102 protein-coding genes, 1 tRNA gene, 1 other RNA gene and 4 pseudogenes (1 of these 108 only partly in view) are annotated in these 114,598 nt (G+C 62.1%); 42 read left to right on the forward strand and 66 right to left on the reverse strand.

The features are described 5' to 3' along the window. From BUA38_RS15725 to BUA38_RS15735, 4 genes are all read right to left on the reverse strand, one after another. Positions 1-616, reverse strand: the 5' portion of a protein-coding gene (locus BUA38_RS15725) for a hypothetical protein (protein ID WP_072819030.1). It extends 62 nt beyond the left edge of the window; only the first 616 of its 678 coding nucleotides appear in the window; the start codon lies at positions 614-616; the stop codon falls past the left edge of the window. 116 nt (positions 617-732) lie between these two features. Beyond that, the gene (locus BUA38_RS36710) at positions 733-903 is read right to left on the reverse strand and encodes a hypothetical protein (protein ID WP_156898536.1); all 171 of its coding nucleotides are present in this window, start codon (positions 901-903) and stop codon (positions 733-735) included. A 187-nt stretch (positions 904-1,090) separates the two neighbouring features. Further along, positions 1,091-1,549, reverse strand: coding sequence for a nuclear transport factor 2 family protein (locus BUA38_RS15730; RefSeq protein ID WP_072819032.1), 459 nt, complete (start codon positions 1,547-1,549; stop codon positions 1,091-1,093). A gap of 39 nt (positions 1,550-1,588) precedes the next feature. Beyond that, the gene (locus BUA38_RS15735; protein ID WP_072819033.1) at positions 1,589-2,458 is read right to left on the reverse strand and encodes an SDR family NAD(P)-dependent oxidoreductase; all 870 of its coding nucleotides are present in this window, start codon (positions 2,456-2,458) and stop codon (positions 1,589-1,591) included. Positions 2,459-2,563: 105 nt separating this feature from the next. Between BUA38_RS15735 and BUA38_RS15740 the strand changes: the two genes are divergently transcribed. Beyond that, positions 2,564-3,427, forward strand: coding sequence for a LysR family transcriptional regulator (locus BUA38_RS15740; RefSeq protein ID WP_072819035.1), 864 nt, complete (start codon positions 2,564-2,566; stop codon positions 3,425-3,427). 46 nt (positions 3,428-3,473) lie between these two features. Here BUA38_RS15740 and radC read toward each other — a convergent pair. Continuing rightward, positions 3,474-4,189 (reverse strand): annotated as a pseudogene (radC, locus tag BUA38_RS15745) (RadC family protein). 238 nt (positions 4,190-4,427) lie between these two features. Here radC and BUA38_RS15750 point away from each other — a divergent pair. Both BUA38_RS15750 and BUA38_RS15755 read left to right on the forward strand, forming a co-directional pair. Beyond that, the gene (locus BUA38_RS15750) at positions 4,428-4,985 is read left to right on the forward strand and encodes a TetR/AcrR family transcriptional regulator (protein WP_172806030.1); all 558 of its coding nucleotides are present in this window, start codon (positions 4,428-4,430) and stop codon (positions 4,983-4,985) included. 76 nt (positions 4,986-5,061) lie between these two features. Further along, the gene (locus BUA38_RS15755; RefSeq protein WP_072819037.1) at positions 5,062-6,255 is read left to right on the forward strand and encodes an MFS transporter; all 1,194 of its coding nucleotides are present in this window, start codon (positions 5,062-5,064) and stop codon (positions 6,253-6,255) included. Positions 6,256-6,279: 24 nt separating this feature from the next. On the opposite strand, the gene map is transcribed toward BUA38_RS15755, so the two are convergent. Further along, entirely contained in the window at positions 6,280-7,104 is an 825-nt protein-coding gene (gene map / locus BUA38_RS15760; RefSeq protein WP_072819038.1) for a type I methionyl aminopeptidase, read from the reverse strand. Positions 7,105-7,277: 173 nt separating this feature from the next. After that, positions 7,278-8,594: a mechanosensitive ion channel family protein gene (locus BUA38_RS15765; protein ID WP_156898537.1), complete on the reverse strand. Its 1,317-nt coding sequence runs from the start codon at positions 8,592-8,594 to the stop codon at positions 7,278-7,280. Positions 8,595-8,799: 205 nt separating this feature from the next. Between BUA38_RS15765 and BUA38_RS15770 the strand changes: the two genes are divergently transcribed. After that, entirely contained in the window at positions 8,800-10,596 is a 1,797-nt protein-coding gene (locus tag BUA38_RS15770; protein WP_072819041.1) for a potassium/proton antiporter, read from the forward strand. A gap of 60 nt (positions 10,597-10,656) precedes the next feature. Here the strand turns inward: BUA38_RS15770 and BUA38_RS15775 are convergent, their stop codons facing one another. From BUA38_RS15775 to lepA, 11 genes are all read right to left on the reverse strand, one after another. Next, entirely contained in the window at positions 10,657-11,034 is a 378-nt protein-coding gene (locus BUA38_RS15775; protein ID WP_072819043.1) for a hypothetical protein, read from the reverse strand. A 144-nt stretch (positions 11,035-11,178) separates the two neighbouring features. Next, positions 11,179-11,859, reverse strand: coding sequence for a molybdenum ABC transporter ATP-binding protein (modC, locus tag BUA38_RS15780; RefSeq protein ID WP_072819044.1), 681 nt, complete (start codon positions 11,857-11,859; stop codon positions 11,179-11,181). Positions 11,860-11,861: 2 nt separating this feature from the next. Next, positions 11,862-12,557 (reverse strand): molybdate ABC transporter permease subunit, encoded by a 696-nt coding sequence (modB, locus tag BUA38_RS15785; RefSeq protein WP_072819046.1) that lies wholly within the window; start codon positions 12,555-12,557, stop codon positions 11,862-11,864. A gap of 181 nt (positions 12,558-12,738) precedes the next feature. Further along, a complete protein-coding gene (gene modA, locus BUA38_RS15790; protein WP_072819047.1) occupies positions 12,739-13,524 on the reverse strand; it encodes a molybdate ABC transporter substrate-binding protein in 786 nt (261 codons plus the stop codon). A gap of 204 nt (positions 13,525-13,728) precedes the next feature. Continuing rightward, entirely contained in the window at positions 13,729-14,235 is a 507-nt protein-coding gene (locus BUA38_RS15795; RefSeq protein WP_072819049.1) for a hypothetical protein, read from the reverse strand. Then, entirely contained in the window at positions 14,235-14,444 is a 210-nt protein-coding gene (locus BUA38_RS15800; protein WP_072826155.1) for a TOBE domain-containing protein, read from the reverse strand. The genes BUA38_RS15795 and BUA38_RS15800 overlap by 1 nt, the downstream gene beginning before the upstream one ends. Before the next feature lie 158 nt (positions 14,445-14,602). Next, on the reverse strand, positions 14,603-15,553 hold the full coding sequence (gene mepA / locus BUA38_RS15805) for a penicillin-insensitive murein endopeptidase (RefSeq protein WP_072819051.1): 951 nt from the start codon (positions 15,551-15,553) through the stop codon (positions 14,603-14,605). Positions 15,554-15,606: 53 nt separating this feature from the next. Continuing rightward, positions 15,607-16,014, reverse strand: coding sequence for a DUF1801 domain-containing protein (locus BUA38_RS15810; RefSeq protein WP_244553261.1), 408 nt, complete (start codon positions 16,012-16,014; stop codon positions 15,607-15,609). 157 nt (positions 16,015-16,171) lie between these two features. Beyond that, entirely contained in the window at positions 16,172-18,139 is a 1,968-nt protein-coding gene (locus BUA38_RS15815) for a methyl-accepting chemotaxis protein (RefSeq protein WP_072819052.1), read from the reverse strand. A 102-nt stretch (positions 18,140-18,241) separates the two neighbouring features. Then, positions 18,242-19,420 carry an acyl-CoA dehydrogenase family protein gene (locus tag BUA38_RS15820; protein ID WP_072819054.1) on the reverse strand — a complete coding sequence of 393 codons (1,179 nt, stop codon included), beginning with the start codon at positions 19,418-19,420 and terminating at the stop codon, positions 18,242-18,244. A gap of 125 nt (positions 19,421-19,545) precedes the next feature. Further along, positions 19,546-21,357 (reverse strand): translation elongation factor 4, encoded by a 1,812-nt coding sequence (lepA, locus tag BUA38_RS15825; protein WP_072819055.1) that lies wholly within the window; start codon positions 21,355-21,357, stop codon positions 19,546-19,548. A 143-nt stretch (positions 21,358-21,500) separates the two neighbouring features. Here lepA and BUA38_RS15830 point away from each other — a divergent pair, with 143 nt between their 5' ends. Continuing rightward, positions 21,501-23,120 (forward strand): glycosyltransferase family 39 protein, encoded by a 1,620-nt coding sequence (locus tag BUA38_RS15830; RefSeq protein WP_072819057.1) that lies wholly within the window; start codon positions 21,501-21,503, stop codon positions 23,118-23,120. Between the two features lie 22 nt (positions 23,121-23,142). Here BUA38_RS15830 and BUA38_RS15835 read toward each other — a convergent pair whose 3' ends face one another. The 5 genes from BUA38_RS15835 to BUA38_RS15855 form a co-directional block, all read right to left on the reverse strand. Continuing rightward, a complete protein-coding gene (locus BUA38_RS15835; protein WP_072819058.1) occupies positions 23,143-23,472 on the reverse strand; it encodes an HPr family phosphocarrier protein in 330 nt (109 codons plus the stop codon). After that, positions 23,469-23,870: a PTS sugar transporter subunit IIA gene (locus BUA38_RS15840; RefSeq protein ID WP_068733893.1), complete on the reverse strand. Its 402-nt coding sequence runs from the start codon at positions 23,868-23,870 to the stop codon at positions 23,469-23,471. The genes BUA38_RS15835 and BUA38_RS15840 overlap by 4 nt, the downstream gene beginning before the upstream one ends. 131 nt (positions 23,871-24,001) lie before the next feature. Further along, positions 24,002-24,532: an HPr kinase/phosphorylase gene (locus BUA38_RS15845; RefSeq protein WP_072819060.1), complete on the reverse strand. Its 531-nt coding sequence runs from the start codon at positions 24,530-24,532 to the stop codon at positions 24,002-24,004. After that, complete coding sequence (locus tag BUA38_RS15850; protein WP_425304978.1) at positions 24,532-26,280, reverse strand: stimulus-sensing domain-containing protein; 1,749 nt, start codon at positions 26,278-26,280, stop codon at positions 24,532-24,534. Before BUA38_RS15850 ends, BUA38_RS15845 begins: the two co-directional genes overlap by 1 nt. Positions 26,281-26,440: 160 nt before the next feature. Then, positions 26,441-27,142: a response regulator transcription factor gene (locus tag BUA38_RS15855; RefSeq protein ID WP_072819064.1), complete on the reverse strand. Its 702-nt coding sequence runs from the start codon at positions 27,140-27,142 to the stop codon at positions 26,441-26,443. Positions 27,143-27,366: 224 nt separating this feature from the next. On the opposite strand from BUA38_RS15855, the gene BUA38_RS15860 reads away from it, so the two are divergent. Together BUA38_RS15860 and BUA38_RS15865 are read left to right on the forward strand one after the other, a co-directional pair. Next, positions 27,367-28,098 carry a HugZ family protein gene (locus BUA38_RS15860; RefSeq protein ID WP_072819066.1) on the forward strand — a complete coding sequence of 244 codons (732 nt, stop codon included), beginning with the start codon at positions 27,367-27,369 and terminating at the stop codon, positions 28,096-28,098. A gap of 238 nt (positions 28,099-28,336) precedes the next feature. Then, positions 28,337-29,953 (forward strand): phosphoenolpyruvate carboxykinase, encoded by a 1,617-nt coding sequence (locus BUA38_RS15865; RefSeq protein WP_072826157.1) that lies wholly within the window; start codon positions 28,337-28,339, stop codon positions 29,951-29,953. 69 nt (positions 29,954-30,022) lie between these two features. Here BUA38_RS15865 and polA read toward each other — a convergent pair whose 3' ends face one another. Then, a complete protein-coding gene (gene polA, locus BUA38_RS15870) occupies positions 30,023-33,073 on the reverse strand; it encodes a DNA polymerase I (RefSeq protein WP_072826158.1) in 3,051 nt (1,016 codons plus the stop codon). A gap of 246 nt (positions 33,074-33,319) precedes the next feature. Next, on the reverse strand, positions 33,320-34,171 hold the full coding sequence (locus BUA38_RS15875) for a LysR family transcriptional regulator (RefSeq protein ID WP_072819067.1): 852 nt from the start codon (positions 34,169-34,171) through the stop codon (positions 33,320-33,322). 98 nt (positions 34,172-34,269) lie between these two features. On the opposite strand from BUA38_RS15875, the gene BUA38_RS15880 reads away from it, so the two are divergent. After that, a complete protein-coding gene (locus BUA38_RS15880; RefSeq protein ID WP_072826159.1) occupies positions 34,270-35,241 on the forward strand; it encodes a quinone oxidoreductase family protein in 972 nt (323 codons plus the stop codon). 9 nt (positions 35,242-35,250) lie between these two features. On the opposite strand, the gene BUA38_RS15885 is transcribed toward BUA38_RS15880, so the two are convergent. Then, on the reverse strand, positions 35,251-36,315 hold the full coding sequence (locus tag BUA38_RS15885) for an acyltransferase family protein (protein ID WP_072819069.1): 1,065 nt from the start codon (positions 36,313-36,315) through the stop codon (positions 35,251-35,253). 177 nt (positions 36,316-36,492) lie between these two features. On the opposite strand from BUA38_RS15885, the gene BUA38_RS15890 reads away from it, so the two are divergent. The 4 genes from BUA38_RS15890 to BUA38_RS15905 all read left to right on the forward strand — a co-directional run bounded on the left by BUA38_RS15890 (position 36,493) and on the right by BUA38_RS15905 (position 42,960). Beyond that, positions 36,493-37,812 carry a UDP-glucose dehydrogenase family protein gene (locus tag BUA38_RS15890; protein WP_072819071.1) on the forward strand — a complete coding sequence of 440 codons (1,320 nt, stop codon included), beginning with the start codon at positions 36,493-36,495 and terminating at the stop codon, positions 37,810-37,812. A gap of 74 nt (positions 37,813-37,886) precedes the next feature. Continuing rightward, on the forward strand, positions 37,887-40,472 hold the full coding sequence (gene hrpB / locus BUA38_RS15895) for an ATP-dependent helicase HrpB (protein WP_072819072.1): 2,586 nt from the start codon (positions 37,887-37,889) through the stop codon (positions 40,470-40,472). Positions 40,473-40,803: 331 nt separating this feature from the next. Beyond that, positions 40,804-41,322, forward strand: coding sequence for a TIGR02281 family clan AA aspartic protease (locus tag BUA38_RS15900; RefSeq protein WP_072826160.1), 519 nt, complete (start codon positions 40,804-40,806; stop codon positions 41,320-41,322). 138 nt (positions 41,323-41,460) lie between these two features. Then, positions 41,461-42,960 (forward strand): phosphomannomutase/phosphoglucomutase, encoded by a 1,500-nt coding sequence (locus tag BUA38_RS15905; protein WP_072819074.1) that lies wholly within the window; start codon positions 41,461-41,463, stop codon positions 42,958-42,960. Between the two features lie 157 nt (positions 42,961-43,117). Here BUA38_RS15905 and BUA38_RS15910 read toward each other — a convergent pair whose 3' ends face one another. The 4 genes from BUA38_RS15910 to BUA38_RS15925 form a co-directional block, all read right to left on the reverse strand. Then, positions 43,118-43,624, reverse strand: a complete 507-nt coding sequence (locus BUA38_RS15910; RefSeq protein WP_072819076.1) for an Lrp/AsnC family transcriptional regulator — start codon at positions 43,622-43,624, stop codon at positions 43,118-43,120. A gap of 86 nt (positions 43,625-43,710) precedes the next feature. After that, positions 43,711-44,670 (reverse strand): sugar kinase, encoded by a 960-nt coding sequence (locus BUA38_RS15915; RefSeq protein ID WP_072819078.1) that lies wholly within the window; start codon positions 44,668-44,670, stop codon positions 43,711-43,713. Between the two features lie 73 nt (positions 44,671-44,743). Beyond that, positions 44,744-45,694, reverse strand: coding sequence for an NAD(+) diphosphatase (nudC, locus tag BUA38_RS15920; RefSeq protein WP_072819079.1), 951 nt, complete (start codon positions 45,692-45,694; stop codon positions 44,744-44,746). A 13-nt stretch (positions 45,695-45,707) separates the two neighbouring features. Further along, positions 45,708-46,133 (reverse strand): HIT domain-containing protein, encoded by a 426-nt coding sequence (locus tag BUA38_RS15925; protein ID WP_072819081.1) that lies wholly within the window; start codon positions 46,131-46,133, stop codon positions 45,708-45,710. A 118-nt stretch (positions 46,134-46,251) separates the two neighbouring features. Between BUA38_RS15925 and ffs the strand changes: the two genes are divergently transcribed. From ffs to BUA38_RS15950, 5 genes are all read left to right on the forward strand, one after another. Beyond that, positions 46,252-46,348: signal recognition particle sRNA small type (ffs, locus tag BUA38_RS15930), an RNA gene on the forward strand. A 57-nt stretch (positions 46,349-46,405) separates the two neighbouring features. After that, positions 46,406-48,247, forward strand: a complete 1,842-nt coding sequence (locus BUA38_RS15935) for a DNA polymerase III subunit gamma/tau (protein WP_072819083.1) — start codon at positions 46,406-46,408, stop codon at positions 48,245-48,247. Between the two features lie 20 nt (positions 48,248-48,267). Then, a complete protein-coding gene (locus BUA38_RS15940; protein ID WP_072819085.1) occupies positions 48,268-48,588 on the forward strand; it encodes a YbaB/EbfC family nucleoid-associated protein in 321 nt (106 codons plus the stop codon). Positions 48,589-48,771: 183 nt separating this feature from the next. After that, complete coding sequence (gene recR / locus BUA38_RS15945) at positions 48,772-49,377, forward strand: recombination mediator RecR (RefSeq protein WP_072819086.1); 606 nt, start codon at positions 48,772-48,774, stop codon at positions 49,375-49,377. Between the two features lie 23 nt (positions 49,378-49,400). After that, the gene (locus BUA38_RS15950) at positions 49,401-49,847 is read left to right on the forward strand and encodes a hypothetical protein (protein WP_072819088.1); all 447 of its coding nucleotides are present in this window, start codon (positions 49,401-49,403) and stop codon (positions 49,845-49,847) included. On the opposite strand, the gene BUA38_RS15955 is transcribed toward BUA38_RS15950, so the two are convergent. Both BUA38_RS15955 and BUA38_RS15960 read right to left on the reverse strand, forming a co-directional pair. Beyond that, positions 49,844-51,214 (reverse strand): AmpG family muropeptide MFS transporter, encoded by a 1,371-nt coding sequence (locus BUA38_RS15955; RefSeq protein ID WP_072819090.1) that lies wholly within the window; start codon positions 51,212-51,214, stop codon positions 49,844-49,846. The two genes, BUA38_RS15950 and BUA38_RS15955, sit on opposite strands and share 4 nt — an antisense overlap. Before the next feature lie 48 nt (positions 51,215-51,262). Continuing rightward, entirely contained in the window at positions 51,263-52,468 is a 1,206-nt protein-coding gene (locus BUA38_RS15960) for a DNA recombination protein RmuC (protein ID WP_072826161.1), read from the reverse strand. A 171-nt stretch (positions 52,469-52,639) separates the two neighbouring features. Here BUA38_RS15960 and def point away from each other — a divergent pair, with 171 nt between their 5' ends. From def to BUA38_RS15980, 4 genes are all read left to right on the forward strand, one after another. Beyond that, positions 52,640-53,167, forward strand: coding sequence for a peptide deformylase (def, locus tag BUA38_RS15965; RefSeq protein ID WP_072819091.1), 528 nt, complete (start codon positions 52,640-52,642; stop codon positions 53,165-53,167). Positions 53,168-53,172: 5 nt separating this feature from the next. Beyond that, positions 53,173-54,105, forward strand: coding sequence for a methionyl-tRNA formyltransferase (fmt, locus tag BUA38_RS15970; RefSeq protein WP_072819093.1), 933 nt, complete (start codon positions 53,173-53,175; stop codon positions 54,103-54,105). Beyond that, positions 54,105-54,842 carry a tRNA pseudouridine(38-40) synthase TruA gene (truA, locus tag BUA38_RS15975; RefSeq protein WP_072826162.1) on the forward strand — a complete coding sequence of 246 codons (738 nt, stop codon included), beginning with the start codon at positions 54,105-54,107 and terminating at the stop codon, positions 54,840-54,842. Before fmt ends, truA begins: the two co-directional genes overlap by 1 nt. Positions 54,843-54,920: 78 nt before the next feature. Beyond that, positions 54,921-55,223: a GIY-YIG nuclease family protein gene (locus BUA38_RS15980; RefSeq protein ID WP_072819094.1), complete on the forward strand. Its 303-nt coding sequence runs from the start codon at positions 54,921-54,923 to the stop codon at positions 55,221-55,223. 56 nt (positions 55,224-55,279) lie between these two features. Here the strand turns inward: BUA38_RS15980 and dapE are convergent, their stop codons facing one another. From dapE to rpmH, 12 genes are all read right to left on the reverse strand, one after another. Then, positions 55,280-56,446: a succinyl-diaminopimelate desuccinylase gene (gene dapE / locus BUA38_RS15985; protein WP_072819096.1), complete on the reverse strand. Its 1,167-nt coding sequence runs from the start codon at positions 56,444-56,446 to the stop codon at positions 55,280-55,282. Further along, positions 56,443-57,102, reverse strand: coding sequence for a DUF805 domain-containing protein (locus tag BUA38_RS15990; protein ID WP_072819097.1), 660 nt, complete (start codon positions 57,100-57,102; stop codon positions 56,443-56,445). The genes dapE and BUA38_RS15990 overlap by 4 nt, the downstream gene beginning before the upstream one ends. A gap of 224 nt (positions 57,103-57,326) precedes the next feature. Next, positions 57,327-57,860, reverse strand: a complete 534-nt coding sequence (locus BUA38_RS15995; RefSeq protein WP_156898539.1) for a DUF805 domain-containing protein — start codon at positions 57,858-57,860, stop codon at positions 57,327-57,329. Positions 57,861-57,936: 76 nt separating this feature from the next. Beyond that, a complete protein-coding gene (dapD, locus tag BUA38_RS16000) occupies positions 57,937-58,782 on the reverse strand; it encodes a 2,3,4,5-tetrahydropyridine-2,6-dicarboxylate N-succinyltransferase (RefSeq protein WP_072819100.1) in 846 nt (281 codons plus the stop codon). 236 nt (positions 58,783-59,018) lie between these two features. Further along, positions 59,019-59,714 carry a pyrimidine 5'-nucleotidase gene (locus BUA38_RS16005; protein ID WP_072819102.1) on the reverse strand — a complete coding sequence of 232 codons (696 nt, stop codon included), beginning with the start codon at positions 59,712-59,714 and terminating at the stop codon, positions 59,019-59,021. Then, positions 59,714-60,739 carry a DUF1036 domain-containing protein gene (locus BUA38_RS16010; RefSeq protein WP_072819103.1) on the reverse strand — a complete coding sequence of 342 codons (1,026 nt, stop codon included), beginning with the start codon at positions 60,737-60,739 and terminating at the stop codon, positions 59,714-59,716. The genes BUA38_RS16005 and BUA38_RS16010 overlap by 1 nt, the downstream gene beginning before the upstream one ends. After that, the gene (argB, locus tag BUA38_RS16015; RefSeq protein ID WP_072819105.1) at positions 60,739-61,635 is read right to left on the reverse strand and encodes an acetylglutamate kinase; all 897 of its coding nucleotides are present in this window, start codon (positions 61,633-61,635) and stop codon (positions 60,739-60,741) included. The genes BUA38_RS16010 and argB overlap by 1 nt, the downstream gene beginning before the upstream one ends. Positions 61,636-61,838: 203 nt before the next feature. Further along, positions 61,839-62,216, reverse strand: a complete 378-nt coding sequence (locus BUA38_RS16020) for a DUF423 domain-containing protein (protein ID WP_072819106.1) — start codon at positions 62,214-62,216, stop codon at positions 61,839-61,841. Then, on the reverse strand, positions 62,213-62,863 hold the full coding sequence (gene yihA, locus BUA38_RS16025) for a ribosome biogenesis GTP-binding protein YihA/YsxC (protein ID WP_072819108.1): 651 nt from the start codon (positions 62,861-62,863) through the stop codon (positions 62,213-62,215). Before yihA ends, BUA38_RS16020 begins: the two co-directional genes overlap by 4 nt. 125 nt (positions 62,864-62,988) lie before the next feature. Next, positions 62,989-64,848: a membrane protein insertase YidC gene (yidC, locus tag BUA38_RS16030; protein ID WP_072819109.1), complete on the reverse strand. Its 1,860-nt coding sequence runs from the start codon at positions 64,846-64,848 to the stop codon at positions 62,989-62,991. Positions 64,849-64,851: 3 nt separating this feature from the next. Beyond that, a complete protein-coding gene (gene rnpA, locus BUA38_RS16035) occupies positions 64,852-65,220 on the reverse strand; it encodes a ribonuclease P protein component (protein ID WP_072819111.1) in 369 nt (122 codons plus the stop codon). A 31-nt stretch (positions 65,221-65,251) separates the two neighbouring features. Next, a complete protein-coding gene (rpmH, locus tag BUA38_RS16040; protein WP_006609582.1) occupies positions 65,252-65,386 on the reverse strand; it encodes a 50S ribosomal protein L34 in 135 nt (44 codons plus the stop codon). 449 nt (positions 65,387-65,835) lie between these two features. Here rpmH and BUA38_RS16045 point away from each other — a divergent pair, with 449 nt between their 5' ends. Both BUA38_RS16045 and BUA38_RS16050 read left to right on the forward strand, forming a co-directional pair. Next, complete coding sequence (locus tag BUA38_RS16045) at positions 65,836-67,302, forward strand: sensor histidine kinase (protein WP_072819113.1); 1,467 nt, start codon at positions 65,836-65,838, stop codon at positions 67,300-67,302. A 147-nt stretch (positions 67,303-67,449) separates the two neighbouring features. Continuing rightward, positions 67,450-67,526, forward strand: a tRNA-Arg gene (locus BUA38_RS16050). Positions 67,527-67,855: 329 nt separating this feature from the next. On the opposite strand, the gene BUA38_RS16055 is transcribed toward BUA38_RS16050, so the two are convergent. Together BUA38_RS16055 and BUA38_RS38455 are read right to left on the reverse strand one after the other, a co-directional pair. Then, positions 67,856-68,401 (reverse strand): ArdC family protein, encoded by a 546-nt coding sequence (locus tag BUA38_RS16055; protein WP_338076362.1) that lies wholly within the window; start codon positions 68,399-68,401, stop codon positions 67,856-67,858. Continuing rightward, positions 68,390-68,626, reverse strand: a pseudogene (locus tag BUA38_RS38455) (ArdC-like ssDNA-binding domain-containing protein); the annotation flags it as partial. The gene BUA38_RS16055 and the pseudogene BUA38_RS38455, both read right to left, overlap by 12 nt. A 374-nt stretch (positions 68,627-69,000) precedes the next feature. On the opposite strand from BUA38_RS38455, the gene BUA38_RS16060 reads away from it, so the two are divergent. Continuing rightward, a complete protein-coding gene (locus BUA38_RS16060) occupies positions 69,001-69,405 on the forward strand; it encodes a hypothetical protein (RefSeq protein WP_072819115.1) in 405 nt (134 codons plus the stop codon). Between the two features lie 175 nt (positions 69,406-69,580). Here the strand turns inward: BUA38_RS16060 and BUA38_RS16065 are convergent, their stop codons facing one another. Then, positions 69,581-70,084, reverse strand: a complete 504-nt coding sequence (locus tag BUA38_RS16065) for a YncE family protein (RefSeq protein ID WP_072819116.1) — start codon at positions 70,082-70,084, stop codon at positions 69,581-69,583. 214 nt (positions 70,085-70,298) lie between these two features. Here BUA38_RS16065 and BUA38_RS16070 point away from each other — a divergent pair, with 214 nt between their 5' ends. Then, entirely contained in the window at positions 70,299-70,949 is a 651-nt protein-coding gene (locus BUA38_RS16070) for a transposase (RefSeq protein WP_276328171.1), read from the forward strand. Between the two features lie 334 nt (positions 70,950-71,283). Further along, on the forward strand, positions 71,284-73,428 hold the full coding sequence (locus BUA38_RS16075) for a carboxypeptidase-like regulatory domain-containing protein (protein ID WP_072819118.1): 2,145 nt from the start codon (positions 71,284-71,286) through the stop codon (positions 73,426-73,428). Positions 73,429-73,705: 277 nt separating this feature from the next. Here BUA38_RS16075 and BUA38_RS16080 read toward each other — a convergent pair. Further along, positions 73,706-73,963 (reverse strand): annotated as a pseudogene (locus BUA38_RS16080) (tyrosine-type recombinase/integrase); the annotation flags it as partial. Positions 73,964-74,198: 235 nt separating this feature from the next. Here BUA38_RS16080 and BUA38_RS16085 point away from each other — a divergent pair. Next, complete coding sequence (locus tag BUA38_RS16085; protein WP_197685936.1) at positions 74,199-74,669, forward strand: hypothetical protein; 471 nt, start codon at positions 74,199-74,201, stop codon at positions 74,667-74,669. 48 nt (positions 74,670-74,717) lie between these two features. Here BUA38_RS16085 and BUA38_RS38040 read toward each other — a convergent pair whose 3' ends face one another. From BUA38_RS38040 to BUA38_RS16110, 5 genes and pseudogenes are all read right to left on the reverse strand, one after another. Next, positions 74,718-74,954: a DUF6429 family protein gene (locus BUA38_RS38040; protein ID WP_072819122.1), complete on the reverse strand. Its 237-nt coding sequence runs from the start codon at positions 74,952-74,954 to the stop codon at positions 74,718-74,720. Between the two features lie 294 nt (positions 74,955-75,248). Beyond that, a complete protein-coding gene (locus tag BUA38_RS16095) occupies positions 75,249-75,824 on the reverse strand; it encodes a tetratricopeptide repeat protein (RefSeq protein WP_072819123.1) in 576 nt (191 codons plus the stop codon). Between the two features lie 53 nt (positions 75,825-75,877). Continuing rightward, on the reverse strand, positions 75,878-77,476 hold the full coding sequence (locus tag BUA38_RS16100; protein WP_072819125.1) for a hypothetical protein: 1,599 nt from the start codon (positions 77,474-77,476) through the stop codon (positions 75,878-75,880). Positions 77,477-78,293: 817 nt separating this feature from the next. After that, positions 78,294-78,521, reverse strand: a pseudogene (locus tag BUA38_RS16105) (cysteine synthase A); the annotation flags it as partial. Positions 78,522-79,271: 750 nt separating this feature from the next. Continuing rightward, positions 79,272-82,370: an autotransporter outer membrane beta-barrel domain-containing protein gene (locus BUA38_RS16110; RefSeq protein ID WP_072819127.1), complete on the reverse strand. Its 3,099-nt coding sequence runs from the start codon at positions 82,368-82,370 to the stop codon at positions 79,272-79,274. Between the two features lie 353 nt (positions 82,371-82,723). Between BUA38_RS16110 and BUA38_RS16115 the strand changes: the two genes are divergently transcribed. Continuing rightward, complete coding sequence (locus BUA38_RS16115; protein ID WP_072819129.1) at positions 82,724-83,614, forward strand: hypothetical protein; 891 nt, start codon at positions 82,724-82,726, stop codon at positions 83,612-83,614. A 188-nt stretch (positions 83,615-83,802) separates the two neighbouring features. Here BUA38_RS16115 and BUA38_RS16120 read toward each other — a convergent pair whose 3' ends face one another. From BUA38_RS16120 to BUA38_RS16135, 4 genes are all read right to left on the reverse strand, one after another. Continuing rightward, positions 83,803-84,621, reverse strand: a complete 819-nt coding sequence (locus BUA38_RS16120; protein ID WP_072819130.1) for a TIGR04222 domain-containing membrane protein — start codon at positions 84,619-84,621, stop codon at positions 83,803-83,805. 3 nt (positions 84,622-84,624) lie between these two features. Beyond that, positions 84,625-85,203, reverse strand: coding sequence for a glycine-rich domain-containing protein (locus BUA38_RS16125; RefSeq protein WP_072819141.1), 579 nt, complete (start codon positions 85,201-85,203; stop codon positions 84,625-84,627). Between the two features lie 218 nt (positions 85,204-85,421). Continuing rightward, on the reverse strand, positions 85,422-87,062 hold the full coding sequence (locus BUA38_RS16130; protein WP_072819142.1) for a tetratricopeptide repeat protein: 1,641 nt from the start codon (positions 87,060-87,062) through the stop codon (positions 85,422-85,424). A gap of 527 nt (positions 87,063-87,589) precedes the next feature. After that, positions 87,590-88,288, reverse strand: a complete 699-nt coding sequence (locus BUA38_RS16135) for a TetR/AcrR family transcriptional regulator (RefSeq protein WP_072819144.1) — start codon at positions 88,286-88,288, stop codon at positions 87,590-87,592. A 172-nt stretch (positions 88,289-88,460) separates the two neighbouring features. Between BUA38_RS16135 and BUA38_RS16140 the strand changes: the two genes are divergently transcribed. The 3 genes from BUA38_RS16140 to BUA38_RS16150 all read left to right on the forward strand — a co-directional run bounded on the left by BUA38_RS16140 (position 88,461) and on the right by BUA38_RS16150 (position 91,937). Then, on the forward strand, positions 88,461-89,717 hold the full coding sequence (locus tag BUA38_RS16140; protein ID WP_072819146.1) for an HlyD family secretion protein: 1,257 nt from the start codon (positions 88,461-88,463) through the stop codon (positions 89,715-89,717). Continuing rightward, complete coding sequence (locus BUA38_RS16145; protein WP_083587595.1) at positions 89,714-91,315, forward strand: DHA2 family efflux MFS transporter permease subunit; 1,602 nt, start codon at positions 89,714-89,716, stop codon at positions 91,313-91,315. The genes BUA38_RS16140 and BUA38_RS16145 overlap by 4 nt, the downstream gene beginning before the upstream one ends. A gap of 88 nt (positions 91,316-91,403) precedes the next feature. Continuing rightward, entirely contained in the window at positions 91,404-91,937 is a 534-nt protein-coding gene (locus BUA38_RS16150; RefSeq protein ID WP_072819147.1) for an antibiotic biosynthesis monooxygenase family protein, read from the forward strand. Positions 91,938-91,994: 57 nt separating this feature from the next. Here BUA38_RS16150 and BUA38_RS16155 read toward each other — a convergent pair whose 3' ends face one another. After that, the gene (locus BUA38_RS16155) at positions 91,995-93,686 is read right to left on the reverse strand and encodes a methyl-accepting chemotaxis protein (protein ID WP_072819149.1); all 1,692 of its coding nucleotides are present in this window, start codon (positions 93,684-93,686) and stop codon (positions 91,995-91,997) included. A gap of 229 nt (positions 93,687-93,915) precedes the next feature. Between BUA38_RS16155 and serA the strand changes: the two genes are divergently transcribed. After that, positions 93,916-95,151 (forward strand): phosphoglycerate dehydrogenase, encoded by a 1,236-nt coding sequence (gene serA / locus BUA38_RS16160; protein WP_072819151.1) that lies wholly within the window; start codon positions 93,916-93,918, stop codon positions 95,149-95,151. Between the two features lie 25 nt (positions 95,152-95,176). Here serA and BUA38_RS16165 read toward each other — a convergent pair whose 3' ends face one another. From BUA38_RS16165 to BUA38_RS16185, 5 genes are all read right to left on the reverse strand, one after another. Beyond that, a complete protein-coding gene (locus BUA38_RS16165; RefSeq protein WP_072819153.1) occupies positions 95,177-96,247 on the reverse strand; it encodes an OmpA family protein in 1,071 nt (356 codons plus the stop codon). A gap of 4 nt (positions 96,248-96,251) precedes the next feature. Continuing rightward, a complete protein-coding gene (locus BUA38_RS16170) occupies positions 96,252-97,286 on the reverse strand; it encodes a hypothetical protein (RefSeq protein ID WP_072819154.1) in 1,035 nt (344 codons plus the stop codon). A gap of 6 nt (positions 97,287-97,292) precedes the next feature. Beyond that, positions 97,293-98,132, reverse strand: a complete 840-nt coding sequence (locus BUA38_RS16175) for a hypothetical protein (RefSeq protein WP_072819157.1) — start codon at positions 98,130-98,132, stop codon at positions 97,293-97,295. Then, positions 98,125-99,579 (reverse strand): hypothetical protein, encoded by a 1,455-nt coding sequence (locus BUA38_RS16180; RefSeq protein ID WP_072819159.1) that lies wholly within the window; start codon positions 99,577-99,579, stop codon positions 98,125-98,127. Before BUA38_RS16180 ends, BUA38_RS16175 begins: the two co-directional genes overlap by 8 nt. A 226-nt stretch (positions 99,580-99,805) precedes the next feature. After that, positions 99,806-100,585: a 2-keto-4-pentenoate hydratase gene (locus BUA38_RS16185; protein WP_072819160.1), complete on the reverse strand. Its 780-nt coding sequence runs from the start codon at positions 100,583-100,585 to the stop codon at positions 99,806-99,808. Between the two features lie 246 nt (positions 100,586-100,831). On the opposite strand from BUA38_RS16185, the gene phnA reads away from it, so the two are divergent. Further along, positions 100,832-102,064, forward strand: coding sequence for a phosphonoacetate hydrolase (phnA, locus tag BUA38_RS16190; protein ID WP_072819161.1), 1,233 nt, complete (start codon positions 100,832-100,834; stop codon positions 102,062-102,064). Between the two features lie 29 nt (positions 102,065-102,093). Continuing rightward, positions 102,094-103,395 carry an MFS transporter gene (locus tag BUA38_RS16195; RefSeq protein WP_083587597.1) on the forward strand — a complete coding sequence of 434 codons (1,302 nt, stop codon included), beginning with the start codon at positions 102,094-102,096 and terminating at the stop codon, positions 103,393-103,395. A 26-nt stretch (positions 103,396-103,421) separates the two neighbouring features. Here BUA38_RS16195 and BUA38_RS16200 read toward each other — a convergent pair whose 3' ends face one another. Beyond that, positions 103,422-105,344: a hybrid sensor histidine kinase/response regulator gene (locus BUA38_RS16200; RefSeq protein ID WP_072819163.1), complete on the reverse strand. Its 1,923-nt coding sequence runs from the start codon at positions 105,342-105,344 to the stop codon at positions 103,422-103,424. Positions 105,345-105,519: 175 nt separating this feature from the next. Between BUA38_RS16200 and BUA38_RS16205 the strand changes: the two genes are divergently transcribed. Continuing rightward, a complete protein-coding gene (locus tag BUA38_RS16205; RefSeq protein ID WP_072819165.1) occupies positions 105,520-106,752 on the forward strand; it encodes a rhodanese-like domain-containing protein in 1,233 nt (410 codons plus the stop codon). A 15-nt stretch (positions 106,753-106,767) separates the two neighbouring features. Here the strand turns inward: BUA38_RS16205 and BUA38_RS16210 are convergent, their stop codons facing one another. After that, positions 106,768-107,466: a FadR/GntR family transcriptional regulator gene (locus BUA38_RS16210; protein WP_072819167.1), complete on the reverse strand. Its 699-nt coding sequence runs from the start codon at positions 107,464-107,466 to the stop codon at positions 106,768-106,770. 206 nt (positions 107,467-107,672) lie between these two features. Between BUA38_RS16210 and BUA38_RS16215 the strand changes: the two genes are divergently transcribed. The 7 genes from BUA38_RS16215 to BUA38_RS16245 all read left to right on the forward strand — a co-directional run bounded on the left by BUA38_RS16215 (position 107,673) and on the right by BUA38_RS16245 (position 114,162). Continuing rightward, positions 107,673-108,137 carry a cupin domain-containing protein gene (locus BUA38_RS16215; protein ID WP_072819169.1) on the forward strand — a complete coding sequence of 155 codons (465 nt, stop codon included), beginning with the start codon at positions 107,673-107,675 and terminating at the stop codon, positions 108,135-108,137. Between the two features lie 119 nt (positions 108,138-108,256). Then, positions 108,257-109,540, forward strand: coding sequence for an MFS transporter (locus BUA38_RS16220; RefSeq protein ID WP_072819171.1), 1,284 nt, complete (start codon positions 108,257-108,259; stop codon positions 109,538-109,540). 224 nt (positions 109,541-109,764) lie between these two features. Continuing rightward, positions 109,765-110,622: a fumarylacetoacetate hydrolase family protein gene (locus tag BUA38_RS16225; protein WP_072819173.1), complete on the forward strand. Its 858-nt coding sequence runs from the start codon at positions 109,765-109,767 to the stop codon at positions 110,620-110,622. 31 nt (positions 110,623-110,653) lie between these two features. After that, positions 110,654-111,403, forward strand: coding sequence for a dienelactone hydrolase family protein (locus tag BUA38_RS16230; RefSeq protein ID WP_083587598.1), 750 nt, complete (start codon positions 110,654-110,656; stop codon positions 111,401-111,403). Positions 111,404-111,414: 11 nt separating this feature from the next. After that, on the forward strand, positions 111,415-111,732 hold the full coding sequence (locus BUA38_RS16235; RefSeq protein ID WP_156898540.1) for a DUF6295 family protein: 318 nt from the start codon (positions 111,415-111,417) through the stop codon (positions 111,730-111,732). A gap of 32 nt (positions 111,733-111,764) precedes the next feature. Continuing rightward, positions 111,765-112,751: a Bug family tripartite tricarboxylate transporter substrate binding protein gene (locus tag BUA38_RS16240; protein ID WP_072819176.1), complete on the forward strand. Its 987-nt coding sequence runs from the start codon at positions 111,765-111,767 to the stop codon at positions 112,749-112,751. Positions 112,752-112,953: 202 nt separating this feature from the next. Next, complete coding sequence (locus tag BUA38_RS16245; RefSeq protein WP_072819178.1) at positions 112,954-114,162, forward strand: FAD-dependent oxidoreductase; 1,209 nt, start codon at positions 112,954-112,956, stop codon at positions 114,160-114,162. Between the two features lie 54 nt (positions 114,163-114,216). On the opposite strand, the gene BUA38_RS37535 is transcribed toward BUA38_RS16245, so the two are convergent. Next, entirely contained in the window at positions 114,217-114,372 is a 156-nt protein-coding gene (locus tag BUA38_RS37535; RefSeq protein ID WP_172806031.1) for a hypothetical protein, read from the reverse strand. Positions 114,373-114,598 lie beyond the last annotated feature (226 nt).

Consider the following 114,598-nt stretch of genomic DNA (forward strand, 5'->3'; position numbering starts at 1 on the left):
GGAGCCAGGCTTCCTGCGTAATCGTGATCAGCGAAGGCTGATCGACGATGCCGATGGAATCCCATGTGAACATCGCGTAGCCCGGCTTGGTGCCGTCGACGCCAGACGGGAGGGAGACCTTGAGCTGTCCCGCGAGCCAGGCAAGCGAGCCATATCCGCAGAGGCTGACGCAGTGATCCTCCGCGTCATCTTTCTTGAAGCCGAGACCGAACCATCCGGTCTGACCGTTGGTGGTCCGCCATGCGGTTTCGAGCTGGGTTGCGGCGACGCCGATCTTGACCGGGCCTTTCGAAATCGCGCTCTGGAGTGTGGACGGATTGGTCCAGTCGACGGAGAAGATCTGGCCGTCATCGAACGTTTTTCCGTTCTCCTGAAAGCCGCCTTTCTGCATCCACTGCAAGACCTGGTGGAGGTTGGCGCCCTCGAGCACGCCGTGATTCTTGGCCCAGGCCATCGCGATCTGGTCGGTGATGAAGATTTCCGGCTGATGACAGGCTTTCGCGAAGGCCTCTTCGGCCGTGACGCAATCGCCGTGATCGAAATTGCCCCAGGAAGAAATCTGGTGGGGCAGGGTCAGGAAATTGGGCGGCGCTCCTGCAACAGGCGTATGCGGCATGGCAGCCGCGAGCTCGCTCCTCAGCGAAGGGGCGGCTCCGCGCTTGGGGGTTTTGTTTCGTCCACTTCCTCCTAGTTCAATAGCCATGGTTTTGCTCCTAGCTTGAATGAACTCAATTATTTCTGTTCGGTATCGTTATTCCCGGCGTCACGTTGATCGCCGTCAAGTTGAGTACGTTCCGGCTGGCGATTTTTCGCATCGTCCGGCACGTACCGCGGTGCCTTCTCGCGCACGTCTTTCGGCGTCGGAATCGCACCTCGTTTCGGAGCAGGAGGTTTGTCGCTCATCCCTATCGCTCCTCCTCCGCTTGGAAAAATATTCTAGCAATGGTTGAGCGAAGCCAGCTAAGCACGGCAAAAAATCGCGCCGTGTGAGCTCGTTCACATCGGCGCGTTTTTTTCTCAGGCGGATTGAAGCGGGTGGCCTTGGATCTCGACGGTCACGAGCGCCTCGCTCATCGCGAGATTCGATCGTTCAGAACATTCCGTTGGGGTTGGCGCGCGGAATATTCGGCGCGATCAATGGTGCCGAGTTTTGCGGGTCGCCGACGACCTGCAATGTGTCCCAATGTTCGATTGCCTTGCCGTCGACGTCCATCCTGTAGATATCGACGCCGGCGATTCCCGTGTCGTTCGGATCATCATTGAAAAGATTCAAAAAGTTCACGTGCGCCCATACATAGTCGCCGGCGGCGATGATGCGGTGGACGACGACGCGAGCCCGGGCGCGTTCCCGTGTGACCTGGGCGAAGAACTTTCCCAGCGCGACCGAACCGTCCGCGATCAACGGGTTGTGCTGGATGTAGGCGGGGCTCACGTATTTGGCCGTGCCCTCTTCCGATATCTTCGTGTTGATCATCAGCTCGTAGAGGGCAAGAACGTTGTTCTTGTTGCGAACGGCGCGGCTATCGTTGGTGTCAATGATTTCGATCATGGCTGGCTCCTTTTGCAAGACGGGTGATTGTCAGGTGGATCAACTCAGGCCGACGAGCTGAAGGCGCAACGCATCCTGCTCGACGTCCGATTTCTCGCGAGCGAGCTGGAGCATCTCTGCGGCGTCTGCTCCCACTGGCGCTCGGCTCGGTGCGGGGACTTGCTCGGCCAGCTCGATCACCCTTCGGGCGGCGGCGGCCGAGTCGAGCCCGCTGTTCTGCATGCCGTTAAGAGCGGCTGCGAACGATCCGAAGGTTTTTCCGTATAACTCGCGTTGTTCTGGCGTCATTCCGTCGGCCACCCGCTTCAGCGCCGCAGCCGTTTTCGCGGGGCCGCCGGTCTTCATGTTGCCTGCCGCTGCCACCACGACGTCGATTCCGAACCGCTTCAGCTCGGCGCGGTAGACTGTCGCGAATACCTCCATCGCGGCCTTCGATGCGCCCGACGGTCCATTGAACGGGAGTGGCACGCTGGCGGTCCAGGTGCTGACCTGAACGATGCGCCCGCGCGCCTTCCTCAGCGCCGGCAGGAACGCGTTGATGACGGACAGAGCTCCGAACACATTGACGTCGAATTCGCGCCGGATGGCGTCGAGCGGAAGAACCTCGATCGGCCCCGGAGTCAGAATGCCGGCATTGTTGATCAGGATATCGAGGCCGGAATCGCCGAGGGCGTCGGACACGCCAGCCGCCCAGGCTCTCACGGACTCTTCTTTGGTCATGTCACAGACCGTCAGGCTGACACGTCCTCCAGACGCGTCTTTCAGGTCCCGCACCTCTGCGGCGGACATGGCCGTTCCGAAAACGACGTAGCCTTTGGCTGCGAGCCCGAGCGCGATATCGCGGCCAAGCCCGCCGCCGGCGCCAGTGACGGCCGCTGAGCGGCCGGAATCTCGGATAGTCGGTGACATATGAATCTCCATTGGCTTCAACTGCTGGCCAAGGTATCGTCGCTAAAACCGACACAGTAGCCCCGTAGTCCGGCCATCTGTGTCGCTATAAGTGGAACGCTGGAGATGGATCTCGACGACCTTCGGACGTTTGTCGAAGTGGCCGATGCGGGCGGGGTGTCGTCGGCTGCCCGGCGCCTTGGCGTTTCGAAGTCGATCGTCAGTCGACGGTTGTTCCGGCTGGAAGCCGAGCTCGGCGTTCAGCTTCTCGCTCGGACAACACGCGGCGCCGCGCTGACGGAGGCCGGCGTTACATTTCGCGAGCACGCCGCCCGCGTCTGCGCCGAAATCGACGTCGCACTTGAAACGATCTTGCCTGCTGGCGAACTGCGCGGTCGTTTGCGTATCGCAGCGCCGCTATCCTTGGGGCCGACGCATTTGGCACCAGTGTTTGCAGAGATGGCGCGGCGCCACCCGCTGCTCCACCTACAGGCGAGCTACAGCGATCGTTTCGTGGACATTGTTGGGGAAGGCTTCGATTGTGCGATACGCGTCGGCTATCTCAACGACTCGAACTTGATCGCACGTCGTGTCGGACCGGTCACTGGAAAGCTCGTCGCAAGCCCGGACTATATCAGGGAGCATGGGGCTCCCGCGACGCCGGACGAACTCCTTGCCCATCAGGCGCTGATGCAGGGAACGGAAACCTGGCAGTTTATGGATGGCGACAAGACAATTTCCATTCATCCGCAGGGTCGGTTCAAAGCGGACAATGGCACCGCTCTCGCCGCTGCTGCGGTGGCGGGACTCGGCATCGCCTGGCTTCCGGACCATCTCATCAGGGATTATCTGGAATCCGGCGCCCTTGTCGCGGTGATGACGAGCTATCTTGTCCCGACGGCCGGCATGTTCGTCGTCCGACCTCCTGGTCAGCACTCCACAAGGAAAGTCCGACTTCTCACCGAACTGCTGATTGAACATTTCGGATAATTGGCGCCCACCCGAACGCCGGACGGCGCCGCGTCAGTGTCGCTGACTAGATCAGCCGCATGCCCTTCAGGCTCGAATGTCCGTTCTTGCCGACGATGATGTGGTCGTGCACCGATATTCCAAGTGGATTGGCGATGCCGATGATCGCCTTCGTCATCTGGATGTCGGCCTGCGAGGGCGACGGATCGCCGCTGGGATGGTTGTGCACGAGGATCACGGCGGTTGCGGACAATTCCAGCGCCCGCTTGATGACCTCGCGCGGTTAAACCGGGGTGTGATCGACCGTGCCGGTTTGCTGTATCTCGTCGGCGATCAACTGGTTGCGCTTGTCGAGAAAGAGAATGCGAAACTGTTCTTTCTCGGCGAAAGCCATGCCGGTGCGACAGTAGCTGATGACGTCGTCCCACGACGACAGCGCGACACTCCGCTTGATCTCGCCCTTGGCGATGCGGCCGGCAGCGGCAGCCAGCAGCCTGAGCTGGGTGATCGAGGCATCGCCAACGCCGTCGATTTCGCGAAGCAGATGTTCCGGTGCGTGAACCACCTCGGCAAATGAGCCGAACTTTTTTTTAGCAGCGTTTTAGCCAGCGGCTTGGTGTCGCGCCGCGGCAGCGCCGCAAACAGCGTCAACTCCAGCAGCTCATAGTCGCTGAGTGCGTCCGGCCCGGCGTTACGGAAACGTTCGCGCAGGCGTTCGCGGTGGCCGTGATAATGCGGCTTGTCGTCGGGCTTTTCGCCGGATGGGCCGTTCCTGGAAGGCATCGGCTCCAATGTGCCGTGGCGGGAGCGTTTTGCAACCGGCAAGTGCGGCCCCGCCCAGAAGCATGATCCGGAAAAGTGTGTAGCGGTTTTCCGAAAAGATCATGCTCGATCAAAGTTTCGCCCACGCGTCTGTGACTTGATTTAGGGAGTAAATGATCCCTATATGCTCGCCATGAACAAGCCAGCCAGATCGCTTGAGGAAGTAGCGCGCCCGCGTGGTCGGCCCCGCGAATTCGACATGGACGAAGCGCTTGACCGGGCGATCCGGGTGTTTTGCGAACAGGGTTACAACGCCACCTCGATCGGCGACCTGATCGACGCCATGGGTTTGGCCTCAGGCAGCATCTACAAGGCGTTCCGCGACAAACGCGCGGTGTTTCTGGCGGCGCTGGACCGACATATCGTTTTGCGCAAGGAACAGATTGCCGCTGCTGCCCGCACCTCCAAACCGGCGCGCGAGCGGATGCGCGACGTCCTGGCCCATTTTGTCGAGGTATCAAAGGGCATTGAGGGCCGACGCGGCTGCCTGGTGGTCGGAAGCGCCGTCGAGCTCGCCATTCTGGACCGCGAGGTCGCAGCGCGTGTCACTGCGAGCCTCAGCAAGAATGAGGCTTTCCTCGCCGACCTGATCCGCGAAGGGCAGGCGGACGGGTCGATCCCGGCAGGGATCGATCCGGAGCAGACCGCGCGCGTCATGGTCTGTCTCACCCAGGGCCTGCGTGTCGTCGGCAAATCCGGCCGGGCGCCGCAGGACACGGCCGCCGCCGTCGACATCGCCATGAAACTTCTTCAGTAAGAGAGCCCGCCTGCAATCACTCGCCGCAACTCTTTGGCAAATTAGAGAACAAGCGTTCCCAAATAAGGAAAAAGACGTGACAACGATCGCCTCCGACGTCCCCGACCACTCTGCCTCGATCTCCGGCTGGATCACGTTCCTGCTCGCGCTGTCCTGTGGCCTGATCGTCGCCAACGTCTACTATGCCCAGCCCCTGGTCGGTCCGATCGCGGCCGAGCTTGGCCTGTCGCCCAAAGCCGCCGGCCTCGTCGTGACCACGACCCAGATCGGATATGCGGTAGGGCTGTTTTTTATCGTCCCTCTCGGCGATCTCATTGAGAACCGCAAGCTGGTGTTGTCGGTGATGGGGCTCGGCGCGTTGGCGCTTGCGACCGCCGCCTATGCGACGCACGCCCTGCCGTTTTTTCTCGCCGCGCTCTGTCTCGGTCTCGGATCCGTCACTGTGCAGGTCCTCATCCCCTATGCCGGTCACCTCGCGCCGGAGCATATCCGTGGGCGCGTGATCGGCAACGTCATGACGGGCCTGATGATCGGCATTCTGCTGGCGCGCCCTGCCGCCAGCTTCATTGCTTCGATGTCCTCCTGGCATGTGGTTTACGCGCTTTCGGCTGGCATCATGGTCCTGCTGGCGCTGGTGCTCCGCTACGCGCTACCGGTTCGGAGACCGAAGGCACGGCTCGGCTATGGCGCGTTGCTGGCATCGATGGCGCATCTGGCGCTGACCACGCCGGTGCTTCGGCGGCGCGCGCTCTACCAGGCCAGCCTGTTTGGCGTGTTCAACCTGTTCTGGACCACCGTGCCGCTGCTGCTGGCCGGCCCCGATTTCCGGATGTCGCAGACCGGCATTGCCCTGTTTGCGCTTGCCGGCGTGGGTGGCGCGGCCATATCCCCGGTGGCTGGCCGCATTGCCGATCGCGGCTGGACCAGGCCTGCGACGGCCGCCGGCATGTTGCTGACGACCGCAGGCTTCGCCTTGACCCTACTGACGGCGCCCGGCTCAACGCTCTCTTTAGCTCTTTTCGTGATCGCAGCCATCGCGATCGACGCCGGTGTACAGGGCAACGTCACCCTGGGCTATCGGGTGCTATTTGCGCTTGGCGCTGAACATCGCAGCCGGCTCAATGGCGTCTTTATGACGACGCTCTTTCTCGGTGGCGCGATGGGTTCGGCCATCGGCGCCTGGGCCTATGTGCATGGCGGCTGGGCGCTGGCGGCGTCGATCGGCGGCGTGATGCCGCTACTGACGCTGATCTATCTGGCAACGGAGTGAGGGCCTGCGGCGTCAGCGCGAGAATTAGGCCACCACCGGCGGCTTTTCCTGATGGCGCTCTGACAGCGTGAAGATTTCGAAGCCGGTCGACGTGACGCCGACCGAATGCTCGAACTGCGCCGAAAGCGAGCGGTCCCGCGTTACCGCGGTCCAGCCGTCGGACAGGATCTTCACGTGCGGCTTGCCGAGATTGATCATCGGCTCGATGGTGAAGAACATTCCGGGCTTGAGCGGCACGCCTTCACCGGGGCGGCCGATATGAATGATGTTGGGTTCGTCGTGGAACAGCCTGCCAAGTCCGTGACCGCAGAAATCCCGCACCACGCTCATGCCCTGAGGTTCGACGAAGCTCTGGATCGCATGACCGATATCGCCCGTGGTGGCGCCCGGTTTCACGGCCGCGATACCACGCATCATGGCTTCATACGTCACCTCGATCAGCCGTTCGGCCTTCCGCGCGATCGGCTGGATCGCATACATCCGGCTGGAATCGCCATACCAGCCATCGACGATGAAGGTGACGTCGATATTGACGATGTCGCCTTCCTTCAGCGCGCGATCTCCGGGCATGCCATGGCAGACCACATGGTTGAGCGAGGTGCACGTCGAATAGCGGTAGCCGCGATACATCAGCGTCGCGGGAAACGCGCCATGGCTGAAGGCGAAATCGCGCACGAAATCGTCGATGTCGGAGGTCGGCATGCCGGCCTTGACGATGTCGGTCAGCTCGTCAAGGCACTCTGCGACCAGCGCCCCCGCCTTTCGCATGCCGGCAAAGCCGCTGGCGCCATGCAGCTTGATTTGCCCGGTTTTGCGCAGGGACGTATCTGAAGCCTCAACGTAACTCATGGATGAATCGGGTCTCGGTGGGGAGGCTGGTTGAACCCACTAATTTAGTGATTGGCGCTCGCAGTGCAAGCGAGTCCTGGTGTCCCGATTCCGAAGTTCGTATCATTTCGGGATCCACGTTTCGGCATAATCCATGCGGACTTCGGAACCGCCACGCTGCGGTGGAACCGCCGTCAATTCGAGACTTCCACGGTGGTATCGACCGGCAGCGCGCCGCCGCGGATGCGCAGTTCGCGCACCTGGTAGGGCACCTTGATGCCCTCGCGCTTGAATGCCTCCCACAAAGACAGCATGACCTCGCTCTTGACGTTGTCCATGCCGTCGGGGTCGGCGATCCAGAAGTTCAGCGAGAACTTCATGCCGGTCTCGCCGAATTCGGTCAGGATGCAGTTCGGCGGCTTCGACTTGATCGCGCGCGGCGCACTGCCCCCGATTTCGATCGCTAGCTGGCAGACCCGCCTCGGATCCGACTCGTAGTTGGTGGCGAAGATCACCTTCACCAGCGTATTCTTGTCGGTGTAGGTCCAGTTGGTGACCTTCTGCGTCACCAGGTCCTCGTTGGGGATCAGGAACTCGCGGCCGTCGCCGGCGGCCACCGAAATGTAGCGGGTCTTCATCGCGCTGATGCGCCCTGAACTGTCGCCGATGGTGACGAGATCGCCGGGTTTGACCGACTTGTCCGCCAAAAGGATGATGCCGCTGATGAAATTGGCGACGATCTTCTGCAGGCCGATGCCGATGCCGACGCCGACCGCGCCCGAAAATACCGCCAGCGCCGACAGGTTGATGCCGACCGCGCTAAGCGCAACCGCGATCGCGATGATCATCAACCCCATCCGGATCATCTTCACCAGCAGCACCTGGATCGATGGCGTCAGGTCGGTGGACTGGTTAATCCGGCTTTCGGCAAAATTGCTGGCGACGTTGGTGAACCAGAGTGCCGCGATCAGGATCAGACCGAGCTTGATCACGAGCAGCGGCGTCAGCGTCAGGCCGCCCAGCACGATCGAAACCGAATCGAGCGCATCGGCCGCCGGCTCGAGCTGGTTGATGACGCTCAACGCCGCCATCACCCATGCCGTCAGTGAGACCACTTTCACCAGGGTTGCGTTGCGGATGACCGAAGTCATCAGGCGGATGATCAGCCAGGCCACCGCCAGCTTGGCCGCGACCACGAGCATGTAGCTGCGGCTCGGCCAGGTCGAATGGTACATCGCGATGCGCGCGGCAATCACCAGGATGGCAAACACCACGGTCGAGAAACTTTCGAACAGCACGGCGGCCAGATGTTGCAGTGGCAGCGGCCAGCGGCTGGCGAGCGTTCCCTTGTCGATGCGCCCCTGAAGCGCGGCGTTGGCGGCAAACGCAATTCCTGCCGCGATCAGGATGATGCCGAATTGCAGATAGAAGAAGGGCGAGGAGATTTCGGCGCCGACGGAGCGCGCCACCGTTCGCAGGTGGTCGATGATATCGTTCAAATCCATCGTCAAAATCTCATTTCGCGGGGCGCGAGTGGCTATCGGCGCGCTTGATTCGATTGCGCACCAGGATTTTCCCACATCGGCGCTTTTAGCGCTATCTCAGCGCGTGCCGGATCGCCCGATCGGACCTGAAAGCCGCACCTCGGCAGAAATGGGTTGGCGTCAAAGTATGGCGACGATAAGGATGGTGTCGCAAGGAGTTATCTAAACCCCCATGGCCTCTCTGGACTCGGTCAGCATAGCCATTTTTCTGGGCGCAGTGCTTGTCATGGCGGGCATCCTGTCGAGCCTGCTCGCGCTGCGCTTCGGTGCGCCGCTGCTGCTGGTGTTCCTGCTGATCGGCATCATGGCCGGGGAATCCGGTCCCGGAAGGATCGAGTTTGATGATCTGCGCACCACCTATCTCGTGGGTTCGGTGGCGCTGGCGCTGATCCTGTTCGACGGCGGCTTGCGCACCCGCTTCCAGAACATCAGCGCGGTGCTGGCACCCTCGATGGTGCTTGCCACCATCGGCGTGCTCCTGACCGCGCTGATCACAGCACCCGTTGCCAAATACGTCCTTGATCTCAACTGGACCGAAGCGCTGTTGGTTGGCGCGGTGGTGGCCTCGACCGACGCGGCCGCCGTGTTTCTGCTCGTGCATGCGCAAGGGCTGCGGCTGCGTCCGCGCGTCGGTGCGACGCTGGAAGCGGAGTCCGGCACCAACGATCCGTTCGCGGTGTTTCTCACCCTGATGCTGGTCGAGCTGATTTCGGTCGGCGGGAGTTCGTTCGCCCATGTGGCCATGGAACTCGGCCGCGAGGCCGTGCTGGGCGCGGTCTTCGGCATCGTCGGGGGCAGGCTCGTGGTGTTGGGGCTCAACCGCGTCGCCCTGCCGCAGGGCCTGCACGCGCCGTTCGTGCTGACGGCGGCGCTCGTGATCTTTGCCGCGACGCAGATCGTGCATGCCTCGGGCTTTCTCGCCGTCTATCTCGCCGGCATCATCATCGGCAACCGGCCGACCCGTGCGCACAACGCGCTGGTGACGTTTCTCGATGCCGCGACCTGGCTTGCGCAGATCGTGATGTTCGTGCTGCTCGGGTTACTTGCTTCGCCTCAGCGGCTGGTGGTGAGCATCGGACCTGCTGTCGTCATTGCGCTGGTCCTGATGCTGGTGGCGCGGCCGCTTGCGGTATTCCTCTGTCTGCTGCCATTTCGCTTCAACTGGCGGGAGAAGATCTTCATCGCCTGGACCGGCCTGCGCGGCGCGGTCGCGATCTTTCTGGCTTCGATCCCGATGCTGGTCGGGCTCACAAAGGCCTATCTGTATTTCGACGTCGCCTTCGTCATCGTCGTCATTTCGCTGCTCCTGCAAGGGTGGACGCTGGCGGCGGCGGCGCGACGGCTGCACGTGGCGCTGCCGCGTGCCGAGCGCGGCCCGCGGCGCGTCGAGCTCGACCTCCCTGGCCAGCTCGAGCAGCAACTGGTCGGTTATCCCGTGCGGCCGAAAAGCCTGTTCTTCCGCCGTGGGCTCACGCCCTCATGGTCAAAGCCGACGCTCGTGATCCGTGACCAGCATATTCTCTCGCCGGCGGAGGCCGATCCCGTGCGGCCCGGCGACTATGTCTACCTGCTCGCACCGCCGGAGAAGGCCGAGTCGCTCGATCGTTTCTTCGTCGACATGCCGCCAAGCTCGGCGCCCGATCCGCATCTGCTCGGCGATTTCACGGTGTCGGGCGAGCATACGCTCGGCGAACTGGCGGAGGTCTATGGCGTCAAGGTCAACCCCGATCAGACGGCACTGACGCTCGCTGACTATTTCGACATCCACCTCGATCACGCGCCAAAGGAAGGCGCAACGCTCGATCTCGACCCGATTATTCTGGTGGCGCGCAGCATCAGCGGGGGAAGGGTGAACGTGATCGGCCTTCGCCTGCCCGAAGATCCGGAAGAGGTACCGTCGGCACCGCCGCCGCTTGAATTGTTCAAACAGAAATTGGCGAGCTTCTGGTCGTCGGTCGCTGGAATCTGAAAACGAAAATGGCGCGGGCTGAAACAGCTCACGCCATCGAATCACTTATTGCTATCGGTATCAGTAGCCGCAGGAACCGCAGCGCGGCGCGACCGGCGCGTAATAGGTGCGCGCCGGTGCGACCATCTCGACGCGTTCACGAACGGCGTATTGCGGCGCGAGGCGCTCATACGCAACGCCTTCGGGCGCGACCATCACGGTCTGCGGCACCATCACGGTGCGATACTGCGCGGGCGTGCGATGGGCAATGACCCGGCCGGGCTCGACCATCACCGTCTCCTGAACGGTGCGGTACTGCGGCGGAATAACCTGCGGCTGGTAGCAGGTGACGCAGGGCTGCGGCGGGGCGTAGCAGCCATAGCAGCCGGCTGAAGCGGCGGTCGGAAGGGCCATAATCGAAAGAGCTGAAGCAATGAGTGCGGCATAAGCGCGGGACATTTTGATCTGTGCCTTTGGGTTGCGATGTCCGCACTCAATAGTGTTGCGGTGAAGGCCGTCAACGACAACAGCGCATTTACCTTTATGGAGATCATTAACGCAGAATGCGTTGTATGCGGAGAAATGTAGGCTTTCTAGCCCACGTCAAACCGGCGCATGCGCTGCCGGCAATACCTCGCCACCGCCGAATGCCGTGACGCGCCCGTGCTGGATCATCGCGATCTGCGTCGCCAGTTTCCGCATCTCCGACGGGTCGTGGCTGACATAGACCATCGGGATGCCGGCCTCGTCACGCAGGCGAACGAGATAGGGCAGGATCTCTTCCTTGCGTTCCTCGTCGAGCGATCCCAGCGGCTCGTCGAGCAGCAGCAGTCTTGGCTGCGACAACAGCGCCCGGCCGAGCGCCACGCGCTGGCGCTCGCCGCCGGATAGTTTTCCGGGGCGGCGATCCAGCAAGTGGCTGATGTCGAGCAGGTCTGTGACGCGACGCCAAAGCGCCGCATCCTCGGCGAGGCGGTTCATGCGCCGCCCATAGTCGAGATTGCGGCGTACGTCGAGATGCGGGAACAGCCGCGCGTCCTGGAAAACGTAGCCGATGCGGCGGCGATGCACGGCGACGTGCGTGCCGGCGGCGGCATCGTCCAGTATCTCGCCGTCGATCGAGATCGTTCCAACGTCCGGTCGCAGCAGGCCCGCGATCATGTTGATCAGGGACGTCTTGCCAGCGCCGGATGCGCCGAACAGGCCGGTGACGCGGCCGTCGCTCGTGAAGGCCGCTTCGACGGTGAGCTCACCGAGCCGTTTGGAGACATCGACCTGCAACATGATCAATTCCCGTGCAGGCGCAGCGTGGCGCGCCGGGCAAACCATTCGGAGGCAATGAGCGCTGCCATCGCGAGCAGAACGGATATCACGACGAGCCGCATCGCGGCTGCGTCACCATCCGGGGTCTGGATCAGCGCATAGATCGCCGACGAAATGGTTTGTGTTTCGCCGGGAATGTTGGACACGAACGTAATGGTCGCGCCGAATTCGCCGAGCGCTTTGGCAAATCCAAGCACCATTCCGGCAAGCACGCCCGATAGTGCCAGCGGTAACGTCACGGTCAGAAACACCTGCCAGGGCGCCGCGCCCAGCGTCGCAGCGGCCTGTTCCAGCCGGCGGTCGACGGCTTCGATCGAAAGCCGGATTGGCCGCACCAGCAACGGGAACGACATGATTCCGCAGGCGAGCGCCGCACCGGTCCAGCGGAACGCGAACACGAGACCGAGATGTTCGGCCAGCCACGCGCCGACGGCGCCGCGACGTCCGAAAGTGAGCAGCAGGAGGTAGCCGGTGACGACGGGCGGCAGCACCAGCGGCAAATGGATGGCGGCATCGAGCAGCGCCTTGCCCCAGAACTCCCGGCGCGCCAACAGCCAGGCGACCGCGACGGCAATTGGGGTTGCCACCAGCGTCGCAACGGTCGCTACCCGCAGCGAAAGCAGGATCGCCGTCCATTCCGTGGGTGAAATATCGAACACGCTAGTGTCCCGGTTCTGACATTCGTATCATATCGCGGCAGGCACCTTTACGAATGTCAGAACCAAAGGGACACTAGAAAATATGGGTTTCTAGTGTGGTTTTGACTCTGACGTTCCTTTGAAGAACTCGCGGCGCCACTGAAAGGAACGTCAGTGTCGCCACGCTAGCGAGGATAGCCGGTCAGGTTGAGGGACGTACGAGGAAAGTGAATCCGTATTTTTCAAAAACGGCCTTTGCCGCTGGTGTGCGTAGGAAATCAAGATAGCCGGCGGCGCCTGCTCCGGCCGACGTCGTCGCCGCAACCGGATAGATGATCGGCGGATGGGAATCGGCCGGGAAGGTGCCGACGATCTTTACCCCCGGCTCGACCTTGGCGTCGGTGGCATAGACGATGCCAAGCACGGCCTCGCCGCGGGCTACCAACGTCAACGCCGCGCGCACGCTTTCGGCCATCGCAAATTTCGGTGCGACGGCCTCCCACGCGCCGAGTTTTTCCAGTGCGGCCTTGGCGTATTTGCCGACCGGAACCGAGGCGACGTCGCCGGTAGCGATCCGGCCCATGCCGGCGAGCTTGGCGAGATCGAAGCCCGGTGCGATCGAAACCTTGTCGATGGATGAGTCCTTTGGCGCGATCAGAACGATACTGTTGCCGAGCAGGTTGGTCCGTGTTTCCGGCTTGATGGTTTTCTGCTTGGTCGCATAGTCCATCCAGTCGGTGTCGGCGGACACAAAAATGTCGGCGGGCGCACCCTGGTCGATCTGCCTGGCGAGCACGGAGCTTGCGGCATAACTCGCGGTGACCTTGACGCCGGACTTGGCCGTGTAGGCGGCGTCGATGTCGTCGAGCGCGTTCTTCATCGAGGCCGCTGCGAATACCGTCAGGCCCTTCTCCTGGGCGAATGCAGGCGGTGAAGTAAGGCCGCTCACGAGCATGAGAGCGAAAGCAATTTTGACAAGCCGGGACATGCGTGCGCTCCGCGCCTGAACGCCGCGCGGCAGAAGCGCGCGAAATCAGGCCTTGGTCTATCGTGCTATGCGACTAGCGAAAGCGCCGTTCCGCCGTTCCCGCTGGCTTACGGCCGGCGGGAACTTCGCGTGAGGAAAACCATAACAGGCTGATGGTTCAGGTCAAAGTGGCCAAAGGCCGCCCCGCTTTCGCGGGCTGGGCCTTCATTCCGTCGGCTGGATCACGACCGAGAGCGAATTCTCCCGGACGCCGCTGATCTGAAGCACGAAAGGCGCCGCCGTGAGCTCGAACTTCACGGTCTTGCGGATACCCTCGCAGTCGGTGGCGCCGCTGAACGCCGTGGGTTTGAGAAAATGCCCGTCCTGAACGAGGTCGATCCACGCGCCATTGGAAAGGCTAACCGTGTAGCTGCCGGCCTTCGGTACCGCGGGAAACTTCGCAAAGCCGGCGAAGGTGCCATCCTTCGGGGCGCGTTCCGGCGGCGTCGGCAACTTCGCATCGGCCGGTGCGACGAGGGCAATCGTCACGGCGGTTGCCGGCAAGGCGGTGAGTTCGCTGCCCGAGTTGAGTTTCGCACGATCGGCCGCGGTCAGCGCGGCGCGCGCATGGTCGATATTCCATTTGAACTTGTCGCAGCCGCTCGGTTCTTCCGCGGCAAACGCCGGCGCGGCTGCAAGCAAGGTCAAGGCAACGAAGAGGGGCTTTCGCATTAATCCACCGCGATCATGACGTCAGAAGCCTTGATCACTACGGTCACATGACCCTTGGCCTTGATGCCGAGTTCGTCGACCGCCTCGTTGGTGATCGATGAAGTGATGATATGCCCGTTGCCGATGTCGACCCGAACGTGGGAGGTCGTCGCACCTTTCTTGACTTCGAGAACGGTGCCCTTGATCTGGTTGCGTGCACTGAGGCGCATGATGGTCTCCACATAGTCGGGCCGCGCTCTATCCGCCGCGGGCATGGCGGTCTTCTGACTGATAAGAAGATGGGATCATCGTCCCGGTTCGGCCGCCGTGCTTACGGCAGCGGCGACGGCGGTTTTTAGCGCATTCAGGCCGGGCGCGCACCGAAATGTTACTGCTTGGCGTCGGGGGCAGCCAGAACCCCACGGCATTCCGCCGGCAGTTGCGCCAGCGTCATCGGCGGCTTCGGCTTTTCCGGCTCGACCGGCGGCTTGGGATGGAGCACCTCGTCCTTGAACCAGTAGGCGAGGTCGGCCGCGCTGCAGGCCTCGCCCTCGGTAGGTTCGGGCTGGCTCTCGCAGGCGGTAGCCCCGGCGGGGCATTTGATCCGGATGTGAAAGTGATAATCGTGCCCGTACATCGGCCGGATCTTGGCAAGCCAGCTGCGGTCACCCTTGGTCTCACGGCACAGCGCCTTCTTGATCGCCGCATTGACGAAGATGCGCTGAACGCCCGGCTCCTGCGCGGCGTCGCGAATGACGGTCAGATGCTGCGGCGTCCAGCTATTCGGATCGATGTCGAGCCGGTCGGACCGTACCATCATCACGGCCGACATTTCCTCGCGCTCGTTGCGGGACAAAGTGTGGTTGGGCATCGGCGTCAGCCATACATCCGCATCAAGTCCGATCTGGTGGCTGGCGTGACCGGTAAACATCGGTCCTCCGCGCGGCTGCGACATGTCACCGACCAGGATGCCGGGCCAGCCGGCGTCTTTGTGTGCTTTCGCCGACAACCGTTCCAATAGCGCGATCATCTCGGGATGCGCCCAGTTGCGATTACGTGACAGCCGCATCACCTGCCAGGTCGGACCGTTGATCGGCAAAGGCTGCGCGCCGGCGATGCAGCCGTGCGAATAAAAACCGATCACCTTCGTCGGCATCGACGCCGGCAGCACCTTGCGCCCGAACAATTCTTTCGCGCCGAGTTTCGGGTCGTTCGGATTTGCAAGCGGCGGCAGCGGCTTCGGATTGACGCTGCCTTTGTCCTGAGCCGATGCTGTGGAGCTCGCGGCGGCGATCGCAAACAACAGAAATGTCGGGATAAGAAGCGGGCGCCAGTTCATATGCGCATCCTAGCCGACGCGTTCGCGACAGGGAATTCACCAATCGGAGAAAATCACCGCGAAGATCGCGATGTCGTCTTGCGCCTGTTGAGATGATAGGTCAGCGCCAGCCCCACACAGTGACGGAGCTCATCTTTCGGGAGTTCGTCCGCGGCATCCAGGAGGATGCAGCGATTGCCGACATAAGTGAGTTCCGGATAGAGCTCGCGAAATGTATCGACCAGGTTTGTCTGGCAATGGAAGTAGATCGCATATCGGTCGGGTTCGGCTTTCACCTGATCGATCCTGATCGTGCTTCCACTTTTGCTTTCGCTGGTGAGATAGCTCACCTGTCCCCATTTCAGGGTCTCCTCTAACTCGCCGACGCCGGCCGTTCGTTTTGCGGTATCGAGGATCAATCGGCGAAGGACGAGAAGTTTTTCGCGCAGCCGTTTCGGATAGCTGCTGAAGGCTGCTGCCACTTTGGGGTCGGAGGGGGCTGCGTTGTCGTTCGGTCGGGTTCTTGTCGCGCTCTTTCTCGAAAGGCCCGGCATCGTCATCCACGCTATCGCAGCTCGAATGGAATCTAGCGCGAATGACGCGCCAGCGACAACGACTTTCTGTTGAGTAGCGATTTTGCTAGGCGGCGTCGCGCAGGCCAGCGAGGAATGTATCGACGCTCTTGAACAGTGCGGAAGCATGCTGGCTGAGTTCGCCGGAAGCGGAGAGGACGCTATCGGCGAGCGCGCGCGACTGCTCGGCTGCATGGCTCGCGCCGGCGACGTTGACCGCGACCTCGCTGGTGCCAGCGGCAACCTGCTGGACGCTGTGGGCGATCTCGCGCGTCGCCGCTCCTTGCTCTTCGACGGCGGAGGCGATCGTGTTGGCGATACCGCTGATCTCGCGGATGGTGGTACTGATCCCGCCGATCGCGCCTACGCACTCTTCGGTGGAAGCCTGGATCGCGGCGACCTGGCCGGCGATCTCATCGGTGGCTTTCGCGGTCTGGCTTGCAAGCTCCTTGACCTCGGCGGCAACAACCGCAAAGCCCCTGCCGGCTTCGCCGGCGCGCGCCGCCTCAATGGTGGCGTTCAGCGCCAGCAGATTGGTCTGGCCCGCGATCGCGCTAATGAGACGGAGCACGTCGCCGATCTTCTCGCCGGCAGCGGCGAGCCCGCCGACCATTTCGTTGGTCTTCGCAGCCTTGCCGACGGCGGCATCGGCAACGTCGCTGGAATGGGTGACCTGGCGGCCGATCTCCGCGACGGAAGAGGCGAGTTCTTCGGTGGCTGCCGCGACCGTATTGATGCTGGAAGAGGCTTCCTCGGACGCCGCGGCGGCTGCGGCGGCCTGTGCCGAGGTGCCGTTGACGCTTGCCGTGATTTCCGCGGCGACGCGCTGCATGTCTTCCGTGGCGCGCGCGACTGCGGTCACGAGGCTCTTGACGTCAGCCTCGAAGCGGTCGGCCATGCGCCGTTGCAGCGCGCTCTTTTCTTCTTCGCTCTGCTTCTTCGCCGCTTCCTGCGCCTCGCGAAGCTGGTGCGACTCGATCATGTTGCGGCGGAACACGTCGACGGCGCCGGCCATGGTGCCGAGTTCGTCCTGGCGGTCGCCGCCGGGGATGACGACATCGGTATCGCCACTGGAAAGACGGTTCATGACCGCAGTGATCGCTGTGAGCGGGCGCGACATGCCGCGGCCGAGCAGGAAGGCTAGCAAGGCGGCGGCGGCCAGAATCGCGATAGTGCCGAAAATCATCGTGCGCTGGGAACTGGCGGACGCGGCCTCATAGGCGGTGACATCCTTGATCAGCTCCAGCACGGCGACCGGCTGTCCGGCATAGTTCCTGATCTGCCCGAGATAGAGCACGACGGGGTGACCGTCGAGCGTGGTGTCGCGCCGCACCGTGGCGCCGTCGAACACGCTCTTCAACTCGCCTTCGCTCGCCAGCGACTTTTCCGCGAAGGTCGATCCGATATTGGCAAACGCCTTGCCGTCGAAACGATGCACGGCGAGGTCGACGTTGAAACGCTGCTTGACGCTGTCGACGAACTGCTTGTTGAAGGAGACGCCGATGTCGGCGACGGCGACGCTCTTGCCGTCGCGCATGATCGGGGTCATGGCGAAAATGCTAAGGGAGTCCCGGCCGGCTTCGACGCCGACGATGGGTTTTCCGGTCCGGTTCGATTCCACCACGGTGGCGCGGCGGGCCGAGATATCTTCGCCGAAATGCTTGGGATCATGGGCCCGGTAAACATTGATCGCAGGCGGGGCGTGGAAGCTGATCAGCGGGATGCCCTGTGCCTTGAGCGCTTCCAGCGGCGCCTTCAACAGCGGCTCCAGCGCCTCACGGTCGCTTTTGGCGATGGCATCGGCCACCGGCGGCAGGTTGGCGATGACGGCGCTGACGGCGAGCCCCGCGCGCCCTTCGTAGTCGAGGGTGGCGATCACGCTGTCATATTGCAGCTTGAGTTGCTGATCGAGCGCCAGCCGCATCAGCGAGCGCTCCTGCATCAGCGAAAATGTTCCGAGGATTGCGCAGGCCGCCGCAACGGTCAGTGAAATCGCGAGGATGAGGCGGATCGCGATCGATCGGATCTGAAACATGGGATTTCGGGAGCCCCGCAAAGGTTAAGCGGAAGTTCCCAGAAACTGCTTAATATCTGATTGCTTTTGGCTCCCGGCGCGCGGCCGGGAGGTCTGCTCAAATCACATGGTGGGCCCGCGCGGGATCACGCTGTTGGTCAGTATCATCTTGCCGACGTCCTCAAAATGATTGTCGCGGGCCTGGATCTGCTGGGCGATGGTGTGCATGTCGCGGAAGCGGCGCTCGAACGGGTTCGATTTGAAAACCGCGGTGGCGCCCGCCATGTGATAGGCGGTCTCGACCACCTCCGCCGATTGGTGGATGGTATAGGTCGCAGACAGCCGGATCGCGGCGCGTCCCTGCTCGGAGAGTTTTCCAGTGTTCAGTATTTCCTGCCACGCGTTCGCAGCGGTGGAGAAATGGTACGCGCGCGCCGCGCGTAGCTTGGCCTCGGTGCGGCCGATCAGGCCTTGAACCGCGCTGTTGTCTTTCATGGCGGCGATGCCGACCGAATGCTTCTTGCGGGCGAGATCGATCGCCGCGTCCAGCGTCGCCCGCGCCACGCCGAGCGAGACGGCGCCAAAGCCCAGGCCGAACATCGAATAGGTCGTGATCCCGTAAAGGGGGCCTTTCTCGCGCAGCGCGGAGAAATCGTCGCGGAGTGCGGCATGGCTGTCAGGGATGAACAGGTTCTCGACTGAATAGGAATCGGTGCCGGTGCCGCAGAGCCCGATCACATTCCACATGTCGTGTGTCGTGGCGCTCGATGCCGGAAACAGGATGGTCCGGATTTCCGGCGTGCCGTTGGGCCTCATCCGCGTCGTGCCGTCGGCCTCCAGCACTTGAACATGGGCCCCCAGCCAGTTCGCCTGACGCATACCGCTGGCGAAATCCCAGCGCGCCGTGATGGTGTAGCCGCCGGGAACCGCCTGCACGGCGTGCGCGATCGCGCCCCAGGCAGCGATATCGTCCGGCTTGCCGAATACCTGATGCGCCACGTCCGCATCGAGATAGGCCGCCGTCATGCCCACCACCGAACATTGCCCCACGCACCACGCGGTGGAGGCGTCGGCCTTGGCGATTTCCTCCAGCATTTCCATGAAAACCATCGGCGGAGACTCGAAGCCGCCGATGTTTTTGGGCAGGAGTGACTTGTAGAGCCCGTTCTTGATCAGCGCCGAAACCACTTTGGGAGTCAGGCGCCGCGTCCGCTCGATCTCGTCGGCCTCTTCCGCAAGCAATGGCGCCAGCGCCCTGGCGCGCTTGACCAGGCCGATGCTCGCGGCTTCGGGCTTGTTCATGGCGTTTCCTTTTTTATCGACCGATCAATTAGCTCCATGTTGATCCAACTCGCGCCTGGGATCAAGGTGGTTGCGAGCAGGATCAATGCAGAATTGTCGGGTGGGAGTAGCGCCGGAAACGGAGCTCAGCTATCGACCTTGAGTGCGGCGATGAAGGCTTCCTGCGGAATGTCGACCTTGCCGAACTGCCGCATCTTCTTCTTGCCTTCCTTCTGCTTCTCCAGAAGTTTCCGTTTGCGCGTGATGTCGCCGCCGTAACATTTCGCGGTGACGTCCTTGCGCAGCGCGCGCACGGTCTCGCGCGCGATCACCTTGCCGCCGATCGCCGCCTGAATCGGAATCTGGAACATGTGCGGCGGGATCAGCTCCTTCATCTTTTCGACCATGGCGCGGCCGCGGCCTTCGGCGCGGGTGCGGTGCACCAGCATCGACAGCGCGTCCACCGGCTCGTTGTTGACCAGGATCTGCATCTTGACGAGGTCGGCGGGCTTGTAGTCCGTCAGGTGATAGTCGAACGAGGCGTAACCCTTGGAGACCGACTTCAGGCGGTCGTAAAAGTCGAACACCACCTCGTTGAGGGGCAAGTCGTATTTCACCATCGCGCGCGAGCCGACATAGGTCAGCTCCTTCTGGGCGCCGCGGCGGTCCTGGCAGAGCTTGAGCACGCTGCCGAGATACTCATCGGGCGTCAGGATCGTGGCCTCGATCCAGGGTTCGTCGATCTGGGCGATCTTCACCACGTCGGGCATGTCGACGGGATTGTGAATCTCGATCTCGCTGCCGTCGGTCAGCTTCATCTTGTAGATCACGCTCGGCGCAGTCGCGATCAGGTTGAGGTCGAACTCGCGCGACAGCCGCTCCTGGATGATCTCCAGATGCAACAGCCCAAGGAAGCCGCAGCGGAAGCCGAAGCCGAGCGCGGCGGAAGTTTCCATTTCGTAGGAGAAGCTCGCATCGTTCAGGCGCAGCTTGCCCATCGCCGCCCGCAGCGTTTCGAAATCGTTGGCGTCGACCGGGAACAGGCCGCAGAACACCACCGGAATAGCAGGCTTGAAGCCCGGCAGCATTTCCGTGACCGGCTTCCTGTCATCGGTGATGGTGTCGCCGACGCGTGTATCGGCGACTTCCTTGATCGCGGCCGTGATGAAGCCGATCTCGCCGGGACCAAGCTCGTCGACCTGCTCCATCTTGGGCGTGAAGAAACCGACGCGCTCGACGTCGTAGGCCGCGCCCGTGCCCATCATGCGGATGCGCTGGCCCTTTCTCATCGTGCCATCGACAACGCGGATCAGCACGACGACGCCGAGATAGACGTCATACCAGCTGTCGACCAGGAGCGCCTTCAAGGCGGCGTCGCGGTCGCCCTTGGGCGGCGGCAGGCGCGTGACAATCGCTTCCAGCACGTCGGGCACGCCGAGGCCAGTCTTGGCCGAGATCATCACGGCGTCGGAAGCATCGATGCCGATAACGTCCTCGATCTGCTGCTTCACCTTTTCAGGCTCGGCCGCGGGCAGATCGACCTTGTTCAGGACCGGGACGATCTCGTGATTGTTGTCGAGCGCCTGGTAGACGTTGGCGAGTGTCTGCGCCTCGACGCCCTGGCTTGCGTCCACCACCAGCAGCGACCCTTCGCAGGCCGCGAGCGAACGCGAGACCTCGTAGGCGAAGTCGACATGGCCTGGCGTATCCATCAGGTTGAAGATGTAGCTCTTGCCGTCTTTCGCCCGATAATTCAGCCGGACGGTCTGCGCCTTGATGGTGATGCCGCGTTCTCGCTCGATATCCATGGAATCGAGCACTTGTTCCTTGCCCGCCATTTCGCGGTCCGTCAGACCGCCCGTGATCTGGATCAGCCGATCGGCCAGCGTCGATTTGCCATGGTCGATATGCGCGACAATGGAGAAATTGCGGATGTTGGGAATGGGGGTGGTCGTCATGGGCGCGGGATAGCACCCGTGCTTTTGGGCGGCAACCATATTGCGGTATTTTAACGAGTCTTCTTCACGTCAAGCTGATTTCACGGCGGCGGAAAACGCGCTACCCACACGGAATTGCTGAGAACCAAAAGGTCGCAAAACACATGCCGCCGACGCTGACTTCATCCGCAAGCTTGCCACGCCGCCGCCGGTCGACCCGGCGGCCGCGCCTCCGGCGGCTCGCGGCCTGGGTGCTGGCGTCGGCCAAGGACCGTTACGGCGCCTCAGCGTTCGTCTTCACCTTCGCGGTGATCCACGCCCTGCTGTGGACCGTCATCCTGATCAATCTGAAGGCAGCGCAGGACATCCATATGGATGTCGCGGAAACCTTCGCCTGGGGCCAGAAATTCCAGTTCGGTTACGGCAAGCACCCGCCGCTGGTGGGCTGGGTCGCCGGCCTCTGGTTCAGAATGTTCCCAGTCACCGACTGGGCCACCTATTTGCTGGCGATGACGACGGTGAGCTGCGGGCTCGTGATCTGCTGGATGATCGCGACGCGGGTGGTCGATTATCGCCGCGCCTTCTTCGTCGTGGTGATGCTTGCGATCTATCCGATCTTCAATTTCAAGGGCTTCAAATTCAATCCGGACCTCTTGCAACTCGTCACGCTGCCGCTTCTGGTGCTGGCCTATCTCGACGCGTTTTCAAAGCGCAGCGCCGCCTCCGGCGTCTGGCTCGGAATTGCCGCAGCGCTGGCGCTGATGACGAAATACTGGGTGCTGGCGATGATCGGTGCGGTCGGGCTTGCCGCGCTCATTCATCCCGAACGGCGCGAATTCCTGCGTTCGCCGGCGCCCTGGGTGGCGATGGTCACAGCGATCCTCGCGATGACCCCGCATCTGTTGTGGCTGAAGGACGTGGACTTTGTGCCGCTCACCTACGCCGGCGACGTCTATGGGCATTTCACCCGTGCGCAGACCGCGATGCTGGTGCTCGGCTACATCGAGCACAATCTGGGGCTGCTGGTGTTGCCGGTCGTGATGGCCGTGCTTGCCCTGACCGGAATAAGCCTGCGACCGCCACGGGCCGCATTGGCGCGCATCTGGTCAGCGGGCGCCAATACCGGCGTAAAGGCGATGCAGGCGCTCAACATCTGGTTCATCCAGATCATCGTCGCGGTCGGGCCGCCGCTCGGCGGACTGATCTTCTCGGTCTACATGAAGACCGATTGGGGCATCTCGCTGTTCTTCCTGACACCGCTCGCGCTGGTGGCGATTCAGCGCCTGCGTCTGCCCGGCATTGCCTTGTTCCGGATTACCGCGATCTGGCTGGTGCTCACATTGGCGACGCTCGCCGCTTCGCCGTATATCGCCCTGCACGAGTTCTCGGACGATCCCAAGGTTGCCTTCAGCTACGGTGCGCGGTCGCAATTGGCGCGTGAACTGACGGGGCTGTGGCACAATCGCTTCTTCACGCGCTGGTCAGTGGTCGCGGGCACGACCGAGGTCGGCGAACCCATGACGTTCTATAGTCCCGATCATCCGGCGCCGTTGACGCCGGGCGAAGTCTGGTCGTCGGGCCTGACCTCGCTGGACGAAGCCAAACGCCTCGGCTTCATCGGCGTCTGCGACACCACGGATAACCGCTTGCCTGAATGTGAGGCCTGGATGGCCGCCAACGGCAAGGATGCCGAGCAGGTCGCGGTGACCACGCAACGTTTCTTCAAGGGGCATGCGGGCCCCGCCATCACCTGGAAGATCTACATCGTGCCGCCGGCGAAGTAGCCCGTCGGCGCGCGTCGCGGCTTTACGGATTCTCTTCGTTGAACTTGGCGCCAACGAGTTCGGTGATGGCGTCGAGCGCAGCCTGAGCCTCGCGCCCGGCCGCGGAAACCACAATCGACGTTCCCGGGCCTGCCGACAGCATCATCAGGCCCATGATCGATGTGCCGCCGACAGTTTCGCTGCCCTTGGTCACCCACACTTCGGCGTCGAAGCGCTCGACCATCTGCACGAATTTGGCTGATGCGCGCGCGTGCAGGCCGCGTTTGTTGATGATGGGAAGTTCGCGGGAAACGGCGCCTTCCGGGATGCCCGGTCCGGAAGAGGTGTCAGGCGACGCGCCGTCGTCGGTCATTTTCCGGCAAGCACCCGGCTGGCGATGGTCACGTATTTGCGGCCGGCTTCCTGGGCCATGGCAATGGCGTCGGGTAGCGTTCGCTCTTCGCGGACCTTGGCAAGCTTGACCAGCATCGGAAGGTTGATGCCTGCGAGCACTTCCACCTTCGGGCGGCTCATGCAGGAAATGGCGAGATTAGAGGGCGTGCCGCCGAACATGTCGGTGAGGATCGCAACCCCATCGCCGCTGTCGACGCGATTCACCGCTTCGATAATGTCGCTGCGACACAGATCGGAATCGTCTTCAGCGCCGATCGTGACGGCTTCGATTTGTTTTTGCGGACCCATGACGTGTTCCAGCGCCGCCTTGAATTCGTCGGCAAGGCGCCCATGGGTCACAAGTACTAGACCAATCATCGAGAACTCCTCGTGGGTGCCTTTGGTGCACCGCACGAACGCGCCACTTTGACCATCCGGAGCCCCTACGCAAGAGGGGATCGCTGCAATTCTCCCGGAAAATAGTGAGGAGAGAAGGAAGCGAGCGCGGTCTATTCGGTCGCGAGTGTGGGGGTGATATGGTTACCAAATTCCTTCGAGCAATCCGCCGAAGGTCGTGCGGAAGATGAATTCGCGGTCATTGTAAGCTCGGCAATGACCAGTGGAAGCCCGGAAAATCCCCGTTGGACGGGAATCCTTGGTATCGAAATACCCTTGATGCGGATTTGCAGGGCTTCCGGCGGTGGAAGCCGTTCAGCGTCGGCGGCATTGAGATCGACGACGAGGCCGGCTGGCGCCTCGGCCGCAAAGTCGCAACGGCGGATTCCCAAGCCCCTGATCTCGATCAGGCCGGCCAAAGCGGGGGCGGGGCGAATCATCAGTTGTCCGCCTTCTGCCCATACGTGCACGCGGTCGTCGCCGACGAGCCTGACCGGAGCAATCTGGCCTGCGCGGCCAGCGAGGATGAGGTCGAAGGCAAGGCGCGATTTGCCGGCACCTGAGGGCCCGCGAATGAGCACCGCGCGGTTGCCCACCAGGACGGCGGAGGCATGAATGGTGGGTTCGGCTGCCAAGACACTCATTACGTCGGAAGCCGGACCGTAAAGCGGGCACCGGCCACTGTCGCTTCGCCGTTCGCGTCAACAGGACCAATGCGATTTTCGGCCCAGATCCGTCCGCCATGGGCTTCGACGATCTGCTTGGAGATCGACAGCCCCAGTCCCGAATTCTGGCCAAAGCCCTGATGCGGGCGATCGGTGTAAAAGCGCTCGAAGATGCGCGAGAGCGCGTCCTCGCGAATGCCAGGCCCGTCATCATCGACGATGATTTCAATGTTCGAGCGCCTGTTCCGGCAGGTGATCCGCACCTTGCTGCCGGGTTCGGAGAACGACTGCGCGTTCGACAGCAGATTGGAAACGACCTGCCCGAGTCGTGAATCGTGGCCTGGAACGCAGAACGAATCGACCGAGCCTCGTCCCTCGAAACGCAGGTCGACGGAGACATTGTTCCCGCGCCTGGTTTCGTTGGCGGCCGCGGCGAGCGCTGTGAGAAGGCTGCGGAGATCGACAGGCGCCGTGTCCTGGCGCTGCAACTCGGCATCGAGCCGGCTTGCATCCGAAATGTCCGATATCAGCCGGTCGAGGCGCTTGACGTCATGCTCGATCACGTCGAGCAGCCGCGCGCGGCTGTTCTCGGTGCGGGCGAGCGGCAGGGTTTCCACCGCCGAGCGCAACGAGGTCAGCGGATTCTTCAATTCATGGGCGACGTCGGCGGCGAACATCTCGATCGCCTCGATGCGGTTATAAAGCGCGCTCGTCATGTCGCGCAGCGCGCCGGAGAGATGCCCGATCTCGTCGCGGCGGCCGGTGAAGTCGGGGATTTCCACGCGGGTGCGGATGCGGCGGCGGACCCGTTCGGCGCTGTCGGCGAGCCGGCGCACCGGGCCTGCGATCGTGCTCGCGAGCGCCAGCGACAGCACGATCATCACGGCGGAAGCGACGCCACCGACTTTCAGAATGGCGAGCCGCTCGGCGGTGACCATCTGGTCGATGTCATCGCCTTGCGTCGAAAGCATCAGCGAGCCGTGGATCGCGCGGAAGCGCTGCACAGGCACCGCGACCGAGACGATCACTTCGCCGCGGTCGTTGACGCGCACCATGCTGGCTTTCTGGCCGGTCAGCGAGTGTGCGACTTCCTGGTAGCCGTTGCCGTTCTCGGGGCCGAGTTCGGTGTAGAGCGGCAGGTCGCCACGATTGAGCCAGGTCCGGATCGCGATCATCGTGCGTTCGGCGATCCCGGGCTTTTCCACCGAGGGCGGCGGCAGCTCGAAACGCAGCACGTCGCCGCGGCCATACAGGCTGCGGCTGTCGAGGATCAGGACGCCGTCGCGGTCGTAGATGCGGGCGCGGGTCTTGGTCGGCGAAATCAGCCGGCGCAGCACCGGCGCCACCCGTTCGGGATTGATCGGAAAATCGAGCCCGGAAAGTTCGTCCGGCGCGCTGACGGTTTCGCCGGTTTTCAGATCGGCCAGCTTGTCCGGATCGATGGTGATGGCGTTGGTTTCGACGGTTGCGGACGCCGCGATCGCGCCGGCGATGATTTCGGCCTGCACCAGCAGGCTCTGCGCGCGCGCGTCGATCAGGCCGGCGCGGAATTGCGACAGATAGAGAATGCTCGCCACCAGCGCCAGCAGGCCGGCGATGTTGAGCGAAACGATGCGCCGCGTGAGGCTCGAGAAGCTTAACGCAAAGGCGAACTGGCCGAACCGCCGCAACCAGCCGAACGGCTGCCATGATGCCGAGGGCGCATTTTCTGTAGCAGCACCATCCATCACGGCTGGCGTCGTGACGTCGTCGGCACTCAAGGTTCCATCAGGCTGGGTTCGATCAAGCACTAGCTAAAACCGCCCGTTGTTTCAAAAGGCTCACGCTCTCTAGCATGAGCCGTGATGCGTCGACAGTCGGCAAACCGCGTAGGCGGAAATCCGCTTCTCAGGCTTCCTTGAAACGGTATCCGACCCCATAGAGGGTTTCGATCATTTCGAAATCGTCGTCCACGACCTTGAACTTCTTGCGCAGCCGCTTGATGTGGCTGTCGATGGTGCGATCGTCGACATAAACCTGGTCGTCATAGGCCGCGTCCATCAACGCGTTGCGGCTCTTGACGACGCCGGGGCGCGTAGCGAGCGCCTGAAGAATGAGAAACTCCGTCACGGTGAGCGTGACCGGCTCGTTCTTCCACGTGCAGGTGTGGCGTTCCGGATCCATGCGCAACAGGCCGCGATCCAGCGCCTTGGCGTCGGTTTCCTTCGGCACGGCGGTCGGATCCTTCGGGGCCGAACGGCGCAGCACGGCCTTGACGCGCTCGACCAGGAGCCGCTGCGAAAACGGTTTGCGGATGAAATCGTCGGCACCCATTTTGAGGCCGAACAACTCGTCGATTTCCTCGTCCTTGGACGTCAGGAAAATCACCGGCAGGTCGGATTTTTGCCGCAGGCGCCTCAGTGTTTCCATGCCGTCCATCCGCGGCATCTTGATGTCGAGGATGGCAAGGTCGGGCGGGCTGGTCCGAAATCCGTCCAGCGCTGACGCACCATCCGTATAGGTCATGATGCGATAACCTTCGGCCTCGAGCGCAATTGAGACTGAAGTAAGAATGTTGCGGTCGTCATCGACCAAAGCAATTGTGGGCATGAGCCTGCTTTCAGATACTGCTACCAGGTTGCTGAAACGGCGGCTAAACGTCTGGTGCGCCGTATAGCTGGGCTTCGAACGCGGTCAACGAGCAATGCAAGCTGGGCTGAAGTGTGACCGAGTTCCATGAAAGCGCCCCTTTTCCTTCAGGCGCTTCGACCCATACGTACGTCGGTTTACCCGAAAAAAGGCTCAAATTGCAACAGGATGCAAGGAAATAATCGATGCAATTGACCCCGGATTTCGAGCCCGCCAAGATGGTTAAGTCGCTTTTGCGCCGGAGCCGGCAGGGCGCATTGGCGACGCTGATGGTGGCAAGCGGCGATCCGTATTGCTCGCTGGTGAATGTCGCGAGCCATCCGGACGGTTCGCCTGTTCTGTTGATCTCCCGTCTCGCGATTCACACCGGGAACCTGCTCGCCGACGCGCGCGTCTCGTTGATGCTGGACGAGCGGGTCGAAGGCGACCCGCTCGAGGGCGCGCGGATCATGCTGTCGGGCCATGCCGAGGAGATCACCGACGACCGCGACATGGTGCGCCAGCGTTATCTCAACGCCCATCCGACGGCTGATGTATTCGTCGACTTCAAGGATTTTTCGTTCTTCAAAATACGTCTGTCCGGGACACATCTGGTCGCCGGATTTGGACGGATCATCGACCTTGAACCTGCACAGTTCTTGACCGAGATCTCCGACGCGCGCGCGCTGCTGGAGGCCGAACAAAGCGCGGTCGAGCATATGAACACCGACCATCAGGAAGCGCTCGGCCTCTATGCCACGAGGCTCCTGGGCGCGGGTCCCGCCGACTGGCGTTGCAGCGGTATCGACCCGGACGGCATCGACCTTCAAGCCGGCAGCACGACCTTGCGGCTCGATTTTCCCGAACGGATCACCGGCCCGGGCGAGCTTCGCAAGATGCTGGTCCGCCTGGCGGAACAGGCGCGGGCGCAGACCTAGGCGGTCAGCGGCTTTGCGTCGCAGCATGCGGTAAAATGCGGCCGGGTGCGCCCTTTCTGGAATAAACCAAATCGGCGGGATCGGCTTGGCAAGCCGCGCGTTCATCAATAATGATCGCCCCGTAATATTCGTTCGCCGGGCTTGGGTCAGGCGGTTATACTCAACGGCCTTAACCGTGACGGACGCGCGGGCAGGCATTCGCGCGATCAAGAAACGCGGATTCGAGGAGGAATCTTTCGTGCAAGAGACGGGCAAGCGTAACGGCGCCTTTGGAGCCGACAAATTCGGCTTGAAGAATCTGAAGGGCGTGCATTGGAACCTCGGCGCGGCACAGCTCTGCCAATATTCTCTGGCGGCAGGCGAGGCGGTGCTCTCGGCCGATGGCTCGTTGTGCGCGGACACCGGTGAGTTCACCGGCCGCAGCCCCAAGGACAAGTTCACGGTCCGCGACGCCACCACTGACAAGAACATGTGGTGGGCCGGCAACCAGCCGATCACCGCCGAACAGTTCGAAGCGCTCTATACCGACTTTATCAAGCACGCCGAGGGCATGACGCTGTTTGCGCAGGACCTCTATGGCGGCGCCGATCCGACCTTCCGGATCAAGACCCGCGTCTACACCGAACTCGCCTGGCATTCGCTGTTCATTCGCACCCTGCTGATCCGCCCCGAGCAGTCGGAACTGGCGGGCTTCACGCCGGAACTGACGATTATCGACCTGCCGAGCTTCCGCGCCGATCCGAAACGTCACGGCGTGCGCTCGGAGAACGTGGTCGCGATCGATTTCGCCCGCAAAATCGTGCTGATCGGCGGGTCTTATTATGCCGGCGAGATGAAGAAGAGCGTGTTCACCACGCTCAACTACTATCTGCCCGCACGCGGCGTGTTGCCGATGCACTGCTCGGCCAACGTAGGTCCGGCCGGCGACAGCGCAATCTTCTTCGGCCTTTCCGGCACCGGCAAAACCACGCTCTCGGCCGATCCCAAGCGCACGCTGATCGGCGACGACGAGCATGGCTGGGGCACCGACGGCATCTTCAACTTCGAAGGCGGCTGCTATGCCAAGTGCATCAAGCTGTCGGAAGAGGCTGAGCCAGAGATCTACGCCGCCAGCAAGCGCTTCGGCGCCGTGCTGGAAAACGTGGTGCTCGACGAGTTCACGCGCATTCCCGATTTCGACGACGGCTCGAAGACGGAAAACACGCGGTCTGCCTATCCGCTCGATTTCATTCCCAATGCCTCGCGCACGGGACGCGCCGGTCACCCGAAGAACGTGGTGATGCTGGCGGCCGACGCGTTCGGTGTGTTGCCGCCGATCGCCAAGCTGACGCCGGCGCAGGCGATGTATCACTTCCTGTCCGGCTACACCGCCAAGGTCGCCGGCACCGAACGCGGCCTCGGCAACGAGCCGCAGCCGGAATTTTCAACCTGCTTCGGCTCGCCGTTCCTGCCGCTCGATCCCTCGGTGTACGGCAACATGCTGCGCGAGATGATCGCCAAGCACGATGTCGACTGCTGGCTGGTCAACACCGGCTGGACCGGCGGCAAGTTCGGCACCGGTTCACGGATGCCGATCAAGGTGACGCGTGCGCTGCTTACCGCCGCGCTCGACGGTTCCCTGCGCAACGTCGAATTCCGCACCGACAAATATTTCGGCTTCGCGGTGCCGACCGCGCTGCCGGGCGTGCCAAGCGAAATTCTCGATCCCGTGAATACCTGGAAGGACAAGGCCGAGTTCGACAAGACCGCCCGCGCGCTGGTCGGCATGTTCCAGAAGAACTTCGCCAAGTTCGAGGCCAAGGTCGATGCGGATGTGCGCGCGGCTGCGCCGGAAGTGAAGCTCGCCGCGGAATAGGCGGTTCAGACCAAGACGATTGCAAAGCGCGACGGGTAAATCCCGTCGCGTTTTCTTTTTGAGTTCGCGCTAGTGCGCTTCGTCCCAGTTGTTGGCGGCGCGGGCGTCGACATGGAGCGGCAGCGACAGGATCACGGCGGGGAACGGTGCGTCTTCCATGACCTTCTGAACGACCGGGAGTGTTGCGGCGACTTCGTCGTCGGGCACCTCGAAGATCAGTTCGTCGTGTACCTGTAAGAGCATTTGCGCCGAGAGCTTCTTCTCGGCGAGTACCTCTTCCATGCGGATCATGGCGCGGCGGATGATGTCGGCCGCGGTGCCCTGAAGCCGCGCATTGATGGCGGCGCGCTCGTTGAAGGCGCGGACCGAGGCGTTGGAAGCCTTGATGTCCGGGTAGTGACATTTGCGGCCGAACAGCGTCTCGACGTAGCCATGGGCGCGGCAGAAGTCGCGTGTCGCGTCCATGTAGGCGCGGATGCCCGGGAAGCGCTCGAAATATTTCTTGATATAGGCGGAGGCTTCCTCGCGGGCGATGCCGAGCTGGTTGGCCAACCCAAACGCCGAGATGCCATAGATGATGCCGAAGTTGATCGCCTTGGCGCGCCGCCTGATCTCGCCCGGCATGTCCTTGACCGGAACGCCGAACATTTCCGACGCGGTCATGGCGTGAATGTCGAGCCCGTCGCGGAACGCCTGCTTGAGCACGGGAATGTCCGCGATCTCTGAAAGCAGCCGCAGTTCAATTTGAGAGTAGTCCGCCGATACCAGCTTGTGGCCGGGAGAGGCGATGAACGCGCGGCGGATCTTTCGTCCGTCCTCGGTGCGCACCGGAATGTTCTGCAAGTTCGGCTCGTTCGACGACAGCCGGCCCGTGGTCGTTGCGGCCAGCGCGTAGGTCGTGTGCACGCGATGGGTGTCCGGGTGCACATAGGTCGGCAGCGCATCGGTGTAGGTCGATTTCAGTTTCGAGACCTGCCGCCATTCCAGGATCTTCTTCGGAAATTCGTGGCCCTGTTCGGCGAGCTCGTCGAGGATCTGCGCCGAGGTCGACCACGCGCCGGTCTTGGTCTTGGTGCCGCCGGGAATGCCCATCTTGCCGAACAGAATGTCGCCGATCTGTTTCGGACTGCCGACATTGACCGGCTCGCCGGCGATCTCCTGAATTTCGGCTTCGACCCGCGCCGCGGTCTGGGCGAAATCGCCTGACAGCCGCGACAGCACCTGACGATCGATCGAGATGCCGCGCCGTTCCATCCGTGCCAGCACGGAAACCAGCGGGCGCTCCAGCGTCTCATAGACCACGTTCATGTGCTCGGCGACGAGGCGCGGCTTGAACAGCCGCCAGAGCCGGACGATCACGTCGGCGTCTTCGGCCGAATACTCGGCTGCCTTGTCGACGGTGACCTGATCGAAAGAGAGCTTGTTCTTACCGCTGCCGGTCAGATCGCCATAGCTCACAGTGGTGTGGCCGAGCCAGGCCTGCGCCAATGAATCGAGCCCGTGCGAGTTGCGGCCGGCATCGAGCGCATAGCTCATGAGCTGCGCGTCGTCGCAATTGCGCAATGCGATGCCATGCTGCGCCAGCATCACGGCGCCGAATTTGATATTGAAGCCGATCTTGAGAAAGCCTGCGGATTCCAAGAGCGGCTTAAGCGCGGCGAGCGCGTCCGCCGCCTTGATCTGGTCCGGCGCAAGGCCGGCTGCGAAAAGGCCGCTGCCGTCGCCGGCCTGCTTGTGGCCGAGCGGAACGTAAGCGGCATCGTTGGGGCCAAGCGCCAGCGCGATGCCGCAGAGCTCTGCCTGCATCGGGTCTTCCGAAGCCGCCTTGGTCTCGAACGCGAACTGACCAACCTCGCGCGCCCGCGCGATCCAGGCCTTTAGATCCGCCACGGTGCGAAGCGTCTGGTATTTTTTGCGGTCGACCGGCGTGTTGCGCGCTTCCTCGGCACGGGCCGCGGCGAGCGCCTGAGGCGTGCCTTTCAGGCTTGAAGCCTTGTCGCTTCGATCGCCCGGCTTGCCCGGCGCGCCGGCTCCGCTTTTTGCGGCGGGCGGCCTCTCGCCGCCAAACAAATCGCCGGTCGGAGCGCCCTTGGGCGCGTTGCCGGATTCATCGACCTTCTCGGCCAGCGGCAGCGGTGAAAAGGTGCTTTCCTTTCCGGCATCGGCGTTCACGTCCGCCGGATTGATCTGCGAATATTCACCGACACGGCGGGTGAGGGTCGAAAACTCCATCGCCTTGAGAAAGGCGATCAGCTTGCGCGCGTCGGGTTCGTGCACCGCCAGGTCGTTCAGCGGCACGTCGAGCTTCACCTTGTCGTCGAGCAGTACGAGTTTCCGCGAAATGCGCGCCTTCTCGGCATTCTCGATCAGGGCTTCACGCCGCTTCGGCTGCTTGATCTCGCCGGCGCGCTTCAACAGTGCTTCGAGATCGCCATATTCCACGATCAATTGCGCCGCGGTCTTGATGCCGATCCCCGGCACGCCCGGCACGTTGTCGGTGGAGTCTCCGGCGAGCGCCTGAACCTCGACCACTTTTTCCGGTGGCACGCCGAACTTCTCGATCACCTCGGGCACGCCGATGCGGCGGTCCTTCATGGTGTCGAACATCGTCACCTTGTCATTGACGAGTTGCATCAGGTCCTTGTCCGACGAGACGATCGTCGTCGTGGCGCCGTGTTCGCTGGCTTCGCGCGCGTAAGTCGCGATCAGGTCGTCGGCCTCGAAGCCGATCTGTTCGAGACAGGGCAGATCGAAGGCGCGCACCGCGTCGCGGATCAGGGCGAATTGCGGAATGAGATCGTCGGGCGCCGGCGGACGATGCGCCTTGTAGTCAGGATAAAGTTTGTTGCGGAAAGTGATCTCGGACTTGTCGAACACGATCGCCAGATGCGTCGGCCGGTTGTCCGGCGGCATGTCGCGCAACAGTTTCCAGAGCATGTTGCAGAAGCCGAGCACGGCGTTGACCTGCAGCCCGTCGGATTTGCGGTTCAGCGGCGGCAGCGCGTGATAGGCGCGAAAAATATAGGAGGAACCGTCGACCAGAAACACATGGTCGCCCTTGGCGAGGGCTTTGGCGGCGACGGGTTTGGGGGCGGCGGCTTTTGGCGAGGATTTCGGCATGGTGGCAATGTAGGGATTTTTATCCGCATTGGCACCCGTTCCCGCGCATTCGCGCACGGGATTTTTTGGCTAGTGGTCCGATTCTAACATTCGTATCCCTTCGCAGCGGTCGCTTTTACGAATGTTAGAATCAAAGGACCACTAGCAAACTCAAGCTTCTAAGTGGAGTTTTGGATTTGACATTCGCTCGACGAACCCGCGGCCAGGTGGCGAGCGAATGTCAAATCCACTCCACTTGTCATTGCGTCATTGCGGTTTCAGGCAGCTCACCAGAAATTCCATGACGGCACGCACGGCCGGGTGCTGGCGCAGGTCGCGATGGACCGCAAGCCAGACGTCGCGGCTGACCGGCTTCCCGGTCACCGCATAACGCTGCAAGCGCGGATCGCCGTCGCCGAGATAATGCGGCAATGCAGCCACGCCGAGGCCGGAGCGTGCCGCCTGCGCCTGGATTTCCAGATCGTTGGTGCGCAGCACGACCTCGCGCTCGCCGACGATCGTACGCAGCCAGACCTCCTGAGGCGATTCTGACAGCGAGGCGTCGTAGCCGATAAAGGCCAGCGCGTGTGGCGGGGTCTTTTCCAGATAGCCGGCCGTGCCATAGAGGCTGAAGCCGAAGCTGCCGACCTTGCGAACGAACAATTTGGCTTCGACGGGACGCATCAGCCGCAATGCGACATCCGCCTCCCGGCGACTGAGTGAAACCCGGCGCTTCTCGCCGATGAGCTTGATGTGAATGCCGGGGTGTTGCGACCGCAACCGCGTTAGCTGCGGCGCGATCACCGAACTGGCAAAGTTCGGCGGTGCGCTGATCGTCACCTCGCCATCGACGCCGGGCTTTGCAGCCTGTGCCGTGCGCGCCACGGCGAATGCAGCCTCCTCCATCGGAGTAGCGACCGCGGCGATGCGTTTCCCCTCATCGGTCAGTGTCGTGGCGCGCGAGCGCCGGTCGACCAGTTTGAGCCCGGTCGATTGCTCCAGCGCCGCCACCCGCCGCGCCACGGTCGCATGGTCGACGCCGAGCGTGCGGGCGGCCGCGGACAGCGTGCCCTCGCGCGCTAGCGTCACGAAATGGTGGAGATCTTCCCAGTCGGCCATTGTGCAAAATCTCACATATGGAGCGCAGTTTTGTGGAATTTCGCATATTTGGCGCAACCGCCATAGTCCTCATCCCAACCGTTGATGAGGAAAAAGCCATGACCAGGGTCGTTCGCGTCAAGACACCGGGCGGAGTCGAGCAGTTCGAGATCGCCGAAATCGAATTGCCGCCGCCCGCCGCCGACGAGGTGCGTATCCGTCAGACCGCAATCGGCGTGAATTTCGTTGATATCTACCAGCGCTCGGGGCTCTATCCGATGCCGCCGGCCAATATTCCCGGTGTCGAGGGCGTCGGCGTCATCGCCGCGATAGGCGCCAACGTGACGTCGGTGCGGCCCGGCGACCGCGTCGCCTATGCGGGCGCGCCGGTGGGCGCCTATGCGGCGGAGCGAAACCTTCCGGCGTGGCGGGTGGTCAGGCTGCCGGACGCGCTTTCTGACGAAGCGGTCGCGTCGTCCTTCGTCAAGGGAATTACCGCGCACATGCTGCTCGATCGGGTCTACCCGGTCGTATCAGGTACAACTCTCCTGGTTCACAGCGCCGCCGGAGGCATTGGTCAGTTGTTGACGCGCTGGGCGACCCATCGCGGCGCGACCGTGATCGGGACCGTCAGCTCGGAAGCCAGGGCGGCGATCGCACGCCAGGCCGGCGCGGCGCACATCATTGTCGGGCGCGATGCGGATTTTGCGCAAGCCGTCGCTGACCTCACCGGCAAGCGCGGCGTCGACGTCGCCTATGACGGCGTTGGAGGGGCTACGCTCGCCAAGACACTCGCCTGCGTGCGGCCGTTCGGCGTGGTGGCGAGCACCGGCCAGGCGGCGGGGCCGATTCCGCCGGTCGACGTCAGTGATCTCGGACCGCGCCGCAGCCTGTCGCTCGCACGGCCGAGCGTCATGGCCTACATGAACGAGACGGACGCTTATCGTGCGGCCACTGAGGCGGTGCTTGAGGGAATCGAAAGCGGGATTCTTGGCGTTGCCGGCCGGTCCTATCCGCTCAGCGAAGCGGCGCGGGCGCATGCCGATCTGGAAGGCGGTACGACCTCGGGTGCGCTTTATCTCAGGCCGTAATGAAGCGGGCTATTCCGCCGCTTGAAGCGCCGCGCTTGGTTTCTTGGGCGCAATCCAGAAGACATCGGGGCGTTCGAACAGGAAGTTCGCCCCGACCTTGAGTGCGATCCGCCAGATCGCCAGCGCGCCAAACAGGCCGACCAGTGTCACCGTCAGCGACATCATGCCGACATCGGGAATGATGCCGGTGCGCAAGAGCAGCGTCCGCGTCGCTGCCATCGGCAGGAAGAAGGCGAGATAGATCACGATCGAATGCTCGCCGCAGAAGCGCAGGGATTTCAGCCATTGCATCTGCGCCAGCAGCGTGCCGATGACGACGATCGCGCATGCGCCGGCAAGCCCAAGCGAGAGCGAAACCAGAGGCCACTCGCTGACGCCAAGCTGCACGAGGCTTTCGTTGATGAGCGCCCAGAGCGCGAGCGCGGCGAGCGCCAGTGACGGACGTGCCCGCGCCCGGTCAGAGAGAGCGAACACGCGATCGGCGAACAAATAGCCGGTGTAGAAATAGACAAAACGCGCGCCGAACTCGTCGATCGCGGTCCAGCCGGTCGAGTAGTGGGTCATCTCCAGCAATGCGGCGAGGCCCCAGATCAGGAGCGGCGGCAGGCGTCGCGTCGCCTTCGTGACGACGAAGAACACCGGCAGCAGATAGATGAACCACAGCGTGCCGAACGGCTCGATGAAGGATTCCAGATAAAGATATCCGGCATGGGCCCAGCTCGTTTCGGCCGCGAAGGCGGGTGCCTTGAAGCCGAACTGGATGGTCACCCAGAGCACGTAAAAGTAAGCGAAATGCACCACCTTCCGGTCGAGATAGGTGCGCCAGTCGCGGTCGATGACCAGCGGCAGAAACAGGCCGGAGATCAGGAAGAAGTCCGGCATCCGGAACGGCCTGGCGAAGGCAACCAGCGGATGCATGAAGCCGGTCTGGCCAGCAGCCAATTCCACGCCCAGCACCGAGTGCATCATCACAACCATGACGATGCAGATGCCCTTGGCGTAGTCGACCCAGTCGACCCGGGTGGAGCTGGCCTGGCTGGTAACGGTAACGGCAGATGTGCCGTTCGATGTCATGGCTGTCCCTTTTTGGGGTGGCTTTGTCGCATCATCGGTCGTATCGGTTTCATTCTCCTTTATTCACGCAAATGACATGCCATTGTCATGCGCGCGTTCGGTTTTTGGTTTGTGACAGAATGCTCTAAGACGGACTGAACGAATCAATCCGGTTAACCATTTTCGACAGGATTTCAGATGCATATCGCCATGATCGGCACGGGCTATGTGGGATTGGTGTCAGGCGCGTGCTTTGCCGACTTCGGACATCAAGTCACCTGCGTCGACAAGGACGAAGGCAAGATCGCAGCCCTTCTGCGCGGTGAAATCCCGATTTTCGAACCCGGGCTTGACGTGCTCGTCGCCACCAATGTGAAGGCCGGACGCCTGAAATTCACGACCGACCTCACAGCGCCGGTCGCCGAAGCGGATGCGGTCTTCATCGCGGTTGGCACGCCGTCCCGCCGCGGTGATGGTCACGCCGATCTCAGCTACGTCTACGCCGCCGCGCGCGAGATCGCTGCTGTGGTGCAAGGCTTCACGGTCGTGATCACGAAGTCGACCGTGCCGGTCGGTACCGGCGACGAAGTCGAGCGCCTGATCCGCGAAGCCAATCCTTCGGCTGACGTCGCGGTCGCCTCCAATCCGGAATTCCTGCGCGAGGGTGCGGCGATCCGCGATTTCAAATTCCCCGACCGCATCGTGGTCGGCACCATGGACGAGCGGGCGCGGAAGGTTCTCGGCGACATCTACCGGCCGTTGTCGCTCAACCAGGCTCCGCTGATGTTCACCGGCCGGCGAACGGCGGAGATGATCAAATACGCAGCCAACGCCTTCCTTGCGACCAAGATCACCTTCATCAACGAGATCGCCGATCTCTCGGAAAAAGTCGGCGCCAACGTGCAGGAAGTGGCGCGCGGCATCGGGCTCGACAATCGCATCGGAACCAAGTTCCTGCATGCGGGCCCCGGCTTCGGCGGCTCCTGCTTTCCGAAGGACACCAAGGCGCTCGTCAAGATCGCGCTCGATCACGATGTGCATTTGCGTATCGTCGAGGCGGTACTCGCCGTCAACGACAATCGAAAGCGCGCGATGGCGCGCAAGGTTTCCAGTGCCTACGGCGGCAGCCTGCGCGGCAAGACCGTCGCCGTGCTCGGTCTCACCTTCAAGCCCGATACCGACGATATGCGCGACGCCCCCTCGATTCCGCTGGTGACCGGGTTGCTCGACATGGGCGCCAAGGTCCGCGCGCACGATCCGGTCGGCATGGAAATGGCGCGCCGCGAACTCCCCGACATCGAATACAGCGACGATCCCTACCTCTGTGCCCGCGGCGCCGATGCGCTGGTGGTGGTGACGGAATGGGCTCAATACCGCGCGCTCGATCTCGAACGTCTGAAGAACGAACTCGCTCATCCCGTCGTGGTCGACCTGCGCAATGTCTATCGGCCCGAGGACATGGCCGCGCACGGCTTTATTTACGACAGCATCGGCCGGCCGCCCGAGGCTCAGGGCTGAGGCGGTTGTCATACCCCGCATCCACGGGGTAACCAGTCGTCGCCTGCCTTTGCGGGCGATGACGGAACAACGATTTGCCCCGCAGCTTCGACACGCCTCTTCCCATCGACGCGGTGCTGGACGATCTGGCGCGTGCGCTGACCAGCCATAACGTCGCGGTGCTGGTAGCGCCGCCCGGCGCCGGCAAAACCACGCGGGTGCCGCTCGCGCTGCTCGATGCGCCCTGGACCGCGAACAAGAAGATCATCGTGCTGGAGCCGCGGCGGATCGCGGCGCGCGCCAGCGCCGAGCGGATGGCGCACACGCTGGGCGAGAAGGTCGGCCAAACCGTCGGCTACCGCGTCCGCTTCGGCTCCAAGGTCTCGCGCGCGACCCGCATCGAGGTCGTGACGGAAGGAATTTTCTCCCGTCAGATTCTCGACGATCCTGAACTGAACGGCGTCGCCGCGGTGCTGTTCGACGAATTTCACGAGCGCTCGCTCGATGCCGATTTGGGACTGGCGCTGGCGCGCGACGCGCAAACCGGCCTGCGCGAGGATCTGCGGATCCTGGTGATGTCGGCCACGCTTGACGGCGCACGGGTCGCCACGCTGCTCGGCGAGGCGCCGGTGGTGGCGAGCGAAGGCCGCGCCTTTCCGGTCGAGACGCGCTATCTCGGCCGCAAGGCCGATGCGCCGGTCGAGCGTCAGATGGCGGATGCGATTGCCGCTGCACTGCGTGCCGATCCCGGTTCGGTGCTGGCCTTTCTGCCGGGTGCGGCCGAAATTCGCCGCACCCAGAATTTTCTCGGCGAACGCGTCCATGATGCTTCGATCGAGATCGTGCCGCTGTTCGGCGCGCTCGATGCCTCGGTGCAGGACCGCGCCATTGCGCCGGCGCCGAAGGGACACCGCAAGGTCGTGCTCGCGACCTCCATCGCGGAAACGTCCTTGACCATCGAGGGCGTGCGGATCGTCGTCGATTCCGGTCTGGCGCGGGTGCCGCGCTACGAGCCGGATATCGCCCTGACGCGGCTTGAGACGGTTCGAGCCTCTCGCGCGGCGGTCGACCAGCGGCGCGGCCGTGCGGGGCGAACCGAGCCGGGCGTGTGCTACCGGCTCTGGGATGAACCACAGACCGCGGCGCTTGCGGCCTATACGCAGCCCGAAATCCTGAGCGCGGACCTGTCGTCGCTGGTGCTCGACCTCGCGCAATGGGGCGTCAACGATCCCTCAAGTCTTGCATTTCTCGATTCCCCTCCTGCGCCGGCATTGAAGGAGGCGCGGGAGCTGCTGCGCGAACTCGGCGCACTCGATACCGACGGCCGGATCACCGAGGAGGGGCGCAGCCTGCGCGCGCTCGCGCTGCCGCCACGGCTGGCGCGAATGATCGTCGATTCGCATCGCCTGGGCGCGGGCCGTGCCGCAGCCGACATCGCGGCGGTTCTGACTGAACGCGGACTCGGCGGCGATCATGTCGATCTGGATGTCCGCCTGGACGGGTTTCGCCGCGATCGTTCGCAGCGGGCCGAGGCCGCGCGCGGCCAGGCCCAGCGCTGGGCCGCGCAGGTCGCCACTTCTTCTCCCTCCCCCCTTGTGGGGTCCGAGGCGAGCGAAGCTCGCTCTCGAGGTCGGGGAGGGGGGTCTACAACGGTGATCTCACGTGTGGTTACCCCCACCCCCTCCCCGCAAGGGGGAGGGGAGCTAAGCAACGGCGTCATGCTGGCCTTTGCGTTTCCCGATCGCGTGGCGAAGAATCGCGGCAATGGCAGTTTTGTTCTGGCCAACGGGCGCGGAGCGGCTATTGAACCTGCGGCCGCGCTCGCGCGCGCGCCATATATTGCGGTGGCTGAATTGACGGGCACGGCCATGCAGGGCCGCATCCTGCTGGCGGCGCCGATCACGCAAGCCGAAATCGAGGCGCGTTTTGCCGATCAGATCGAAAGCGCGGACGAAGTTTCCTTTGACCACGGCGCGATGGCTTTGCGGGCGCGGCGCAGGAAGTCGTTGCACGCGATCACCCTGTCGGAAGCGCCATTGGCGCTTGAACCGTCGGAAGCGACCGCGCAGATCTTCGCCGATGGCTTGATCGCGGCGGGGCTCGATCAGTTGCCGTGGTCGAAACCAACAAAGCAATGGCGCGATCGCGTGATGTTTGTCCGCGCCGCCGAGGGCGCATCGCCGGACAATCCATGGCCGGATTTGTCGGATGATGGTCTCAAAGCTCAACGCGCAGCGTGGCTGGTGCCCGCGCTGCTCGACAAGACCTCGTTGAAGGCATTTTCCGCCGGCGACTTGTCGGAGGCCTTGCAGACGCTGTTGCCGTGGTCGTTGCGCGCGCGGCTCGAAAAGGAAGCGCCGACGCATTTCGAGGCCCCGACCGGGACGCAACTTGCGATCGATTACGAGGCCGAGCAGGGGCCGACCATTGCCGTGCGCTTGCAGGAGCTGTTTGGGCTGACCAGCCATCCCTCGATTGCCAGAGGTGCGATTCCGCTGGTGCTGGAGTTGCTGTCGCCGGCGCATCGCCCGGTGCAGGTCACGCGCGACTTGCCGGGCTTCTGGCGCGGCAGTTATGCGGCGGTCCGTTCCGATTTGCGCGGGCGCTATCCGCGTCATCCCTGGCCGGAAGATCCGGCGAGCGCGATGCCGACCCGCCGCGTCAAGCCCAAGGGCACGTAAAAAGGAAGCATGAGAAGAGTTCGGCGGCCCCGCCAGCTGCTCGTGATGAATTCGTTAACCCTTCGCTCATCCTTTTCGCCAAAATTGCCGCCTTCGCGGATCGTCGCCGGTCGAAGTTTAGCCGGGGCCGTGTTGAACTCCGCTAGTGCGGCGAATTAGAAGTTCCTATCAGTCGTGCCGCGATTGCGTCATAGGAACTTCAAATTCGAAAAGCCGCGCTAGAAATAAATGGTTGCTGAAGCTCTCTCGATCCGAAGTTCGCATCAGTGGTGCCTCAAGGCTTTGCGAACTTCGGATCGGAGCTTCAGTGTTCGCGATCGAGAGTGGCGTCATGCGTAACATTATGATTTTTGCCGCGATCATGATCGGCCTTGGCACCTTCATGGCGCAGATGGCCGACAAGATGGCGCCCACGCCGGCTTCCGCGACGACATCGGCACGTTTGGCCGTAGTGCCCGACACGACAGGTCAGGCCGGTGCGCGCAGTCTCAGCATCCCCCGCGACGGCCGCGGCCATTTCGCGACGGAAGGGCGGATCGACGGCCAGCGCATCGGCTTCATGGTCGACACCGGCGCTTCCGTCATTGCCTTGAACGAGAGTTCGGCGGCGCGCTTCGGGCTGCGCCCGTCGCGCAACGACTATCGGGCGATGGTAACGACGGCAAATGGTACGGTGAAAGCCGCGCCGACGCGCTTGGCCATGGTCGACATCGGCGGTCTGATCGTGCGTGACGTCGATGCGATGGTGCTGCCGGATGAAGCGCTGTCGGAGAATCTGCTTGGGCTGTCGTTCCTGTCGAAGCTGAAGCGGTTCGAATACGCCAACGGCAAGATGGTGCTCGAGCAGTAATTACCGTTGCCTACGGCGCCTTGACGCTCCGTGCCTCCCTGCAATTAACTTATTAGACCGGCGGTTTTGCCTTCCATCGGGCCAGCGCATTCGCTATGGCTTCGGCCATATTGTTGTCCGTCAACACAGGCTGCTCGCATGTTTCCCAAGCCGAAGCCCGTACTGGTTCCGAACACCTATGCCTACGAGTCAGAGCCGATGGTGAAAGCGACCGGCTTTCGCGAGTATGACGCGCGCTGGCTGTTCGGCAAGGAAATCAACCTGATGGGCATTCAGGCGCTCGGCATGGGGCTGGGCGCATTGATCACTGAACTCGGCGTCAAGCAGGAGGTCGTGACCGGTCACGATTTTCGCGGTTACTCGGCCTCGATCAAATACGCGCTGATCTCAGGCTTGCAGGCTGCCGGCTGCCGGGTTCACGATATCGGACTGGCGATGACGCCGATGGCGTATTTCGCTCAATTCGAACTCGACGTTCCCTGCGTCGCGATGGTGACGGCCTCCCACAACGACAATGGCTGGACCGGCGTCAAGATGGGCGCCAACCGGCCGCTCACCTTCGGCCCCGATGAGATGACGCGCTTGAAGGAAATCGTGCTCAATGCCGAGTTCAAGAACAAGGCCGGCGGCTCCTACCAGTTTCACGAGAATTTTCCGGCGCGCTATATCGCCGATCTGACCAGGCGGCCGAAACTCAAGCGCAAGCTCAAGGCCGTGGTCGCCTGTGGCAACGGCACCGCGGGTGCTTTCGCGCCGCAGGTGATGGAGGCGATCGGTTGCGAGGTCGTTCCGCTCGATACCGAACTCGACCACACCTTTCCGAAATACAATCCCAATCCCGAAGACATGGAGATGCTGCACGCGATCCGCGATGCGGTGTTGAAGCACAAGGCCGATGTCGGTCTCGGCTTCGACGGTGACGGCGATCGCTGCGGCGTCGTCGACAATACCGGCGAGGAGATTTTTGCCGACAAGGTCGGCGTCATGCTGGCGCGGGATATGTCGGCGATCCACAAGGATGCGCAGTTTGTCGTCGACGTGAAATCGACCGGGCTTTTTGTCACCGACCCCGTGTTGCAGAAGCAGGGCGCGAAAATCGACTATTGGAAGACCGGCCATTCCTACATGAAGCGCCGCACCCACGAGATGGGCGCGCTGGCGGGGTTTGAAAAATCCGGCCACTTCTTCTTCAACAGGCCGTACGGCCGCGGCTACGACGACGGGCTGGTGTCGGCGATTGCAGTGTGCGACATGCTCGATCGCGCGCCGGCCAAGTCGATGGCCGATCTGAAGAACGCGCTGCCGAAGACCTGGTCGTCGCCGACCATGTCGCCGCATTGCGCCGACGAAGCCAAATACGGCGTCGTCGATTCCGTGGTGAAGCATTTCGAAGGATTGCAAAAGCGCGGCGAAAAAGTCGCCGGCCAAAAGATCCGCGACCTCGTCACCGTCAACGGCGTGCGCGTCACGGTCGAGGACGGCAGCTGGGGCCTGGTGCGGGCTTCCTCCAACAAGCCGGAGCTTGTGGTGGTGGTCGAAAGCCCGGTCGCGGAGCAGCGGATGCGCGACATGTTCGAGGCGATGGACTCGGTGCTGCGCACCCATCCCGAGGTCGGCGAATACAACCAGAAGATCTGAAAGGCGCTTCGCCTCATCTAACTCGCTGGTCATGCCCCGCGCATGCGGGGCATCCAGTAACGGCGCCTACCGGTTTAAGCACGGCCGTGTCTGGAATGCTGGATCGCCCGCTTTCGCGGGTGATGACAGCGGAAAAGGACGGTCGCCTCACGTCATGCTAATTCGCCGGCACCGGAAGCGCCGTCACCGACTTGATCTTTTCCATCGCAAAGCGCGAGGTCACGTTTTTCAGCGGCACCGCGCTGATCAGCTTCTTATAGAAAACGTCGTAACTCTGCATGTCGGCAACCACGACGCGCAGCATGTAATCGACGTCGCCTGCCATCCGGTAAAATTCCATCACCTCGGGCATCGCGGAAACCGCATCGGCGAATTTCTGCAACCAGGCTTCCGAGTGATCGCCGCTCTCTACCGACACGAAGACGGAGATGCCGAGCCCGATCTTGTTCTGGTCGACCAGTGCGACGCGGCGCAGGATCACGCCGTCGGCCTCCAGCCGCTGGATGCGCTTCCAGCATGGCGTCGACGACAGGCCGACGCGGTCTCCGATCTCGGCGACAGAAAGCGAGGCATCCTGTTGCAACACGGTCAGGATCTTGCGGTCGATGGCATCGAGCCTGCGGTTGGATTCGGCTATGGCGGGAGGTATGGCGAGGTCGGTCATGTCAGAAGAACTTTCTTCCAATATTAAGGGTTTGACCCCTCATATATAGGAAAATCTTCTAAGACAAGCCCGATATTGCGGCAGGCTTACCGGGCTGCCGACCGCCTCTGGCTCAAAAGCGCTTCAACTTCAGCACGTTGCGGGGCCGCGAACGCACCCCCGAAGCGGGTGCATTTCAGCGCTGCAGCGGCGGAAGCGAATCGCAAGGCGCTACGCAGGTCCTGGCCTTCGGTGATCGCGAGCGCAAACGCCCCGTGAAAAACGTCGCCGGCGCCGAGCGTATCCACCGTGTGCACCGGGAAGGCCGGGGTCTGTTGCAGGTTCTGCTGCTCGTCGAGCCAGATCGTCCCCTGCGCGCCCCGTGTGCCCGCCAGGAACGACGGGGTCAGTTTCGCGATCTTCTTCAGCGCCTCGCCGTCGTCGGTGACGTCGGCCGTCTCCTGCAAGGGCTCGCTCGAGAAAATCAGGTGCGATGAAGCCGTGAGCAGGCCTTCCCGCAGCGACATCGCGCGGTCGACGTCGACCACGACCGGAATGCCACGCCGCGTCGCTTCGGCGCATAGATCGGTACAGAACGTCGCACAGCGGCTTTCGGTCAGGATCGCGTCGCAATCGTCCAGCAGCGTGTCGGGATCGGAAAGGCGCACATTCCACAATTCCGGATCGCGGAAGGTGACGATGGTGCGCTCGCCGCTCGGGTCGATCATGATGTTGGAGATCGGCGTCACCAGACCCGGCATATGCACGAGATGTTTGGTCTCGATGCCTTCTTCGGCCATCTTCTCGTAGATGTATCTGGAGGTCGTTTCCTTCTCGTCGCCCATCGGTCCGCAGATCGAGGCGCGGCCGCCGAGTCGAACGATTCCGATCGCGCCGTTGAGCGCGTTGCCACCGCAAATTTCGTCAAAATGGGTGGCGTTTTCCTTGGAACCGCGCGCCGGCAGTCCGTGCACGCGAAAGGTCAAATCACGCACCGGCATACCGATGCAGAGAATCCGCGGAGGCCGTTTCCCGGTGGCGCGGGGGGGCGAGGAGGCATCGGTCATGTCGATTCCCTGCTTGATAACGGGATGTCGTTAAGAACGAAGGCCGTCAGAGCCGGTTCCGGCTGATGGCCCGCTATGCGGGATGATCCGGGCCATCGTGCACCCACCGGCCAAGCAAATGATGGGCAATGGCGAACGGATGCGGGCCGGCGAGCCCTTCCGGATGTTCCCGCCTGATCATCATGGTCGCCTCCGCGCGATCGAACCAGCGTGCATCTTCAAGTTCCGCGTGATCGACAAGGATGTCCTCGTTCAGCGCTCGGGCTGTGCATCCGACCATCAGCGATGACGGATAGGGCCAGGGCTGCGTCATATAGTATTGAACATCGGTGCAGCGGATGCCGGATTCCTCGAAGATTTCGCGGCGAACAGCGTCCTCGATGGTCTCTGCCGCCTCGACGAAGCCGGCCAGGCACGAATACATGCCGGGCAGGAAATGTTTCTGGCGGCCGAGCAGCACCTTGTCGCCCGACGTCACGAGCATGATGACGACCGGATCGGTGCGGGGAAAATGCTCGGTCTTGCAGCTCGGGCAGTCGCGCTTCCAGCCGCCTTCCTTCATCGCGGTGCGGGTGCCGCAGTTGGCGCAGTAGCCGTGCCGCTGATGCCAGTTCACCAGCGATTTTGCCATCGCGATCGCCGATAGCTGATCGGCGGGAACCGCGCCCTGCATCGCCATGCCGCGCAATTCGGTCACGGCGGCATCGTCGCGGGTCAACAGCTGTTCGACGGCGGCCGGCGAAATGCCCATGCCGAAGACAGGCTTCTCGGCGCGCAACCCTAAGAAAACAGTGCCGGGATTGGCGCCGAATTTTGCAGCCTCTTCCAGGCTCAACAAGGCGCGGGGGCCGGCGGCCTCGCGCCTGACCACAAGCGAGTCGCGATAGACGACATAGGCGCGGGCGTCGGGGTGACTTTCCAGCGCCAGCAGTTTTGCTTCATCGCTGCGCAAATGCGCGGCGCGATCGAGGATATGTGAGACGAAGCCCGGCTGCCCCAATGGAAAGGAATCGAATGCGTTCATGTGTCTCTAGTTTCTAACCAAGCCATATTCTGCGGCGTAATGCGCTGGCAAAACGCTGAACTTCTTCCGCGTCATGCGCCAGCGGCGGCATCACGCCCCAGACCGGCCGCGGCCATGCGGCATCGCTCGAACGTCGCGCGATGATGTGCACGTGCAATTGGGGAACCACGTTGCCGAGCGCTGCGATATTCAGTTTCTCGCATTTGGTGATTTCTTTCAATGCACGCGCAACGCGGGAAATCTCGGTCATCAACTGCGCCTGCTCGACCTCGGTGAGGTCGATAATTTCGACAATCTCCGGCCTCCGCGGTATCAGCAACAGCCAGGGATAATGCGCGTCCTTGATGACGAGCACACGGCTGAGCGGCAGGTCGCCGATATCGATGGTATCTTCCTTCAGCCGCGGATGCAGCGACCATGCGGATTCTTCGGGGGCCATGGATGTTTCCGGGAAGCCAAGATCCTGCAACTAATGCCTTATCCGTGATTCTGCACAAGTGGCGCAAACCGGGCGTACCGGCTTGCTTTCCGCGCCATTTGGCCCCAAATAGGGGCCGGGAGATTGGCGGTGGACGAGCCACTCGCCAACCGGGTCAGGTCCGGAAGGAAGCAGCCCTAACGAGGTCCGGATCGGGTCGCTCGTCAGTCTCCTACCTGTTTTAGCTGTTCCGCAAAGCCAGCTTCGCGAGATTATCAATTGCGGACCAACCGATGAACGATGCTGGCGCGCCCTTGACCCCTGACGAGTCGGACAATCCCGGACTTGATCTCGGCTCGGCGCAGGCCGCCAAGCCCTACCGCGTGCTGGCGCGGAAATACCGCCCCGCAGGCTTCGAGGACTTGATCGGCCAGGAGGCCGTGGTGCGCACGGTCTCGAACGCGTTCGAAACTGGCCGCATTCCCCAAGCCTGGATCCTGACCGGGGTTCGCGGTGTCGGCAAAACCACCACGGCGCGGATTCTGGCGCGGGCGCTGAATTACGAACTGCCGGACGGATCGGTGAAGGGACCGACCATCCATATGCCGAAGCTCGGGGTGCATTGCCAGGCGATCATGGAAAGCCGGCACATGGACGTGCTGGAAATGGACGCCGCATCCCACACCGGCGTCGACGACGTGCGCCAGATCAATGACAGCGTGCGTTATGCGCCGGCGAGCGCGCGCTACAAGGTCTACATCATCGACGAAGTCCATATGCTCTCGACCGCAGCCTTCAACGCGTTTCTGAAAACGCTGGAAGAGCCGCCGGAGCACGCAAAGTTCGTTTTCGCCACCACCGAAATCCGGAAAGTTCCGGTCACGGTGCTGTCGCGCTGCCAGCGCTTCGACCTGCGCCGGGTCGAGGCGGATGTGCTGATGGCCCATCTCGCCAACATCGCGTCGAAAGAGGGCGTCGAGGCCGAGCCCGAGGCGCTTGGTATCATCGCGCGTGCGGCCGAAGGCTCGGTGCGGGACTCGCTGTCGCTGCTCGATCAGGCGATCGCGCATGCGGCGGGTCCGGTGCGCGCCGACGCCGTGCGGCAGATGCTGGGGCTTGCGGATCGCACGCGCGTGATCGATCTGTTCGAGAGCCTGGTTCGCGGTGACATCGCCAGCGCCTTCAAGGAATTCCGCGAACAATACGACACCGGCGCCGATCCGGTCGTGGTGCTGTCGGACCTCGCCGAATTCGTCAACTTCGTCACCCGCGTCAAGATCGTGCCGGCGATCGCCGACAACGTCGCGTTTGGTGAAACCGAGCGCAAACGCGCGCGGGATTTCGCAACGAAGATTTCCATGCGGGTGCTGTCGCGGATGTGGCAGATGCTGCTCAAGGGCACCGCCGAGGTGCGCGACGCCACGCGTCCCGCGGCTGCCGCGGAAATGGTGCTGGTGCGCATCGCCTATGTGGCGGACATGCCGACGCCGGATGAGGCGATCCGGATGATCGAGCAGGGCGGCGGTGCGTCGCCGGCTGCGGTGGGAAATGCTGCTCCGCGCCCGGCTCCGGCCGCGCCGGCGTCAACGCTGTCATCCTCGCCAGTGCGGTCCGCTCCTGCACCGCGTGCGAACGCGGAGCCAGCGATGCGGCCGCAAATGACGGCGCCATCGCCCGAGGCTCAAGCCGCGCCAACTGTCCGGGTCGCGAGCTTTCCGGAACTCGTGGCGCTCGCAGGCGAAAAGCGCGATCTGATGACCAAGGGAGCGTTAGAGGCCGACGTGCGGCTCATTCGCTTCGAGGACGGTCGGCTTGAGGTCGCGCTGGAACGCCACGCCCAACGCACGCTGATCAACGACCTTTCGCGCAAACTGGAGCTGTGGACGGGCCGGCGCTGGACCGTGGTGGTGTCCAACGAAGCCGGACAGCCGACGCTGCGCTCGCAAAGCGAAGCCGCGAAAAACAAGCGCGAGCGCGCTGCCGAAACCGATCCAAGGGTAAGGGAAGTGCTGGCGCGATTCCCCGGTGCGAAAGTCGTCGAGGTGCGCCACCTTGCCGCCGAGCCGCCGGAATCCCATGCTGATAGTGATGATGGCGATGACCCCGCCGATAGCGTCGACGGCGACGACGCGTAAGGATTTCAAAAGGAACGTCGATGGCTGACTTTCTCGGCATGATGAAGCAGGCGGCGCAACTGCAATCGAAGATGCAGGCGATGCAGGAGGAACTCGGCCAGGTCGAGGTCGAAGGCATTTCCGGCGGCGGTCTGGTCAGCGTGCGGATGACTGCGAAGATGGAGGTCAAGGCCGTCAAGATCGATCCGTCCCTGATCAAGGCGGAGGAGCGCGAAATCCTCGAGGATCTGCTCGTGACCGCGCATGGCGACGCGCGGCGCAAGGCGGAAATTGCCATGCAGGAAAAGATGCAGGCGCTGACCGGCGGTCTCGGTTTGCCGCCCGGCCTCGGTCTTGGTTAGGGAAGTATCGGCTGGTGGAGTGGGTTTGACATTCGCGTTCAAACCCAGCCGCGAATTCGTAAAGCGAATGTCAAACCCAAACTCCACTAGATATTCTATGTTTTCTAGTGGTCCTTTGATTCTAACATTCGCAAAGGTACCCGCCGCAACAGGTAGCGAATGTTAGAATCGGACCACTAGCCTATGGCCTCTGCGGTTGCCGGCCCCGAAATCGAACGCTTGATCCAGCTATTGGCGCGGTTGCCCGGACTGGGACCGCGCTCGGCGCGGCGCGCGGCACTGCATCTGATCAAGAAGCGCGAGGCGCTGATGACGCCGCTGTCCTCAGCGCTTCAGGTGGCAATTGGTAAAATTCAGGTCTGCAAGACCTGCGGCAACATCGACACGCAAAACCCCTGCACGGTGTGTACCGATCCCAGGCGCGACCAGTCGATCATCGTCGTGGTCGCCGACGTTGCCGATCTCTGGGCGCTGGAGCGGGCGAACGCCTCCAATGGTCTCTATCACGTGCTTGGCGCGACGCTGTCGCCGCTCGATGGCGTCGGCCCGCAGGATCTCACGATCGACGCACTGGTCAAACGTGCGCACGAGCCGCAGGTGGGTGAAATCATCCTGGCGCTGAATGCGACCGTCGACGGCCAGACCACCGCGCACTACATCACCGACCTCTTGCAGGAAGCCAATGTCAGGGTCACGCGATTGGCCCATGGCGTGCCGGTCGGCGGCGAACTCGATTATCTCGACGAGGGAACGTTATCCGCGGCGATGCGGCAGCGAACCCTGTTTTAGCCAAAACCACGGAAATTGGTGAAATGACGAAACGAGGATTCGGCAAACGACTGGCTTTGGGTGCAGCGATGGCAGCGGCATTGACGTTGCCGGGCTTGCACGCACAACAGCAGGATCAGCCCGTCACCGAAGGCAGCAACAAGGCCGGCACCTTGATCAAGGCCGGCGACATCCTGTCGGGCGAGCTCAATGCGCTTCGCAGCCGGGGTGGCAAGAAGGGCAAGCCAGCGGCGACCTATCAACTCACCAGCCAGCCGCATCGTTTGCCGCCGCCCGGCGGCCTATGCGGGCTTGAGACCGGCCCCGAGACGTTTCAGATCGTCACCAGCGGCGACGCCGATATCGCCAAGCTGAAAGGATTCGTCGGCAAGGAAATCTCGCTCCGGGTGGACGAAGTTGCCTGTGCCGAAGCTGCCGGACAGATGAGCGAGGCGATCGTCACCAAGTGGAGCGTGGTGAGCAAGCACTAGACCTTGATCGGGCCAAGCGCCTCGAAATGTCCGCGCCGCTGCAAGTATGTGAGCAGCAACAGGCTCGGGACCGCGACCACGACGCAGATCGCAAAGAACAGCGGCCATCCGGTCGCTTTCGCCACATAGCCCGCGCCGGATGAGAGATAGGTGCGCCCGACGGCGGCAAGTGCTGTGAGCAGCGCATATTGGGTCGCGGTGTGCAGCGGATTCCGGCACAGCGCTGAGAGGTAGGCGACAAAGATCACGGTGCCGATGGCACTGGTGAAGTTTTCAGCCGTGATCGCCAGCACCAGAGCCCACTGGTTGACGCCGACGATCGCGAGCCACGAGAAAGAAAGGTTGGCGACCGCCTGGAGCACACCGCCGATCCACAGGCTTGCGGCCAGCGAATAGCGCCGCGCCACGAACCCGCCGGCAAAGCCGCCGATCAACGTCGCGGCAAGCCCGACGCCTTTGACAATGGCGGCGTAATCGTTGCGGGAAAAGCCGAGATCGATCACGAACGGCGCGGTCATCGAACCGGAAAACGCGTCGGTGAACTTGAACAGCACCACGAACGCCAGCGCCGCAAGCGCATCCTGGCGCAGAAGGAATTCGGAGAACGCGCCGGTCGCGGCATGGAGGACGCGCGTGAACGCGGTCTGGGTGCTGGTCGCGGCGTCCGCGCGAACGGATGGTTCCGGCTCGGTGGCCGCGAGTGCGGTCACGGTCCCGATCAGGACCAGTGCGGCCATGGTCACATAGCCCCACATCCAGGCCGAGGTACGCGTGATGCCTGCGCCTTCATAGGCGCTGACAAGAAACAGCGCGCCGGCGGTCGAGACCAGCATGCCGATGCGGTAGGCTGCAACATAGGCGGCCATGCCGGCGGCCTGCTCGCTTTCGGGCAGGCTTTCGACGCGAAAGGCATCGACGACGATGTCTTGCGTCGACGACATCGCCGCCACCAGCAGCGCGGCGAATGCGACGAAGGCGGCCGATCGCGCGGGGTCGGTCAGCGCCAGCAGCAGGATCGAGCCGATCAGCAGAAGTTGGGACACCAACAGCCAGCCGCGGCGGCGTCCGAATGCATGGGTGAAGAACGGCACGTGCAGGGCGTCGACCAGCGGCGCCCAGAGGAATTTCAAGGTATAGGGCGTGCCGACCAGCGCAAACAGCCCGATGGTGCCGAGATCGACGCCGGCCTCGCGCATCCAGATCAGAAGCGTCGATCCCGACAGCGCCAGCGGCAGGCCGGACGAAAAGCCGAGAAACAGCACAATCAGTACGCGGGGCTGCAGGTAGACGGCGAGGCCATCGCGCCAGGAGGAGGGCGTGTCGGCGGATGATGAGGGCGCCTGTGATGCGGTGTCCGGGGCTGTCATGCCGCGGTGTTAGCAGATTCTGGCTGGCGGTGTGCGGCGAGGTGAAGGCTACTCCCCCGCCTGCAACTTGCGGGGCAACGGAAACAGTTCGGGCGTGCCCGGCTTGACGAGACGCGGCGGCTCGGGGGGCGCATCCTTGCTGAAGTCGAGTTCCTCGATCCGGCCGGCGCGCTTTTCGATCTTGTCGGCCGAAATCAGGACTTGCCGGACGTCCTCGTTGACGTCGGAGAAGTGTTTTTGCAGCTTCAGCACGCGTTCGCGCAGGCGTCCGAGGTCGTCGCCGAGGTTCAGCACTTCGGTGCGGATCTGGTCCGCGGCATCGCGCATCCGAGCGTCTTTCAGGATCTGCTGCATCACCTGGATCGCGAGCATCAGGAGCGAGGGCGAGACCAGTACCACGCGGGCGCGGTAGGCCTTCTGGATCACGTCGTCGAAATGATCGTGGATTTCGGCGTAGACCGATTCCGACGGCACGAACATCAGCGCCGTGTCCTGGGTCTCGCCGGCGATCAGGTACTTTTCGGCGATGTCGCCGACATGTTTCATGATGTCGCCGCGCAGCCGTTGCGCGGCGATCTTCTTTTCCTCGTCGCTGCGGGCATCGTGCAGGGCGGTGATCGCTTCCAGCGGGAATTTGGCGTCGATGCAAAGCGGCCGCTGGTCAGGCAGGAACACCACACAATCCGGCCGCTTTCCGGTCGAAAGCGTGTGCTGGAATTCGTAAGCGCCTTTCGGCATGCCATCCTGGACGATCGCTTCCATCCGCGCCTGACCGAAGGCGCCGCGCGACTGTTTGTTGGCGAGCACATCGCGCAGCGTCGTCACCTGCGACGTCAGGTCGGTGAGATTCTTGTGCGCATTGTCGATGATGCCGAGCCGTTCGTGCAGCACGCGGAGCGAATCCATGGTGTGGCGCGTGGTCTGTTCCATGGATTGGCCGACACGGTGCGTTACCGAATCGAGCCGCTCGGAGACGGCGCGGGCCATTTCGGCCTGCCGTCCGGCCAGAGCCTGCCCCATGGCGTCGACGCGGCCGGTGGCTTCGCTTTGGGCGCGCAGCATTTCGCTCAGGCGCTCCTCAAGTTCGTCGGCGCGGATCGCCTGCGCCATCGCCAGCGCGGCCCCGCGGCGGCCGGATCGCGCAACCACGATGGCGATGACAAGGAGCAGGATGAGCGCGAGCACGCCAAAACCGATCAGCGCTTCGCCGGTGCGGATCGGCATGGCGCCGACCATGAAAAGAATCTCGTTCATGCCGCTCTTAGTATCCGATTCGGCCTTGAACACGAACGAAGAGGGAACATTTATGGTAAATATCGGGTAAATTTTCTTGGTTAATGCTTCCCTAACAATCATGGTTAAGAGGGGGTAAACGGCTCTCCCGCCGCATTGACCGCCTGACTTGATCCCCGTAAATCGCGCGCCATGGCTTTACGACCGATCATCATCCTTCCCGACAAACAGTTGCGGCTGGTCTCCAAGCCGGTGACGAAAGTCACCGACCAGATCCGAAAACTGGCCGACGACATGTTCGAGACCATGTACGACGCGCCGGGCATCGGGCTCGCCGCGATCCAGGTCGCGCAGCCGTTGCGGCTGATCACAATGGACCTTGCCAAGAAAGACGAAGAGGGCGAAGTCAATCCGCAGCCGCGCGTCTTCATCAATCCCGAGATTATTTCGTCCTCGGAAGAGACCTCGATCTACGAGGAAGGATGTCTCTCGATCCCCGAATATTACGAGGAGGTCGAGCGGCCGGCGAAGGTGCGTGTGCGCTTCACCGATCTCGATGGCAAGGTACACGAGGAAGATGCGGAAGGGCTTTACGCCACCTGCATCCAGCACGAGATCGACCATCTCAACGGCGTGTTGTTCGTCGACTATCTGTCGAAGCTCAAGCGCGACCGCGTGCTGAAGAAGTTCACCAAGGCTGCCAAGCGCGCAGAGGACTAGGGCCGATGCCCCTCCGCCTGATCTTCATGGGTACGCCGGACTTCGCGGTGCCGACGTTGCTGGAGCTTGTGGCGCAGGGCCACGAGATCGCGGCCGTCTATACCCGCGCGGCGAAACCCGCCGGCCGCGGCATGAAGTTGCAACAAAGTCCGGTCGAACAGGAGGCGCATCGGCTCGGCATTCCCGTGCTGACGCCGTCGACGCTGAAAACGCTGGACGCGCTCGACGAATTTCGCACGCATGACGCAGACGCGGCTGTCGTCGTCGCCTATGGCATGATCCTGCCGCAGGCAATTTTGGACGCGCCAAAACTCGGCTGCTTCAACCTTCACGCGTCGCTGCTGCCGCGCTGGCGCGGGGCCGCTCCGATCAACCGCGCTATCATGGCTGATGATGCGGAGAGCGGTGTGATGGTGATGAAGATGGACGTCGGGCTCGACACCGGCGATGTGGCGATGGCAGAACGCTTAGCCGTCACGGATATGATGACCGCATCTGACCTGCACGATGCGCTGGCGCCGCTCGGCGGCGACCTGATGGCACGGGCGATGGGCGCGCTCGAACGAGGTACGCTGCAGTTGACGCCGCAAGCGAGCGAAGGCGTCACTTATGCCGCCAAAATCGATAAAGCTGAAGCGCATATCGACTGGAACAAGCCGGCTCGCGCGGTGCTGCGCCATATTCACGGATTGTCGCCATTTCCGGGCGCGTGGTGCGAGATGCCGCTTGAAGGCGCAAACCAACGCGTCAAGATTCTGCGCTGTGAAGTCGCTTCCGGCTCCGGCCAACCGGGCGCGGTGCTGGACGATCGCCTCACGGTCGCTTGCGCGCAAGGTGCCTTGCGTATCGTCGAGTTGCAGCGCGCCGGCAAGCAGCCGATGAAAACGGAAGAATTTTTACGCGGCACCCAGCTCAAGCCGCCGGCGTGGCTCACCTGATGCCCCGCTACAAACTCATCCTCGAATACGACGGCGCCCCCTATAGCGGCTGGCAAATCCAGGAGAACGGGCCTTCGGTGCAGGGCGCGCTGGAGACCGCGGTGAAAGCGATTTGCGGCGAAGACGTGCGCGTGCATGGCGCCGGCCGCACCGATGCCGGCGTGCATGCGCTAGGGCAGGTCGCGCATTGCGACATCGCCAAGCATTTCGTGCCCGGACGATTTCGCGACGGGCTCAACGCGCATTTGCGGCCGCACCCGATCGGCGTGCTGTCGGCGGACATTGTGGCCGATGATTTCGAGGCGCGTTTCTCCGCCAAGAAGCGCCACTACCGCTACCGGATCAGGAACACCCGCGCCAATCTCGCGCTCGATATCGGCCGCGTCTGGCGGCTGCCGCGGCCGCTCGACAGCGATGCGATGCATGCGGCCGCGCAACGGCTGGTCGGCAAGCACGATTTCACGACGTTTCGCGACACCGAATGTCAGGCGAAATCGCCGGTGCGGACACTGGACCAGCTCGATGTCGTCAGAAACGGCGATGCGGTCGATATCCTGACCTCGGCGCGCTCGTTCCTGCACAGCCAGGTGCGCTCGATGGTGGGTTCGCTGGTCTGGGTCGGCGAGGGGCGCTGGAACGCCGATGACCTTGCTTCAGCGCTTCAAGCGCAGAACCGCACCGCTTGCGGTCCGGTCGCGCCGCCCGACGGGCTTTATCTGGTGCGGGTGGATTACTAACCTGACGTCATACCCCGCGAAGGCGGGGTATCCAGTAAGCCGAGTTGTCGAAGTTGGGCTGGGACGGCTCCGATTAAAATGAGATCACGAAATCTCTACGTCTATATTCTTGCCAGCAAGATTGGTGGAACGCTTTATGTCGGAGTGACGAACGATCTCGTGCGACGCGTGGCCGAGCATCGTCTCAAGGCCGTAGAAGGTTTCACTGAAAAATACGACGTTGGCAGGTTGGTGTACTTCGAGCAGTTTGATGATCCAGAAAATGCGATCAAGCGCGAGAAGCGGCTTAAGAAATGGAACCGTGCGTGGAAGATACGCCTCATCGAAGAAAATAATCCCAATTGGGATGACCTATATCGCGGGATAGCCGGCGGCGATTAAATGGAAAAGCCTCAGAGTACTGGATCGTCCGCCTTCGCGGACGATGACAGTGAGGGCTAGGCGAAATACCGATCCAGGATTCCGCGATAGATCTTCGTCAGCTTCTCCAGGTCAGAGACCGGCGTGCGCTCGTCGATCTGGTGCATGGTCTGGCCGACGAGACCAAATTCGATCACCGGACAATAGTTGGAGATGAAGCGGGCGTCCGAGGTGCCGCCGCTCGTGCTCAGTTCCGGCTTGCGGCCGGTGACGTCCTCGATCGCCGCGACCGCAAGATCGACAAACGCGCCGGGCTTGGTCACGAACACGTTCGCGTTCGACGGCTCCCAGACGATATGCGCCTTGATCCGGTTGCCGGTCGCCTTTGCAAGGCGCGCCTCGACCAGTTCGCGCAAGGAGCCTTGCGTGTGCCGGTCGTTGAAGCGGATGTTGAACTTGGCGCGCGCCTGTCCGGGAATGACGTTGGTGGCGGGATTACCAACATCGACCGACGTGAATTCGAGGTTCGACGGCTGAAATTGCGCGCTGCCATGATCGAGCGGCTCCTCGCTCAACGCCACGATCAGCCGCGAAATATCCGGCACCGGATTCGAGGCGCGGTGTGGGTAGGCGACATGGCCCTGAACGCCTTCGACATAAAGCGTGCCGGATTGCGATCCGCGGCGGCCGATCTTGATGCAGTCGCCGAGCGTCTCGACGTTGGAAGGCTCGCCCAGCACACAATGATCGAACTTTTCCCCGCGCGCCTCCGCCCATTGCAGCAGCTTGATCGTGCCGTTGACAGCGACGTCTTCCTCGTCGCCAGTGATCAGGAACGAGATCGAACCTGTGCCGTCCTCGCGCGGCTTGCCGCCATGCTGGCCGAGATATTGCAGCACCGCGGCGGCGCTGCAGGCGATGCCGCCCTTCATGTCGACAGTGCCGCGGCCATAAAGAAAGCCGTCTTTCACCTCGCCGGAAAAAGCGCCGACCGTCCATGCCTTCTCATCGCCCGGCGGCACCACGTCGGTGTGGCCGGCGAAGCTGATATGCGGTGACGTGTTGCCGATGCGCGCGTAGAGATTGTCGATATCGGCGGCGCCGGCTTCGCTGAAGGTGACCCGGTGGGTTTCGAATCCGGCAGCCTTAAAGAGCTTTTCCAGGACGCCGAGCGCCCCGGCATCGGCCGGTGTTATCGATGGACAGCGAACGAGATCGCGGGTGATCGAGAGGGCATCAGTCATGTCCCCCGCTTAACATGCATGCCGGGCAGCGGGCTAGCTTGATGTGGAACGAATTCAATCGCACTCGCCTGATCCCAGCCAGAGCTTGTGTGCCCGCTCCGCGCCCGCGTCTGGTCCTTCGGCAGCGGATTGGGTCCAAAGCGATTGGTCCAGCGCGTCCCCTTCAGGCAATAAATCTCGACAAAGCCCCAGATCATCACAACGAGCATCGTCCACGCCAGCGCCTGTATGGCGTAGGAATTCGGCAGCCGGTCAGCGAACTGGGCGTAGAGCCCGGGAGCGACGAAAAACGGAATGACCCACCAGCCGCTCCTGTCGCGATCATGCAGCCGCTTGACGGAGGTTGAGAGGTAAACCCAGGCAAACAGCAGCGTCCCGGCGGTGTGGAAGAATGTGAGAACAAGGTGGGCCGGAGACGCCTCCTTACCCTCGCGCAGCCGCGCGATCGCTGCGCGCAGGACGGCGGGATCGACGAATGCGAAAATGTCATTGATATTGAAATGGACTGACTTGACCGGGTTGCCGAACATCGCGTCGATGCCAAGCATCAGCGCGGCGACGAGAAGCATCCAGCACAGGATGACCAGCAAGGCGAGCCATACCTTGGCGCGGTTGATACGGCCGTCGAATGCAAACAGAAGCCAGACCCAATCCATCGCTAGTGCCCACTTTCCGAAGTTCGTACACCGTCTCAGCGCCCACCTTTCACGAACTTCGGAAAGTTATGGGCACTAGAAAACTTATGATGCTGGTGCCGCTTCCTATTTGAAGTTCCTGGATCGAATTTGCCGCTTGCCGTGCAGGAACTTCAAATAGGCGGCACCAGCCTCCGGTCCTGCGGTCCGAAAATTAGTCGCGCCCGGGGGAGCCCCGGTTCGAGTTAGCGCGGCGAATTTGACGCGCGGGACAGCAGGAAATCGGGCACGCCGACAGGCTCTGCCCGCGGCCCGATGAGCGATGGGGGCGTGGTGCGGGTCGGGTCAGGCCCGAACCGGTTCGGCCCCTCAGTGCCAGCGAGAAAAAACAGTTCGATGATGATCCAGGTTTGCAGGACGCTCAGGGCGACCGCAATCATCACGAGAAGCAACTCCTTGGCGATCGAAATATCGACGCCGAAGGAGAGCCGCAGAAAAAGACCGTAATACAGATAGGAAAGCCGATTGACGGCGAACACGGCGATCGCCCACCAGCCGCTCCAGTTGCGATCGTGAAGTCGCCTGGCGGTGGTGGCGAGGTTGACCCAGATCATCACGACTGTGACGGGCAAATCCAGGATTTGCCATTGCGGCGCGAGGTGAGCCGGTAGCTCGATCCAGAGGGCGAACCAGAGCGCAAGGAGAGCCACTTGCGCCACGAGATATGGGGCGCGATTGGTCCGTCCCGTAAAGCTCAAAAGCGACCAGATGTACCCCATCGCGGGCCTTTCCACCGCGGGCCTTCTTCGGCCGCAGCTCGAAAGTTAGTCGCGATGGGGCGGCGCCGGGTTCGAGCTAATCGCGGAGCAATTCGTTGATGCTGGTTTTCGAACGGGTACGTTCGTCGACCCGCTTGACGATGACGGCGCAGGCGGTAGCCGGGCCCGGCTGGCCGTTCTTGAGCGGCTTTGCGGGCAGGGTGCCCGGAACCACCACGGCATATTCAGGAACTTCGCCGACAAAGGTTTCGCCGGTTTCGCGGTCGACGATCTTGGTCGAAGCGCCGAGGAAAACGCCCATCGCCAGTACCGCGCCCTTGCGCACGATCACGCCTTCGGCGACTTCCGACCGCGCGCCGATGAAGCAGTCGTCCTCGACGATCACGGGGCCGGCCTGCAACGGTTCCAGCACCCCGCCGATGCCGACGCCGCCGGAGATGTGGACACGCTTGCCGATCTGGGCGCAGGAGCCAACCGTGGACCAGGTGTCGATCATCGTCGCTTCATCGACATGGGCGCCGAGATTGACGAACGAAGGCATCAAGACCACGTTCCGCGCAATGAAGGCCGAGCGGCGGACGATGGCGCCCGGTACAGCGCGAAAGCCGGCCTCGCGAAAGCGGTTTTCGCCCCAGCCGTCGAACTTCGACGGCACCTTGTCCCACCACGACGCCTTGCCGGGTCCGCCAGCGATTGCCGCCATGTCGTTCAGCCGGAACGACAGCAGCACGGCCTTTTTCAGCCACTGATGCACCATCCACTTGCCGCTTGCCTCGCGTTCGGCCACGCGCGCCTCGCCCTTGTCGAGCAGATCGAGCGCGTGATCGACGGCGTCGCGGACCTCACCCTTGGTCGAGGCGGAAACGCCTTCGCGGGCGTCGAACGCGGCGTTGATGGTGGATTCGAGAGCGGCAGCGGACATTGTTTTTCCTTGGGAAGAGCGCGGCTGGAAGCGGCTTTTTCGGAATTTGAAGCGGGAGAGTCAAGGCGGCTAGATGCTTTGCCATGTACTCGCAGCCAACCGCCTGTCGTCCCTGCGAAAGCAGGGACCCATACCGCGGAATCTCTCGATTGGCAGGGACGGTTGGATGCGTCGCAAAGCTCGAGTCGGTGGTTATGGGTCCCGGCTCGCGCTTCGCTTGGCCGGGACGACGATAGTCATGAGTTCTGCACCAACTCCTGCAAAAACCACGTCAGATCGTCGGTGACATGATCGACATAGGGGTCGTCGCGGCCCTCCAACTCCCAGTCCTCGCGCACCACTTCCCTCGTGCCGTCGGGCACGACCAGTACCGTGGTCATCCCGAGCTGGTGCGGGACCACGAGATTGCGTGCCAGATCCTCGAACATCGCGGCCCTGGCGGGATCGACGGAGTGATCCCTGAGGAACTTGTGATAGGTCTGCGGCGCCGGCTTTGGCTCGAGTTCAGCCGCGATGATGTCGAACACGGCCTCGAAATGCGCGGCGAGGCCGAGCCGGTTCAGGACCGCCCCGGCATGGTCGGTCGAGCCGTTGGTCAGGATCAGCTTGCGGCCCGGTAGTTTGGCAATCGCCGCGCCCATCGCCGGATTTGGCTCGAGCGGCGAGTGATCGATCTGGTGCACATAAGCGAGATAGTCGTCGGCGTGCACGCCGTGCTCGGTCATCATCCCGCGCATGCTGGTGCCGTAGCGGCGGTAATAATCCTTCTGGATGAAGCGGGCTTGTTCCGGCGAAACCTTCAAGTAAGCGCCGATGAATTCGCCGATGCGCTGATCCACCTGCTGCCACAGATTGACGTGATGCGGATAGAGCGTGTTGTCGAGGTCGAACACCCATGTGTCGACATGATCGAAGGCGCGTATCTTGGTCATCACGGCATCGCAAAGCGCAGCGTCTTGCCGCCGTTCGAGAGGTCAACGACAGCAAACCCGGTGGTGGAGAGGCCGCGGGTGCCGCACTCGCCCTGTTCGCTGACTTCGAATTTGCTCTCGCGCGTGCAGAGCGGCGTCTCGCCGCCCCAGTTCAGGGGCTTGTTCTTGAAGACGACGGTGCGGTTGTCGGCATCGACTGCTTCCGCGAAACTGAGGATGCGCCTGGGCTGGCCGGTCACGTCAGGATGCAGGCATTTTCCGGGTTCGATGCGATACCAGCCGCGGCTCGTAACCGTCTTGCCGTCGTCTGTCGCCACGGCCGCCATCACCTTGTGCGGGGTGTCGTTGCACCAGGTCAGGCCTGTCGAGGAGGGAGACTGCACCGCTTCGACCATCGTGGTGAAGAAATTCGGCGACTGGACGAAGTCCGAAGACAGTCCGCGGTTCTTCAGGAATGCGGCCAGTGCTCCTTGCGTCTTCGGGCCGTCGACGCCGTCGATTGGCGCGGCATCGAAGCCTCCGATCACCAATAGCCGCTGGATCGCGGCAAGGCGTGCCTGGTCGTCGTCGTATTCGCTGTCTTCCGCAAGATAGGCGACCATATTGCCGTCGTCGGCTTTGGTCGGATTGATCTGCGTGAAAGGCGCGGGTGTCTGGCCCGGCCGGCACTGGCGGGCTGCCGCAATGACGAAATTATCGCGCGCCACGCAGAGGCTGTCGCTGCCGTTCTGCGGCAAGGGCGAGGCGCCGTAGACGGCAAGCGCGCGGGCGTTGAGCAGGATACGGTCGGCGGTCAGCGCGCCCTGCAGGACCACGCGACAGGCCGCGGGGTCGATGCGAAACCAGCCGCGGGTTGCGGTCGTCGATTTATCGTCGATGCCGATCGCCGCCTCGATCACGTAACTCATGCGATTGCAGAGCTTCAGGTCGGCGCGGGCGGGCGCGATTCCGGCGAGCAGAGTGAGGGCCGGAACCAGTCCGGAGATGATGGGCCTCAGTTGCGTGAGTGCGCGTGCGCCTGTCATCACTTGTGGATCAGTGTGCCCGTGCCCTGGTTGGTGAACAATTCGAGCAGCACGGCGTGCGGCTGCTTGCCGTCGATGATGACGACGCCCTGGACGCCCTGTTCGAGTGCGTAGATGCAGGTTTCGACCTTGGGGATCATGCCGCCCGATATCGTGCCGTCGGCGATCAGCTTGCGCGCGTCCTTGATCGAGAGATCCGGAATCAGCTTCTTCGACTTGTCAAGTACGCCGGGCACGTCGGTCAGCAGCAACAGCCGCTTTGCCTTGAGCGCGCCCGCCACCGCGCCGGCAAAGGTGTCGGCGTTGACGTTGAAGGTCTGGCCGGTCTTGCTGATCGCGAGCGGCGCCAGCACCGGAATCAGCTCATAACCGATGAGCTGGTTCAACAGCGTGAGATCGACCTTTTCCGGTTCGCCGACGAAGCCGAGGTCGACCACTTTCTCGATATGCGAGTCCGGATCGACCATGGTGCGCGTCGCCTTCGACGCCGTCACCATGTTGCCGTCCTTGCCGCAGAGCCCCACGGCCTTGCCGCCGGCTTCATTGATGTAACCGACCAATTGCTTGTTGATCGAACCCGCCAGCACCATCTCGACGATCTCGATGGTCGCAGCATCGGTGATGCGAAGACCTGCGGCGAACTCGGATTGAATGCCGAGCCGTTTGAGCATGGTCGCGATCTGCGGTCCGCCACCGTGCACCACCACCGGATTGATCGCGGTCTGCTCCAGCAGAACGATATCGCGTGCGAACGCCTTGGCGACATCCTCCGCGCCCATGGCGTGCCCGCCATATTTGATGACGATGGTTTCGTCGTCATATTCCTGCATGTGCGGCAGGGCTTCCGACAGGATGCGGGCCTGATCGAGCGGGGTGATGTGGGACGCGTCGGTCATGAAGCGGGTCTCGCGGTACAGATACGGATGCGGGTTCTATCCGATTGTCGCGCAGGCGCAAAGCCGCATGAATGCTCTCGTGCCCCGGACGCTGCGCAGCGCGCTGGCGGTACGCCGCTGATCCGGGGCCTATTGACGATCCCGGGTCCCGGCTCTGCGCAGCGGCGTTACACGCTGCTACCGCGTCCAGGGCACGAAAATACTCAATTTCGGCGCGGCCATGCGGCGGCGACAGCCAGCACCAGCCAGCTTACGATCAGCAATGTCCCGCCGGTTGGCGCGGCCATCGGAAACAAGGCATGGCCGGCGAAGTGCCGCAAACTGAGATCGCCGGCGAACAATGCGGACGCGATCACGAAGCCGAAGGCGGCGATGATTCCGCCTTTGGCGGTCACGATGCCACGTTCGGTCAAGGCGACCGCCGTGAGCACGGCCGTGGCGTGAAACAGCAACATCGAGGAAGCAGGCATCAGCCGCGTCGCATCGGCCTGATGGGTCGCCACCGCGGCCAGGATCACGCCATCGGCGCCCATGATACCGGCGAGGATGACAAGGATGCGAAGCAAGGGAAACATTGTCATCGGCGCTCTTCCAAAAGGCGCACCATCGCGGCGCGCAATTCCGGGATTCCCTCAGATTTTTCCGAGGAGGTCGCAAGCACTTCCGGAAAAGCGGCCGGATGGGTTGCAAGCGAGGTCCTCACGTCCGTGATGCGCCCTTCCAGTTCGCTCTTCTTGATCTGGTCGGCCTTGGTCAGGACGACCTGATAACTGACCGCGGACCGGTCGAGCGTCTTCAACACGTCGAGGTCGACGTCTTTAAGGCCGTGCCGGGCATCGATCAGCACATAGACGCGCGCGAGATTGCTGCGGCCCTCGAGGTATTTGTGGATCAGCGTGGTCCAGGAGGCGACCTTGGCCTTGGACGCCGCGGCATAGCCGTAACCGGGCATATCGACGAGCCGCAGGCCGGCCTGTGCCGGGCCATCGAAGAAGATCAGTTCCTGGGTGCGGCCCGGCGTGCTCGAGGTTCGCGCCAGCGCGTTGCGGCCGGTGAGCGCGTTGATGAGGCTTGATTTGCCGACATTGGAGCGGCCGGCGAAGGCGATTTCCACGCCCGCCATCGGCGGCAAGGTCTCGATCGACGGCGAGGCCCAGATGAAGTGGAAGTCGCCCGCAAATAGTTTGCGGCCCTGCTCGATCAGCTTCGCATCAGGTTCGGTGGTCATGCGAAGGATCCATTTTACGTACGCCTCATGGTGAGGAGGCGCTCGTGAGCGCCGTCTCGAACCATGAGCGTTCATGTCATCCTTCGAGACGCGCGAAGAGCGCTCCTCAGGATGAGGTTATTTGGTCAGGTCTTCGATTCAGCCTTCTTGCCGAACGTCGCCCTCACATTGTCGAACAATTCCACCTTCACGCCGTTGCGGTGCATGATCAGGCTTTGCTGCAAGACCGAGAGCGTGTTGTTCCAGGCCCAGTAGATCACGAGGCCGGCAGGGAAGCCCGCAAGCATGAAGGTGAAGATCAAGGGCATCCAGCCAAAGATCATCTGCTGGGTCGGATCGGGCGGTGTCGGGTTCAGCTTGAACTGGAACCACATCGTGATGCCCATGATGATCGGCCAAATCCCGAGCGCGAGGTAGTGGCCGAACAGCGGCAACTGCGTCGGGTCGAAGTGCAGCAGGCCGAACAGGTTGAACAGGTTGGTCGGATCGGGCGCCGACAGGTCCTTGATCCAGCCGTAGAACGGCGCGTGCCGCATCTCGATGGTGACGAACAGCACCTTGTAGAGCGAGAAGAAGACCGGAATCTGCAAGGCGACGGGAAGACAACCGGCGATCGGGTTGATCTTCTCCTTCTTGTAGATTTCCATCATCTCCTGCTGCTGCTTCACCTTGTCGTCGGGATAGCGCTCCTTCAGCGCGGCGAGCTGCGGCTGTACCGACTTCATCTTCGCCATCGAGGCGTAGGACTTGTTGGCGAGCGGGAAGAAGATCAGCTTGACGAGCACCGTCACCAAAAGGATCGAGATGCCGAAATTGCCGAAGAAATTATAGAAGAAGTCGAGCGCCAGGAACATCGGCTTGGTGATGAAGTAGAAATAGCCCCAATCGATCAGAAGATCGAAATGGTTGAGTTCAAGCTGCTTGTTGTATCCGGCGGGCCCGACCAGCGGAAAATTGATGCCGACGACGCCGGCTTCCTTGGCGCCTGCGAACAGCCGCGTGTGCGCGCTGCCGGTGCCGCCGATCGCAATCGTCTGCGCGTCCTGAAGATAATCGGTCTGGTAGGTGCGAACGTTGCCGACGAGGTTGGAGGAATAGCGCGCCTGCAACTGGGCGCGGGTATCCGGCAACAGGGCCGAGGCCCAGTATTTGTCGGTGATGCCGAGCCAGCCATTGGTGACCTTGAAACTGACGGCCTTGGCTTCGTCGATCTTCTTGTAGGTATATTCCTGAAGACCCTGGTCGCCGAGATAGCCGATCAGGCCTTCATGCAGGATGTAGTAGCCGGAGACCTGCGGCGTGCCGTGCCGCGAGATCAGTGCGAAGGGATAGAGCGTAACCGGCGCGTTGCCGACGTTGGTGACGTCGTCCTTGATGGTGAAGAGATAGCGGTCGTCGACCGCAATGGTGCGGCGGAAGGTGAGGCCGTCGCCGTTCTCATACTTCAGCGTGACCGGATGGCTCGGCGTCAGGTCGCCGGGTGTCTCCTGCTGCCACACCGTATTGTGGTCGGGCATCTTCGCCGACGAACCTGAGGCTGCGACCCAGCCGAACTCGGCGTAATAGGGATTGTCGGTGCCCGAAGGCGCGTACAGCACGATCGCCGGTGAATTCGGATCGACGGTTTCGCGGAACTGCACCAGTGACAGGTCGTCGAGCCGCGCGCCCTTCAGCGCAATGCTGCCGGAAAGCCGGGGCGTATCGATCTTGACGCGGGGAGTTGCCGCGATCGCGGTTTCGCGGCTGACCGGCGCTGCCGAACCTGCCTGTGCATTTGCCGGCGCATTGGCTGACGGCGCCGGCGTATTGGCCTGCGGCGTGGCCGAGCCGCCGGCATTTTGCGCCGGCGTCGTCGTCTGGCTTTGCTGGGCCTGCTGCGCGGCGCGCTGCTTTTCCATCTGCGGGATGTTGTAGAAATATTGCCAGCCGATCAGCACGAGACCGGAAAGGATGACGGCAAGGATGGTGTTGCGATTGTCGGTCATCGTTTAAGGTCTCGTCATTCTTTTCGGTTGCGGCGCGCGCTGGGCGGTCGGCCGGTCGAGGCGCTGCAGCGCCTGGCTGAGATCCCCGAGCATGTGAGAGAAATCGGACGTCAGCGCGGCCCGACGGCCGATTAGCACATAATCGCAGTGCGGATGCAGCGACGGTGCCTGAATCCGTTTCACGAGTTCTCGAAGCCTGCGCCGGATGCGGTTGCGCTCGGTCGCGGTTCCATTTTTCTTGGTAACGGTAAAGCCTATCCGGGTCGGCCCATCATCGTCGCGCCGGCGGCGCTGCACCACAAACGCGGGCATGCTTGTCCGCGCGCCATTGGCAACGGCGAGGAAGTCCGCCCGCTGCCTTAGCCGATCCATGATGAGATCTCTTCGGTGGGGAGGTCCGGTCTCAGGCGCTCAGACGCTTGCGGCCGCGCGCGCGGCGTGCGGCGAGGACCTTGCGGCCGCCGGTCGTGGCAAGGCGCGCACGGAAGCCATGGCGGCGCTTGCGCACCAGTTTGCTCGGTTGATAAGTCCGCTTCACGGGTGGTTCTCCGCTGACAACTTGCCTGCTTGGCTGACAATTTGCCTGATAAATGAGGTATGTCCGCCGATGTGGGCAGCCCCCCAAAGCGGGCCGTTTCCGGCCCGAAATAGGCCGACCGGCGTGGGCCGGATCATCGCGTACAATTGGCGCGGCTTATAAGCGAGCGACCCCTTTTCGTCAATGTGGCTGGGTAGTCGATATGGGGTTCCTCGAAACGGCGTATTTTTCGCGAATAATTCAATCGCAGCGGTGTATTAGCAAAGTGAGCAGGGCTTCCGTATTTGGCGGGACGGGCGGCGATCCGGCCTGGCCGTTAACTTGGGTTAAAGCGTCCCCGGTGGAACCGGAATCCTGGCCCGTTGGTAGGGTCGGACCGTTATCAAACCTTGATTTGACGTGCCGGCGTTCAGGGTCCAGATAGAAAAAGCGATATTTCGAAGGTAGTTATGCCGTCAGCGAACGACGAACAGCCGAATAAGGCGCCTCCGCGGGCAAGGCTCCCGCGCCGGCTCGGCCTGTCCGGCAAGCTGTTGCTGCTGACGATTCCGCTGGTGATGATCGCGGAAGTCCTGATCTACGTGCCTTCGATCGCCAATTTCTGGATGAACCGGCTGAACGCCCGCCTCGCATCGGCCAACACCGCGGCGCTGGTTCTCGATGCCGCGCCCTCAGGCATGGTTCCGGATTCGCTGGCACGCCAGATCCTGGACAGCATCGGTGCGCGGGCGGTTGCGATCAAGCTCGGACAGCAGCGGCGGCTGCTCGCCAGCGCCAATCTGCCGGCGGCGATCGACCACGACGTCGACATGCGGACGCTGACAGCCTGGTCCTCGATCGTCACCTCGCTTCAGATGATGATGGAAACCGGCAATCAGGCGATCCGCATCGTCGGACCGGCGCCCAGCGGTGGGCAGTTCATCGAAGTGGTGGTCGATGAGGTGCCGCTGCGCAAGGCGATGTACCTGTTTTCGCGCAATCTGCTGCTGGTTTCGCTCGCGATCGCGATCCTGACCGCGGCATTGGTGTATTTCGCGCTGCATTTCCTGTTCGTGCGGCCGATGCGGCGGCTGACGGAGAGCCTCGTCAGCTTCCACGAGAATCCGGAAAGCTCGGCGCGCATCATCGTGCCGTCCAATCGCAGCGATGAAATCGGCGTGGCGGAGCGCGAGCTGTCCGACATGCAGCGCGACCTCGTCTCGATGTTGCATCAAAAGAGCCGTCTCGCCTCGCTCGGGCTAGCGGTTTCGAAGATCAACCACGACCTGCGCAACCTGCTCGCCTCCTCGCAATTGCTGTCGGATCAGTTGGCGAGCGTGCCCGATCCGCGCGTGCAGCGGTTTGCACCGAAGCTGTTGCGGTCGCTCGAGCGCGCCATCGCGTTCTGCCAGTCGACGCTGTCCTACGGCCGCGCTCAGGAGGCGGCGCCCGACCGCCGCATGATGATGATCGAGCCGGTGGTGTCGGAGGTGCGGGAATCCGCAGGCCTTGCCGCCGATGCCTCGATCACCTGGATCAGTGCGATCGAGCGCGGCTTGATGGTCGATGCCGATCCCGATCAGTTGTTCCGGGTGCTGCTCAATCTGGTGCGCAATGCCGAGCAGGCGCTGGAAGGCCAGCCCACGACGCAAATCCGCATCACCGGACGGCGTGAAGGCTCAGTCGCCATCGTCGAAGTGTCCGATACCGGGCCCGGCATTCCGCCCGCCACCCGCGAGAACCTGTTCAAGGCGTTCCAGACCTCAGGCCGGCCCGGCGGCAGCGGACTGGGTCTGGCGATCGCGGCCGAACTTGTCGTTGCCCATGGCGGGGAAATTCACCTGGTCGAAGGCACCATCGGCGCCACGTTCCGCATTGCCATCCCGGATCGGCCGGTTGAGCTTTTGAGCATCCGCAACGAGCGGGCGCGGGCTTAAAGGCTCTATTTACGCCAATTTCAACCCACCCCAGACCTTGCCAAGCCCGCTTGGAGCGGGTAGCTAGTGCGCTCTTTCGCGAGCCTCGCAAACAGGATTTGCAGCGGCCTTGACGGACCTCCATAGGTCTTTAGCTTGTGCGAAAACGCGCCCGTAGCTCAGCTGGATAGAGCATCAGACTACGAATCTGAGGGTCGGACGTTCGAATCGTTCCGGGCGCGCCAGCATCCGTTTGAAGTGGTTGCGCTTTTTTAGAGTCACCGCTGATTTGCTTCCACGGGGATTGTTCGCGGAAGCAATGTGGAAGCAACGCGCTCACTAAAATGGACAAAATTATCTCGCTGACCCATCGCGTGCCGATAGGCAGCGTAGCTCGTAGCGTACGGGCCGGTTGCCTGCTCTTCAGGCGAACAACCGCGTCGACGCGGCCACCAAAACCAACCCGAGCCGCACCTGCCGAACGTCTCCAGCGTGCGATCCGAATAGAAGATCTCGATGCAGACGCCCGTCAGCGGGTTGATGTCGTAGAGCGGCTCATGCCGTGTCGGGGCCATCACGCAGCCCTTTCCGTGGGTTCGGCAAGGGCAAGGCCCCGCAGGTAGTCAGCAGCCTTGGAAGCTTGGCTGCAAGCCGTAAAGAACGCCCGCTTATCGGCCTTCAGCAGATCAATCCAAGTCGCGATGTAGCCGGCGTTCCGTACGTCTCCGTCAAAGCCAAATTCCGCACATAGAAAAGCAGCGCCCAACTCCGCTATGAGTTCCTCGGCGGCGTAGTCGCGAGAGCCGAAGCGGTTCTTCAAATCCCGATCAAGGCGCGACTTGTGGCCTGTCCAATGCGTCAGTTCGTGGAACGCCACGTTGTAGAAGTGATCCGCACCCTTGAAGCCGGCGAAAGCGGGCATCGAGATGAAATCTCGGCTCGGCACATAGAACGCTTCCCCGTGCCCCTCGCGAATGTCGGCACCTGTTGATCGAAGGAAGGCGTCAGCAAGTTCGTCGCGCGCGTCGGGATTGCGAACGCGGACGGGCTTTCCCGTATTGATGCTATCGGGAAGGTTTTCGCACTGGTCGACGTTGAAAACCGTGTACTCTCGCATCATTGGTACTAGGCGCGTCGAGGCGTTGTCGTCCGCGCGCTTGTCCCGAACTTGAAGCTGTTTCACGAAATAAACCTTCGTGCCGCGCTCGCCCTTGCGCACGTTGCCGCCCAATTCCAAGGCTTGCCTGAAGGTGAGAAAACGCGGCGTGCGATAGCCTGCCGCTTGGGCCATCCACAACAGAACGACGTTGCACCCTGAGTAGGGTCGGTTACTCACGGCATTGCAGGGACTATTAGCGCCGGGGGTCGCCGACTATGGCTTAACCCAAGGAGGAGCGCCTTTCTCTAATTCTGCAACAATGCGCGCTGATACCTCAGCGTAGAGATCACGTTTCATAGCCGCCTCGCTGTTATGGCTGCGCGACCACGATCGGCCGCACGCGATAGCCGCGTTGGGCAAGGCTCAGTTGAGCGTCAGGCTGTTGGGCGCAATTCTATCCCCCACCCACCTTGGCCAAGGGGGGCCGTCGCGCGCGCGAAGAGGTGTGCCGCGGAGATAGGCCCCCCGAAAAGTAATCCTTAAAAAATTGTTAACGCCGGGTTGGGCCACCAGCTGTCACGTTAGTAGGGTGGCAAGGGCGAAAGATGACGAGAGTGTCGATGTTGAAATTTCATGAGAGTGCGACTTGCGAAGGCATTATTCGGCACCTTGAAAGGCGCGAACGCACAAACCGCCGCGACGTGAATGTGCGCGATAAGGGCGGCCACACGTCACCGAATGCGCGTGTTGAAATGACGTTCCGCCTTGGCGATCATCTTTACGCAATCGAACACACGGGTATCGAGCCGTTTGACGGCTTTATGGAGCACCAGAATAGAGCGCCTGCGCTCTTCAAGCCGCTTGAGGTCGCGATCGCGTCGGTGCTGAGCGCGCTACTCACTCCCGGCGTGGTGATCGAAATGCACATGCCGGTTGACGCTTTCACCGGTCGTAAGATGTCAGAGGTGGTGTGCTGCAAGCTGGCGTTATGCATCCGGGCACAAATGCTGTTGTGCAAGGTTTGACGAAGGCCGAGCCAGTTTATCCTGCTCTCGAGCACGACCTGGTTGACCGACTTCTTAAGGGCACACATCGGCCGCCGGGATGGTGAGCCTTGCCAGCCGACTGCTGGCTGGCGCCGGAACGCGGTGCTTCGTCTCGCGTATCCGAAGAAGCAGAAAAAGGTAAGAACGACGAAAGTCACGAACAACAAGGTCGTGACGGTAATACCCGTCCGGCCTTGGCGTCGGTGACGCACCAGCGCGGCCGTCCCGGCAAGTCGATCGATACATGTCTGTGATCGCTCAGTCCAAAAAGCTGCAGCGTTGGCCCTTCGTTGTCGTCGTCGCCGATGCAGGCTGCAATCGCGAGGTTCAATCGGGCTACGATCACAGCGCCATTCGGTCGCGCGCCGGTCTTGAACACGGCAAGAGTCTTTAAGGTGACGGCGTCGAGCAACGCGATGCTGGCGCTCCCGCGGTTGGTCACCAGGATCTGTCCGTCGTCGGCGACGGCGCCGGCCGCGCGCGGAAATCCCGGCAGTGTCGCAAGGTGGCGACCGGCGTCATGGTCGATGACCTCAACGCAGTCGCGCGCTGTGTGCGCAATGAAGACGCGCCGGCTCTTTGCGTCGAACGCGGCGTGATCGAAGGCGCTGCCCGCGGCGTCCGGTATGGCGATAGTGCCGATCGTCTTCAACGACATGACAACCTCTTGCTTCTGAGTGTTCTCGGATCTCGCTTGTTCCGGTCAATTGGCCGACGTCACCGTATAATCTGAAAAATACATGTGGCTGTCGGCTTTCGACCATAGACCGATACGACCTGATATCGGCTCGGCCAGAGAATGCTGAAGATAGAGCTTGCCATCGGCCTCCCGCCGTCCGCCGTCCGTCCAACTTGGTCCCAACGCATGAATCATCCCAAGTGAAGGGCCGCTTCGTGGCCGCATTGACGAGAACGCCGGGCTGCTCCTCTTTCACATCGCAAGCGCCCAGCCGGAGCGGCTTGCGGCCGATACCGCCTACGGGACGGCTTCGATGCTGAACTGGCTGGTCGAGGAGAAGGGCATCGCGCCACATATTCCGGTGAACGACAAGTCGCAGCGAGGCGATGGCACCTTCTCACGCAGCGATTTTCGATATGATCCGGCAAGCGACATCTACCTCTGCCCGGGTGGAAAGCAGCTCAGGACGAGCGGCACGGTGCACGATGACAAGACGCTTCTGTATCGTGCCAGCAGGCGGGACTGCGGGATATGCCCGCTCAAACCCCAGTGCTGCCCAAAGGAGCCATCACGCAAGATCCCGCGCGACATCCATGAGCGCGCCCGCGACGTTGCCCGGTCTTTCGTTGGCTCCGAGGACTTTGAGCAGTCGCGGCGTGAGCGCAAGAAGATCGAGATGCGCTTTGCACACCTCAAACGTATCCTGAGGCTCGACCGGCTTCGACTGCGTGGCCCACGAGGGGCCCAGGATGAATTTGTTCTGGCCGCCATCGCCCAGAACCTACGACGGCTCGCCAAATTGGTCGCCCGGCCGCCGCCATATGCGCTTCAGTGCACCGCGTAGCGTCACAGTTGCGTAAACATCAGGGTGGCAGCCGCTCAGGATTGAGCGGCATCAACCGCCCCGTCAAAAACCTCAATCGCAATCCTCGCCAACCCAACCAACTACTTTCGCAACAAAATCGGCACTTAGCCGACGCGGGCAGCCGAAAGCGCGAGGTCGGCTTATGAGGGTTGAGCCGACCTGGGACGGGGGTACCCGTGTGATGTCGGGCAATTTCCTTTAGCCGACCTATCGAGATATCGTTGCGCACTGACTTGAGTTGGGACTACTCTAAGCCAAGATCGCTGAGCAACCCACGAGCAGTTGCCCCAATAAAAAATCGGGAGGACGAGCCATGCGAATTGTCCGCATTCTCTGTGGCATTGTAGCTTTGATTGCGATCACCGTCTCGCCAACCCGGGCGCAACAAGCCACCACTCCACTCGTGGCAATCGACAATGACGACATCGGTGGCGTCGTGCGAAGCTCCAGCGGGCCGGAAGCGGGTGTGTGGGTGATTGCGGAAACGCGCGATTTACCGGTGCGTTATATCAAGATCGTCGTTACCGATGACCAAGGCCGCTATGTTATCCCAGATTTGCCGAAGGCCAGTTACGACGTGTGGGTCCGTGGCTACGGCCTTGTCGATTCACCTAAGGTAAAGAGCGAGCCCGGAAAACTGCTCGATCTTGCAGCAGTGCCGGCGCCAAGCGATGCCGCGGCTGCGCAGTACTATCCCGCGATTTATTGGTATTCGATGATGAAAATTCCTGAACCGGAGAAATTCGGGAAGGAGGATATGCCGGCGAATCTCAAGCTGACCGACTATCTCAACCTGATGAAGAACAACGGCTGCATCGGCTGTCATCAGCTTGGCCAGCTCTCGACGCGTACGATTCCGAAATTTCACATGGACCAAGGCAAGACCCATCAGGAGGCCTGGGTTCGCCGCATTCAGTCCGGGCAAGCCGGCGAGAATATGATCAACATCGCGGCGGGTCAGCTTGGCGGCGCGTCGTTCCCATATCTCGCCGATTGGACCGAGCGTGTAGCCAAGGGTGAGCTGCCTGATACGAAACCCTCGCGGCCGCAGGGCTTAGAACGCAATATCGTGGTGACCCTTCGCGACTGGCACAATGACAAGCAGTACCTTCATGATCTCATCGCCAGCGATCGACGCTATCCGACCGTCAACGCTTATGGCCCGCTTTACGGGCAATGCGAGCATGCCTGCAACGATATGCCGATTCTGGATCCCGTGAAGAATACGGCCACGAATTTCAAACTTCCGGTCACCAACGACATGCCGTTGGCGCTCGGGCCGGGCAACGCCGGTTCGATCACGATCTTGATGCCCTCTGCCTATTGGGGCGAAGAGAACATTTGGGACAGCAAAGCCAATAACCACAACTCGATGTTTGACCGTAAGGGCCGCATTTGGTTGGCGGCGACGAGCCACCCCCCAGCAAATCCGGATTTCTGCAAGAAGGGTTCAGACCACCCATCGGCCAGGGAGTTTCCGATCCAAAGCACCAACCGTCGGATAACGATGTACGACCCCAAGACAGGCAAATACACCGCTTACCAGACCTGCTTTGGTTCGCACCATCTGCAGTTCGGCTATGACGCCAACGAGACGCTATGGGCGAGCACCGGTGGCGGCGGCGGGCATGTCGGCTGGATCAACACCAAGATGCTCGACGAGACCGGCGATATCGAGAAGTCGCAAGGCTGGACCGCATTGGTGCTCGACACCAATGGCAACGGCAAACGCGACGACTACGTCGAGCCCAATCAGCCGGTTGACCCGACCAAGGACAAGCGTATCGGCGCCTCATTTTATGCAGTGATGCCGAGCCCGGTCGACGGTTCAATCTGGGGCACATTGCGTGGCAACCCGGGCTCTGTCGTGCGGCTGGATCCCGGCTCCAATCCGCACCGCGCATTGGCTGAAATTTATAATGTGCCGCTGCCCGGCTTTGGCCCGCGCGGCGGTGATATCGACAAGCAGGGACGTGTCTGGGTCTCTTTGGCGAGCGGCCATATGGGCGTTTTCGACCGTCGCAAGTGCAAGGGTCCGCTTAATGGTCCGACCGCAACCGGCGACCACTGCCCGGAGGGCTGGGCGTTCTACCAGTACCCGGGTCCAGGCTTCAAAGGTATCGGCGAGAACAGCGCCGAGTCGAGCTACTACTCGTGGGTGGATCAACACAATACATTTGGTCTCGGCGAGGATATCCCGATGTCGACCGCCAACTTGATGGATGGACTCGTCGCCCTCAACAAGGACGGCAAGATGGTCTCAATCCGCGTGCCCTATCCGCTCGGCTTCTACGCCAAGGGCTTCGACGGTCGCATCGACGATCCGAACGCGGGCTGGAAAGGTCGAGGTCTTTGGGCAGCAAACGGCGACCGCACACCGTGGCTGATCGAAGGCGGCAAGGGCACCAAGCCCCTAGCAGCTCATTTTCAGCTACGACCCGACCCGCTGGCGCACTGAGGCGACCGGACCAGTTCCGATTTCCCTGACCGCTATCAAGCGTGATGGGCAAATACCGGACCTGTTCTTGGTTGAGTGAGCGATACGCTTAGTACAGCAATGTCGCCTCATGGCACGAAACCGACATTCCGATGTAGTCGCCGCATGTCCGCTGTTGAGGGCAGAACCGACATGCCTTTCAGGCTGAGCCACTTCTGTTTTTGACCCGTAGGAGACTTCCCACACCGGTGGTTCCCGCCTTAAGCGGTCTCTACGGAGAGAACACGAACAGCACCGTGATCTTTAAGCGATCCGCAGTGTATCCGCCGGCAGCAACATCTTCAACCCGCATGGTGACGACATCGCAGCCGCGAAGCTTGCTGTCGATCGCCAGATTGAACATTGCGAGGTCGCGGACGCGGCCTTCGATCTGGAGCTTCGTCCGGATCGACCAGACGTGTTTTGGTTGCAGCGGCGGCTTTGCCCCAGTCAACTTGCCCTTATTCCAGGGCACCCACTTATGAGGCGTCGAAGTGGCACTCGTTTGATCCAGCATGGGTCATACTCCTCGGTTCAGAGGAGGAGAGGATGTGCCATTGGCGAGGAATCGGTGATCCGGTCAATCTGTTCCCTATGCCGAAGGTCGGGTATCTTGAGCTAGCCGAAAGCTCGCGCCTAAAACCATCATTGAAGGGCTCGTAACCGTGGTCCGTAGCAAGAACACCTCGCCAACCTGGAACGACGTTAAGACCGCGCTCCTGGATTTCGATCGGGTGGGCCTTCGGGGTCTCGTGCAAGACCTCTACTCCGCGAGCAAAGACAACCAGGCTTTTTTGCATGCCCGCTTAGGCTTGGGTCTCGATCAGCTCCAGCCCTTCAAAGCAAGTATTTCCAGATGGATATCCCCGGACCTGATGAAAGGCCAATCCGTATCGGTTTCGAAAGCCAAGAAGGCGATTACCGACTACAAAAAGGCCATTGGGCGCCCGGATGGGATGGCTGAGCTGTCGATATTTTACTGCGAGGAAGCAATCGGCCTTCTGGAATCCTGCAGCCTCGAAGATGAAATCTACTTTACTGCTTTGATCCGCATGTATGGACGGTCCCTAGAAATCGTATCTGACCTACCTACTTTGGAGCGCAGCACCTACCTCGATCGCCTCGATAAGCTTAGGTCACGCGGGAGGAGCGTCGGCTGGGTGGTCGAAGAAGAATTCGATCGCCTTTGGTATGACGCAGTGGACGAGCAGAAGGGTGAGTGAGCGCACCGTCAGTCGCGCAGCTAGTCGAACGAGGGACGGGTAAGAGCTTCAGGCTTCACGCCTCACGGCGAACAGCTTTCGGAATAATGATTCGGACTGACGCAGGCCTTCATCAGTGAAAACGACGGATTTGGCCTTGCCGACTGGGTCCGAAATGAACCCCTTTGTATGGAGCCGCCCCATTGCGGCCCAATCGAAGGATTTCCAGGTGCGTATCGCGTCGTGACGCCCGAGAAATAACAACGCAAGAACGGCCTCATCGATGCGATCTCGGTCTACGTCCATGATCGATGACCTCCGGGGAAATTCGGACCGCCGAACCTAAAGATACCTCGGTTATCGAATGCGCAAAAGACCTAGTGCCGTCGCCAATTGGACGCTGCGCCACGCAGTGTAAAAAGGCCCCGAAGCCACGAAGCGGAGCTCCAGCGCGCAAAGTGAGGTCCGCTCTCGGGGCAGAGCAGACGAGGGCAGCGTGCTCCTCGACTTCCGGTTTTTGCCCATAACGGAAGTCGCGCGCTACCAATAAGCGGCGCTGCCGCTCGTGTTAAAAGCTCTCTTGCGGCGCTCGATCTGATCTCAGCGCGCAGCCAGCTTTTTGTACGCCGCAAGGGCCCGCTTGAGGTCGTCGTATTCCTCGCAGGGAAGCAGGCAGAGATTTCCCAGAGCCGCCAACAGTTGTTCGGCCTTGGCGGACTCGCCGAGTACCAGATAGGCCTCGCCGAGATGCTCATGGGCGCTACGGTGGCGGGGATTCAGTATCAGCGCCTGCTGGTAGTGGCCAATAGCCGGCCCCAGTTGACGCAGTCGCCGATGGGCATAGCCGATGTAGTTCTGAATATCAGCATTAAGCGGGTCACGCAGTGCGGCGAGTTCGAATGCTGCGATGGCACCATTCCAATCCTCCGCGCCCAGCGCCTTCTTGCCGGCCTTGAAATCGGGGTCGAGCTGCGCCCATTCGGCATCCGATGCGACCAATGCCATGGTGGTGCAGATCGGCCAGTCTTCAGGCTTGGTGGTTGTCTTAGCCCCGCGGTCGAGCGCAGCGAACAGCGGTGTATTCCCCTTCCACCACCCAAGCGGGCGTAGTGTGTAGGCGGCCACGCTGGCGACCAGCGCACCGAGCATTGCAGCAAATGCGATCGCGCGGATCATCGCTGTTTTCTCGGATTTGACTGCTGTCGGGCGTGGGCCAGACAGCCGAGGAGTTATTTTCCTACACCTACGGTATCATCGCGGCGTGAGTATGCCTTGGCCTCTCGGATTTCCTGCCGCTCAGTATCGGCGTTCTTGGCCAAGTCGACCAGCTTGCCGAAGTACTCGGATGCCTTCTGGCGGTCACCGGCGCTGTCGGCAGCGCGAGCGGCTCCATTGAACGCGCGGAATCGGTTGGGACTCGCCTTGAGCGCGGTCTCGAATTCGTTCATGGCCGCTGTGGGCTGTCCCATCTCAAGCAGCAATTCCCCGAGCAATTCGCGCAACGGATAAAGGCGATTCTCCATCGCCACATGCTTGAGGCTACCGTCTTCGCTGTCGGCGGCTGCCCGCATGAACCGCAGGGCTTGATCGGGCGCACCTTCCTTAAGGGCCACCCATGCCGAAATGGCCAGCATTTGCTCCTCGGTGCGGTCGGCCCAGTAGGACTGGTCGGCGCGCTGAAGGGTCGTTCGCAAAACCTTCATCGCTTCGATCTCTTCTTTAGCGCCCGCGAGATTACCGGTGCGCGCCATGCCAAGGCCGCGCGTGAAGCGGATCAGCGAATCCGCCATGGGATATTGGGTGGGGGTCATCGGCAGCGCGGCAGCGTTAGCCCAGTCAGCCCGTTCCAGGACATAGCGCGCCGGCATAGCGGCCTTGGCAGTGAAATTGACGAAATTTATCGGACGATCGCCGCGGTCAGCAGTCGCGAGCGACTTCCTGATCATCGCATCGGCTTTGGCATCCTGCGCGAGCTGCAGGTGGGCATAGACCGTAAAATCCGCCGCGTGATAGTAATCGGGCTGGATCTCCAGCGCCGACGCGTTTGAGGCAATGGATTCATCCCAAAGCCCGACCATGGAGTAGATGTGCGACGGCATATGCCGCGCGTGCGGCACGGCCGGCGCAATGCCGGCATAGCGCCGCGCTGACGCGATTCCCTTCTCGGCAAGCGGCGCAAAGTCGTAAGCGTGAATGAGGTAGTGCGTCACGCCCGGATGCTGCGGGTTCTGCTCGAAGAGTTTCTCCAACAGCGCCGCGGATTTGATCTGGTTGGCGTAGGTGAGGTCGCTTTTCGTCGCCGACGCTTGAAGCGTCAGCGCATAATAGGCCCGTACCTCATAGTCGTCCGGATAGTTTTGCGCCATCTGCTCCATCGCGGCATTGTAGGCTGCCAGCCGGGCATTCGCAGGGACCTTGTCATGGTCGCGGAAATAGGCGCTCAGCGCCTCGATCCAGTCGCGCTCGCGTTGAGTTTTGGGCCCTGCGGCCCGCGCTTTTTCGAGTGCGTCCCAGGCTGCCTGCGCCTCGGCCCGGGTCGGCGTGGTTGCCAGGGTATTGCCGAGGAAGTCCATCGCCACACCCCAATAAGCCATCGCGCAAGTGGGGTCCTGCTGCAGGATCTCCTCGAACTTCCGGCGGGCAATAAGGAACCAGTACGAATGCAGCATCGCGACGCCGCGGTCGAACTCGGCCTGGACCTTGGGATCACAGGAGGTAGGGAAGACCACCTTTCCGAGTTTTTCGTCTGGCTGACCGATTGCGCCGCCTGCGAGCGCCGCGGTGATCAGGCCAGTGGCAAGCAAAATTCGACCCGATTGGGTGTGCATCGTAGATCTCCTCTCTGGCTTGCGAGCGATGGTCCGTGAGCTTGCTCCATTGATCAGGTGCGGCTTCGTCTATTCCTTTCGTCTCCAGATTTTTGACGGCTGCGGGGTCGTCCTGCAAAAGGCACTGCGACGCGGATATGCGCATCGGTCCAAGGCGCCCAATCGTACCGGCAAAAAATAATATCAAGTGAGTTGGGTAGTACTCGCCCGCCGAAGGCAAGGCGCTGCCTTTCGATTACAGGATTTCGGCACGTCCTGTCGGTGGCTCGCCGATCGAAATTACACCATTTCCCATGCGCCTGAAAGAGCCGGAGACTTCCGTGCTTGGCATTAGCGGACGTCGGGCCCGGGCTGTGCCGTTTCCGTTGTCGGAAGTAAAGCGAACATCGCGGACCAGCGGTTCTCAAAATCCGCAGGCTTGTTCGCGTCAACTTTGAGGCCAGTAGTGCCGTCGGTCCAAGGCGAGTGCGACCGCATGGTGGCGGTGGTCGCGGCGACAGCGGCAGAGCGACATCCACTAACCCAGTATCCCCCTGAGCTGTGGGTCGCGGGAGCTTTGCGTAAGGTTCAACAGCGATGCGACCAGCATGCGGATCAGACAACGAGGCTGTCCCTATTTTGCGCATGGACGAGCTACTTCCGCCGTAACGGAACGAAGCGCAGTGACTTCCGATATTGGCACAAAACCGACATGTCGTTGCAGTCGCCGCATGTCGGCTGTTGGGGGATGAACGGACGTCGATCAGACATCGCCTGAGGTCCGAGTTTGACCCGGAGCGGGCATTGCGAGGGGGATGTGCAGCCCCGTGGCGGGTTGTTATTCCATCCAACGTGGGGTGGGCAGATTTTTCTTGCGCAGGAACTCCGGGTTGAACAGCTTGGATTGATAGCGCTGTCCGCCATCCGCGAGGATAGTCACGATGGTCTTGCCTGGACCGAGGTCGCGTGCAAGTCGCATGGCTCCAACGATGTTGATGGCGCTCGACCCACCCAGCACAAGTCCTTCATGCTCGATCAGGTTGAATAGAACGGGCAACGCTTCCTCAACCGAAGAGAGATCGCCGAGCACGATCCGCCGCGTTCGCTTGTGTTCGTCACGGTATTGGAAAATCCAGGACCGTCGTCCTGAAGCGAGCGCTCGGATGCCTAAGCCGCGGCATTCCTTGTCCCAGAACAATTTTTCATCCCGTCCCGGCGGGCAATACATCTTGCGGACGGAGGCCTTGGTGAAGGCAGCGCTTGCCGTTGATCCGGCCTTCTCGTTTCTGGCAGGCGGCAGAGAAATCGCTTCTGCGCCTGGAAGCAGTGTGGAAGCCGAGCGCGCAAGGGATGCAGATGGTTCGTGACGACTCATGAATACTCCCGTGCCAACGCACTGAAGGTGCCCGTCAAGAAGGTGGTGTCGCGCAAGCGGTTAGCAAGCGCGCTGATGGCTCTTGATGGCAACTGAGTTAACGTGAGATGCCTGGTCAAAACGCTCGGCGCAATCTACGAATCTGAGGGTCGGACGTTCGAATCGTTCCGGGCGCGCCATTTGCTCCGCTCAGAGCGGCAACCGACGCTCGCGGCAATTGTCCTGTTTGAATGTCAAAGAGCCGATCGCTTTCTCGCGACGGGAAATCCGCCCGTTCGCAAAACTTGATTCCAGCATCGGGGCATCAGGACCACACGATGTCGCTCGTCCAGTTGCTGACTGTAGTCAAGAGCAGTCTGTTCTGACGCGCGAGTGACGCAACAGCGCCGCTTGCGAATGGGGCAGCGAGCTTCCTGCGATTTCTTGCCCGCACGATCGACTCTAGAAGAATGTCCAGGTGAACTTGCCCTTGGCGGTATGGACCTGGGCGTGCTGGGCGAGTTCGCCTTGATATTCGACGCCGAGCTTGACCTGTGCCGTGATGCGCCAGTCGACGCCGCCCTCGACCAGGGCGGAGTCGATGGCAATCGGCACGCCGGCCACCGAGAAAACGCCGCCGCCATTCTGGAATGCCAGAGCCGCGGTGGGGGTGACATCGCCGAAGGCGTGCTGCCATGTCAGCGCGGCGTGCGGGTTCAGCACGGTGCCGCCGGGAAGCGTCCATAGCGTGCCCGCGCGCACGCCGAGCGAGGAATAGCCTATGTTCTCGTTGCTGGCCGATCCGGAAAGGGCGGCGATGCCGCCGTTCTCGGCGAACGCGGCGTCGTGGACGCGCACATAAGCCAGGCCTGCGAACGGCTCGATCGCGATCCGGCCGGTTGACGCGCCGTAGCCGACCTCGCCGAACGCCTGGCCGGTGTAGCCGTCGAGATGCGCCTTGGCGCTGTCGGCGAAGCCGGGGAAGGCGATCACGCGGCTGGTATCGATGCTGTCGAAAGAAACCACCGCGCCGCCGCGCAGGTGGAACGAGCCGTAGCTCGTGCCGGCGTAAGCGCCGAGCAGGGCGCTGTTGATCCCGGCCGTGCTCGATCGCCCGTCGATATTGAGGTTGGTCGCGGTATAGCCGCCCATCAACCCGACCCGCATCGCGCCAAAGCGCGCATCGGTGCCGGTGAGGAAGCCGCTGAAGTTGCTGCGCAGAGCCGCCGCATTGCCGTTCGCATCGGCATCGACATGGCCGACGCCGCCCAAGCCTTGCACCCAGGTGGTCAGGTCGTGCCAGGTATCGGCGGCGGCCTTGGCGAAGCCGGTCGAGCTATCGACGCTTGCGGCATAGCTGAGCTCGGGCCCGCCGAAGGCGAGCGCGGCGGTGTTGCCGCTGGAATCCGACTGACGCAGCCGGCCGAGGATGGTGTTGCGCGCGAACTGGGTCTCGTCGGCCTGGGTGTTCTGCACGCTGCCATAGACTTCGCCGGACAGCGCATTGAAAATCTGCTGCGCGCCGGCGATGCTGGTCTGGCCGAAAAGAATTGCCGTCAGCGCGTTCTGGGCGCCGGCGTTGAGCGCGTTCGCCACCGCTGTCTGGTTCGGCGTCGCCGCCGCCGTGTTGAATGGCTTGGCGGTGAGCGTCAGGTCCACTTCTTGTGGCGTCGGATAACTCAAGGTCGGCGACAGGAAGATGCTGCTGGTGGTGACGCCGGCAAAGGTGGTGCCGTTGGGGCTGCCCGCGGTCAGGATGGTGTAGTTGGTCGCCGTCAAATTGGCGGACTGCGCCAGTACCTGCACGGTGCCGCCGGTCAGCGTTGCCGTGCCGCCGACGGCGAGCTTGTCGGTCTGTCCCGCCGCATTGACATTGACGTTGAAGAACGAGCCGACGTTGAACTGGGTGTTGCCGGTCACGTTCAGCGTGGAGAACGGACTGGCGGCGCCGGGCGCGATCGTGCCGCCGTTCGCGATAGTGACGGTGCCGACGGTGCCCTGGCCGCCCAGCGTAGCGCCGGCATTCACTTGCACGGAGCTGGTGAGCGAGGCCCCGGGATGGCTGGCGTCGCCGACCACCAGCGTGCCGCTGCTAACTTGCGTAGAGAAAAATGAGGAAACGCCATTCAATGCCCACAGGCCGCTGGCCTGCACTTGAAGGGATTCCCAGCTCGTGAAATTATTATTGTTGTTGCCGGTGCCTTGCAGGATGAGCGAGTCCCTAAAAGACTCCGCACTGACCACATCGCCATTGATCACCGTGCCGGTTCGCAGGATCAAGAAACTGGGAGTATTGCCGTCGAAACTGATCGCCGTGCCGCCGGTCCCGGTGATGGTGCCGGCATTGATCACCGTCGCGTTAACGGAGTTGGTGTCGATGCCGATGGTCCCGGTGATGGTCCCGCCGGCCAGGTTGGTGACGGGGACGGGGGCGCCGTTCGAGATCGAGACGCCGGCTCCGGTTGTCCCGGTGATGGTGCCGGCATTGATCACCGAGTTGGCGAAGGCGTTGTTGCCAACAACCTGGACACCGTTGGTGGCGCCGGTGATGGTGCCGCCGGCCAGGTTGGTGACGCTGCCGCCGGCCTGAAGATTGACGCCATTGCCCGTCATGCCCGTGATGTTGCCGGCATTGAGGACGCTGCCGGAGCCGAGGAAGTATTGGACACCGTCGGTACCGCCGGTGATGGCGCCGCCCGCCAGATTGGAGACATTGGCGGAACCAACGAGCACGAATACGCCGGCAATGTTAAAAGTGGTGGGATTGGCGGTGGTGCCGGTGATGGTCCCGCTGTTGGTGACACTGCCGCCGTCGTTGAGCAGGACGCCAAAACCGCCGATGCTGCCGGCGTTGGTCACGGTGCCGGGGCTTCGCATAGGGATGTTAAGGGTGTTGTTGATATTGACGCCCCCGGCAATGCTGCCGCCAGACTGGTTGTTAACCGTCGCGCCTGCGCTGGAGGTGAAATCGCCGGCAATGGTGCCGGCGTTGGTCAACGTCCCGGTCGAAAAAAAATTGGCAAAGCCGGTGATGGTCCCGCCGCTCTGGTTGATGATATTGCCCGTTGCGACGCTGACATTGCCCTGGATCAGGCCGGCGTTGGTTACGGTGCCCGTGTTCGCAATGGACACACCCGTGATGGTGCCGCCGGCGAGGTTGGTCACGCTGCCGCCTTCGTCGAGCCGGACGCCGCCATTTACCCCACCCGTGATAGTGCCGGAATTGATGACGCTATTGCCCCCTACGGTGTTGAGGAAAATGCCCTCATCTAAGCCCCCTCCAACCCCGCCGTTGATCTGGCCCTGATTGATGACGTTCCAGCCAGTCAGCGTATCGCCGGTGACCCCGGGCGTCGGCCCCCCGGTCGGACCGATGACGGTGTTCGGCCCGAAGGTGAAGGTGCTGGTGTTGTTGCCGGTGGTCAGCGTGAAGGTGGTGGCCTGCGTGCCGTTGAAGCTCGCCGATTGCGCGCTTGCCTCGCCGGACAGGCCGGCCCCGAGCGCGAGCGATACAGCGAAAAGCCCGCGCAAACACGCGCGGTTGAAAATCCGGACAGCCATGACCCACGCCCCCATGAACCCGGTGGCAGTCGGTTTGACCCCGTCCCGCCTAACCTACGTTTTTTTTGTGGTTACCGTTTTCGCAAACGCCCCGTTCGACAACAACCGCTAGCGGCGTCGTCCCTGCGCACGCCCGCGGAACATTTTGCGTGCAATTCGCGAATCTTGCGCACCGTGATAAATCCGCACCGCAAACTGTCACTGCGGAATTCAAACCTGTTATCTCAGACGCGCTTCACCCTCTCGCAGCCGAGCGCAGTTGGGTTAATCCGGTGGTGACTGAAGCATCCTCTCTCTCATTGGTTCCAGTTCTGGAACCGTCCATCTTTCCTGCTCCTGCGTCGAAAGAACCCATGTCCGATTCCATCCCGCCGTTTGCAGGAACCTATCGTCCGCCAGAGGAAATTCTGGCGCATCCGAGGTTTTCGGCGGCGCGGGCGGCTTTCGTCGAAGCGGTGCTCGGGCTTTACGAGGGCAATGCGTTCCTCAATCGCCTGCTGCTCGAGGCGGTGCGCCAGGTCACATTCAACATGATCGTGCAGCTCCACTGCCGATACGAGGAGGCCGACCGGTCGACCTGGCCGACCATGCGGCTATTGAAGCAGCAGATGGTGGTGTTCGGGTTGTCGAGCCCGCGCCGCATCGAGGACCTCGTCGCCAAGCTGGTCCGTTTCGGTTTTCTCGCGCGGCGTCCATCGCTGCGCGATGGCCGGGTCCGCCTCCTGACGCCGACCGCCAAGATGATGTCGCTCGATCTGGATTGGCTGGCCGCGCTTCATCGCCCGTTGCAGGTCATGTTCCCGGATATCGGCTATTCGCAGCCGATCAAGCGCGATGTTGCGTTTCAGCGCGCCCAGCGCGTGGTGGCGCTGGGCTTTTCCGCCAGGGGCGCAGATGTTCTTGCAAGCAATCCCGGCATGTTTCTATTCCATACCCGCGATGCCGGCGTGACGATCCTGGTCAAGCTCATCCAGATGACGATGGCTGCCGGCAACAGCGCGGTAGAGCTGTCCTACAGCGATATCGGCGACCGGTTCGGCGTGTCGCGCACCCATGTGCGGAAGTTGCTCCAGGACGCGGAGCGTGCGGATCTCGTGCAGCTATCGGGCCAGGGCGAACGCCTGGTCACGTTGAAGCCCGCGATGTTAAGTGCGTTCGACCGCTTCGTTGCCGAGGGCATGTCTGGACACGATCTGCTGTTTGGCATCGCGCTGAGCCGGATGACAAGCGCGGCCGGCGCGTGAAACGCCAGCGCATGATGAAACAGCGCTCGATCAGCGCGATAGTGCTGGATCGAAGCCCGTCGCAGTTTCGCTAATTGGAGCGCGCAGCCGGCGCCCGCGTCATAGCACCACGGAGAAGGAGTATTGCCCATCTTCATCGGCCGTGGCGCGCCATTTGCTCATTCAAGCCGAGCCGACGATGGAGCAGTTCAGCTGCACCCGCCGCATCCACCGCCTCCGCCCCCGCCACAACCTCCGCCGCCACCACACCCGCTGCCATTGCTCATGGTCTGAGAGGCCGCGTAGACCGAGGCATAGGCGGTGCCCGATAGAACGACGGCGCCCGACAGCGCCACGGCAAGAAGCAGTTCATGATCGAGCGGCGCGCGCGAAGCCCGTGCATTGCCGGCCTGATAGCTCTTCAGAACTTCACTGCCGGCCCGCGTCCGCGTCGGACGCGTCGCCAGTGCGATCCCGGCCACGACGGTCAGAAAAAGAAGGACGACCAGAAAGCCGATGGGATGATGTCGTCCCTCGCCGATGTAGGCTTTCGTGACGCCGAACGCCAAAAGCAGGAGGACGAAGGGCAGGGTCTCCTTGCGGAACGACGCCATCTGTTCGTCGCTCGGGCAATAACCGAGCTGTTGCAAACTTTCCTGAAGCCGCTCGACCAGCGGCTTGACCGCCTTTTGAAACTGCTGCCGCGTCATCAACGGCTGCACCGAAAGAAGCGGCGGCCGGTCCATCAGGCCGGTTAGCGGCGTCTGGTTGGTGACGATGATCTTGTAGTCGCCGGGAGCGATGGTGGCGCCGCCGCCCGACATCAGATTGACCAGCACCGCGTCGCCGACGCGGCGCGGGCCACCGGCGAGATAGGCCAACTCCAATACTCCCAACCGGTGCGTGAAGTGGTTCTCGGGGCCGATCGACGATCTCATTCTGACGCCCATCAAGAATATGATGGCGGCGAGCGCAATGTAGAGCGAAAGGAAGGGACCAGCGGTCCAGTCGAACGGATTCCAGGTCATCGTTCACCTCCTGAGTAGACGGCGAATCCATGCGACGGGTTTGGGCAAGATAAACCAACGGCTTCGGTCCGTCGCATGGTAGCGCGGGCCAGCGAAGCGCAGATGCGTCGCGGGCCAGAGCTGTGGACTCGGTGGTCCGAACAGGCGCTCGTGCAATGCGAGCGTCTCGGCATATTGCCGGCGATAGGTCATCTGGGCTTCGGGGCCGCCGGGCGTGGGATCGTGGTGTAGCTGCGCCCGCAGCGTCTCTCCGCACCATCGATCCCAATAGTCGCGCGAATAGATGAGATGCTGATGCCAGACCTCGTCGACGATTTCGCTGGGTGTGACCGGCGTCGGCGACACGATGGCGAGAAAGCAAAAGCGCCGATAGGCATCGACGGCCGCGCGGGCGTCCTCAAGACTCCAGCCGTGGTCGCGCGCCAGCCGTTGGGTAAAATTCAGTGCTGTGTCGGGTTCGAAGTCGTGCCGCTCGACGCGCTGCCACAGCTCTTGCCGTGCCGGCGTCCAAACGGGCTCGTCGGACTGAATGTCAATCTTGAACGTCGCTCGTTGCAACGAAAGCTCGCGATGTTGGTCCATGACGGATAGCATCGGATCTCTAGCGAACGATGGGCATTGCCACGCCAATTATATCGAATCGATTATAACAAAATTTGTGGTTCCGCGGTGGAAGCCGGACGCCCTTACCGTTCCAGGCGCGTCATTTGGCCACCATAAGCCGTCAACTCATTGTCACGACGACTTTGCGTCACGACGGCTTTGCTTGTGCCTGCCCAGTTAAAGGTGAAGTGCGACGGTCAGCCTTCCGGCAATCCGAGTTCGACCATCTGCTGGAGGATCTTTTCGCTCTGTTGCCGGTAAGCCTCGCCGGTCTCGCCAGCATTGGTAGGCACCCTGACGTTGGCGGCCGTCGATCCCGGCCTCATCGCAAGTCCCTTGGCCATGGTGGCCTTTGCCTCGTCCAATCGTCCCAGGCGCAGATAGGCCACGGCCAGCAGCATGTATGAACGTCCCGATGCCGGCGTGATGGCGATCGATCGTTGCAGCCACGGCACCGCGTCTTCGTTGCGTTCCATGAGCACGTCGGCCCATCCAGCCCCGAGCAGCCAGGTCCAGCGCGATACCTCAGGCGTATTGAATCGGTCGGCTTGCTGGAACGAGGCCAGCGCGTCCTCGAAACGTCCGAGCTGAATCTGGGCGAGACCGATATGGTAAAGCGCCATTCCGTCCCACGGGTCCAGGCTCAGCGTTTTCGCACAAGCGACAAGGCTCTCGACGAATGCGGTGGTGGCGCTGAGAAAGCGGCAATAGGCTTCCAGCGCCGGAATGGAATCCGGCTTGACGCGCAACGCATGCTCTAGCGTCGCCCTGGCGCTGGCCCGCGCCGCCGCGCCGTCCGCCGGACTGTACCAGACCATCTGAATGCCGCGGAGCTGAAGGGCCGCAAGCGAGACGGCGATGTCGACGTTGTCGGGATCGTCGGTGAGCGCCTTGACCAGGATCGCCTGCGCCGTTTCGAAGCGGTCACGCGAGGTTTGCATGATGGAGGCGGTCGCCTGCTCGATGACGGCGCTGGTGCCGTGAATCGGCGTGTTGGCATCGAGCAGTTCGCCGATGCGTACCGCCAACGGATGACCGATGCCGGCGGCGAGCCGAGATAGCTGCATCGGCACGTCGGTTTCTTCCAGCATGATCGACACCGGCGCCGTCCACACGATTTCGCCGGTCGCGATCCGGGTCATGCGCGCGCGGACGTCCCATGACCGCTCGCTCTTGCGCAATTCGCCCTGCACCGCGAAGTCGGCCTGCGCCGGGCGCGGGCCCAGCGCTGCGATCGATGGCGCCGATACCCGGATCGTCTCGATCTTCGCGAGGCCATCGGCAAGGCGCTGCGTCACGTTTGAGGCCATCGCGATGGCCTCACTGTCGCCGTCGGCGGCGACGATCGGCATCACCGCAATGATGGGCGGGGTCGACCTGAACACGCCGGGCCTGACCATCGTCGTGACAAAAGCCGCAACGGCGATCGCGCAGCCGACCGCGACCGCGGCAAGGCGGCGCGAGCCGGACGGCCATCGCGGTGCAGCTTCGCTGGTCCCGCTCGCCTTGGCCGGCGGAACATTCGCGGACAATGGCGATTGTGCGCCCATGGTCGCCGGATCGGTCGAGACGGCGGCCGTGAAGAGGTAGCCTTGGCCGGAAACCAGCTTGATCAGTTGGCGCTGATCGTCGCCGAGCGCGGTCCTGAGTTCCCGGATGCACTGAAACAGGCTGTCGTCGCCGACGTGGACGTTCGGCCAGACCACATCCATGATCTCTTGCTTGGTCACCACGCGTCCGGCGTTGCCTGCCAGCAGGTTCAGGAGGCCGAACGTCTTCGGTCGGAGCCGGATGGCGTCGCCGTCGGGACCGCGCAACTCGGCGCGCGGCAGATCCAATTCAAAGCCGGCAACGCAGCACGATCCCCTCGGGGGTACTCAAACCATTGATGCCGAGGCGATATCAGAAAGTGGCCATATCTGAAAATGCCGACAAACAGGCTCTGGGCCCAAAATATCAGAAAAACTTCAGAAAGTACCGGAGCGGCTGTCAGGACTGTCCGCAGAAGGACAGATATGGTCGCCTCGGTAAAATCATAGCGGCAAAACCATATCCGGAGTTGTGTCGACCTTGGCGGGGGCTGGGGTCGCGCGAGCCGATCTCCGGGTGATCGGCAACCAAGGGGCGATGCATTCCTTACCAATGGCGATGACCGATCGCGCCGCAAGCCAGCTCAACGCTCTGCCGGGTCAGTCATGAACGTGGCGAAGGCCTAAGTGCTTGGGACCGCCGTCGGGGCCGATTATTCGGCCTCGGCATATACGTCAGCCGGCTTTGCGCTGGCCGGCGGCGGGACCAATTTCAGCGCGTCGTCGTCGTCGGGCGCTGCATCGCGTGACGGCCGGCAATTCTTCAACTCGCGCATTCAGCCGCCATGGCGGCAGGCGGCCAGAAAGAACGGAACGCGGCCTTTGACGTGGGCAGTGACTTCCTCGCTCAACACGTCGACCTTCTGTTCAGCCAGTCCACGCATCAGCATCGGCATCACGACCAGATCGAGGAAGGCTCTTGCCGTCACCGCGATGCGCTCGGGTGCAAAGGCCGGCAACCGGCCGATTTCATCGGTCTGCGCCATTTCGCCAAGGAAGCCGACGGCGACTTCCGTGCTGAGCTTTTGCGCGTTTCGGCTGACCTGGGAGGCAATCTCCGGGAAGCGGTTGACCTCGGCGATGGCGAGCCGCAACAGCGCCATCCTTTCGCTCTCCAGCGTCCATTGCAGCATCGCGATCGCAACCCGCACAAGGCGCTCCTCGATCGTCCCATCGATCGACATATCGCTCTTGAACTGCGCGATCCGCCCGACAACGTCGCGCATCACGACCGCGGTAAAGAGGGCGCGCTTGTCGCCGATTCGCGCATAAATCGTCGGCTTGCCTGACCGCGCAGCCACCGCGATTTCATCGATGCTGCTGCCCTCGAAGCCACGCTCAAGAAAGACCTTGTGAGCGGCGTCCAGGATCCGCTCCTCGACCTCGCCCTCCATTTCCTTTGGCGGGCGTCCCAGCCGCACGGTCGCGCGGGCCGGTGATTTGCGACGCGCTGGCTCTTCCCTTAAATCATTCATTTTACTGTATATTCCTGGATCCTGTGCAATTCGGACGGTGAGATCTCTCCCCGCAATTTACGCACATCCGGCCCTGAAATCAAATAAAACTGAACAGTACAGTTCTTATTGACCAAGGCGCCTTGGGTCATTATAGAACGATACAGTTTCGTTTCATTCAGAGGAGCACGACATGTTCGACGACGGAGTTCAAGAAAGAGGGGGGATCGCGGCTTTGGACGCGGGTGTACCGCCAGCGACGCAGGAGCCGTCCTGGGAGCGCGGGGTGGCGGCCAGCGTGACCGCGAAGGCGCCGGCACCGAAAAATCCGGAACAGCCGCCGCCGCGGAACGACAATGCGCGCCCGACCGCCAAGCCAGCCGAAGAAGGTTTTCTGCGCCGCCGTCCGGTCGTGTCGGTGATCGGCGCGCTGTTGTTGGCCGCGGCTCTCGGCGGCGGCTACGTTTACGTGGATCAGGCCTCGCATTTCCAGTCGACCGATGACGCCTTTGTCGCCGCGCGACAGTCCTCGCTCGCTCCGAAAGTGTCCGGCTACATCACCGCCGTTCCCGTGACGGACAATCAGCATGTTGTGGCCGGTGACGTGATCGCCCGCATCGATGACCGCGACTACCGCGTTGCGTTGGAACAGGCGGAGGCGCAGGTCGGCGCAGCGCAGGCAAGCATCGAGAATATCGACGCGCAGCTCGAAGTGCAGAAGGCGCAGATCAGCGCCAACCAGGCGCAGGTCGATCAGACCCAGGCGGCGCTGGTGTTTGCCCAGCAGCAGGCGGCGCGTTACCAGCACCTGGAGCAAACCGGCTACGGCACGGTCCAGAACTCCGAGCAGTACACCTCGCAATTGCGCCAGCAGCAGGCCGCGGTTCAGAGTGCGCAGGCGACGTTGAATCTGGCCCAGCGTCAGGTCGAAGGCCTCAAGGCGCAGCGCAAGAGCGCGGTTGCGAACCTCGCGCAGGCCGAAGCGCAGCGCGACCAGGCAAAGCTCAACCTCTCCTATACGACGGTGACCGCGGCCCAGCCGGGACGTGTCGTCAACCTCGGCGCCGCCGTCGGCCAGTTCGCTCAACCCGGCACCAGCCTTACCACGTTCGTTCCCGATGAGATCTGGGTGACCGCGAACTTCAAGGAGATCCAGCTCGAGCGCATGCGGCCGGGCGATCCGGTCACGCTGAGGATCGACGCCTATCCGGGCCGCGCGATCCGCGGCCATGTCGACAGCGTCCAGCCGGGATCGGGCACCGCATTCTCGCTGCTGCCGGCCCAGAACGCCACCGGCAACTACGTCAAGATCGTCCAGCGCGTGCCGGTCAAGATCATCATGGACAATCCGCCCAAGGATGGCGCGCTCGGACCGGGCATGTCGGTCGTGCCGACCGTGCGTATCGACTCCGCGTCTTCGCTCTTTGAACGCCTGGGGAGGTTCCTGTGAGTGCCGCCACGATCGAAGCCAACGGTTTTCCTGCGAACAACAGCGCCGTCGCTGCCACCAGTCCCTGGCTGATTGCATTCATTGTGGCGCTTGCGAGCTTCATGGAGGTGCTCGACACCACGATCGCCAACGTGGCCTTGCCTTACATCGCGGGCGGCATGGGGGTGAGCGAGGACGAGGCGTCCTGGGTGGTGACCACCTATCTGGTCGCCAACGCCATCATCCTGACCGCCTCCAGCTATCTGGCGCGCAGGCTGGGCCGCAAGACCTTCTTCCTGATCTGTCTCGGCATCTTCACGCTCAGCTCGCTATTGAGCGGCTTTGCGCCCAATCTGAACGCGCTTCTTGTGTTTCGTATCATGCAAGGCGTTGGCGGCGGCGGCATGGTGCCGGTCGCCCAGTCGATCCTGGCGGATTCGTTCCCGCCGGCCAAGCGCGGCCAGGCGTTTGCGTTGTTCGGTGTTGCGGTGGTGGTGGCGCCGGTGGTTGGACCGACGCTCGGCGGCTGGCTGTCCGACAACTGGTCCTGGCAGTGGTGTTTTCTGATCAACGTGCCGGTTGGCGTGCTCGCGATGGCCGCCATCGCGATCATCCTGCAAGAACCCGCCCGCGCAAAGGACGAGACGCAGCAAGAACGCCGGTTCGACGTTGTCGGCTTCGCGCTGGTTGCGACGTTCCTTGGCGCGCTTGAAGTTGTGCTGGACCGCGGCCTGGAGGACGACTGGTTCGGTTCGCCTTTCATCGTGACGTTCGCGGCCATCTGCGCGCTCGCGTTCGTGCTGATGATCCCCTGGGAATTGAACCATAAGAACCCCGCCGTGGACCTGAGAATGGTGGCAAGCCGCCAGTTCGGCGCCTGCTTCCTCGTGATGCTGGCGACCGGCGCCATCCTGCTGGCGACCACGCAGTTCTTGCCGCAGCTGGTGCAGCAGGATTTCGGCTACACGGCCACCTGGGCCGGCCTTGTGCTCTCGCCGGGCGGCGTCGTCACCATGGCCATGATGTTCGTCGTCGGCCGCCTCGCCGCAAAAGTGCAGCCGAAATACCTGATCATCGCAGGCGCGCTGGTGATCGCGCTCTCGATGTACGTCATGACCAACGTCTACGGCGATCTCGGCTTCTGGTTCATGGCGCGTTCGCGCATGCTGCTCGGCATTGGCCTGCCGCTGATCTTCGTGCCGATCATGGCCGCATCCTACGACGGCATTCCGCCCTCGAAGAGCGACCAGGCGTCCGCATTGATCAACGTCGCGCGCAACACCGGCAGCTCGATCGGCGTGTCCCTCGTCTCGAACGTGCTTACCCATCGCGCGCAGTTCCATCAAAGCCGGCTGGTTGAACAGATCATTCCATCGAGCGCGCAGTATCAGAACACGTTGCAGCAGGTGACGACTTTCTTCACCAGCCACGGCAGCTCGCTGGCGCAGGCCCAGGATCAGGCGGTGCAATGGATTAGCGCACAGGTCCAGGCCCAGGCGTCATTCCTGTCCTATGTCGATGCATTCTGGGTGTTGATGCTGATTGCGCTGTCGGCGGTGCCGCTCGCGCTGACGCTTCGCAACGTCAAGCTCGGTGGTGCGGTGAGCATGGGCCACTGATCGATGGCATTCCACGGCCGCGGCGATTACAGTCGCAAACGCCGATCCGCCGGATGACCTGGCGGATCGCGCATGCGGACAAGGGCTCATGATCGGATTGTTTTTTGAAGTGACGCCTCTGGAAGGACATGCCGAGCACTACTTCAATCTCGCGGCCGCGCTGAGACCGGAACTCGAGCGGAGCGGCGGCGTCGAATTCATCGACCGCTATCGCAGCATCGACAGACCCGACGTCATCCTCTCGCATCAATGGTGGGCTGACGAGGGAGCGCTGGTCCGCTGGCGTCATCATACCCAGCATCGCGCGATCCAGCGCGCCGGGCGCGAGCAGCACTTCGCCGACTACCGCCTCCGCATCGGCCCCGAGGCCGATCCGTCGCGGGCGCGCTCGGTGGCCCGCGCCGTCTGGGTCACCTATTACGATGCGAAACCGGCGGCGCCGATAGCGGGCGAGCTATTCAAGAGCGTCTACCGTGAGGGAAAGTTTCTGGTGCTTTCCGATCACGAGCCAGCCGCAGAAGCGGCTTGGTCCGATCGCAAGGCCTTCGAGATCACGCGCGACTACGGAATGCACGATCGCGCCGAGGCGCCGCAGTCGTACCCGCCGGTGGCGCGCGACTAGGTTTTTCACGCGAACCGGTATCCACGTCGCTTGAAAACGCTTTCGGCGTGAACGCCGTCAGGCCGCGGCGGACGTGCGGACCGCCGACACGATCACCCGGCGCAGCGACGACACCGCATCGGTCACGTCAGCGGCACAACTATGTACCCGTCCGGCTTCGCCACCCAGCCGCGTCGCCTCGCTGGAGACTTCCGTGATCCGGGTCGAGACCTCGCGGGCGCCATTGGCGGTCTCGGTGACGTTGCGGGAAATCTCGGAAGTCGCGGCGTGCTGTTCTTCGACGGCGGCGGCGATCGAGCCCGCGATTTCGTCGATCGTGCGCACGGTGCTGGAGACCTCGTCCATGCCGCGCACGGTCTCCTGGGTGATGCTCTGAATTTCGCTGATCTGGCGGTTGATCTCTTCCGTCGAGCGCGCGGTCTGCGTCGCCAGCGATTTCACTTCGCTCGCCACTACCGCAAAGCCGCGGCCCGCTTCGCCGGCGCGCGCCGCCTCGATAGTCGCGTTCAGCGCTAGCAGGTTGGTTTGCGAAGCGATCTCGGAGATCAGCGTCGTCACCTGGCCGACCCGCGTGACGGCTTCGGCAAGCGTGGCGATCGTGGTGCGGGCGCTCTCGCTGCGGCTGACGGCAGCACTCGTGGCCTTGGTCGCATTGGTGACTTGCGAGCTGATCTCGCGGATCGAACTGGAGAGTTGTTCGGCGGCGCTCGCGACCGTCTGCGCGTTGTTGAGAGCTTGCGAAGAGGCGGTCGCGACCGTCTGGGCGCTGGTGCCGACCAGTTCGGCCGACCGGCTCATCACCGATGCAGCCTCCGTCATCGCCGCCATCCGGTTGTCGATGCCGGCCACCGCGTTGTCGGTTTCGGTCTCGACGGTGGTGACCATGTCGGTCAAGGTCTTGCGGCGCGCCGCTTCGGCCTCGCTCTTTTGGCTGTCGACCTCGCCACGCAGCCGCTCGGCTTCCGCAGATTTCGCCTTGAAGATCTGAAGCGCGCGCGCCAGCGCGCCGATTTCGTCCTTCAGGCGCAGATCGCGTTCAAACTGGGCGGAGGGCGCCGACGAGAGCGGCTGCTCGGTAAATTGCACAAGGCGGCCAAGCGGCTTCGTGATCTGTCGCGACAACCAGTAGGCGCACAGCGCCATGAACAGGCCGACCGCGCCGGCGATCAGGAAAAACTGCCAGGCGATTTCGCTGTAGCGGGTATCGATGTCATCGACGAACATGCTGGTCGAGATCACCCAGTGCCACGGCTCGAAGGCGATCGCGTAGCTCAGCTTCGACACCGGCTGGGTCGAACCGGCGCGTCCCACCGGGCTCAGCGCAATAACGGCGCCGGTGCCGTTGCGGCCCGCCTCGATCTGCTCCTTGATGATCTGCCGGCCGTTATTGTCGACGAAGCCGATGTAGTTCTGGCCTTCGCGCTCCGGCTTTCCGCCATGCATGACGCAGTTTCCGTCATAATCATGGATATAATAGTATTCGCCGGTGGCTCCGTACTTCACCGTCCGCAACTGGTTCTTGACCAGCGTCTTGGCGGCCTCTTCGGTCAGTTCTCCGCTCTGAAAGCGGGCATAGGCGGTCTTGACCGCGGACACCGCAACCTCGTCGACATGGCGAACCATGTCGATGCGCTCGGTGGTGATGGTCTGGTGAATCTTGTGGCTGGCGAGCCAGGCCAGGAAGGCGTAACCGGCAAAGATGATCGCAGAAAACAATAATAGCTTCGCGCTAATTCCAAACCTGGGCATCGATAACTCCGATCATCCGATATCTTTACCTGCCACTAATTATTAAACCTGCCGTTAATCTTCTGGGCGATTTCGCGTCATCGTTGTGGAACGAAGACGCATAGCCGGGACGCCCGCACACCGATTAGGCAGGAGCATGCGCCGGCCGGTCTATCGGCTGGATCGAATCGGCCTACATCTCTAAGAACCGACCCGAAGGCTTTTGGCTCCGCGGATATTGGAAAGCGCCATGACGACCACACGCGCCGAACAAGCAAAGCTCCTGCTGCTGGAAAACGTGAACGACAGCGCGGTCGAGTTGCTGGTCAGTTCCGGATTCGCCGATATCGAGCTGCAGCCGAAGGCGCTGGAGGGCGATGCGCTTCGGAACGCCGTCAAGGGCATTTCGCTGCTTGGTATCCGTTCGCGAACCTCGCTGACCTCGGATGTCTTCGCCGCGGCGGACCAATTGATCGCGGTCGGCTGTTTCAGCGTGGGGACCAACCAGGTCGACCTCGACGCCGCGCGCAAGCGCGGCATTCCCGTCTTCAACGCGCCGTTCTCAAATACAAGAAGCGTGGCCGAACTCGTCATCGGCGAGATCGTCATGCTGCTTCGCCAGATTTTCCCGCGCTCCGTTTCGGCCCATGACGGCGGGTGGGACAAGTCCGCGGCCGGCAGCCGCGAGGTGCGCGGCCGGACGCTGGGCATCATCGGTTACGGCAATATCGGCTCCCAGCTTTCGACGCTTGCAGAAGCGATGGGGATGCGGGTCATCTATTTCGACCGCACGGACAAGCTTCGGCATGGCAACACCGAGCCGGTCGATCGGCTCGAGACATTGCTGTCGCAAAGCGACGTCGTCAGTCTGCACGTTCCGGAGACACCTGAAACCTTCAACATGATCGGCGCGCGGGAACTTCGCCTGATGAAACCCGGCGCCTGCCTGATCAACAACAGCCGCGGCACCGTGGTCGATCTGGATGCGCTTGCGGCGGCACTTCGCGACGGGCATCTGGCCGGTGCCGCGCTCGACGTCTTTCCCGTTGAGCCATCATCGAACTCCGAGCGCTTCGACAGCCCCGTGCAAGGCCTCGACAACGTGATCCTGACGCCCCACATCGGCGGCTCGACCGAAGAGGCGCAGGAGCGCATCGGCAGGGAGGTCGCGCGCAAGCTGCTCGACTACTGCATCAACGGCTCGACCATGGGCGCGGTCAATTTTCCGGAAGTGCAGCTCCATTCGCGCGCCCATGGCGCCCGCTTCAGCCATGTCCATCACAACGTGCCCGGAATGCTGCGGCGTCTGAATGAGGTATTTCTCCAGCGCGACATCAACATCGCGGCCCAATACCTCGAGACCGACAGCGATGTCGGCTATGTCGTGCTCGACGTCGACCTCGTCGATCACGATGGCGGTGAGCTGCTGGACGAAATTCGCGCGCTGGACGGCACGATCAGCGCAAGGCTCATCTATCAGCACTAAAACCGGGAAGTATGCGTCAGGCCGCTTAACGCGGCGGCACCGCCGTTGCCGTCGGCGCGAGGCTGCCGGTTGCCTCGCTGCTTGAGGATTTGCGCAGGCGGATCTCGATGCGCCGGCGCTGCTGGATGTCGCCGGGCGAAGGCGAGATCGCGAGCGTCTCGTCGGTATTCACCAGTTGCGCGCCCGAGAGCGGAATCAGCTTGTAGCCGGCGAGCAGCGGGCTCTGGCGCAGCACGCTGACCACCGCGACCGCGCGCGCAAGCCCAAGCCCGGCATTGTCGGCAGGCACCAGACTGACGACGCCGGCGTCGTTCTTCAGCACCGGCAGCAGGTCGCGATCAAGGTTGGAATATTGCCGCAATCCGATCGGCCGCTCGTCGGTGTGGCCGACGACCTCGATGATATCGACGTCGTATTTGCGGATGTAGTTGAGAATCTCGATCGGGGTTTTCGAGGACAGCGCTTCGTGGAAGGTCGGCGACAACTCCGCGCTGCCCGATTTGAAGAAATAGCCGTCGGCCTCGCTCATGCGGATGATCGGCGGCCATTGGTGGCCGCCGTTGCCCGGCGCCATGCCCCGCGCCAACGTCTCGAGCACGCTTTGAGCCGACACCGGCGGATCGCCAGGCTTGGCCATGGCGCGATTGATCGCGCCCACGATCTCGGCATCGCGAATGGCCTTGTCGACGCTGACGCCGTTAGCGCGCAGCGCGGCGATATTGGCCAGGCTCTCGCGGAGTTCTTTCACCGTCAGGCTCTTCTCGATTTCCTTGACGACGCTGCGGCTGTCGACCAGCTCGCGCCAGTATTGGTCGATGGCCTGCGGATCGCTCAGGCCGGAAAGGTTTTCGACCTTTTCGGCCACCGCGGCGCTCTTGCTCAGGGAATTGACGACCTCGCGGATTTGCTCGTTTTGCGCGTGCTCTTCCTTGAGTTCCTGCTCGGCCGCGATACGCCTCGTTTCCTCGCGCTTCAAAAACGCGGCCATTGCGATCAGAAGGCAAAACACCAATAGCACCATGATCTCGGCCATGGTGAGCCCGAGCACGAGGCCGCGCCGGTACGATGATCGCTGCTCGAGTATCTGTCCTTCCATATCTCTACCTTCGCGGATCGTTGCCCGATCGCGGCGCCATGAAGCCGAGCGCGCGCGGGATAATGCCGCGTCTTGTCGCCTGTATCTCGATCAGCAATTCCTTCATCGCGACGACGACGCTCTGGGCCTGCCGCAGGTTCATTTCCGTGCTCCTGGCCTGGGTTTGCGCATTGTGGTTGAGCGCATCGACCGATTCGGTCAAACGCTCGATCACCGGGATCAGCTGGGTGCCAATCGCTTCCTCGGAGGTCTGGTGTGTGGTGAGGCGCGCGAACAGCGCGTCGATCGAGCGGACGATGCTCGTGGTGTTTTTGGCGAGCTCTTCGCCTTCCTGCACCAGTCCCCGCGATATTTCGAGGACTTCGATCGTCCTTTTGTTCAGGCTCGCCAGCGTCGCGCCCGAGAGTTTGGAGGATTCCTCGAACGGCAGGCTGGTACTTGTCGCGAGCTTTTCCAGCTCGCCGGCAAATTTCTCGTGCGCCTTGCCGATGCTGTCCCGCACCTCGTCCAGCGCGTCGGTGATGGATTGCTGGGTCATGCGGCGGAAATAGCCGAACTCCAGAACCGAGCTTTCGAGTTCGCGCTTCACCCGCCGCGAAGCTTCGGCGAGTTCCAGCCGGGAGGCGGCCTCGGTCTCGACCGGGTCGCGGCGCATCTGGTTGAACATGATGCGGAGCGTGATGCCGGCAATGGTTGATGCAATCGCGATGCCGAAATTCTGCACGATCTGCTCGGCTGAACCTGCCGCCGAAAATTGATAGAGCGAGACGGCAAGGCTCGTCAGCGTGAACAGGAATCCCATGTAGTAAAGATTGTCGCCGGATTGATCGTCGCGCAGGCGAAACAGCCGCGCGCCCAGCAAAACCGCGTAGCTGATCATGATCAGGACCGGGACCGCGGTCGCTGCGAGCGCGCCAAAATCATGCAGCTTCGAGAAAATGATATAGCTGCTGCCAAGCACGACGACGGCAAAGAACAGCAGCCCGTTCACGAAGCCGGGCGGCAGATTGGGTTTGAATTTGAAGTCATAGACCGCCATGCGCCTTCAGGCTCCCTGCAGCCGTTTGACGCCGCCGAACGAGCCCCGGTTGTCCTCGATCCAGGCCTTCCAGAACTCCATGTGCTTGGTGCTGTCCACGATCTGCTGGCTGCCGGTCTGCCGGGTCACATAGCGGAGAATGACGGTCGCGCCATGCAGGTCGGTGCGAAACTTCAAATACGCCGGCGATTGCCTGTAGCGCTGGAACGACAGGTCGCCGGCGCGCGGATACTGGCTGTAGTCGCGGGTGTATTCGATCATGTCGGAGATAACATAGAGTGTTTTCCGCGCGTTTTCGCTCGCAGCGCTGGAAAATTCCCCGATCGCGATGTCCTGGATCGCCGCCATGATCGGCGAGCTGTTCGACTTGGCCGAGGAGATGCTGTTCTTGACCGCGTCGGCGGCGGGTTTACGAAAATCCTCGATCCAGCGCAGCCGCGCGATCCGGGGATTGTCGGTCCATTCGCTCAGGCCCGCGCCGTCGCCGGGATTGCATTTGGAAAACAGCGAGCGGCTGCGCGCCCCCGCGATATCGAGCACGCGAATGTCGAGCTTGTAGAAGGGCGGCAGCGTCGTGATCATGTCGTCGAGCTGGCCCAGCACCTCGCGCCGCGTGGTGTCGGGCAAGTCATCCGAGGTGTCGACCAGCACCACGGTTATTCCCTTTGCGCCGTCGACCGGACAGAGCGTCTTCGCATCGAGCACCGGCCGCTCGGGGGCAGCGAAATAGAAATAGGCCAGCGCGCCGCCGGATCCGATCGCGAGCAACAGCAACAAGACACCTGCGAGGCCCGACCAGCCGAGCGTTGAAGAGCTGCGGATCCTCGGGCGTCGTCTACTAGCCACTCTTTTTCTCCGGCAGCAGTTCGTCGATCTCGCGATAGGTCCGCATCGCTTGCTCGAACGCCTCGTGAATGGCCTTGATCTGCTGGTTCAGCAGTTCCTGGGTCTCGGCGATCATGGTTCGCAGGCTGTCGCGCGCGCTCGTGCTCGGTTCGCCGCCGGCATAGCTGATCCGTTCCATGGCGTAGGGTTTGACGAAATAGGCGGGAGCCGGCGTCACGCGCGCCTTGCGATTGGCTTCACGGTAGATTTCGAGCAGGGCACGGCCGGTCTGCTCGATCTGGTTTTGATGCTGGTCGAAGCGCTGGGCAAGCCGCATGCGGCCCTGTAACAGCGAATCGTATTCGCTGCGCCGGACCGAGAGGTCGCGCGCCGCCTCGTTCATGGTCTCGGTGGCATCCTCGCGAATATCCCGCAGCCGTTCGATCAATTCGCCGCGCGTATCGGCGAACCGCCGCGTGGCCTCGATCCATCGCCGATCGAGGCCGGCATAGCCCATATAGGGATCGAAAAACATCAGGCCGTCGGCCATGGCAATCAGCGAGAACACAAAGCCGAGCGCGAACAGCAGCCACGAATTGATGTCGGTCAGCGCATAAGGCGCGGTCAGGAGACGATGCAGCACTTCCTGTCCGACATTGTCGCTCAAGCTGACCGCCGGCGGAATTTCGCGCAAGTGAGACAGGGTCAGGTTCAGCCCGATCGCGAAGGCAAGATAGGCCAGAAAGGACACCACGCCGACCAGCTTCAGGAGATAGTTGCGGCGGTTGACGAGCCGGATCAGAACCATACCCCAGAAAAAACTCGCAATGATATTGAGCGCGGCAAATGTAACCGCCTGCACCGCGCCGCCAAGCAGCCCGCCGAGATTGGCCTTGGCGAGAAAGCTGCCGTTGATCACGACCTCGATGATGAACAGGATCGCGAGAATGCCTGCCTTCAGGATGACGTTGCCCGGACTTGCGAGCCGTGCCGGGCGTTCGATGCGGTGGAATTTGCGAAACTGCTCGCGCTCGATCTCGGTCTCGTTGAGACGGCGGCGCAGCACGAAGAGCTCGTCGCGGCCGACGGTTGCTTCGGCGCGAAAATCACCGACGGCTTCGGGTGCGGCCTGTTGGATGATGGCAAAGCGCTCCTCGAAAGAGAGCGCGTTCAGCCGCTCGTCATAGGTGTGAAGCTGCTCGAGATAGATGGCGTTAGCGTCCTGCTTGTGTTGTTCGACGCGCTCGACGACCTTGTGCTCGACATCGTCCACGGTCTGGGCATCGGAAGATGGCCGGTTCTCCGCGCCCCGCTCGGCGCCGAGTGTGACAAGTCCCAATTCGTCGGCGACGCGATCGGTGTTGAGGTCGAGAAAGATCGTGGTTGCCGGGCGATAATGGTGGGCAGGCTGACTCAACAGGGCCCGGATGCGCGCGATCGCTGACGGGCGGGTTCCGGGGACGCTCACGATTTCTTTAGCCTGCTAGTAATGAAACAACCTGATTCGGATTATCACGGATCGAACGCTCCTGTCCTTAGCGGCTGGCGTTGCTCCCGATGATTTTAGACGGCCGACTTTGTCGGCCCGAAGGCAGCCCCGGAGGTTCTGGCTGCTTGCCGATGCCTAATTTGAGGAGTCGCGCGTTGGTTGTTGACGGCTCCGGCCGTTAATCGGCTCGGGACACCTGCACTTCTCAAGACACCTGCACTTCGACGGAGCCCAGTCCTTCGAGGTCGAAGCGATAACGTGCATCGTGCTCCGGAAATATGGTTTTCATGACGCTTCCGGTCATCACGATCTGACCCGCCTTCAGCGCTGTGCCGCGCGCCGCCAGATGGGTGGCAAGCCAGGCCGCCGAATTGAAGGGATGCCCGAGGATGTCCCGTCCATATCCTTCGCCGATCAAATCGCCGTCCTTGGTGGCGCGACCGAGCAGGGGCGCGAGATCGGGCCAGGTCGAGCTGAATTCCGAAAGCACGACGCCGCTGTTCCAGGAATTGTCGGCGACCAGCGAGCGTACGTCGAGGTTTGCATAGTCCGCCGCCCTGTCGTCGACCAGTTCGATCGCCGCGCAAACACCATCAATATGAGGCGCGATCGCCTCCGCCGTGAAAGGCTTGTCAGTCACGGGAATGTGCGACTTGATGCGGACCGCGATTTCGAATTCAAGGCCAAGCCGGCCGAAATCCGCGCGGCGCGCGCTAGCGGGCGAGCGATGCACGCACGAGGCCAGCACCACGCCTGCGATCGGATGATCTATCCGGCAAAAGGCTTGCATCGTCGCCGACGTAAGCCCGACCTTGTAGCCGGCCGGTTCGCCGTTTTCGTAGGCCAACAGTGCGACATATTTATCCTGGATGTCATAGGCGTCGGCGACGGTGGCGGCCGGCGGGCTCAGGGTCTGGAAGCGATGGCCGGCGCGGTGTTCGGCCAACAGCCATTCGGCCGCCCGGTGAGCCGCGATGTCCTCCATGGTCTTCTCCCTTGTTCTCGCAAATCTTGGTTCTTCACTCGTGGTCCGATTCTAACATTTGCATCCCGGTGTGGCTGTCACTTTTTGCAAATGCCGGAATCAAAGGGCCACCAGCAAATTTAGGTTCCTAGCAGAGCTTCAAACGGCGCCCGCGATAGCAGGCTGGCATGAGGGTCTGGCCAGATCGCCCTCTGATCTGTCATCTTATGTTCTTCTAGCGCTGCCAAAAATCAGGAAAAGGGCGACATGATTCAGGTCAACGGGCGAGCTTACGCCAAACCGGGGCGTCCGACAGTCGTCGTCTGCCTCGACGGCTGCGATCCGCGCTATCTTAATTTCAAGAACGCAGGCGAAGTGTTTCCAAACATCTCCAGGATGATGCGCGAGGGATTCTCGGCGCTCGCCGACGCGGCGATGCCGACCTTCACCAATCCCAACAATGTTTCGATCGTGACCGGCGCGCCGCCGGTCGTTCATGGCATCTCGGGCAACTACTACCTCGACCGGAAGACCGGCGAGGAAATCATGATCGTGGATGCGACGCCGATGCGCGCCACCACGATCCTTGCCGAGATGTCGCGGGCCGGTGTCCGCGTGGCCGCGGTCACGGCCAAGGACAAGCTGCGAAAGATGCTGGGTCATCGCATGGAGGGCGGAATTTGCTTCTCCTCGGAGAAAGCGGGCCAGGCCACGGCGGCCGAAAACGGCATTGCGGACGTCGAGGCGTTGGTCGGGCGTTCGTCGCCGGACATGTACAGCCCCGACCTGTCGCTGTTCGTGCTCGATGCCGGGATCAAGCTGCTCGAACAGGACCGCGCCGACCTGCTTTATCTCTCGCTGTCCGACCTCGTGCAACATGCCCACGGTCCCGGCGAGCGCGAAGCGGACGCCTTCCACAGCGCGGTCGATGCGAGGGTCGGCCGGCTCGCCGAACTTGGCGCCGTGGTTGGTCTGATCGCCGATCATGGCATGAACGACAAGACCAACGCAGACGGAACGCCGAAGGTGATCTTTCTGGAAGAAGAGCTCACTGCCCGCTTCGGACAGGGCGCGGTGCGCGTCATCTGTCCGATCACCGATCCCTTCGTGAAGCATCATGGCGCGCTCGGATCGTTCGTCCGAATCTACCTGCGCAAGCAACTGGAGCTTGCCGCGGTGATGGAGGCGGCGGCCGCCATACCGGGCGTTGCGCTGGTGCTGGACGGCAAGAGCGCCGCGCTTCGCTATGAGATGCCGCTCGACCGCGAGGGCGATTTTGTCGCCATCGGCGACACCCACGCCGTCATCGGCTCAAGCCGCGCCGAACATGATCTCAAGGGCCTCGCCGGTCACCGTCTGCGGTCGCACGGCGGCTTGAGCGAGCAGGTCGTGCCTTTCATCGTTTCGCATCCCGTGAACGAAGCCTGTCGAAAGCTGGCCGAAAACCGGCGGTTGCGCAATTTCGATATCTTCGACTTCGTCCTCAACGGCGTGGGCTAAGGGTTACGGCGTCAGACGGAGAGTTTGCGATGGTTGTTGAAACAGGGCAGGCCGTCATCGGATCCGTTGGCAGCGCGTCGGATCGCGACGCGCTCTACAGCCGCTACAAATGGACGGCCTTGCTCGGCGTCTCCTTCTGTTACCTGTTCTATTACACCGGCCGCCAGACCTTCGGATTTGCCATCCCCGGCATCCAGAAAGAACTCGGGCTTTCCAAGGAAATGCTGGGCTGGGTGAGCGCCACGATGCTCTGGGCCTATGCGGTCGGCCAGTCGATCAACGGCAATCTCGGCGACAAGTTCGGCGGCCGCACCATGATGTTTGCCGGCGCGCTACTGTCGTTTGCGGCCAACTGGGCCACCAGCTTTACGACCACCTTCATCGGCCTGCTGCTGGCGTGGGGGCTCAACGGCTATTTCCAGGCGATGGGTTTTGCGCCGGGAAGCCGGCTGCTGTCGAACTGGTGGGGACACAAGAATCGCGGCTTCGTCTACTCGTTCTATGTCGGCATGTCCGGCTTTTCGTCCGTGCTGGCCTATTTCCTGCCGATCATCATCCTCGGCAGTCTCGGCCTCGACTGGCGCTGGATTTTCCGCCTGTCGGTGTTCCTGATGCTGTTTGGTGCGATCGTGATGTATCTCGCCGTTCGGGAAAAGCCCGAAGATCTTGGTCTCGTCCAGCCGGCCGACGAGCGCACCCCTGAAGAGGTCGCCGACCAACCCGCAGCGGCACCGGCAAGCCTTGCGCGCTATCGCGCCGTTCTGTCGAACTGGCGTCTTTATGCGGCCGGCCTCTCGATCGGATTCCAGAACGCCGCGCGCTACGCCCTGCTGGTATGGATTCCCGTGCACTTCCTCGGCGCGAACTGGAAATCGGCATCGAGCGCGATCGATCCGACCTGGATCACGGTGGCGCTCCCGGTTGGAATGGCGCTCGGCGCCTCGACCAACAGCTGGCTGTCGGACGTCCTGTTTCAATCACGCCGATGTCCGGCAATCATCAGCTACATGGTGCTTGCGGCAGTCATTGCGATGGCGATGGGCTACGTGCCCCACGGCAGCCCGATCGGCATTTTTGGTCTCTTCCTCTGCGGCTTTTTCGTATTCGGTCCGGCGTCCTCGTTCTGGGCACTCTGCCCGGATATTTTCGGCCGGCGTCTATCGGGAACGGCGACCGGCGTTCTCAACTTCATTTCCTATGCCTGTGCCGGTCTCGGCGAACCCCTGATCGGGCGCGCGATGGACCATACCGGAGACACGTCGGTTATTTTCCCGATCGTCGCCGGGCTGTGCATTGCCAGCGCGGTGTCGTCGCTCTTGATCCGGCGATAGACGGGTCTGCGCTCACCAGGTTTGCGTCACGGCCCGATGGCGCGGGCGATCGCTTCGGCCAGTTCGCGCTGGCTGAAAGGCTTGGCGAGTCGCGGCAATCCCTGACCTTCGCCTGGCGCCAGTTCGGCGTAGCCGGTCGCGAGGATGATCGGCATCTGCTCGTTCTCGGCCCGGATACGGCTGGCCAGTTCCGAGCCCGTCATGTTGGGCATCAATTGGTCGGTGATCATCAGATCGATTTTCTTTTCCCGGCGCAGGATGTCGAGTGCGTGCAGGGCGGACGGCGCACTGAATACCGTGTGGCCGAGTTCTTCGAGCAGTGCCGAGGTGTTGAGTGCGACGAGCGGGTCGTCATCGACGGTAAGGATCGAAAGTTTCTTGTCGGTATGCAGCGTGTGCGCTGTCGCATCCAGCGCTTCCGATATCGTCTCTTGCGGCGCGACAGGGAGATAGAGCTCGGCCGATGTTCCGTGACCCGGCTTGCTTTTCAAAAACAGCGTTCCGCCGGATTGTTCGGCCATGCCGTGAACCATCGGCAGCCCGAGGCCGGTGCCTTTGCCGACGCCCTTGGTCGTGAAGAACGGCTCCATCGCGCGATGGAGCGTCTCTTCATCCATGCCCGTGCCGGTGTCCGTCACGCTCACGCAAAGATAATGTCCCTCTTTCAGGCCCGGCGCGTCAGCCTGTGTTGCCGCGGCGATCGTGATGGTCCCTCCGTTCGGCATCGCGTCGCGCCCGTTGATCGCGAGGTTTAGAAGCGCGAGTTCGAGCTGGTTGGCGTCGGCAAAGGCCTGCGGCAGCCCGCGCGGAAAGTTCGTCTCGATCCGCACCGAAGGTCCGAGGGAGCTTTGCAGGAGATTCGTCATTTGCTGGACGACCTGGCCTACGTCGATCGGCTCAAGCTTGAGTTCCTGCCGGCGTGCAAAGGCCAGCATGCGCTGGGTCAACGCCGCACCGCGCCGCGCGCCCTGAAGCGCGTTGTCGATCAGCCGGGCGACCTTCGGATCGTCTTCGGGCAACCGTCGTTGCAAAAGCTCCAGGCTGCCCTGGATCGCCATCAGGAGATTGTTGAAATCGTGGGCGATGCCGCCGGTCAGATGCCCGATGGCTTCCATCTTTTGCGACTGAAGCAGGGCTTCCCGAGCCTCCTCCAGTGCGCGCGCCGCGTTCGTCCGCTCGGTGATGTCACGGGTGATCTTGGCAAAGCCGAGCAACGATCCGTCGGCGTTGTAGATGGCGTCGATGATGACATGGGCAAAGAATTGCGTGCCGTCCTTGCGGACGCGCCAGCCCTCTTTCTCAAAACGTCCCGCTCTCGTCGCCGTCTCCAGTGCCGTTTGCGGCAAACCGGCTTTCTGATCCTCGTCGGTATAGAAGCGGGAGAAGTGCTGCCCGATGATTTCTTCGGGCGCATATCCCTTGATCCGCTCCGCGCCCAGATTCCAGCTTGAGACGTAGCCTTTGGCGCTCAGCATGTAGATGGCATAGTCGGTGACACCCTGCACCAGCAGGCGGAATTGCTCCTGACTTTCGCGCAAGGTGTTTTCGGCCTTGCGCCGTTCGGTGAGGTCGCGCGTGATCTTGGCGAAGCCGATCAGTCGGCCGGAACTGTCGCGGATCGGATCGACGATCGCTAACGCCCAGAACCGGCTGCCGTCCTTGCGCACGCGCCAGCCTTCGCTTTCGAACCGGCCGTCGCGTCTGGCCGCGTCGAGCGCGCGCTGGGGAAGTCCCGCTTCGCGGTCCTTAAGCGTGTAGAAGCGCGCAAAATTCTCGCCGAGGATTTCGGATTCGTCGTAGCCCTTGAAGCGCTTCGCGCCGGCATTCCAGCTCGTGATGGTCCCGTCGGGGTCGAGCATGTAAATGGCGTAGTCAGTGATCGCTTCGATCAGGAGGCGGAAACGGCCTTCGCTCGATTTCGAGGCCTCGAACCGTTCCGTACGCTCCACGCAAAACCCCTGCTTTTTTGAAAGCTGTCGATTTAACCGAAACAAACGCGTGGCTTAAGGAGAAGTTCCGGGTCGCAGAGGACAAAAGCTAAGGCCGAGCGACGGCGCGCTTCGCCTTGAAATACCGGTGCTGACCGTGCAAGGCTGAGCGATCGTCCCGCCAAGCTGCAGGTCCATGACCATCCCCTCTGTCGCCCCGTCGCAAGTCCGCAACATGTTGTTGCTGCGCGAGGAAATCGCGCTGCTCGACCTGCGCCACGAGGCCGCCTTTGCCAGCGGTCATCCTTTGTTCGCGGCCAATCTGGCGGCCGGCCGTATTGCCGTCGAGGCCGAAGCGAGGCTGCCTCGCAAGGACGTGCCGATCATTCTTTACGATGCAGGAGAAGGCCTTGTCGCCGAGGCTCCCGAGCGCTTCGCTGGCCTTGGCTACACCGACATTCGCCAGCTCGAAGGCGGCCTCGAGGGGTGGCGAAGAGCCGGCTTTGAGATTTTCATCGACGTTAATTCCTATGCCAAGGCGTTCGGCGAACTGGTCGAGTTCCGCCGCCATACGCCGTCATTGTCGGCCGAAGAGGTCGCCGCGCTGATCGCCGGCAAGGCGGATATCAGGATCCTCGATGTCCGGCGGCCAGACGAATACGCCACCATGAATATCCCGGGGTCGCTCAGCGTCCCCGGCGCCGAACTGGTGCTGCGCGCCGGCCATGCCGCGCCCGATCCAAAGACCACCATCGTCGTCAATTGCGCCGGACGGACCCGTTCGATCATCGGCACGCAGTCGCTGATCAATGCCGGCATCGCCAACAAGGTCGTGGCGCTGCGTAATGGCACCATCGGCTGGACGCTCGCCAACCAGTCGCTCGAGCATGGCGCAGACCGGCATGGTGGCCTGGGTTCATCAGATGCTGCGAAGGAGAAGGCAAAGGAAGTCGCCTATCGCGCCGGCGTGAAGCATGTGACGCCGCGCGAGGCGGCGGCGCTGCAAGCGGATACCACGCGCACGCTCTATCGCTTCGACGTTCGCCCGGCGGAAGACTATGCCGCCGGACACATCAAAGGTTTCCGCCATTATCCGGGCGGCCAGCTTGTTCAGGAAATCGACATGGCCGCGCCGGTGCGCGGTGCGCGCATTCTGCTCGCCGATGACTTGAGCGTTCGCGCCAACATGACGGCGTCCTGGCTCGCGCAGATGGCTTTCGAAGTCTATGTGCTCGAAGGCGGTTATGACGGGGCGCTCGAAGTCGGACCGCAGCAGGCGATCCCGAGGCCCGATCCCGCCCATCGCTACCGGCGTCCTTATGAAGGCACGAGCGCGTCGCGAGAAGCGATGCAGGCCTATCTCGATTGGGAATATGGCCTGGTCGAACAACTCAGGCGCGACGGCACCCACGGCTTCTTCGTCATCTGAGCGTCGCCGGTCCGATCAGGCGCCCACTAGACTGCGGCGAACGTCGATCAGGTGGTTCTTCATTTCAAGACCGGCACGCTGGGCATCGCGGGATCTGACGGCTGTGAGAATGGCGCGGTGCTGCCTCTCGGTTGCCTTGCGTCGCACCGGCGTCACGACACGCTCCTTCAACGCGCTCCAATCGGCCTTGCGCCGCACGGCGTTGATCGCATCGTAAATGTCGATCAGAAGCTGGTTACGGCACGATGCAACCAGCGTCTGATGGAACAGGCCGTCCCACATTTCGAATTCCGCAATTGTCGGCGCGCTCTCGCCCTTCTTCAGGCATTCGGCCATCGCGTCGAGTTCGGCGCCGTTGGCGCGGGCGGCGGCGCATTCGGCGGCCTGCGGTTCGATGATCAGGCGAACTTCCATGATCTCGCTCGGGCTGGCGTTTTGAATCCGGCGCGCGAGGTCATCCGGCGGTGGCCGTTTTCCCTGCTCAACGAAGGTGCCGCGGCCGACATGCCGGACGATCCGGCCGGCGTCCTCCAATTGTTGTAACGCGCGGCGGATGGTGTTGCGGGCAACACCATAGCGATCGGACAGCGCGCGTTCGGTGGGAATACGCTCGCCAGCTTTCCAGCGTCCCGCGTCGATCGCTTCCTGAAACGACGACAGCAGGCGGTCTGCCGAGGTTGGCTTGGCGGGGCGTCGTTCGGTGTCGATGCTCATCACGGAAAACCTGGGATCGTTGCTTGGCGAGTACTATACCATCTGAACCAATATGGAACCAAGTACAGAATGTGTAAAAACGGGATTTAGCCGCATTAAATCGTAACGCTTGACGATGCCCCGTCCCCATGACAGCATGACCCCAACATAATGGCTCAATTGGTTCAATAGAACGCCATACAGCCAAAACAAGAAAGGAAGGAAGCATGACCACCGCATTCACGCCCAACGCGAAAAATCACGAGGGCCTCGGGCCGCTGTCCTCGCGCCTTGTGCATGTCAACGATATGCCCTGGGAGCCGATCCGTTATCCCGGCTGCTACGTGAAGACGTTGATGGTCGACAAGTCGTCCGGCCTGCTCACGGTGCTGTTGAAGATGGATCCGGGCGCCGAGTTGCCGGATCACGAGCACGTCATGCTTGAGCAGACTTTCATGATCGAGGGACGCCTGGTCGACAAGGACGGACCGGAAAAAGGTCTGGCCTGCGGTCCGGGCGAATTCATCTGGCGCCCGGCGGGCAGCCGTCATTCGGCCTGGACTCCCGAAGGCGGCTTGATGATCGCGGTCTTCCAGATTCCCAACAAGTTCTACGAAAAGGACGGCAAAGTCGTCGATCTCGTTGGCGACGACTGGGGTCTGAAATGGGGTAAGGCGCTTCAACACGCCTGACGATCTAATTCGAAGCGGCAGACCGCCTCACTCTTAAAAAAATAACAGAGACGTCAGATCGCGCCGGCATGCGTCGGCGCGACCCAGCCCGCTTGTCAAAAAAATGAGGGAGGAATTCGATGTCTGATCAGATAGCCGGCACCACGCCAGAACAGAATGGCGCCGTTCTTGGATGGTACCACGAACTCTCTACCAAGGAGCGTCGGACATTCTGGGCCTGTTTTGTCGGCTGGGCGCTCGATGCCATGGATGTCCAGCTTTACAGCCTTGTCATTGCCACGCTCTCCGGTCTTTGGGCCATCAGCCGCGGAGATGCGGGGTTGCTCGCGACCGCTACGTTGCTCGCGTCCTCGCTGGGCGGCTGGTTGGTAGGCATTCTCGCTGACCGTTACGGCCGGGTGCGGATGCTGCAAATCACCATCCTGTGGTTTTCGGTTTTCACCTTCCTCTGTGCTTTCGCCAATTCCTACGGTCAGCTCTTTCTGTTCCGTTCGTTGCAAGGCTTCGGCTTTGGCGGCGAATATGCCGCGGGCGCCGTTCTGATCGGCGAGATCATCCGCGACGAGCACCGCGGCAAGGGCAACGGCATCGTGCATTCGGGCTGGGCGGTCGGCTGGGGCGTCGCGGTCATCGCCTACGCCATCCTGTTCACATGTCTGCCCGAGACTATCGCCTGGCGCGCGCTGTTCGCCGTCGGGATCCTGCCGGCGATTTCGGTGTTCTTTGTGCGGCGTTTCGTGGACGAGCCGCCGCTGTTCGTGGACGCCCAGCGCCGTTACGCCAGCGGGCGCGAGACGCGGCCGAGCTTTCTTGGGATTTTCGCACCGTCACTGTTGCGAACGACGATCCTGGCGTCCCTGCTCACGATCGGCACCCAGGGCGGCTATTATGCGATCATGATATGGCTGCCGACCTACTTGAAGACCGTACGGGGGCTGACCGTGCTCAGTACGGGTGGCTATCTCGCCATTGTTATCGTCGCCTCCTTCCTTGGTTATGTGGTCAGCGCCTATCTCACCGATATTCTCGGGCGGCGCCGGAATTTCGTCCTGTTCGCCGTCTGCTCTGTTTTTACGGTTATGGCGTACATGTTCCTGCCGATCAGCGATTCCGTGCTGTTCTTCCTCGGCGCGCCGCTCGGCTTTTTTGCCTCGGGCATCTACAGCGGCATCGGGGCCTTCTTCAACGAGCTCTATCCGACCAGCGTTCGCGGCTCCGGCATCGGCTTCTGCTTCAACATCGGCCGGGCGATCGGCGCATTGTTTCCGGCCCTTGTCGGCTACATCAGCGCAGGCATGCCGCTCGGCGAGGCCATAGGTATTTTCACAGTCGCAGCCTATGGTCTGATTATCCTGGCAGCGCTATTGCTTCCCGAAACCAAGGGGCGATCGCTCGCAGCCTGACTTTCAACACCGAAGGGGGCGGCATGCTGGTTGTCCGATTCTAACATTCGCATCCCTTCTCAGCGGACACTTTTGCGAATGTTAGAATCAAAGGACCACCACAAACGTAGGTCTCTAGTGGAGTTTTGGATTTGACATTCACTTGACGAACTCGTGGTTGGATGGGTAGCGAATGTCAAATCCACTCCACTAGGGGCCGCCCTCACATCCATGCAAGGAGATCCATGAAGCTCGCTCGCTATGCCGCAAACGGCGCCGTTCAAATCGGACGTATCGATCAGTCGGAGACGGCTATTGCGCCACTTCCCGGCATCACAGATATGTCCGAGGCGATTGATCGCAGCCATGAAATCAAGGCTGCCGCAACCGGCAAGGCGCAGCCTCTCGCCGAGGTCAAATTGCTGGCGCCGATTCCGGCGCCCCACCGCAACATATTTTGCGTCGGCAAGAACTACCGCGACCACGCCCGCGAATTTTCCAACAGCGGCTATGAGGCCGGCGCGGTGAAGGGTGCCGAGATCGACAGCCACCCTGCCGTGTTCACAAAGCCGTCAAATACGGTGGTCGGGCCCGACGACACTGTTCAACTTCATGCGCACATTACCTCCAGCGTCGATTATGAGGCCGAACTGGCGCTGATCATCGGCAAGGAAGGCCGCGACATCAAAAAGGAGCGCGCCTACGATCATATCTTCGGTTACACGATCGTGAACGACGTCACGGCCCGCGATCGCCAGCGCAACCACAAGCAATGGTTTCTGGGCAAGGCGCTCGATACGTTCTGTCCGATGGGGCCATGGATCGCGACCAGCGACGAACTCGACCCTGAAAATCTAGACGTCAAATGCTGGCTGAACGGCGATCTGCGCCAGAACGCCAACACGCGCGACCTGATCTTCGATATTCCGACCCTGGTCGCAACCATTTCTGCCGGGTTGACGTTGAAGCCGGGCGACATCATCGCAACCGGCACGCCGGCGGGCGTTGGCCTCGGTTTCAACCCGCCGAAATTCCTTCGTTCCGGTGACAAGGTCGCGATCTCGATCAGCCATCTGGGGACTCTGACCAACACGTTCCAGTAATCCGCCGTTACGCTTCCAAGGGAGAAAACCGATGTCATACTATCGCGGCATGACCTGCGAGAACGTCTCACTCAAGGGTGACGGTGGAACGCCCATCACGGCGTATGTGGCAAAGCCATCCGGGCAAGGGCCATTCCCCGGTGTGGTGCTCGTCCATCATCTTCCGGGCTGGAGCGAGTTCTACATCGAGACGACGCGCCGGTTCGCACACCACGGCTACGTCGCGATCTGCGCCAACCTTTATGAGCGCGCAGGCGCGGGCAATCCCGACGACGTTGCCGCCAAGGTGCGCGCCGAGGGTGGCATTCCCGATGCCCAGATGGTGGGTGACACTGCGGCTGCCGTGCAATGGATGCGCGCGCAGCCGAACCTGAATGGCAAGGTCGGCATTTTCGGATCGTGCTCCGGCGGCCGCCACGCCTTCATTTATTCCTGCCAGAAAAAAGATGTCGACGCTTGCGTGGAATTGTGGGGCGGCCGGGTCGTGATGGGCAAGGAAGAGCTCAACGACAAAACGCCTGTCGCGCCGATCGAGATGACAAAGGATCTCAACTGTCCGCTGCTTGGACTGTTCGGCAACGATGACCGGGCGCCGAGCCCCGAACAAGTGAACATGCACGAGGCCGAACTCAAGAAGCAGGGCAAGAATTACGAATTCCACCGTTACGACGGCGCCGGCCACGGCTTCTTCTACTGGCACCGGCCGCTGTACCGGCCCGAACAGACCATGGACGGCTGGAGCAAGGTCTTCTCATTCTTCGGCAAGCATCTTGCAAAATAGGGGGAATGAAAATGTGCACATCCATTATCGAGGTCGTTCGCGCCGAAGGCATGGCCAAGCGCGAGGATGAATGGTTTCCGCTCTCCCACAGCGTCGTTGCCTATGACCACGCGCGGCATGCCCAGCTCGGCGATGTGATCACGCTCGATTTCATCAACGTGGCGCTCGAGCCCGGAGCGCGTGCTGGAATCGAGCTGACGCTCGAGGCGGCGATCGAACTGCGCGCCGCGCTTAATCGCGCAATTAGCGCGGCCGAGTACGAAGAGGCCGAGGTGAGGGGTAAAGGCGCCAAAAGTGCCATGACTGCCGCGATCGATCGCGCGGCCTGACGTCCGTTCACGGCTTGCAAAGGACGTTTGGGATGCCAAGCGGGAATTGGACGGCGCTCGTTTCGGCCGTGCTGTTATCGATAGTGTCTCTAGCAGCGCCGCGCGTGGAAGCGGCCGGCTTTCCCGAGAGAGCGATCACGATCGTCGTCCCGTTTCCTGCCGGCAGCACCAGCGACACGATTCCACGTTTGGTGGCGCCCGTGATGTCCAAATCGCTTGGCGTTCCCGTGATTATCGAGAACCGTGGCGGCGCCAACGGATCGATCGGGGCGGCTCGCGTCGCTTCTTCAGTGGCGGACGGCTATACGCTTCTGCTGGCGACGACCGGTGTGCTCGCGATCAACCAATGGATCTACGAGAAGCCGGCGTACCATCCTGAAAGCGATTTTGCGCCGATCAGCAATGCCGCGTCGACGCCGAACGTCATCGTGGTCCATCCGTCGGTCAAGGCGGGTACTCTCAAGGAATTGGTGTCGTTGGCAAAGGCCGAACCGGGCACGCTGACATTTGCATCGGCCGGCGACGGGAGCACGAGCCACCTGTGTGGCGAGACGTTGAAGGCGCTCGAAGGCGTCGATATCGTTCATATCCCGTACCAGGGGCCGGCGCGGGCCATCCAGGATGTCCTCGCGGGCCGGGTGTCCATGATTTGCGACAATCTATCCAATGTCGTCCAGCAGGTTCAGGGCGGAACGCTCAAGCCAATCGTGGTGACGGCGAGCGCGCCGAGCCAACAGCTGCCCGATGTGCCGACCTCGGCGCAAGCTGGCGAGCCTGACCTGCTGGCGGGCATCTGGTACGGCTTTGTGGCGCCGGCGGCGACGCCCAGGGACGTCATCGAAATACTCAACAAGGCCATCGTGGAGGCGTTGCGAGATCCTTCGGTCTCCAATCATCTGGAGGCGCTTGGATTGACCGTGATAGCCGACCAGCCCGATCATTTCGGGGCGTTTATCGCAAGTGAATCCGCGCGGATGGAAGCTATCGTGAAGCGCGCAAAGGCCAGGATCGCCAACTAGTGGTCCGATTCCAACGTTCGCGTCCCTTCTCAGCGGCCACTTTGCGAACGTTGGAATCAAAGGACCACTAGCAAATAACAGTCTCTAGTGGAGTTTCGGATTTGACATTCGCTTGACGGATTCGCAGTTGGATGAGTAGCGAATGTCAAATCCACTCCACTAGGGGATACTCGGCCAGTGAAAGTCATGAGACCATAAGGATATGAGCCACACAGTTTACCCCGTCATCGTCGCGGGAGCCGGTCCGGTCGGGATGGTAGCCGCAGCCGATCTGGTGCGACAGAACATCCCGGTCCTGGTGCTTGAGAAGAACGAACGTCTCAGCAGCGAGTCGCGTGCCTCAACTTTCCACCCGCCCACCCTCGACATGCTCGACAAACTCGGCTTTGCCGAGACGTTGATATCCCAGGGCCTGAAAGCGCCAACCGTCCAGTACTGCTCGTCGCAGGACGGCATCCTCGGAACGTTCGACTTCAACGCGATCGCCGACCTCGTGAAGCATCCGTTCCGGCTGCAAGCCGAGCAGTTCAAGCTGACGCGGATCATCCTGGATCGCCTGTCCGGCAATCCGCTTTTTTCGATTTGGTTCGGCGCCGAAGTCCGCTCCGTCGAGCAATCCGGCGACAGCATCAACGTTGCGGTGACGAACAACGGCCGCGACGAGGCGTATGGGTGCGAATGGCTGATCGGTGCCGACGGCGCGAACAGCATGGTCCGGCGAAGCCAGGATATGGAATTCGAGGGATTCACCTGGCCCGAGCGCTTTTTGGTGATGACCACGCCTGTCGACTTCACGAAGATCCGCCCGGGCGTTTCGTCGGTGAGCTACATGGCAGATCCCGAGCGCTGGCATTTCCTTCTGCAAATCTTAGGGGCCTGGCGCGTCATGATGCCGGTGGCGGCCGAAGTTTCCGACGCGGAGGCGCTTTCCGAAGATTACGTCACCGCGTCGATCCGGCGCGTCGTGCCAAAAGACATCCCGTGCCCGATCCTTCATACGACGCTCTATCGCGTGCACCAGCGCGTCGCCGCCAATTTCAGAAAGGGTCGTTCGTTCCTGGCGGGCGATGCCGCGCACATCAATAATCCGCTGGGCGGGATGGGCATGAACGGCGGCATTCACGATGCCCTCAATCTTACTTCGAAGCTCGGCGCCGTCATCAGCCGCGCCGCCGACGAGACTGTCCTATCCGACTACGACGTTCAGCGGCGCATCGTCACCATGCAAGCCATTCAGGGCGACACGATCCGGAACAAGAAGAATCTCGAGGCGAAGGACGAAGCCGATCGGGCTCGCTTTCGTGACGAGATCAGGGCCGCCGCGGCCGATCCCGTAAAGGGGCGCCAATTGCTGCGCCGGATCGCAATGCTGGACTCGCTCGATCGAGCCGCGGCGCTTCACGCACCCTGATGCCGGACCGGACGGAATGGCCCGAAGTTGTCTGTTTATTGTCCTTGGCGGACTCTAGTCGTTCTTCGGCTTCGCTTGCTCTCTCAAAAGCCGCTCGGCCCTTAGCCGTTCCAGATTTTTACGGAGCGCGATCTGCTCCTGCTCGTATTCGGTAACGGGCCGATCCGAGGATCGAAACGTGTTATTGACCTTCTTTTCATATCTACTCATGACGGACCTCCGAGGCTGCTCAAATGGTCACGTTCCGTGTTGGCCGAATGCCCGACGCCACGGCCCCAATAGTCGCTTATTGCTGGGACACTATCGGTCTTGGGCCGAGTTGCAACATGAGAAGCGCGTTAAGCTTGATGGCCTGCCGGCTTGGAAGGCATTGGCGGCGGTCAATTTTGAAAGCCAAGATGCCTAGGAATTGGCATCGAATAGGCGCATAATGCGA

The sequence above is a fragment of the Bradyrhizobium erythrophlei genome, from assembly GCF_900142985.1.
Classification (GTDB): Bacteria; Pseudomonadota; Alphaproteobacteria; order Rhizobiales; family Xanthobacteraceae; genus Bradyrhizobium; species Bradyrhizobium erythrophlei_B.

Bases quoted from the DNA above. Each gene is read 5' to 3' on its own strand.
- BUA38_RS16005 (WP_072819102.1), bottom strand. From the start codon at position 59,714: ATGACCAAGATACGCGCCTTCGATCATGTCGACACATGGGTGTTCGAC.
- BUA38_RS16245 (WP_072819178.1), top strand. From the start codon at position 112,954: ATGAGCCACACAGTTTACCCCGTCATCGTCGCGGGAGCCGGTCCGGTC.
- BUA38_RS16235 (WP_156898540.1), top strand. From the start codon at position 111,415: ATGTGCACATCCATTATCGAGGTCGTTCGCGCCGAAGGCATGGCCAAG.
- BUA38_RS16060 (WP_072819115.1), top strand. From the start codon at position 69,001: ATGTTGAAATTTCATGAGAGTGCGACTTGCGAAGGCATTATTCGGCAC.
- BUA38_RS15770 (WP_072819041.1), top strand. From the start codon at position 8,800: ATGGCCTCTCTGGACTCGGTCAGCATAGCCATTTTTCTGGGCGCAGTG.
- BUA38_RS15820 (WP_072819054.1), bottom strand. From the start codon at position 19,420: ATGAACAAGCCCGAAGCCGCGAGCATCGGCCTGGTCAAGCGCGCCAGG.
- recR (WP_072819086.1), top strand. From the start codon at position 48,772: ATGGCCTCTGCGGTTGCCGGCCCCGAAATCGAACGCTTGATCCAGCTA.
- BUA38_RS16135 (WP_072819144.1), bottom strand. From the start codon at position 88,288: ATGAATGATTTAAGGGAAGAGCCAGCGCGTCGCAAATCACCGGCCCGC.
- BUA38_RS15835 (WP_072819058.1), bottom strand. From the start codon at position 23,472: ATGACCGACGACGGCGCGTCGCCTGACACCTCTTCCGGACCGGGCATC.
- BUA38_RS15905 (WP_072819074.1), top strand. From the start codon at position 41,461: ATGTTTCCCAAGCCGAAGCCCGTACTGGTTCCGAACACCTATGCCTAC.
- BUA38_RS16100 (WP_072819125.1), bottom strand. From the start codon at position 77,476: ATGCACACCCAATCGGGTCGAATTTTGCTTGCCACTGGCCTGATCACC.
- def (WP_072819091.1), top strand. From the start codon at position 52,640: ATGGCTTTACGACCGATCATCATCCTTCCCGACAAACAGTTGCGGCTG.
- BUA38_RS16140 (WP_072819146.1), top strand. From the start codon at position 88,461: ATGTTCGACGACGGAGTTCAAGAAAGAGGGGGGATCGCGGCTTTGGAC.
- BUA38_RS15855 (WP_072819064.1), bottom strand. From the start codon at position 27,142: ATGCCCACAATTGCTTTGGTCGATGACGACCGCAACATTCTTACTTCA.
- BUA38_RS15925 (WP_072819081.1), bottom strand. From the start codon at position 46,133: ATGGCCCCCGAAGAATCCGCATGGTCGCTGCATCCGCGGCTGAAGGAA.
- BUA38_RS16010 (WP_072819103.1), bottom strand. From the start codon at position 60,739: ATGACAGGCGCACGCGCACTCACGCAACTGAGGCCCATCATCTCCGGA.
- BUA38_RS16110 (WP_072819127.1), bottom strand. From the start codon at position 82,370: ATGGCTGTCCGGATTTTCAACCGCGCGTGTTTGCGCGGGCTTTTCGCT.
- BUA38_RS16150 (WP_072819147.1), top strand. From the start codon at position 91,404: ATGATCGGATTGTTTTTTGAAGTGACGCCTCTGGAAGGACATGCCGAG.
- fmt (WP_072819093.1), top strand. From the start codon at position 53,173: ATGCCCCTCCGCCTGATCTTCATGGGTACGCCGGACTTCGCGGTGCCG.
- BUA38_RS16165 (WP_072819153.1), bottom strand. From the start codon at position 96,247: ATGGAAGGACAGATACTCGAGCAGCGATCATCGTACCGGCGCGGCCTC.
- BUA38_RS15735 (WP_072819033.1), bottom strand. From the start codon at position 2,458: ATGTCACCGACTATCCGAGATTCCGGCCGCTCAGCGGCCGTCACTGGC.
- BUA38_RS15885 (WP_072819069.1), bottom strand. From the start codon at position 36,315: ATGACATCGAACGGCACATCTGCCGTTACCGTTACCAGCCAGGCCAGC.
- BUA38_RS16185 (WP_072819160.1), bottom strand. From the start codon at position 100,585: ATGGAGGACATCGCGGCTCACCGGGCGGCCGAATGGCTGTTGGCCGAA.
- mepA (WP_072819051.1), bottom strand. From the start codon at position 15,553: ATGAACTGGCGCCCGCTTCTTATCCCGACATTTCTGTTGTTTGCGATC.
- map (WP_072819038.1), bottom strand. From the start codon at position 7,104: ATGAGTTACGTTGAGGCTTCAGATACGTCCCTGCGCAAAACCGGGCAA.
- BUA38_RS16240 (WP_072819176.1), top strand. From the start codon at position 111,765: ATGCCAAGCGGGAATTGGACGGCGCTCGTTTCGGCCGTGCTGTTATCG.
- BUA38_RS15830 (WP_072819057.1), top strand. From the start codon at position 21,501: ATGCCGCCGACGCTGACTTCATCCGCAAGCTTGCCACGCCGCCGCCGG.
- BUA38_RS16195 (WP_083587597.1), top strand. From the start codon at position 102,094: ATGGTTGTTGAAACAGGGCAGGCCGTCATCGGATCCGTTGGCAGCGCG.
- rnpA (WP_072819111.1), bottom strand. From the start codon at position 65,220: ATGGATCGGCTAAGGCAGCGGGCGGACTTCCTCGCCGTTGCCAATGGC.
- argB (WP_072819105.1), bottom strand. From the start codon at position 61,635: ATGACCGACGCGTCCCACATCACCCCGCTCGATCAGGCCCGCATCCTG.
- BUA38_RS16065 (WP_072819116.1), bottom strand. From the start codon at position 70,084: ATGTCGTTGAAGACGATCGGCACTATCGCCATACCGGACGCCGCGGGC.
- BUA38_RS15940 (WP_072819085.1), top strand. From the start codon at position 48,268: ATGGCTGACTTTCTCGGCATGATGAAGCAGGCGGCGCAACTGCAATCG.
- dapE (WP_072819096.1), bottom strand. From the start codon at position 56,446: ATGACTGATGCCCTCTCGATCACCCGCGATCTCGTTCGCTGTCCATCG.
- BUA38_RS38040 (WP_072819122.1), bottom strand. From the start codon at position 74,954: ATGGACGTAGACCGAGATCGCATCGATGAGGCCGTTCTTGCGTTGTTA.
- BUA38_RS15775 (WP_072819043.1), bottom strand. From the start codon at position 11,034: ATGTCCCGCGCTTATGCCGCACTCATTGCTTCAGCTCTTTCGATTATG.
- BUA38_RS16230 (WP_083587598.1), top strand. From the start codon at position 110,654: ATGTCATACTATCGCGGCATGACCTGCGAGAACGTCTCACTCAAGGGT.
- serA (WP_072819151.1), top strand. From the start codon at position 93,916: ATGACGACCACACGCGCCGAACAAGCAAAGCTCCTGCTGCTGGAAAAC.
- BUA38_RS36710 (WP_156898536.1), bottom strand. From the start codon at position 903: ATGAGCGACAAACCTCCTGCTCCGAAACGAGGTGCGATTCCGACGCCG.
- BUA38_RS16210 (WP_072819167.1), bottom strand. From the start codon at position 107,466: ATGAGCATCGACACCGAACGACGCCCCGCCAAGCCAACCTCGGCAGAC.
- BUA38_RS15880 (WP_072826159.1), top strand. From the start codon at position 34,270: ATGACCAGGGTCGTTCGCGTCAAGACACCGGGCGGAGTCGAGCAGTTC.
- dapD (WP_072819100.1), bottom strand. From the start codon at position 58,782: ATGTCCGCTGCCGCTCTCGAATCCACCATCAACGCCGCGTTCGACGCC.
- modC (WP_072819044.1), bottom strand. From the start codon at position 11,859: ATGTTGCAGGTCGATGTCTCCAAACGGCTCGGTGAGCTCACCGTCGAA.
- BUA38_RS15900 (WP_072826160.1), top strand. From the start codon at position 40,804: ATGCGTAACATTATGATTTTTGCCGCGATCATGATCGGCCTTGGCACC.
- BUA38_RS15815 (WP_072819052.1), bottom strand. From the start codon at position 18,139: ATGTTTCAGATCCGATCGATCGCGATCCGCCTCATCCTCGCGATTTCA.
- BUA38_RS15955 (WP_072819090.1), bottom strand. From the start codon at position 51,214: ATGACAGCCCCGGACACCGCATCACAGGCGCCCTCATCATCCGCCGAC.
- BUA38_RS16120 (WP_072819130.1), bottom strand. From the start codon at position 84,621: ATGACCTGGAATCCGTTCGACTGGACCGCTGGTCCCTTCCTTTCGCTC.
- BUA38_RS15730 (WP_072819032.1), bottom strand. From the start codon at position 1,549: ATGATCGAAATCATTGACACCAACGATAGCCGCGCCGTTCGCAACAAG.
- nudC (WP_072819079.1), bottom strand. From the start codon at position 45,694: ATGAACGCATTCGATTCCTTTCCATTGGGGCAGCCGGGCTTCGTCTCA.
- BUA38_RS15845 (WP_072819060.1), bottom strand. From the start codon at position 24,532: ATGAGTGTCTTGGCAGCCGAACCCACCATTCATGCCTCCGCCGTCCTG.
- BUA38_RS15860 (WP_072819066.1), top strand. From the start codon at position 27,367: ATGCAATTGACCCCGGATTTCGAGCCCGCCAAGATGGTTAAGTCGCTT.
- BUA38_RS16095 (WP_072819123.1), bottom strand. From the start codon at position 75,824: ATGATCCGCGCGATCGCATTTGCTGCAATGCTCGGTGCGCTGGTCGCC.
- BUA38_RS15995 (WP_156898539.1), bottom strand. From the start codon at position 57,860: ATGGGGTACATCTGGTCGCTTTTGAGCTTTACGGGACGGACCAATCGC.
- BUA38_RS15980 (WP_072819094.1), top strand. From the start codon at position 54,921: ATGAGATCACGAAATCTCTACGTCTATATTCTTGCCAGCAAGATTGGT.
- BUA38_RS15840 (WP_068733893.1), bottom strand. From the start codon at position 23,870: ATGATTGGTCTAGTACTTGTGACCCATGGGCGCCTTGCCGACGAATTC.
- BUA38_RS16125 (WP_072819141.1), bottom strand. From the start codon at position 85,203: ATGGACCAACATCGCGAGCTTTCGTTGCAACGAGCGACGTTCAAGATT.
- BUA38_RS15875 (WP_072819067.1), bottom strand. From the start codon at position 34,171: ATGGCCGACTGGGAAGATCTCCACCATTTCGTGACGCTAGCGCGCGAG.
- yidC (WP_072819109.1), bottom strand. From the start codon at position 64,848: ATGACCGACAATCGCAACACCATCCTTGCCGTCATCCTTTCCGGTCTC.
- truA (WP_072826162.1), top strand. From the start codon at position 54,105: ATGCCCCGCTACAAACTCATCCTCGAATACGACGGCGCCCCCTATAGC.
- BUA38_RS15915 (WP_072819078.1), bottom strand. From the start codon at position 44,670: ATGACCGATGCCTCCTCGCCCCCCCGCGCCACCGGGAAACGGCCTCCG.
- BUA38_RS15910 (WP_072819076.1), bottom strand. From the start codon at position 43,624: ATGACCGACCTCGCCATACCTCCCGCCATAGCCGAATCCAACCGCAGG.
- BUA38_RS15950 (WP_072819088.1), top strand. From the start codon at position 49,401: ATGACGAAACGAGGATTCGGCAAACGACTGGCTTTGGGTGCAGCGATG.
- BUA38_RS16075 (WP_072819118.1), top strand. From the start codon at position 71,284: ATGCGAATTGTCCGCATTCTCTGTGGCATTGTAGCTTTGATTGCGATC.
- BUA38_RS15990 (WP_072819097.1), bottom strand. From the start codon at position 57,102: ATGGATTGGGTCTGGCTTCTGTTTGCATTCGACGGCCGTATCAACCGC.
- BUA38_RS16115 (WP_072819129.1), top strand. From the start codon at position 82,724: ATGTCCGATTCCATCCCGCCGTTTGCAGGAACCTATCGTCCGCCAGAG.
- BUA38_RS15935 (WP_072819083.1), top strand. From the start codon at position 46,406: ATGAACGATGCTGGCGCGCCCTTGACCCCTGACGAGTCGGACAATCCC.
- BUA38_RS16045 (WP_072819113.1), top strand. From the start codon at position 65,836: ATGCCGTCAGCGAACGACGAACAGCCGAATAAGGCGCCTCCGCGGGCA.
- BUA38_RS16225 (WP_072819173.1), top strand. From the start codon at position 109,765: ATGAAGCTCGCTCGCTATGCCGCAAACGGCGCCGTTCAAATCGGACGT.
- yihA (WP_072819108.1), bottom strand. From the start codon at position 62,863: ATGACCACCGAACCTGATGCGAAGCTGATCGAGCAGGGCCGCAAACTA.
- BUA38_RS16155 (WP_072819149.1), bottom strand. From the start codon at position 93,686: ATGCCCAGGTTTGGAATTAGCGCGAAGCTATTATTGTTTTCTGCGATC.
- BUA38_RS15740 (WP_072819035.1), top strand. From the start codon at position 2,564: ATGGATCTCGACGACCTTCGGACGTTTGTCGAAGTGGCCGATGCGGGC.
- polA (WP_072826158.1), bottom strand. From the start codon at position 33,073: ATGCCGAAATCCTCGCCAAAAGCCGCCGCCCCCAAACCCGTCGCCGCC.
- lepA (WP_072819055.1), bottom strand. From the start codon at position 21,357: ATGACGACCACCCCCATTCCCAACATCCGCAATTTCTCCATTGTCGCG.
- BUA38_RS16220 (WP_072819171.1), top strand. From the start codon at position 108,257: ATGTCTGATCAGATAGCCGGCACCACGCCAGAACAGAATGGCGCCGTT.
- BUA38_RS15750 (WP_172806030.1), top strand. From the start codon at position 4,428: ATGGACGAAGCGCTTGACCGGGCGATCCGGGTGTTTTGCGAACAGGGT.
- BUA38_RS16020 (WP_072819106.1), bottom strand. From the start codon at position 62,216: ATGACAATGTTTCCCTTGCTTCGCATCCTTGTCATCCTCGCCGGTATC.
- BUA38_RS15850 (WP_425304978.1), bottom strand. From the start codon at position 26,280: ATGGATGGTGCTGCTACAGAAAATGCGCCCTCGGCATCATGGCAGCCG.
- BUA38_RS16170 (WP_072819154.1), bottom strand. From the start codon at position 97,286: ATGGCGGTCTATGACTTCAAATTCAAACCCAATCTGCCGCCCGGCTTC.
- BUA38_RS15795 (WP_072819049.1), bottom strand. From the start codon at position 14,235: ATGCGAAAGCCCCTCTTCGTTGCCTTGACCTTGCTTGCAGCCGCGCCG.
- BUA38_RS16215 (WP_072819169.1), top strand. From the start codon at position 107,673: ATGACCACCGCATTCACGCCCAACGCGAAAAATCACGAGGGCCTCGGG.
- BUA38_RS15960 (WP_072826161.1), bottom strand. From the start codon at position 52,468: ATGAACGAGATTCTTTTCATGGTCGGCGCCATGCCGATCCGCACCGGC.
- BUA38_RS15890 (WP_072819071.1), top strand. From the start codon at position 36,493: ATGCATATCGCCATGATCGGCACGGGCTATGTGGGATTGGTGTCAGGC.
- BUA38_RS16055 (WP_338076362.1), bottom strand. From the start codon at position 68,401: ATGATGCGAGAGTACACGGTTTTCAACGTCGACCAGTGCGAAAACCTT.
- BUA38_RS37535 (WP_172806031.1), bottom strand. From the start codon at position 114,372: ATGAGTAGATATGAAAAGAAGGTCAATAACACGTTTCGATCCTCGGAT.
- BUA38_RS15800 (WP_072826155.1), bottom strand. From the start codon at position 14,444: ATGCGCCTCAGTGCACGCAACCAGATCAAGGGCACCGTTCTCGAAGTC.
- BUA38_RS16205 (WP_072819165.1), top strand. From the start codon at position 105,520: ATGACCATCCCCTCTGTCGCCCCGTCGCAAGTCCGCAACATGTTGTTG.
- modA (WP_072819047.1), bottom strand. From the start codon at position 13,524: ATGTCCCGGCTTGTCAAAATTGCTTTCGCTCTCATGCTCGTGAGCGGC.
- phnA (WP_072819161.1), top strand. From the start codon at position 100,832: ATGATTCAGGTCAACGGGCGAGCTTACGCCAAACCGGGGCGTCCGACA.